Source organism: Streptomyces sp. NPDC031497 (genome assembly GCF_055580905.1).
Genome location: NZ_JBVIKO010000019.1, coordinates 115344 through 229299, shown reverse-complemented (window position 1 = coordinate 229299; position 113956 = coordinate 115344). Strand labels below are relative to the sequence as shown.

98 protein-coding genes and 11 pseudogenes (2 of these 109 only partly in view) are annotated in these 113956 nt (G+C 69.8%); 56 read left to right on the top strand and 53 right to left on the bottom strand.

Annotation, left to right across the window (positions count from 1 at the left end):
• Nucleotides 1-599, bottom strand: partial view of a long-chain-fatty-acid--CoA ligase gene (locus ACZ5K7_RS33435; protein ID WP_468919254.1) — the start only. Its footprint begins 976 nt before the window's first position; the window shows 599 of its 1575 coding nt (coding positions 1-599); its start codon is at nt 597-599; its stop codon lies beyond the left edge, outside the window.
• Nucleotides 600-789: 190 nt separating this feature from the next.
• On the opposite strand from ACZ5K7_RS33435, the gene ACZ5K7_RS33430 reads away from it, so the two are divergent.
• On the top strand, nt 790-1362 hold the full coding sequence (locus ACZ5K7_RS33430; RefSeq protein ID WP_468919252.1) for a TetR/AcrR family transcriptional regulator: 573 nt from the start codon (nt 790-792) through the stop codon (nt 1360-1362).
• 389 nt (nt 1363-1751) lie between these two features.
• Here ACZ5K7_RS33430 and ACZ5K7_RS33425 read toward each other — a convergent pair whose 3' ends face one another.
• Nucleotides 1752-2618, bottom strand: coding sequence for an alpha/beta fold hydrolase (locus ACZ5K7_RS33425; protein ID WP_468919249.1), 867 nt, complete (start codon nt 2616-2618; stop codon nt 1752-1754).
• Between the two features lie 1589 nt (nt 2619-4207).
• Complete coding sequence (locus ACZ5K7_RS33420; protein ID WP_468919246.1) at nt 4208-5059, bottom strand: alpha/beta fold hydrolase; 852 nt, start codon at nt 5057-5059, stop codon at nt 4208-4210.
• Nucleotides 5060-5536: 477 nt separating this feature from the next.
• On the opposite strand from ACZ5K7_RS33420, the gene ACZ5K7_RS33415 reads away from it, so the two are divergent.
• Entirely contained in the window at nt 5537-6142 is a 606-nt protein-coding gene (locus ACZ5K7_RS33415) for a TetR/AcrR family transcriptional regulator (protein WP_468919243.1), read from the top strand.
• A gap of 682 nt (nt 6143-6824) precedes the next feature.
• Here the strand turns inward: ACZ5K7_RS33415 and ACZ5K7_RS33410 are convergent.
• The 5 genes from ACZ5K7_RS33410 to ACZ5K7_RS33390 all read right to left on the bottom strand — a co-directional run bounded on the left by ACZ5K7_RS33410 (nt 6825) and on the right by ACZ5K7_RS33390 (nt 11199).
• Complete coding sequence (locus tag ACZ5K7_RS33410) at nt 6825-7031, bottom strand: hypothetical protein (RefSeq protein ID WP_468919241.1); 207 nt, start codon at nt 7029-7031, stop codon at nt 6825-6827.
• A gap of 143 nt (nt 7032-7174) precedes the next feature.
• Nucleotides 7175-8587: a dihydrolipoyl dehydrogenase gene (gene lpdA, locus ACZ5K7_RS33405; protein ID WP_468919239.1), complete on the bottom strand. Its 1413-nt coding sequence runs from the start codon at nt 8585-8587 to the stop codon at nt 7175-7177.
• A gap of 211 nt (nt 8588-8798) precedes the next feature.
• On the bottom strand, nt 8799-8969 hold the full coding sequence (locus ACZ5K7_RS33400; protein WP_180292637.1) for a hypothetical protein: 171 nt from the start codon (nt 8967-8969) through the stop codon (nt 8799-8801).
• Nucleotides 8970-9071: 102 nt separating this feature from the next.
• On the bottom strand, nt 9072-10592 hold the full coding sequence (locus ACZ5K7_RS33395; RefSeq protein WP_468919236.1) for a carboxylesterase/lipase family protein: 1521 nt from the start codon (nt 10590-10592) through the stop codon (nt 9072-9074).
• 442 nt (nt 10593-11034) lie between these two features.
• Entirely contained in the window at nt 11035-11199 is a 165-nt protein-coding gene (locus tag ACZ5K7_RS33390; RefSeq protein WP_468919233.1) for a hypothetical protein, read from the bottom strand.
• A gap of 92 nt (nt 11200-11291) precedes the next feature.
• On the opposite strand from ACZ5K7_RS33390, the gene ACZ5K7_RS33385 reads away from it, so the two are divergent.
• Nucleotides 11292-11591: a hypothetical protein gene (locus ACZ5K7_RS33385; protein ID WP_468919231.1), complete on the top strand. Its 300-nt coding sequence runs from the start codon at nt 11292-11294 to the stop codon at nt 11589-11591.
• A 346-nt stretch (nt 11592-11937) separates the two neighbouring features.
• Here the strand turns inward: ACZ5K7_RS33385 and ACZ5K7_RS33380 are convergent, their stop codons facing one another.
• Nucleotides 11938-12810: an alpha/beta fold hydrolase gene (locus ACZ5K7_RS33380; protein ID WP_468919228.1), complete on the bottom strand. Its 873-nt coding sequence runs from the start codon at nt 12808-12810 to the stop codon at nt 11938-11940.
• A gap of 2 nt (nt 12811-12812) precedes the next feature.
• Here ACZ5K7_RS33380 and ACZ5K7_RS33375 point away from each other — a divergent pair, with 2 nt between their 5' ends.
• Complete coding sequence (locus tag ACZ5K7_RS33375) at nt 12813-13115, top strand: CGNR zinc finger domain-containing protein (RefSeq protein WP_468919225.1); 303 nt, start codon at nt 12813-12815, stop codon at nt 13113-13115.
• Here ACZ5K7_RS33375 and ACZ5K7_RS33370 read toward each other — a convergent pair.
• Nucleotides 13046-13555 carry a winged helix-turn-helix transcriptional regulator gene (locus tag ACZ5K7_RS33370; RefSeq protein ID WP_468919223.1) on the bottom strand — a complete coding sequence of 170 codons (510 nt, stop codon included), beginning with the start codon at nt 13553-13555 and terminating at the stop codon, nt 13046-13048. The genes ACZ5K7_RS33375 and ACZ5K7_RS33370 overlap by 70 nt on opposite strands.
• Before the next feature lie 157 nt (nt 13556-13712).
• On the opposite strand from ACZ5K7_RS33370, the gene ACZ5K7_RS33365 reads away from it, so the two are divergent.
• Nucleotides 13713-14726: an NADP-dependent oxidoreductase gene (locus ACZ5K7_RS33365; protein ID WP_468919221.1), complete on the top strand. Its 1014-nt coding sequence runs from the start codon at nt 13713-13715 to the stop codon at nt 14724-14726.
• A gap of 480 nt (nt 14727-15206) precedes the next feature.
• On the opposite strand, the gene ACZ5K7_RS33360 is transcribed toward ACZ5K7_RS33365, so the two are convergent.
• Nucleotides 15207-16115, bottom strand: a complete 909-nt coding sequence (locus tag ACZ5K7_RS33360) for an enoyl-CoA hydratase/isomerase family protein (RefSeq protein WP_468919218.1) — start codon at nt 16113-16115, stop codon at nt 15207-15209.
• 695 nt (nt 16116-16810) lie between these two features.
• Between ACZ5K7_RS33360 and ACZ5K7_RS33355 the strand changes: the two genes are divergently transcribed.
• The 3 genes from ACZ5K7_RS33355 to ACZ5K7_RS33345 all read left to right on the top strand — a co-directional run bounded on the left by ACZ5K7_RS33355 (nt 16811) and on the right by ACZ5K7_RS33345 (nt 22208).
• Nucleotides 16811-17722: an alpha/beta hydrolase gene (locus tag ACZ5K7_RS33355; protein WP_468919216.1), complete on the top strand. Its 912-nt coding sequence runs from the start codon at nt 16811-16813 to the stop codon at nt 17720-17722.
• A gap of 180 nt (nt 17723-17902) precedes the next feature.
• Nucleotides 17903-19792, top strand: coding sequence for an AMP-binding protein (locus ACZ5K7_RS33350; protein WP_468919213.1), 1890 nt, complete (start codon nt 17903-17905; stop codon nt 19790-19792).
• 160 nt (nt 19793-19952) lie between these two features.
• Entirely contained in the window at nt 19953-22208 is a 2256-nt protein-coding gene (locus tag ACZ5K7_RS33345; protein WP_468919211.1) for an ATP-binding SpoIIE family protein phosphatase, read from the top strand.
• A 149-nt stretch (nt 22209-22357) separates the two neighbouring features.
• On the opposite strand, the pseudogene ACZ5K7_RS33340 reads toward ACZ5K7_RS33345, so the two are convergent.
• Nucleotides 22358-22563 (bottom strand): annotated as a pseudogene (locus ACZ5K7_RS33340) (PaaI family thioesterase); the annotation flags it as partial.
• On the opposite strand from ACZ5K7_RS33340, the pseudogene ACZ5K7_RS33335 reads away from it, so the two are divergent.
• Nucleotides 22558-22915: pseudogene (locus ACZ5K7_RS33335) on the top strand (alpha/beta hydrolase); the annotation flags it as partial. The pseudogenes ACZ5K7_RS33340 and ACZ5K7_RS33335 overlap by 6 nt on opposite strands.
• A gap of 209 nt (nt 22916-23124) precedes the next feature.
• On the opposite strand, the gene ACZ5K7_RS33330 reads toward ACZ5K7_RS33335, so the two are convergent.
• From ACZ5K7_RS33330 to ACZ5K7_RS33315, 4 genes are all read right to left on the bottom strand, one after another.
• Nucleotides 23125-23835, bottom strand: a complete 711-nt coding sequence (locus ACZ5K7_RS33330; protein WP_468919291.1) for a TetR/AcrR family transcriptional regulator — start codon at nt 23833-23835, stop codon at nt 23125-23127.
• Between the two features lie 40 nt (nt 23836-23875).
• Nucleotides 23876-24631, bottom strand: coding sequence for an SDR family oxidoreductase (locus tag ACZ5K7_RS33325; protein ID WP_468919208.1), 756 nt, complete (start codon nt 24629-24631; stop codon nt 23876-23878).
• Between the two features lie 348 nt (nt 24632-24979).
• Nucleotides 24980-25774, bottom strand: a complete 795-nt coding sequence (locus tag ACZ5K7_RS33320; RefSeq protein WP_468919206.1) for an SDR family oxidoreductase — start codon at nt 25772-25774, stop codon at nt 24980-24982.
• A gap of 563 nt (nt 25775-26337) precedes the next feature.
• On the bottom strand, nt 26338-28335 hold the full coding sequence (locus tag ACZ5K7_RS33315; protein ID WP_468919203.1) for a polyprenyl synthetase family protein: 1998 nt from the start codon (nt 28333-28335) through the stop codon (nt 26338-26340).
• A 450-nt stretch (nt 28336-28785) separates the two neighbouring features.
• Between ACZ5K7_RS33315 and ACZ5K7_RS33310 the strand changes: the two genes are divergently transcribed.
• The 3 genes from ACZ5K7_RS33310 (at nt 28786) to ACZ5K7_RS33300 (ending at nt 31175) form a co-directional block, all read left to right on the top strand.
• Nucleotides 28786-29397 carry an ATP-binding cassette domain-containing protein gene (locus tag ACZ5K7_RS33310; RefSeq protein WP_468919201.1) on the top strand — a complete coding sequence of 204 codons (612 nt, stop codon included), beginning with the start codon at nt 28786-28788 and terminating at the stop codon, nt 29395-29397.
• Entirely contained in the window at nt 29394-30362 is a 969-nt protein-coding gene (locus ACZ5K7_RS33305) for an ABC transporter permease (RefSeq protein WP_468919199.1), read from the top strand. Before ACZ5K7_RS33310 ends, ACZ5K7_RS33305 begins: the two co-directional genes overlap by 4 nt.
• Before the next feature lie 96 nt (nt 30363-30458).
• Nucleotides 30459-31175 carry an AraC family transcriptional regulator gene (locus tag ACZ5K7_RS33300; protein WP_468919196.1) on the top strand — a complete coding sequence of 239 codons (717 nt, stop codon included), beginning with the start codon at nt 30459-30461 and terminating at the stop codon, nt 31173-31175.
• A gap of 374 nt (nt 31176-31549) precedes the next feature.
• On the opposite strand, the gene ACZ5K7_RS33295 is transcribed toward ACZ5K7_RS33300, so the two are convergent.
• From ACZ5K7_RS33295 to ligA, 3 genes are read right to left on the bottom strand one after another with little or no spacing between them, the layout of a single operon-like run.
• Nucleotides 31550-31765 (bottom strand): e9imm peptide, encoded by a 216-nt coding sequence (locus tag ACZ5K7_RS33295; RefSeq protein WP_468919193.1) that lies wholly within the window; start codon nt 31763-31765, stop codon nt 31550-31552.
• 59 nt (nt 31766-31824) lie between these two features.
• Nucleotides 31825-33255 carry a DUF6924 domain-containing protein gene (locus ACZ5K7_RS33290; RefSeq protein ID WP_468919190.1) on the bottom strand — a complete coding sequence of 477 codons (1431 nt, stop codon included), beginning with the start codon at nt 33253-33255 and terminating at the stop codon, nt 31825-31827.
• Nucleotides 33256-33273: 18 nt separating this feature from the next.
• Complete coding sequence (gene ligA / locus ACZ5K7_RS33285; RefSeq protein WP_468919188.1) at nt 33274-35364, bottom strand: NAD-dependent DNA ligase LigA; 2091 nt, start codon at nt 35362-35364, stop codon at nt 33274-33276.
• A gap of 293 nt (nt 35365-35657) precedes the next feature.
• Here ligA and ACZ5K7_RS33280 point away from each other — a divergent pair.
• Nucleotides 35658-36613, top strand: a pseudogene (locus tag ACZ5K7_RS33280) (IS5 family transposase).
• Nucleotides 36610-36903: a PH domain-containing protein gene (locus tag ACZ5K7_RS33275; protein WP_468919185.1), complete on the top strand. Its 294-nt coding sequence runs from the start codon at nt 36610-36612 to the stop codon at nt 36901-36903. The pseudogene ACZ5K7_RS33280 and the gene ACZ5K7_RS33275 overlap by 4 nt, the downstream one beginning before the upstream one ends.
• Before the next feature lie 191 nt (nt 36904-37094).
• Here the strand turns inward: ACZ5K7_RS33275 and ACZ5K7_RS33270 are convergent, their stop codons facing one another.
• On the bottom strand, nt 37095-37391 hold the full coding sequence (locus ACZ5K7_RS33270; RefSeq protein WP_468919182.1) for a transposase: 297 nt from the start codon (nt 37389-37391) through the stop codon (nt 37095-37097).
• A gap of 283 nt (nt 37392-37674) precedes the next feature.
• Between ACZ5K7_RS33270 and ACZ5K7_RS33265 the strand changes: the two genes are divergently transcribed.
• The 3 genes and pseudogenes from ACZ5K7_RS33265 to ACZ5K7_RS33255 all read left to right on the top strand — a co-directional run bounded on the left by ACZ5K7_RS33265 (nt 37675) and on the right by ACZ5K7_RS33255 (nt 39645).
• Nucleotides 37675-38391 (top strand): dienelactone hydrolase family protein, encoded by a 717-nt coding sequence (locus ACZ5K7_RS33265; RefSeq protein WP_468919179.1) that lies wholly within the window; start codon nt 37675-37677, stop codon nt 38389-38391.
• Nucleotides 38392-38550: 159 nt separating this feature from the next.
• Nucleotides 38551-38988 (top strand): annotated as a pseudogene (locus tag ACZ5K7_RS33260) (transposase); the annotation flags it as partial.
• Nucleotides 38989-39132: 144 nt separating this feature from the next.
• Nucleotides 39133-39645, top strand: coding sequence for a P-loop nucleotide/nucleoside kinase family protein (locus ACZ5K7_RS33255; protein ID WP_468919177.1), 513 nt, complete (start codon nt 39133-39135; stop codon nt 39643-39645).
• A gap of 175 nt (nt 39646-39820) precedes the next feature.
• On the opposite strand, the gene ACZ5K7_RS33250 is transcribed toward ACZ5K7_RS33255, so the two are convergent.
• The 4 genes from ACZ5K7_RS33250 to ACZ5K7_RS33235 form a co-directional block, all read right to left on the bottom strand.
• Nucleotides 39821-40180 carry a hypothetical protein gene (locus ACZ5K7_RS33250; protein ID WP_468919174.1) on the bottom strand — a complete coding sequence of 120 codons (360 nt, stop codon included), beginning with the start codon at nt 40178-40180 and terminating at the stop codon, nt 39821-39823.
• Nucleotides 40177-40524, bottom strand: a complete 348-nt coding sequence (locus ACZ5K7_RS33245; protein ID WP_468919171.1) for an alcohol dehydrogenase catalytic domain-containing protein — start codon at nt 40522-40524, stop codon at nt 40177-40179. The genes ACZ5K7_RS33250 and ACZ5K7_RS33245 overlap by 4 nt, the downstream gene beginning before the upstream one ends.
• A complete protein-coding gene (locus ACZ5K7_RS33240) occupies nt 40521-41399 on the bottom strand; it encodes an NAD(P)-dependent oxidoreductase (protein ID WP_468919168.1) in 879 nt (292 codons plus the stop codon). The genes ACZ5K7_RS33245 and ACZ5K7_RS33240 overlap by 4 nt, the downstream gene beginning before the upstream one ends.
• 66 nt (nt 41400-41465) lie before the next feature.
• Nucleotides 41466-42389 carry an SDR family NAD(P)-dependent oxidoreductase gene (locus tag ACZ5K7_RS33235; RefSeq protein ID WP_468919165.1) on the bottom strand — a complete coding sequence of 308 codons (924 nt, stop codon included), beginning with the start codon at nt 42387-42389 and terminating at the stop codon, nt 41466-41468.
• Between the two features lie 132 nt (nt 42390-42521).
• On the opposite strand from ACZ5K7_RS33235, the gene ACZ5K7_RS33230 reads away from it, so the two are divergent.
• The 3 genes from ACZ5K7_RS33230 (at nt 42522) to ACZ5K7_RS33220 (ending at nt 44800) form a co-directional block, all read left to right on the top strand.
• Entirely contained in the window at nt 42522-43412 is an 891-nt protein-coding gene (locus ACZ5K7_RS33230; RefSeq protein WP_468919163.1) for a helix-turn-helix transcriptional regulator, read from the top strand.
• 246 nt (nt 43413-43658) lie between these two features.
• Entirely contained in the window at nt 43659-44267 is a 609-nt protein-coding gene (locus ACZ5K7_RS33225; protein WP_468919160.1) for a hypothetical protein, read from the top strand.
• Nucleotides 44268-44563: 296 nt separating this feature from the next.
• Nucleotides 44564-44800, top strand: coding sequence for a hypothetical protein (locus tag ACZ5K7_RS33220; RefSeq protein ID WP_468919157.1), 237 nt, complete (start codon nt 44564-44566; stop codon nt 44798-44800).
• Nucleotides 44801-44919: 119 nt separating this feature from the next.
• Here the strand turns inward: ACZ5K7_RS33220 and ACZ5K7_RS33215 are convergent, their stop codons facing one another.
• Nucleotides 44920-45198, bottom strand: coding sequence for a relaxase domain-containing protein (locus ACZ5K7_RS33215; RefSeq protein ID WP_468919289.1), 279 nt, complete (start codon nt 45196-45198; stop codon nt 44920-44922).
• A 144-nt stretch (nt 45199-45342) separates the two neighbouring features.
• Nucleotides 45343-46461: an FAD-dependent oxidoreductase gene (locus ACZ5K7_RS33210; RefSeq protein WP_468919155.1), complete on the bottom strand. Its 1119-nt coding sequence runs from the start codon at nt 46459-46461 to the stop codon at nt 45343-45345.
• Between the two features lie 53 nt (nt 46462-46514).
• Between ACZ5K7_RS33210 and ACZ5K7_RS33205 the strand changes: the two genes are divergently transcribed.
• The 3 genes and pseudogenes from ACZ5K7_RS33205 (at nt 46515) to ACZ5K7_RS33195 (ending at nt 48620) form a co-directional block, all read left to right on the top strand.
• Nucleotides 46515-47207, top strand: a complete 693-nt coding sequence (locus ACZ5K7_RS33205) for a TetR/AcrR family transcriptional regulator (protein WP_468919152.1) — start codon at nt 46515-46517, stop codon at nt 47205-47207.
• A gap of 94 nt (nt 47208-47301) precedes the next feature.
• Nucleotides 47302-47571 (top strand): annotated as a pseudogene (locus tag ACZ5K7_RS33200) (arsenite S-adenosylmethyltransferase); the annotation flags it as partial.
• A gap of 179 nt (nt 47572-47750) precedes the next feature.
• Nucleotides 47751-48620: an endonuclease/exonuclease/phosphatase family protein gene (locus ACZ5K7_RS33195; protein WP_468919286.1), complete on the top strand. Its 870-nt coding sequence runs from the start codon at nt 47751-47753 to the stop codon at nt 48618-48620.
• Nucleotides 48621-48718: 98 nt separating this feature from the next.
• On the opposite strand, the pseudogene ACZ5K7_RS33190 reads toward ACZ5K7_RS33195, so the two are convergent.
• The 4 genes and pseudogenes from ACZ5K7_RS33190 to ACZ5K7_RS33175 all read right to left on the bottom strand — a co-directional run.
• Nucleotides 48719-49066, bottom strand: a pseudogene (locus tag ACZ5K7_RS33190) (transposase); the annotation flags it as partial.
• A 188-nt stretch (nt 49067-49254) separates the two neighbouring features.
• Complete coding sequence (locus ACZ5K7_RS33185; protein ID WP_468919149.1) at nt 49255-49608, bottom strand: DUF7878 domain-containing protein; 354 nt, start codon at nt 49606-49608, stop codon at nt 49255-49257.
• Between the two features lie 231 nt (nt 49609-49839).
• On the bottom strand, nt 49840-50535 hold the full coding sequence (locus ACZ5K7_RS33180; RefSeq protein ID WP_468919146.1) for an alpha/beta fold hydrolase: 696 nt from the start codon (nt 50533-50535) through the stop codon (nt 49840-49842).
• Between the two features lie 161 nt (nt 50536-50696).
• Nucleotides 50697-50821 (bottom strand): annotated as a pseudogene (locus tag ACZ5K7_RS33175) (telomere-protecting terminal protein Tpg); the annotation flags it as partial.
• 167 nt (nt 50822-50988) lie between these two features.
• On the opposite strand from ACZ5K7_RS33175, the gene ACZ5K7_RS33170 reads away from it, so the two are divergent.
• From ACZ5K7_RS33170 to ACZ5K7_RS33155, 4 genes and pseudogenes are all read left to right on the top strand, one after another.
• On the top strand, nt 50989-51147 hold the full coding sequence (locus tag ACZ5K7_RS33170) for a hypothetical protein (protein WP_468919143.1): 159 nt from the start codon (nt 50989-50991) through the stop codon (nt 51145-51147).
• A gap of 331 nt (nt 51148-51478) precedes the next feature.
• Nucleotides 51479-52081 (top strand): HD domain-containing protein, encoded by a 603-nt coding sequence (locus tag ACZ5K7_RS33165; protein ID WP_468919140.1) that lies wholly within the window; start codon nt 51479-51481, stop codon nt 52079-52081.
• A 659-nt stretch (nt 52082-52740) separates the two neighbouring features.
• Nucleotides 52741-53664, top strand: coding sequence for a GNAT family N-acetyltransferase (locus ACZ5K7_RS33160; RefSeq protein WP_468919284.1), 924 nt, complete (start codon nt 52741-52743; stop codon nt 53662-53664).
• A 72-nt stretch (nt 53665-53736) separates the two neighbouring features.
• Nucleotides 53737-53997, top strand: a pseudogene (locus ACZ5K7_RS33155) (transposase family protein); the annotation flags it as partial.
• Between the two features lie 150 nt (nt 53998-54147).
• Here the strand turns inward: ACZ5K7_RS33155 and ACZ5K7_RS33150 are convergent.
• The gene (locus tag ACZ5K7_RS33150) at nt 54148-54660 is read right to left on the bottom strand and encodes a hypothetical protein (RefSeq protein ID WP_351701745.1); all 513 of its coding nucleotides are present in this window, start codon (nt 54658-54660) and stop codon (nt 54148-54150) included.
• A 334-nt stretch (nt 54661-54994) separates the two neighbouring features.
• Here ACZ5K7_RS33150 and ACZ5K7_RS33145 point away from each other — a divergent pair, with 334 nt between their 5' ends.
• From ACZ5K7_RS33145 to ACZ5K7_RS33135, 3 genes are all read left to right on the top strand, one after another.
• Entirely contained in the window at nt 54995-55555 is a 561-nt protein-coding gene (locus ACZ5K7_RS33145; protein ID WP_468919135.1) for a CYTH domain-containing protein, read from the top strand.
• Between the two features lie 153 nt (nt 55556-55708).
• On the top strand, nt 55709-56710 hold the full coding sequence (locus ACZ5K7_RS33140) for an MDR family NADP-dependent oxidoreductase (protein ID WP_468919132.1): 1002 nt from the start codon (nt 55709-55711) through the stop codon (nt 56708-56710).
• Nucleotides 56711-56723: 13 nt separating this feature from the next.
• Nucleotides 56724-57143 carry a MerR family transcriptional regulator gene (locus tag ACZ5K7_RS33135; RefSeq protein WP_468919131.1) on the top strand — a complete coding sequence of 140 codons (420 nt, stop codon included), beginning with the start codon at nt 56724-56726 and terminating at the stop codon, nt 57141-57143.
• A 144-nt stretch (nt 57144-57287) separates the two neighbouring features.
• On the opposite strand, the gene ACZ5K7_RS33130 is transcribed toward ACZ5K7_RS33135, so the two are convergent.
• Both ACZ5K7_RS33130 and ACZ5K7_RS33125 read right to left on the bottom strand, forming a co-directional pair.
• A complete protein-coding gene (locus tag ACZ5K7_RS33130) occupies nt 57288-58505 on the bottom strand; it encodes a 4-hydroxybenzoate 3-monooxygenase (RefSeq protein ID WP_468919128.1) in 1218 nt (405 codons plus the stop codon).
• A 636-nt stretch (nt 58506-59141) separates the two neighbouring features.
• Nucleotides 59142-59909: an MBL fold metallo-hydrolase gene (locus ACZ5K7_RS33125; protein ID WP_351701760.1), complete on the bottom strand. Its 768-nt coding sequence runs from the start codon at nt 59907-59909 to the stop codon at nt 59142-59144.
• A gap of 65 nt (nt 59910-59974) precedes the next feature.
• Here ACZ5K7_RS33125 and ACZ5K7_RS33120 point away from each other — a divergent pair, with 65 nt between their 5' ends.
• Nucleotides 59975-60628, top strand: coding sequence for a TetR/AcrR family transcriptional regulator (locus ACZ5K7_RS33120; RefSeq protein WP_468919124.1), 654 nt, complete (start codon nt 59975-59977; stop codon nt 60626-60628).
• A 78-nt stretch (nt 60629-60706) separates the two neighbouring features.
• Here ACZ5K7_RS33120 and ACZ5K7_RS33115 read toward each other — a convergent pair whose 3' ends face one another.
• Nucleotides 60707-61348 carry a TetR/AcrR family transcriptional regulator gene (locus ACZ5K7_RS33115; protein WP_468919121.1) on the bottom strand — a complete coding sequence of 214 codons (642 nt, stop codon included), beginning with the start codon at nt 61346-61348 and terminating at the stop codon, nt 60707-60709.
• Nucleotides 61349-61432: 84 nt separating this feature from the next.
• Here ACZ5K7_RS33115 and ACZ5K7_RS33110 point away from each other — a divergent pair, with 84 nt between their 5' ends.
• Together ACZ5K7_RS33110 and ACZ5K7_RS33105 are read left to right on the top strand one after the other, a co-directional pair.
• Complete coding sequence (locus tag ACZ5K7_RS33110; RefSeq protein WP_053746844.1) at nt 61433-62170, top strand: SDR family NAD(P)-dependent oxidoreductase; 738 nt, start codon at nt 61433-61435, stop codon at nt 62168-62170.
• Nucleotides 62171-62288: 118 nt separating this feature from the next.
• On the top strand, nt 62289-62429 hold the full coding sequence (locus tag ACZ5K7_RS33105; RefSeq protein WP_450972703.1) for a mycothiol transferase: 141 nt from the start codon (nt 62289-62291) through the stop codon (nt 62427-62429).
• A gap of 14 nt (nt 62430-62443) precedes the next feature.
• On the opposite strand, the gene ACZ5K7_RS33100 is transcribed toward ACZ5K7_RS33105, so the two are convergent.
• Both ACZ5K7_RS33100 and ACZ5K7_RS33095 read right to left on the bottom strand, forming a co-directional pair.
• Nucleotides 62444-63324 (bottom strand): IS5 family transposase gene (locus ACZ5K7_RS33100; protein ID WP_468919281.1). Its coding sequence is split into 2 segments (ribosomal slippage): nt 62444-62964 and nt 62964-63324, totalling 882 coding nucleotides; the frame shifts between segments, so codons are not numbered across the junction.
• 53 nt (nt 63325-63377) lie between these two features.
• A complete protein-coding gene (locus tag ACZ5K7_RS33095; protein ID WP_468919118.1) occupies nt 63378-63623 on the bottom strand; it encodes a DUF5133 domain-containing protein in 246 nt (81 codons plus the stop codon).
• Between the two features lie 969 nt (nt 63624-64592).
• Between ACZ5K7_RS33095 and ACZ5K7_RS33090 the strand changes: the two are divergent.
• The 5 genes and pseudogenes from ACZ5K7_RS33090 to mgrA form a co-directional block, all read left to right on the top strand.
• Nucleotides 64593-65090, top strand: a pseudogene (locus ACZ5K7_RS33090) (lectin); the annotation flags it as partial.
• A 45-nt stretch (nt 65091-65135) separates the two neighbouring features.
• Nucleotides 65136-65411, top strand: a complete 276-nt coding sequence (locus ACZ5K7_RS33085) for a septal ring lytic transglycosylase RlpA family protein (RefSeq protein ID WP_468919279.1) — start codon at nt 65136-65138, stop codon at nt 65409-65411.
• 84 nt (nt 65412-65495) lie between these two features.
• Nucleotides 65496-66623, top strand: coding sequence for a glycoside hydrolase family 19 protein (locus ACZ5K7_RS33080; protein ID WP_351702318.1), 1128 nt, complete (start codon nt 65496-65498; stop codon nt 66621-66623).
• 888 nt (nt 66624-67511) lie between these two features.
• Nucleotides 67512-71288 (top strand): family 78 glycoside hydrolase catalytic domain, encoded by a 3777-nt coding sequence (locus ACZ5K7_RS33075; protein ID WP_468919115.1) that lies wholly within the window; start codon nt 67512-67514, stop codon nt 71286-71288.
• Between the two features lie 379 nt (nt 71289-71667).
• Nucleotides 71668-72711 (top strand): L-glyceraldehyde 3-phosphate reductase, encoded by a 1044-nt coding sequence (mgrA, locus tag ACZ5K7_RS33070; protein WP_351701782.1) that lies wholly within the window; start codon nt 71668-71670, stop codon nt 72709-72711.
• A gap of 99 nt (nt 72712-72810) precedes the next feature.
• Here mgrA and ACZ5K7_RS33065 read toward each other — a convergent pair whose 3' ends face one another.
• Complete coding sequence (locus ACZ5K7_RS33065; protein WP_468919111.1) at nt 72811-73863, bottom strand: serine hydrolase domain-containing protein; 1053 nt, start codon at nt 73861-73863, stop codon at nt 72811-72813.
• 260 nt (nt 73864-74123) lie between these two features.
• On the opposite strand from ACZ5K7_RS33065, the gene ACZ5K7_RS33060 reads away from it, so the two are divergent.
• From ACZ5K7_RS33060 to ACZ5K7_RS33050, 3 genes are all read left to right on the top strand, one after another.
• Nucleotides 74124-74792, top strand: coding sequence for a response regulator transcription factor (locus tag ACZ5K7_RS33060; protein WP_351701788.1), 669 nt, complete (start codon nt 74124-74126; stop codon nt 74790-74792).
• A complete protein-coding gene (locus ACZ5K7_RS33055; RefSeq protein WP_351701791.1) occupies nt 74789-75901 on the top strand; it encodes a sensor histidine kinase in 1113 nt (370 codons plus the stop codon). The genes ACZ5K7_RS33060 and ACZ5K7_RS33055 overlap by 4 nt, the downstream gene beginning before the upstream one ends.
• 216 nt (nt 75902-76117) lie before the next feature.
• The gene (locus ACZ5K7_RS33050) at nt 76118-76738 is read left to right on the top strand and encodes a histidine phosphatase family protein (protein ID WP_468919106.1); all 621 of its coding nucleotides are present in this window, start codon (nt 76118-76120) and stop codon (nt 76736-76738) included.
• Between the two features lie 84 nt (nt 76739-76822).
• Here ACZ5K7_RS33050 and ACZ5K7_RS33045 read toward each other — a convergent pair whose 3' ends face one another.
• Nucleotides 76823-79579: a lectin gene (locus ACZ5K7_RS33045; RefSeq protein WP_468919103.1), complete on the bottom strand. Its 2757-nt coding sequence runs from the start codon at nt 79577-79579 to the stop codon at nt 76823-76825.
• A gap of 352 nt (nt 79580-79931) precedes the next feature.
• Here ACZ5K7_RS33045 and ACZ5K7_RS33040 point away from each other — a divergent pair, with 352 nt between their 5' ends.
• Entirely contained in the window at nt 79932-81419 is a 1488-nt protein-coding gene (locus ACZ5K7_RS33040) for an FGGY-family carbohydrate kinase (protein ID WP_468919100.1), read from the top strand.
• Nucleotides 81420-81531: 112 nt separating this feature from the next.
• On the opposite strand, the gene ACZ5K7_RS33035 is transcribed toward ACZ5K7_RS33040, so the two are convergent.
• From ACZ5K7_RS33035 to ACZ5K7_RS33020, 4 genes are all read right to left on the bottom strand, one after another.
• The gene (locus ACZ5K7_RS33035; protein ID WP_468919097.1) at nt 81532-82686 is read right to left on the bottom strand and encodes a DUF3103 family protein; all 1155 of its coding nucleotides are present in this window, start codon (nt 82684-82686) and stop codon (nt 81532-81534) included.
• Between the two features lie 291 nt (nt 82687-82977).
• Nucleotides 82978-83706, bottom strand: a complete 729-nt coding sequence (locus ACZ5K7_RS33030; RefSeq protein WP_450972704.1) for a FadR/GntR family transcriptional regulator — start codon at nt 83704-83706, stop codon at nt 82978-82980.
• Nucleotides 83707-84000: 294 nt separating this feature from the next.
• Nucleotides 84001-84399 carry a VOC family protein gene (locus tag ACZ5K7_RS33025; protein WP_468919094.1) on the bottom strand — a complete coding sequence of 133 codons (399 nt, stop codon included), beginning with the start codon at nt 84397-84399 and terminating at the stop codon, nt 84001-84003.
• A gap of 232 nt (nt 84400-84631) precedes the next feature.
• Nucleotides 84632-85207, bottom strand: a complete 576-nt coding sequence (locus tag ACZ5K7_RS33020; protein WP_468919091.1) for a TetR/AcrR family transcriptional regulator — start codon at nt 85205-85207, stop codon at nt 84632-84634.
• Nucleotides 85208-85258: 51 nt separating this feature from the next.
• Between ACZ5K7_RS33020 and ACZ5K7_RS33015 the strand changes: the two genes are divergently transcribed.
• The 6 genes and pseudogenes from ACZ5K7_RS33015 to ACZ5K7_RS32990 all read left to right on the top strand — a co-directional run bounded on the left by ACZ5K7_RS33015 (nt 85259) and on the right by ACZ5K7_RS32990 (nt 90726).
• Nucleotides 85259-85516, top strand: a complete 258-nt coding sequence (locus ACZ5K7_RS33015; protein ID WP_468919088.1) for an FAD-dependent monooxygenase — start codon at nt 85259-85261, stop codon at nt 85514-85516.
• A pseudogene (locus tag ACZ5K7_RS33010) lies at nt 85513-85626 on the top strand (FAD-dependent monooxygenase); the annotation flags it as partial. The gene ACZ5K7_RS33015 and the pseudogene ACZ5K7_RS33010, both read left to right, overlap by 4 nt.
• 112 nt (nt 85627-85738) lie before the next feature.
• Nucleotides 85739-86392, top strand: coding sequence for a CatB-related O-acetyltransferase (locus tag ACZ5K7_RS33005; RefSeq protein ID WP_351701823.1), 654 nt, complete (start codon nt 85739-85741; stop codon nt 86390-86392).
• 585 nt (nt 86393-86977) lie between these two features.
• Nucleotides 86978-88771 (top strand): FAD-dependent oxidoreductase, encoded by a 1794-nt coding sequence (locus tag ACZ5K7_RS33000; RefSeq protein ID WP_468919085.1) that lies wholly within the window; start codon nt 86978-86980, stop codon nt 88769-88771.
• A gap of 3 nt (nt 88772-88774) precedes the next feature.
• Nucleotides 88775-89821, top strand: coding sequence for a maleylacetate reductase (locus tag ACZ5K7_RS32995; RefSeq protein WP_468919082.1), 1047 nt, complete (start codon nt 88775-88777; stop codon nt 89819-89821).
• The gene (locus ACZ5K7_RS32990; protein ID WP_468919079.1) at nt 89818-90726 is read left to right on the top strand and encodes a dioxygenase family protein; all 909 of its coding nucleotides are present in this window, start codon (nt 89818-89820) and stop codon (nt 90724-90726) included. The genes ACZ5K7_RS32995 and ACZ5K7_RS32990 overlap by 4 nt, the downstream gene beginning before the upstream one ends.
• 12 nt (nt 90727-90738) lie before the next feature.
• Here the strand turns inward: ACZ5K7_RS32990 and ACZ5K7_RS32985 are convergent, their stop codons facing one another.
• Nucleotides 90739-91683 carry a helix-turn-helix transcriptional regulator gene (locus ACZ5K7_RS32985; protein ID WP_468919076.1) on the bottom strand — a complete coding sequence of 315 codons (945 nt, stop codon included), beginning with the start codon at nt 91681-91683 and terminating at the stop codon, nt 90739-90741.
• Nucleotides 91680-92597 (bottom strand): LysR substrate-binding domain-containing protein, encoded by a 918-nt coding sequence (locus ACZ5K7_RS32980; protein WP_468919073.1) that lies wholly within the window; start codon nt 92595-92597, stop codon nt 91680-91682. Before ACZ5K7_RS32980 ends, ACZ5K7_RS32985 begins: the two co-directional genes overlap by 4 nt.
• Before the next feature lie 83 nt (nt 92598-92680).
• Between ACZ5K7_RS32980 and ACZ5K7_RS32975 the strand changes: the two genes are divergently transcribed.
• The 4 genes from ACZ5K7_RS32975 to ACZ5K7_RS32960 all read left to right on the top strand — a co-directional run bounded on the left by ACZ5K7_RS32975 (nt 92681) and on the right by ACZ5K7_RS32960 (nt 97606).
• On the top strand, nt 92681-93883 hold the full coding sequence (locus ACZ5K7_RS32975; RefSeq protein WP_468919071.1) for a thiolase family protein: 1203 nt from the start codon (nt 92681-92683) through the stop codon (nt 93881-93883).
• Nucleotides 93880-94551: a 3-oxoacid CoA-transferase subunit A gene (locus ACZ5K7_RS32970; protein WP_351701843.1), complete on the top strand. Its 672-nt coding sequence runs from the start codon at nt 93880-93882 to the stop codon at nt 94549-94551. Before ACZ5K7_RS32975 ends, ACZ5K7_RS32970 begins: the two co-directional genes overlap by 4 nt.
• On the top strand, nt 94548-95231 hold the full coding sequence (locus ACZ5K7_RS32965) for a 3-oxoacid CoA-transferase subunit B (RefSeq protein WP_351701846.1): 684 nt from the start codon (nt 94548-94550) through the stop codon (nt 95229-95231). Before ACZ5K7_RS32970 ends, ACZ5K7_RS32965 begins: the two co-directional genes overlap by 4 nt.
• Before the next feature lie 233 nt (nt 95232-95464).
• Nucleotides 95465-97606, top strand: coding sequence for a SpoIIE family protein phosphatase (locus ACZ5K7_RS32960; protein WP_468919067.1), 2142 nt, complete (start codon nt 95465-95467; stop codon nt 97604-97606).
• Between the two features lie 61 nt (nt 97607-97667).
• On the opposite strand, the gene ACZ5K7_RS32955 is transcribed toward ACZ5K7_RS32960, so the two are convergent.
• Complete coding sequence (locus ACZ5K7_RS32955; protein ID WP_468919064.1) at nt 97668-98852, bottom strand: beta-ketoacyl-[acyl-carrier-protein] synthase family protein; 1185 nt, start codon at nt 98850-98852, stop codon at nt 97668-97670.
• Between the two features lie 443 nt (nt 98853-99295).
• Here ACZ5K7_RS32955 and nhaA point away from each other — a divergent pair, with 443 nt between their 5' ends.
• From nhaA to ACZ5K7_RS32935, 4 genes are all read left to right on the top strand, one after another.
• The gene (gene nhaA / locus ACZ5K7_RS32950; protein ID WP_468919061.1) at nt 99296-101206 is read left to right on the top strand and encodes a Na+/H+ antiporter NhaA; all 1911 of its coding nucleotides are present in this window, start codon (nt 99296-99298) and stop codon (nt 101204-101206) included.
• A gap of 165 nt (nt 101207-101371) precedes the next feature.
• Complete coding sequence (locus ACZ5K7_RS32945; RefSeq protein ID WP_468919059.1) at nt 101372-102976, top strand: adenosine deaminase family protein; 1605 nt, start codon at nt 101372-101374, stop codon at nt 102974-102976.
• Nucleotides 102977-103122: 146 nt separating this feature from the next.
• A complete protein-coding gene (gene secY / locus ACZ5K7_RS32940; RefSeq protein ID WP_351701860.1) occupies nt 103123-104436 on the top strand; it encodes a preprotein translocase subunit SecY in 1314 nt (437 codons plus the stop codon).
• 144 nt (nt 104437-104580) lie between these two features.
• On the top strand, nt 104581-105042 hold the full coding sequence (locus tag ACZ5K7_RS32935) for a GreA/GreB family elongation factor (protein WP_351701863.1): 462 nt from the start codon (nt 104581-104583) through the stop codon (nt 105040-105042).
• A 1-nt stretch (nt 105043) separates the two neighbouring features.
• On the opposite strand, the gene ACZ5K7_RS32930 is transcribed toward ACZ5K7_RS32935, so the two are convergent.
• From ACZ5K7_RS32930 to ACZ5K7_RS32895, 8 genes and pseudogenes are all read right to left on the bottom strand, one after another.
• Nucleotides 105044-105538, bottom strand: coding sequence for a DUF3566 domain-containing protein (locus ACZ5K7_RS32930; RefSeq protein WP_468919054.1), 495 nt, complete (start codon nt 105536-105538; stop codon nt 105044-105046).
• A gap of 928 nt (nt 105539-106466) precedes the next feature.
• Nucleotides 106467-107015: pseudogene (locus tag ACZ5K7_RS32925) on the bottom strand (cellulose binding domain-containing protein); the annotation flags it as partial.
• Nucleotides 107016-107118: 103 nt separating this feature from the next.
• A complete protein-coding gene (locus ACZ5K7_RS32920) occupies nt 107119-109179 on the bottom strand; it encodes a galactose-binding domain-containing protein (protein ID WP_468919051.1) in 2061 nt (686 codons plus the stop codon).
• A gap of 133 nt (nt 109180-109312) precedes the next feature.
• On the bottom strand, nt 109313-110539 hold the full coding sequence (locus ACZ5K7_RS32915; protein ID WP_468919048.1) for an aminotransferase class V-fold PLP-dependent enzyme: 1227 nt from the start codon (nt 110537-110539) through the stop codon (nt 109313-109315).
• A gap of 191 nt (nt 110540-110730) precedes the next feature.
• The gene (locus tag ACZ5K7_RS32910) at nt 110731-112209 is read right to left on the bottom strand and encodes a glutamate-cysteine ligase family protein (protein WP_468919046.1); all 1479 of its coding nucleotides are present in this window, start codon (nt 112207-112209) and stop codon (nt 110731-110733) included.
• A 237-nt stretch (nt 112210-112446) separates the two neighbouring features.
• Nucleotides 112447-112635, bottom strand: a complete 189-nt coding sequence (locus ACZ5K7_RS32905) for a hypothetical protein (protein WP_468919043.1) — start codon at nt 112633-112635, stop codon at nt 112447-112449.
• Nucleotides 112636-112720: 85 nt separating this feature from the next.
• Complete coding sequence (locus tag ACZ5K7_RS32900; protein WP_468919041.1) at nt 112721-113389, bottom strand: TetR/AcrR family transcriptional regulator; 669 nt, start codon at nt 113387-113389, stop codon at nt 112721-112723.
• Nucleotides 113386-113956 carry the end of a CocE/NonD family hydrolase gene (locus ACZ5K7_RS32895; protein WP_468919040.1) on the bottom strand. 1436 nt of this gene lie beyond the right edge of the window, so the window shows 571 of its 2007 coding nt (coding positions 1437-2007); its start codon lies beyond the right edge, outside the window; it ends in the stop codon at nt 113386-113388. Before ACZ5K7_RS32895 ends, ACZ5K7_RS32900 begins: the two co-directional genes overlap by 4 nt.

Here is a 113956-nt window from a genome sequence, read left to right as displayed (position 1 = left end):
TTGCGGTGGCGCAGCTCCGCGCCCTTGGGGTGGCCGGTCGTGCCGGAGGTGTAGAGGACCACCGCGGTGTCGTCCTCGTCGCGCTCGAGTGTCCGGAACGTCACGGGCTGCTCGGCGACGACCGCCTGATAGGACTCCGGTCTCCCGGCTCCTCCCCCGGCCGGGGCCGCGCCGCCGCTCTCGATCAGGAAGAACTCGGTGCAGCCCTCGGCCGCCCGGAACCCCTCCCACGCGGCCTGTCCGATCGGCAGCTCCGGCGTGCCCTCGAACGCGAAGTACGCCTTCGCGTCCGAGTCGGCGAGGTGGTAGGCGATCTCGCCAGACCGCAGCAGCACATTCAGCGGCACGACCGCGGCGCCGGCCTTGAGGATGCCGAAGTAGACGCTGGAGAAGTGGGGCACGTTGGGGCAGGACAGTGCGACCTTGTCGCCCGGCTTGATCCCGCGCGAGACGAGCAGGTTCGCGACACGGTTGGCGGCGGCGTCGAGGGCGGCGTACGTGATGCGGTCGTCACCGAAGACGATCGCGGTGCGCTCCGGGTGTCGGGACGCGGTGTCCGTCAGCAGTCGTGACACGTTGCGGCTCGGGCTGAGCATCATTGCTCTCCTGATTCTCCGGGGCGGTCGAGCCGGGCAACGGCCGAGACCGCCACGTGGGCCCATGGCCTGCCGTCCGATGGGCGGCGGATCGGCCGCAAAATCACCTGTCGACCGTAATATTACGTGCGTCAGACCATAGATTAGGATGGGATACGAGGCAATGGCCCGGCGGAGTTGAGGGAGGAAGCCTGTGGCGCGCTACGCCAAGGAGCACAAGCAGGTCACGCGGCAGCGGATCATCGAGCGGGCCGGCCACCGGTTCAAGCAGGACGGCATCGACGGCTCCGGCATCTCCACGCTGATGTCCGACGCCGGGCTCACCAACGGGGCCTTCTACGCCCACTTCGAGTCCAAGGACGACCTCGTCGCCCACGTCGTCGCCGAGCAGCTGCGCGCGCAGGTCAAGCAGTACGACACGCTGCGGCCCGGCCGCGAGGGACTCGAGGATTTCATTCGCTGGTATCTGTCGCCCGAGCACCGGGACAACCCCGGCGACGGATGCCCGTCCGCCGCCCTGCTCGACGAGATCGGCCGCTGCGGTGACGCGACCAAGGACGCCTACACCGACGGCGCCAAAGCCATCCTGGACGAGCTCGCCGCCCGTCTGGCGCCCGAGGATCCCCAGTCCGCCCGCAGTCAGGCCATCGGCCTCTACACCATGGCGGTGGGAACGCTGCAGCTCTCCCGCGCGCTCTCCGACCGGAAGTTCTCCGACGAGGTCCTCAAGCAGGGGATCGAGAACGCCCTCGCCTTCGCGCGATGACGGTCAGTACCGGCTGGGTGAGCACCTGACAAGGGCCGGGACGCCGGCGCCGTGCACCCGCGTTTGCGCGCTCAGCCCGAGTGGGTGGCCCCTGGGGCGACTGCGCTCTCGGCAGCGACACCGACGCGACGGTCCTCCGCTCGTACGGCGGCCGGCGTCGCGCGCGTTCGGCATGCGCCGTAGCGGCAGCGCGCTCCTGGGCCTGGCGCTCGGACGGGACGCCGACCACACCGGTCTGCGTGTCGCCATCCTGCACGACAACCGGCTCGGCGCCGTTTGGCCGAGAAGCGAGCAGGCCGGTTACGTCGAACAGGTGACAGAGCCGCCGCCCACCGGGCGTCACGGCTCTGACCCACGTCCTCGGCCCGTACGCAGACCGCATCGCGGCCCTACGGCCGGCCGAAGAACTCGAGAGCGGTCGGCACGAACTGCTCGTGGTACTGGAAGATGCCGCCGTGGCCGCCGTCGGGGTAGATCACCAGCTCGGCGTTGGGCAGTCGCCGGGCCAGGTCGTGCGAGTTCGACGTCGGAACCATCCTGTCGTCGTCGCCGTTGGCGACGAGCACGGGCTGCTGGATGCGGGAGAGATCCTGCGGCTGTGCCAGCCCCCAGCGGTGGATGGCCTTGAGCTGGGAGAAATAGGAGGTGAGGCGGATCGCCTTGTCGCGGTCCTTGGTGCGCTCTTTCAGGCGGGCCAGGAACTCCTTGCCGGCCCGAATCCCGTTCGGGGTGCGGGTGAAGAAAAGGAACTGCTTCACGTCCTGGAAGGTGAGCAGCGCCCGGACGGTGTCGAAGTGGGAGATCCGGGTGACGTTCTTGATGCCCTCGCCGCCGGCCGGACCGGTGCCGGCGAGGATCAGCCTGCGGATGAGCTGCGGTTCGGTCTGGGCGATCACCTGGGCGATCATGGCGCCCATCGAGAAGCTGAGGACGTCCACCTGCTCGAAGCCCAGCGCCCGGATGAAGGTGACGGAGTCCCTGGCCATCTCCTCGATGGTCTTCGGCGTCTTGCCGGTGGACGCACCCACGCCCCTGAGGTCGAACGTGATCACCCGGTGCTTGGCGGCGATGCCGTCCACGACCCGGGGGTCCCAGTTGTCGAGGACCGCAGCGAGGTGGGTGATGAAGATGACCGGCATGCCGGTCCGGGGGCCGAGGTCGCGGTAGGCGAAGGTCACTCCGTCGGCGGTGACGGTGCGGGTCTGCGCGTTCTTGTACGACGTCACCACGTCGCCCTGTGTTTCGCGTGCATTCACGGTCGTGCCCTTCGATGTGTGGGTTACCGCCACCGTGCGCGAATTTCTGCTTCCTCGAAGGTGGGCGCAAAGCGGTTCCCGGTCTCCCGGCTGCGGCTGCAGTCCGGGGTCGGCGGTCAGAGGAGGCCCAGGAAGCGGGAAACCCCTTGGATCAGGTCTCTGAACAACCCGTCGACTATTGAAGTATGACCATAATTCCATCAGGGTGCAAGTGGCGAGCCGAACGAGATGCGCAACGGTGGAACCACAGGTTCCGCCGAGCGTAGTGGTGTACAGCACAGTGCACCACCAGGTCAGAAGCGGCTCACCTGTGCCGACGGCACGGGACGCTGGTCGTGACCGGCGAGTCGTGGCCGCCCGGCCCCCGACCGCCCGCAGACAGCCCGACAATCTGTACGACAGTCAGGACGTCGATGCCCGGAGTGAGGACGACGCCTGGCTGTGTCCCGGATTTCAGGACGAGGACTGGGCCAAAGTGCGCACCGTGGACCACGACGACGCCCGCCTCAGCCCCGAACCCCCCGCCACCGCTGCGACGCAACTCCCACCTGCGCCCGCAGCGGACCTGGCGCAGCGCTTGCGGCGCTCGTCGGCAACACCGCCGGCCCGACCGGGGAAGGCCGCTCCATGGCGACGCTGGAGCTCATGGGACGTCAGATCGCACTCCTCGACGCCCTTTGGAAGCTCGACCGGCCCTTCGTCGTCCTAATCCATGGCAAGCCCTCGATCCTGCCCGCCCGGGCACTCGGCGCGGACGCCATCGTCCAGGCCTTCACCCAGGGGGTGCAGGCGGTCGGGCGATCGCCGAGCTCTTGCTCGGGCGCATCGAGCCGAGCGGGCGGCTTCCGCTCTACTGCCAGCCAGGTCCTGGGGCAGCACGGCTACAGGTGCGCCGATCTGACACAGGATCCGCTGTTCGCCCGGCGAGGGCCTCAGCTGCACGGCGGTGCAAGACTCGGACCCGACGATCCAGAATCGGTTGTCACGTCCACGGGGAGGCTGCGGGCCACGGTGACACTGACCAGGACGGGCCGCCGTCCGGCACGGGAGACTGTGCAGGCGTATGCCCGCGACCGCGTCACGAGCGTGACCGACCGCTCGCGAAGTGAAGGCCTTCACCCAGGTCGGCGTCGAGCCGGACGAACGGGTCGAGGTGATGATCCTCTTTCTCGCCGGTGACTGCACCGTCGTCGTCGCTCGGGACGCCGCGTCGTGGGACCGGGTGAGTTCGATCTCCCGGTCCCAAGCAGCTCACGCATCGAGGACCTCCGCGCCGCCGACTTCACACAAAATTGCGTGCCGCCGAAAGTCCCGGTCGCCGACCACCGCCGGCGACGGGAGCAGACCCGCGGACCCCTGTCCGCAGGACAGGCACGAGGTGACGGCAGGCGGAAGACCAGTAAGGCGTGCCCTGTCGTGTCGGGGAGCGCTCAAGAGGTCACGTCGCCGGTACGCACCGACTGCCCAGGCTCGACGGTGATGACGGTCAGCAGACGTGCAGGCGCCGCCTCACAGCCGAGAGGCGGCGCTTGCACGATGGCTGACCGGCCGTCGCCCGGGGTTCGGGATCGGCAGCGCGGTCGGCGTCTTCAGGCGGCGAGGAAGTCGGCCACCTGCTTGGTGAAGGCCTTGGCGTGCTGGAAGAGGAAGGCGTGGCCGGCGTCGCCGTAGAGGAGGAGGGTGGCGTCGGCCAGGTGCTGGACGGCGACGTAGGACGCGTGGGCGGGGACCATCACGTCGTGCAGGCCGTTGGCGTAAAGGACGGGGTGCTTGATGGACTCCAGTTCGTCCCGTACCTCGTCGAAGGGGGCTGCCAGGAGCTGGCCGATCGCGGCGAGCATGCCCTGCGCCGCCGTCTCGGAGACCGCAGGGCCGCCGGCGGCGAGCCGGGTCGCGACGTGGGCGAAGTGCTCGTGACCTGAGGCGCGGGCCGCTTCCGTCTCCGGGTAGAACAGGAACAGCGTGTCCTCCAGGTCGGCGTCGGGCTTGGCCATGATGCCCAGGACCTTCTCGCTCGCCTCCGGCGCACCGGGCACCCAGCCGGTCGGGCCGCTGCCCGCCACGATGATCTTGCGCACCAGTTCCGGGCGACGCGCGGCCAGGCGCTGGGCCACGAAACCCCCCAGGGACCAGCCGAGCACGTCGGCCCGCGCGAGGCCGAGGGCCTCGATGAACTCGGCGGCGCCCTCGGCGAATCCGTCGAGGGAGTCGCGCGGCTCGCCGGTGGTGTAGCCGACGCCGACGTTGTCGAACACGATCACGTCGTGGTCGGCGGCCAGGTAGTCCAGGAACTCCGGGTCCCACCAGTCGACGGTCGCCCGGAAACGCTGCAGCAGGACCAGCGGGACACCGCCCTGCGGACCCATGCGCCGGTAGGTGAAGGTCGCGGAGGGCCCCTCCACGGTGAGGTTCTCGGCCTTGTCTGCCAGATAGGTGCTCATGACGTCCTTCTCTTGTGGGCGGGTGCCCGGCATGTCTCGCGGGTCTGCTCACGCAGCACACCAAGACATGCCGGGTCTGCGGGGTCGCTGCCCTCGGCCGGCGCCCCATGCGGCGAGCCAGGGCTGTGGATCAGGCCGACGGCCTGCTCGGATCACTCGGTCACCGGCTCGCTCCGATCACCCCGGAATCCACCGCGCCGAGCCGCAGGACAATTAAATTACGTTCATAATACTAAGCAGGGGCGACTCGGGCACGCAAGGGGGTTCCCGAGGTGAGCGGAGCCCGCAGCCCCGCCGCGGAACCGCCTGCGGGCCGGCGGCGCAAGCGGTCCGGCGCGGCGGGGGCCGAGGGGCGACGGCCCCGCACCGGCCGCGAAGGCACCGGAATCCGGAGTCATTGAATTACGTTCACAATACAATACATTGGAGGAGCCGACGGAGGGCGAGCGGCCCACCCGGCGTGCAGAGGAGTGTGCGGTGCGATACAGGAAAGAGCACAAGCAGGCCACCAGGCGGAGGATCATCGAGACGGCGGGCCGCCGCTTCAAGGAGGACGGCATCGACGGCTCGGGCATCACGGCGCTCATGAAGGACGCCGGGCTGACCAACGGCGCCTTCTACACCCACTTCACGTCCAAGGACGACCTGGTGGCCACCACGATCGCCGACCAGCTGCAGGCCCAGAACGCGAGCATCGTCGCGCACGCACAACCGGGCCGCGCCGGCCTCGAACAGATCGTGCGCTGGTACCTGTCCCCCTGGCACCGTGACAACCGCGACGTCGGCTGCCCCTCCGCCGCTCTGCTCGACGAGATAGGGCGCTGCACACACCCGACCAAGCAGGCCTACACCCAGGGCGTACTGGTGATCGCCGACGGCATCGCCGCCCGCCTGGCGCCGGGCGACCCGCTCTCGGTCCGCCCCATGGCACTCAGCTCCTACGCCATGATGGCCGGCACACTCCAGCTCTCGCGGGCCCTCGCCGACCCGCAGCTCGCCGACCAAGTCCTCGACCAGGGCATCCACAACGCCCTCGCGCTCCTGGGCATCGAACACGAAGGGGACACCAGGACGGCGCACTGACCGGCGTACACACAGACACTGCGGAGCGCGCACCGCACCGCCCGCGCCGCGCCCCCCTACGGGAAGAGGCGTCCACTCGACACCCGGAGCCTGCACGCGGACCCGTCCACCCTCTACGCCCAGGCGCGACGTCGCGGGCGTCGTCTGCCACAAGGACCAGCCGGCCGGTCCGGGTTTCGTGGACTCGCCCAGGTGCCGCATCAGCTCGTCGTACAGGTCGTTCACGCTCACCCCGGCGCCCCGGGGTTCGCCGCCGACCGCGAGGGTGCGACCATGACCGTCAGTGCAGGGAGTCGACATAGCGCTGCCTAACGAGGCCGCACAGTTCCCGGGGAACCAGGAAAACGACGCACACCACCCGACCCGCACGTGTCACGGCTGCCGCCGGATTCCGCCTGCCACTTCTCCAGAGCACACCGCGACCTCGTCAGCGACGACCGCATCGCACACGACGTCTTCGGCGCCGCAGCCAACCGGATCGCGACCCGAGCCAAGGCCGTGGCCAGGTCGTAGATCTCGTACTCCTGCCGGGCCCTCCTGTTCGGGGAACCTCGACCTGTCGGCATTTCGGTGCGCCACACCCGTACGGACACCCCTTCCCGCAGGGGCCTGAAGCCGCAACGGTCACAGAGCCCGGACGCGTCTGATCAATCGCCTGCCGGTGACGCTGTACGCATGGCCGTCAGAGCAAGGGCATGAGGACGGCGTCGACGATCGCCGCGATGTCGTCGTCGCCGACCTGCCGGTCGCGGACAAGCCCCCAGTGGAGCAGGAGAGCGAGGGCGGCGGAGACCGCGATCGAGTGGCCTCCTGACCGATCGGCCTCCAGGCCGTCGAGGGCGTGCTGGCGCACGCGGTGGAGCGCGGCGATCTGCCCCGCGCCAGACATCTACGGCGTTGAGCTTCTCAAATGCCTCCGAGAACCCCCGCCCCGGATCGCCCCGCGCCAAAGGATCAGGGCCCTCGGAAGCTCGAGGGCGCGAAGCCGTCCGATCCCCGACGGGCCCTGTTGCCGCTGCGGCGAGCATCCCCCTACATGTTGATCATGTGGCCGGCGAGGCCGTGGACGGCTTCCTTGACCGCTTCACCGAGGGTGGGGTGGGCATGGACGTTGCGGGCGACCTCGTGGACCGTGAGGTCCCACTGCTGGGCCAGGGTCAGCTCGGGCAGGAGTTCGGTGACGTCGGGTCCGATGAGGTGACCGCCGAGGAGCTCGCCGTACTTGGCGTCGCTGATCAGCTTCACGAACCCGCTCGCGTCGCCCAGGCCATGCGCCTTGGCGTTCGCGGTGAACGGGAACTTGGCGACCTGGACGTCGAAGCCCTTCTCCCGCGCCTGCGCCTCGGTGTAGCCGAAGCTGGCGATCTGCGGCTGGCAGAAGGTGGATCGCGGGATCATCACGTAGTCGAGCTCCATGGTCTCCGCGTCCGCGATCGTCTCGGCGGCGACCACTCCCATCGCCTCGGCGGCATGCGCGAGCATCAGCTTCGCGGTGACGTCGCCGATGGCGTAGATATGCGGAACCGAGGTGCGGCAACGGCCGTCGACATCGATCGCGCCGCGCTCGGTGACCCGCACGCCGGTGTTCTCCAGGCCGTAGCCGGTAACGTTCGGCGCGAAGCCGATCGCCTGCAACACCTTGTCCGCCTCCAGGACCTGCTGCGCGCCGTCCTTGCCGGTGACCGTGACCCGGACCTGCGCGCCCGACTCGTCGATCGACTCGACACGCGTCGAGGTCAACACCTGGATCCCCAACTTCCGGTACTGCTTGGCGAGTTCAGCAGAGACCTCGACGTCCTCCAGCGGGGCGATCCGGTCCAGGAACTCCACGATCGTGACCTGCACACCGTAGTTGTGCAGGACATACGCGAACTCGACGCCGATCGCGCCGGCACCGGCGATCACGATCGACTGTGGCAGGTCCTCGGCGAGGATCTGCTCCTCGAACGTCACCACGCGCGACGTGCGGCGGGTGCCGGGCAGCAGTTTGGGGCTCGCCCCGGCGGCAATGATGCAGTGATCGAAGCCGATGGTGCGGGTGTTGCCGTCGTAGTCGGCCACCTGGAGCGTGTGCGGGTCGAGGAACGTGCCGCGGCCGCTGATCTCCGTGATCTTGTTCTTCTTCATCAGGTAGTGGACGCCCTTGACCCGGCCGTCCGCGACCTTCCGGCTGCGGCGGAAGGCCTCCCCGTAGTCGAAGGAGACCTCACCCTCGACCTTGATGCCGAAGGTCTTCGCCTCGCGGGTGAAGATGTGTGCGAGCTCGGCGTTGCGCAGCAGGGCCTTGGTGGGGATACAGCCCACGTTCAGGCAGACGCCGCCCCAGTACTTCTCCTCGACGACCGCGACGCTCTTGCCCAGTTGGGCGGCCCGGATGGCGGCTACGTATCCGCCGGGGCCCGCGCCGAGTACGACGACGTCGAAGCGCTCACCCTGCTCGTCCATGGACGGCTTCCTTTCCGCTGGGACGGGCCGCCCCCACGAGGGCGGACGCACTCCCGATCGAACGATCTGTTCATCAACACGCCGGCGGCGGCATCCGCCACCTCCCGCAGCGGGGAAACGGTGGAGGCGACCGTATGGTCCGCAATCTCGGCAGCGGCTTCCCGACGGCAGCTTCAGCGTCGCGGCGCGGTGATCTATGCCCGCTCAGTCCTCATCGGCGGCGGGCCGACGCCTCGTTGACTTCGTGTACTCCGGCCTCGGCGGCACCGAGCCTGAGGGTGTCGAGGCCGAAGGTGGCGACCGGGCCGTGCGCACCGGGCTTGAGGACGGCATCCGGCTGTGCCGCGCGGGCGGCGCCCCACGCCAGGAGGGATCCCGTCATCTATTCGGTTCGCGGCGAAGGGTGACAGCAGGCCAGGGTCGCCATGGCCGACCGGTCATCACCTGGCCGACCATGGAGCGAAGCAACCCCGACGTGGCCGGGCTACGCCGCTGTCAGAGGCAGCGGGGCGAACACGTGGTGTTCCCAGATGCGGCGGGCGGCCTCTTCCGGGTACCTGGTGACCGTCGGTTCGGCGTCGAGGAGTTGGACGAGGCGGCGCTCGGCGTCGTACGCGGGCCAGCCCGGGTCGCCCGTGGTGGCGAAGGCGGTCCAGGCGGAGCGGAAACGGGCGGAGAGCGCCTCGGTCTCGGGCGAGGGCACGGGCCCGGTCAGCATGGCGCCGAGGCCGCCGTACACACCGAAGGTCAGGGGTACGTCGAGTCCGTGACAGGCGCCCAGAATGCCGCCGTTGGCGGGTGCGGCCCAGGTCAGCTCGTACACGTGCGCCCGGCCGCCGCCCGCCATCTGCGCCTCCGCCAGGTGAAGGGAGGGCATGCGGAACAGCCAGTCGGACTGGACCAGTTCGAACAGGTACTCCGACGGGGCGTCCGGGAACGCTGCACGATAGGTCTTTTCGCCGTCGGGTGCCGGTCCGAACAGGCCCAGCGCCATCGAGGCCAGGGCCTCGTCCACCTGTCCGAGCAGCCCGCCGAGCATGAGGAAGAGACGGTACTCGTCCCGGTTGTGCCCGGCGATCAGCTCCACGTCCCGCGCGGCGCCGCTCACGAGTGCCTGCCACGGGGTGGCGGGCAGGACATCGCCGTCGACGACGGGCGAGAAGGGGGTCGGGGTCAGAGCGACCGGGCCCCAGCGGTCGACGTACCCGCGCATCCCGGCCGTCAGTGCGGCTCCTGCCTCGGGCAGCTTGCGCGGGTCCACACCGGACAGATCTGCGACCGTCGGGCGCAGCCCCAGCCCGCCGGCCAGGGCTTCGGCGATGTCACCGGCCAGCGCTGCGGAGAAGAACGTACCCGGCACACTCTGGGCGATGGCCCGCCGGAACAGACCCCGCGCTCGCGGCATGGCCATCAGCGCGGCGATGGACCCGGCGCCCGCTGACTCGCCGAAGACGGTGACCTGGTCGGGATCGCCGCCGAAGGCGCTGATGTTCTCGCGCACCCACTCCAGGGCAGCGACCTGGTCGAGCAGTCCGCGGTTCGCGGGTGCGCCGTCGATCAGGGCGAACCCCTCGATCCCGACTCGGTAGTTGAGGGTGACCACGATCAGGTCACCGTCGCGGGAGAGCCGACTGCCGTCGTAGGCCGGGTCGTCGGCGGAGCCGAACTTGTAGGCGCCACCGTAGATCCACACCATCACCGGCCGGCGTGCGGCCGGGTCCGTCTCCGGCGTCCAGACGTTGACCGTCAGCCAGTCGTCACCTGCCCGAAGGCCGGCGGGGAGTTCCGCCTCGGGGCCCATCGGCTCCTGCGGGGGCGGCGGTCCGAACGCGAACGCCTCACGCACTCCGTCCCAGCGGTCCACCGGTCGCGGCGCCGTGAAACGCGCTGCACCCACCGGGGGCTGGGCGAACGGGATGCCCCGAAAGACCTCCAGGCCACCCTCGCGGCGACCGCGCACCGCGCCCGCCGCCGTCCTGACCTCAGGAAACTCGCTACTGCTCATCATGACTCCTCAAAGGACCGGCTGCCGGGCAGACGGTCCACGCACGGGATGCAAGTGGGGTGACCGAGACGGAGTACCGGCGGTCCCATTGACACCGGCCGACCGTCGTCCGAGACTCATGCTCGCCTTGAGGTGAACCATGTTTCACTAGGCGAACCGACTTGTCGACAGACTCACGCTTCGAGGCCCCCACATCCTCCAAGGACGCGGATGCTCTCTTTCCCCCTCGTCCGCCGCGTCGGCTCCCTCCCGCACGTTCCGCAAGGTGTTCCCTGTGCTGGCCCTGTGCTGGCTGGCCGTGATCTTCGACTGGCATGGACATCAACCTCTACGGCGCCGTGATGCCCCACATGCTCGACAACGCGGGACTCGGCCTGACCCAGGCGAGTGCGGGCGGGCACCATGGGCAGTTGGACGACGTTCGGCATGCTCGCGGATGCGCTCACTGCGGCTCGGCGATCTGCGCCACGGCGGGAGGGGTCGGACTGATCGGGTGCAGCCGGTTCATCGCCGGCCTCGGGCTGGGCGGGCTCATGCCGCTGTGCCTGGCCATGGTCATGGAGTTCGCACTGCCGCGCAGAGCCGCCCTCACCACGGGCCTGCTCATGACCTCGTACCACGCCGGCGGCATGGCGGCGACGGACCCTGGCCCCGGCCGCGGGCTGGCACTGGGTCTTCTGGGCAGGCGTGCCGCCGGCCGTGATCGCCGTGCCTCTGCTGCTCACACTGCTGCCGGAAGCGCCCGGCGTGCTGCTGGCACGGGGTGAGCGGGACAGGGCCCACGCGGTCGCGGACCGCTACGGCCTGCCCCGGCCCACCGTCGTCGCCGCACCGACCGCCGGAGCCAGGGGCCACCTGGCCGCGGTGCGGGCACTGTTCCACCCCGACGCGCGCTGGGCGACTCCGCTGCTCTGGCTCGCCTCCTTCTGTCCGGCGGCCCATGCGGTCGGCCAGGGTTCGAGGACGAGGAGGAAGCTGACTGAGGAGTTCACGCCGTAGCCGGAGGCCCACATCATCTGCGGCAGCCCGGTGCTCACGCCGTACACCAACAGCAGACCGCGGAATGCCGGCGCGACGATGCGGCACCTCGCCGCGAAGAACGTGATGTCCCTCCGGTATTCGTCGGTTTCCTCAGCGGCAGTCTCGGCATGGGCGCAAGCATCGGCCTGTGCGCAGGAAGCTCTTACGGCATCGCCGTCCTCCCCGAGACCTCGCACAGTGAACCCGACATCCCAAGCGCTGACCACTCTGTTCAACTCCCGACTTCGCACACATCCGTTCGCCGCTCTTGATCGTGGGTGCTCTCCAAGGAGATCGCCGATGCGCTCATGGACGGAAACTCGCGCTAAACAGCCCTTGCGTCAGCCAGGAATGGCCGCAGGTGCGCCAGCAGCGCTGTCGGCTGCTCCTCCGGGATGAAATGGCCGCACTCCGGGATCTCGGCACCGGTGACGTCGTCCGCGTACTCGCGCCAGATCTCCAGCGTCGGCAGGCGGGAGGGCAGCCCCACGGAACCCCATAGCGCCAGTACCGGCATGGTGAGGCGCCGGCCCTCGGCGGCGTCGATGTCGTCGAGGGCGACGTCCTGCTCCATGGCGCGGTAGTCGTCGAAACTCGCGCGCAGGGCACCCGGACGGGAGAACGCCCGGACGTAGGCGTCGACTGCTTCGGGTGTCAGGCCGTGGCGGTTGTAGGTCCAGCGCTCGAAGAAGTACTCGAGATATCCGCGGATGTCGCGTCCCACGAGACGCTCCGGCAGGTCGGGTTGCATCTGGAACAGCCAGTGCCAGTACCCGGAGGCGAGGGAGGCATCCAAGCGGCGGAACATCTCCCGGGTGGGCACGATGTCGAGTACGGCCAGCCGCTCCACCTGCTCGGGGCGGTCCAGCGCCCAGCGGTGCGCCACACGGGCGCCGCGGTCGTGCCCCACGACCGCGGCCCTCTCGAAGCCGAGCGCTTCAACGAGACCGGCGATGTCGGCAGCCATCCGCCGCTTGTCGTAACCGGCCGTGGGTTTGTCACTCAGGCCGTAGCCGCGCAGGTCGGGCGCCACGACAGTGTGGTCGGCCGCGAGATCCGCCAGCACCGGCCGCCAGCAGTCGGAGGTCTGCGGCCAGCCGTGAAGCAGCACGAGCAGGGGGCCGGATCCCGCCCGGACGTAGTGAAGGCGGACCCCGTCCACCTGCGTCACTCCGGTCGTCACTGTCGGCTGTCCCATCAATGCGCCTCCTCGGCACAACATACCGTCTTATATCCGGCGAGTACGCGTCTGCGGCGCGGACGAATGCGCCCTGCGCTTCGTGGACCGCTCCCCCTGCCCGCAACCGCCGCTGGTGCTCCATGTCCCGCTGCGGCAACCGCACAAAGGTCCGCCTCCACCAGGCCGGGCCAGGCGGAGTGAGTACACCCCGGCAGACTGACCCCCTCGAGCTCCTGGCGCCACCGCGCTCAGGTCACTCGGCGGGCCTCAGACGAAAGGCGGGGCCTGGGATGCTCTCGATGTCTTCCGGCTCTACGGCGTGACCCCGTTCGCAGCGGATCTGGGCGTCGACGTGCGCCCCGCATCCACGGTGCCGCGCCAGCATGGCCGGGCCCTCGGGGTCGGCGCGGTAGCGGTCACCCCACTGCAGGAGCCCCATCACGGCCGGGACCAGGTCCATACCCTTGGGCGTGATCACATACTTCGTCCGACTCCGCGAGCCCGGCTCCTTGTAGGCCTCGGTGGCCAGGATCCCTTCCTCCACCAGCATCTTGAGCCGCGCCGCGAGGAGGTTGCGAGGACAGCCCAGAACACGTTCGAACTCGCCGAAACGGGATGATCCGTACCAGACCTCGCGCAGGATCAGGATCGTCCACTTCTCACCCACGACCTCAAGGGTCCGGGCGATCGAGCAGTTCGAGGTGTCCCGGTCGAGCCGGGGGTCCACGCCGGCGTCCCGCAGACCTTCGGTCGTTGCATCCATGGGCTGATTCTAACCTCACCTGAGTTTACTTTTCCATACTCAGCAAGTAGCGTCATGGTCGGCACATCAACCCGGCCGCACGAGAAACGGGCGCGCAGGGGACCTGCCGGAAGAATCGCATCAACCACCTGGACACCCACACAGGAAGGCCGCCGGCATGAAGGCGTTCGTCGTCGAGAAGTACGGCAAGGACGGCGTCCGCGCCGCAGAGGTACCCGAGCCCGCCGTCGGGGACCGTGACGTCCTGGTCAGGGTGAGCGCCGCTGGCATCAACCCGCTGGACAAGATGGTCCGCAACGGGGAGTTCAAGCAGCTGCTGAAGTACAAGCTTCCGTTCGTGCTCGGCCACGACGTGGCGGGCGTGGTGACGCGGGTCGGTTCCGCCGTACGCGGCTTCGAGGTCGGCGACGAGGTCTACGCCCGTCCGCGCGACCTGCGGGTGGGGGGCTTCGCGGAGTTCATCGCGATCGACGTGGACGATGTCGCGCCCAAGCCGGCCTCGCTCTCCCTGGAGGAGGCAGCCGCGGTGCCGCTGGTGGCCCTGACCGCCTGGCAGATCCTCGTCGAGCGCGCGCACGTGAAGCCGGGGCAGAAGGTACTCATCCACGCCGGTGCCGGCGGCCTCGGGTCAACGGTCATCCAGCTCGCCAAGCATCTGGGCGCCACGGTGGCGACGACCGCGAACACCAGGAGCGAGGAGCTGGTCAGGAGCCTCGGCGCCGACCTCGTCGTCGACTACACCAAGGAGGACTTCTCGAAGGTGCTGTCCGGCTACGACCTGGTGCTGGACTCCGTGGGCAGGGCGAACCTCGAGAAGTCGCTGACCGTGCTGAAGCCCGGCGGCCTGGCCATCAGTGTCGTCGGCCCACCCGACGCCGCCTTCGCCAAGCAGCTCGGCGCCCCCTCCTTCCTGGGCCTGGTCATGAACACCCTCAGCCGCAAAATCCGCAAGCGGGCCAAGGCGCTGGGCGTGCGCTACGAGTTCTTCTTCATGGAGGCCAACGGCTCCCAGCTGCGCAAACTCGGCGCCCTCTACGACAGCGGAAAGCTCCGCCCGGTCATCGACAGCACCTTCCCCTTCGACCAGACGCTCGAGGCGATGGCATATGTCGAGCAGGGCCGCACCAAGGCCGGCAAGGTCGTGGTCTCCATGGGTCCCGGCAACGACTGAGACGCGGCCGGCAACAGCCCCTCCGTTCCCTCACGGTCATCAGAGGACGACCCCGTTGGCGGTCCACATCGCAACTATGTCGCGGAGAGCTGCAGTTTCAGGGGTTCGGGTCATTCGGCACGCCGTATGCCAGCGGCACAGCGCGGCGCGCGGCTTTTAGATGCCCGCGCGAAGTGTGCCCTGCCGCCCCAAAGACCACGGCGACAGCGTGCCACCGTTGTCGCGGTTGCACGCGTTCTGGACCGAGTAGTGGCGAGGAACGATCTACCGGGACGATGAGATCCGGCTCTGTACGGACGCGGTGAGACCGCTCCCATCAGCGGCAAACCGGCTGTCATGGACAGTATGGCTGCCGCATGGCTCCCGGCCCGGTCGAACATCTGCCGCGGCAGTCTGCGAGGCCATGCGTTCCCGTTTCGTTGACGCTCGGCCCCTCCTCCCCCCTCGCGCAAGGCGATGTCCTGCTCACGGCGGACGTGTTCAGGACGGCAGCGTCCGTCCGCCGAGCGACGCACGTTGCCAGGTGGGAGTGCGGTCCTTGTCGACCAGGGCGGCCCGGACGCCCTCCAGGAAGTCCGGCGTGCGGATGGTCGTGCGCGTGAGGGCGAGTTCGGCCTCCAGGCACTCACGCAACGTGCGCTGTCTGCCTCGGGCCAGCAGAGCGTGAGTGATCTTCAGGCTCTGCGGCGAGGCGGACTCCAGGGCACCCAACGCGGCTGCCGCCCACGGGGTGTCCAGGTGACGCAGGCGTTTGTCGATCTCGCCGAGGGTCGGCGCGCCGAAAGCCCAGTCCACGTCCCCGCGAACCTCCGCCAGCCTGCTCTCCGCCACCGGGGAACGGCCGGCGAGACGGTTCAGGACGACGTCCACCGGCTCATCGGGGCTGTCGGCCAGGGCGTCCCCCGCCGTGTCCAGCAGGTCCGCGGGAACGAAATGCGTGGCCAGCCCCGTGTACAGGGCGTCGGCCGCGTCGATCCGCCGGCCGGTCAGCCCCAGGTACATGCCGATCGCGCCGGGCAGCCTCGGCAGGAAGTAGCCGGCCCCGATGTCCGGGAAGAACCCGATCCCGGTCTCGGGCATCGCCAGCACCGCGCGTTCGGTGACGACACGGAAGCCACCGTGGACCGACAGCCCCAGACCGCCGCCCAGGCACAGCCCGTCGATGAGCGACACGACCGGCACGGAATACTCGGCGATCCGGGCGTTGAGCCGGTACTCGGAGGCGAAGAACCGCTCACTGGCCTCGGCATCGCCGGCGAGGCTGTGCTCGCGGATCGTGCGGATGTCCCCACCGGCGCAGAACGCCTTCGTGCTGGTACTGGCGAGCACCACGGCGGACAGCGGTGCGTGCTCCCATGAGGCGAGCGCACGGTCGATGGCGGAGACCATGTCTGCGGTCAGGCGTTGAGCGCCCTGGGCCGGTTCAGCAGGATGCGGCCGACGCCCCGGTGGATGTCGGCGAGAATCTCGGCCGCAGCGGTATCAGGCACGGCTCGTCATCTCGTCCCCGCGGACCTGGCTGTCACGGCCATCACGTTCCTTGACCCGCTGTCGGCGCCGCGGGCTTGAGAGGTAGGCACCAGGCACCTCAAGATCCTCGCACAAGGCGCGGAGCGCCTCGACGAGCTTACCGGCGGCCACGGCGGGGCTGCGGCACCGCCTTCACCCCCCGCCCTGGGACGCGTTCGCCGCCGGTACCCCAGGCTCCAGGTCGAACTCATCACCGCGACACGGCAGCTCGCCCTGCGCCCGCCCGGTTTCGATCCTGCTCTCGTCATCGGCGTTCCCTCCAGCAGCCGCCCTGTGACCGAGCACCTCACCGACTGCACGACCTCGCACTGGATCAGAGCGGACCACGTCTCACCCCGGCCTCCAGGGCGCGGGCGACTGCGCCGCTGGACGTCTCCCCGGTCGAGATGGGGCCCGTCTCCGATGCCCTGAAGGGCCTCCTCGCATCCAGGAGGCTGATATCACCACATCTGAGTTTACTTTTCTATACTCAGCCAGTAGCGTCATGACCGGCACATCGACCCGGCTGCCGCAGAGGAACCCGGCACGGCACCCGCCCGAGAAGGAGCACCACCATGGGAGTAAGCCCACAGGCACACGAGTTCGCGGAGTTCCTCGCGAGCGTGAGCGCGAAGTCGGCGACACCCGGCCTCGATCTGGCCGTCATCCGTGACATCGTCGACTCCAACCACAAGGCGTCGAGCGAGCCGGAAGGCGTCACCTACGCCGAGGTGGACGCGGGCGGCGTCCCCGCCCTGTGGGCCATCCCCGAGGGTGCCGATCCCGACCGTGCGCTGCTGCACTTCCACTTCGGCGGATCCGTCACCGCCTCCATGCACTCCGACCGCAAGGCCGCGGGACACATCGCGAAGGCGGCCGGCGCCCGCTCGCTGGTCGTGGACTTCCGCCTGGCACCCGAACACCCCTACCCCGCGCAGCTCGACGACGCCGAGACCGCCTACCGGTGGCTGCTCGCGCAGGGCTACGAGCCGCGGAACATCGGCAGCACCGGCCACTCGATCGGCGGCACCCTGGCGGTGATGCTGCCGCTGCGCCTGCTCGCCAAGGGCGAGACCGCGCCCGGCGCGATCGTCAGCGTCTCCCCCTGGACCGACCTCACGCTCCAGAACCCGGCAGTGGACGCCAACGAGACGAACGACAAGATGCTCAGCCGGGGCACGCTGGAGCTCTTCCGGGGCGCCTGGCTGCAGGACCCCGCCGTGGACTTCACATCCCCCGAGATCAGCCTCGTGAACGCCGACCTGACCGGCCTGCCGCCCACGCTCGTCTACTACGGCGAGTACGAGACCCTCGCCGACGACGGTGCGCAGCTCGGCCGCCGCCTCGCGGACTACAAGGTCACCACCGAGACCCACGCGATGCCCGAAGGACAGCATTCGTTCGTCCTGGGCGCGGGCCGCGTACCCGAGGTGGACCAGGCCATCGGGCAGATGGGCCAGTGGCTCCGCAAGCACCTCGGCGCGTGAGCGAAAGCCGCGCCTGACGTCAGGTCTGCCCGCCAGGCCGCCGCACCACCGCGATGCCGGTGACCGGCCCCCCGGTCAGCGGCATCCTGCTCGACCACACCGGGCGCCATGCGGTACGTGTGTCCGACACCGTTCCGCACGCAACCACACCACCGTCCCGATGCCACAAAGGAGTGCGCGATGGGAACGTACGAGGATGTCTTCCGCGCCAGTACCGAGGACCCGGAGAGCTTCTGGCTGAAGGCGGCGGAAGGCATCGACTGGGATGTCGCTCCGCACCGCGCCCTGGACTCCTCGGGCGCGCCCTTCTACCGCTGGTTTCCCGACGGACGGCTCAACGTCTGTTTCAACGCACTCGACCGGCACGTCGAGGCCGGCCGAGGTGAACAGCCCGCGCTCGTCTACGACTCCCCCGTGACCGACATCCGGCGCACCTACACCTACGCGCAGTTGAGAGACGAGGTCGCGGCCTTCGCCGGAGCTCTGGCGGGGCTCGGAGTGGGGCACGGCGACCGAGTGGTGATCTACATGCCGATGGTCCCCGAGGCTGTCGTCGCGATGCTGGCCTGTGCACGGATCGGCGCAGTGCACTCGGTCGTCTTCGGCGGGTTCGCCCCGCGCGAACTCGCCCTGCGCATCGACGACGCGGCCCCCAAGGTCGTGGTCTCCGCCTCCTGCGGCATCGAGGGCAAGCGGGTCATCGCGTACAAGCCCCTTCTCGACCAGGCGATCGAACTCGCGGCCCACAAGCCCGACAAGAGCGTGCTCCTGCAACGCCCCCAGGAGCGGGCCGAGTTGGGGCCCGACGATCTCGACTGGGCCGACGCGGTCGCGGCCGCAACGCCGGCCGGCTGCCTTCCCGTCGCCGCCACCGATCCCCTCTACATCCTCTACACGTCCGGAACGACCGGAAAACCCAAGGGAGTCGTGCGTGACTGCGGCGGCTACGCGGTCGCGCTCCAGTGGTCGATGGGCGCCGTCTACGATGTGGGCCCCGGCGAGACCATGTTCACCGGCTCCGACGTCGGCTGGGTCGTCGGGCACTCCTACATCGTCTACGGGCCCCTGCTGGCCGGAGCCACCACGGTCCTTTACGAGGGCAAGCCGGTCGGCACCCCCGACGCGGGCCAGTTCTGGCGCGTCGCCGCCGACCACCGGGTCAAGGCCATGTTCACGGCGCCCACCGCATTCCGGGCCATCCGCAAGGAGGACCCGAAGGGAACGCTCACTGCGGATCACGACCTGAGCGGCCTGCGCCACCTGTTCCTCGCCGGCGAGCGCCTCGACCCCGAGACCTACCACTGGGCGAGCACCCTCCTGGGCATCCCGGTGATCGACCACTGGTGGCAGACCGAGACCGGCTGGCCCATCGTCGCCAACCCGGTCGGCATCGAAACCGCTCCCCTCAAGCCCGGGTCCCCCACCCGCCCGCTGCCGGGCTGGGACGTCCGCGTCCTCGACGCCTCGGGCGCGCCGGTACCGGCGGGCGTCGACGGCGCGATCGTGGTGAAGCTCCCCCTGCCGCCCGGCGCACTCCCCACCCTCTGGAACGACGACGACCGCTACGTCGCCTCCTACCTCTCCGCCCACGACGGCTACTACCTCACCGGCGACAGCGGCCACATCGACGAAGACGGCTACGTCTTCGTAATGGGCCGCACCGACGACGTCATCAACGTCGCCGGACACCGGCTGTCCACCGGCACCATGGAAGAGGCCCTGGCCGCCCACCCCGACGTCGCCGAATGCGCCGTCATCGGCGTCGCCGACGCACTCAAGGGACAGATCCCGCGCGGCTTCGTCGTCCTCAAGACAGGCAGCGACCGCGAACCGCGCGAGGTCGAGGCCGAACTCGTCCAGCTCGTACGCGAGCGCATCGGCGCCGTCGCCTCCCTCAAGGACGTCACGGTCGTGGCCGCCCTGCCAAAGACCCGCTCAGGCAAGATCCTGCGCAAGACCATGCGCGGTATCGCCGACGGCCACGACGAACCCATCCCCTCCACCGTCGACGACCCCGGCGTCATCGAAACCCTGCGCCCTGTCCTCCGCCGCGCCGGTCACACCCCGTGAACGACTGACCCCCGCCCTGGCCGACGGCGGTCGAGCGCGCCCGACGGACGCCGCGGGGCACGGCCCGTCGTCCAGGGCAGGGGTACCTTGTGATTATGGGTGCCGACGCCCATTCTTCCTCAGCGATCTCGCTCGGGGCCTCGCAACCCGAGCGGATCAAATGGTCGACGTGATACTCCAGCACCTGCGCGACGAGCTTCCCGATGTGTGGCAGTACCAGGACGTCGCCGCCCAGGCGCCAGTGGGGTTGTCCGAGCACGTCGCGGCCAGTCTGGATTTCCTTGAGCGCGGTCTCGATATGACAGAGGTCAGGACACCACCAGGCGCCATCGAGTTCGCCTGCCGACTCGCTGAGCTCGGGGTGCCGATCAGTCAGCTCCTTCGCGTTCATCGGCTCGTACACGCGAGTCTGCTAGATCAGCTCTATGCGGAAATAGCCAGGGTCGCCGGATCGCCGGAGCTGATGAACTCGGCAACGGTCACCCTGAGCACGATGGCTTTCGAATACGTCGACCGCACGTCGGAACAGGCTGTCGCCGCATACCAGCGGGAGCGCGACCGCTGGCTGCAGCGGCGACTGATCGTGATCAACGAGGCCGGGACACGGATCGGGACCACCCTGGACACCAACCGCACCGCCCAGGAACTGGCGGACGTCGGTGCCGACCACCTCGCGGACCTCGTCACCGTCGACCTTCTCCCCTCCGCCCTCCAGGAGGAGGGGACATACGTGGTGGACGGTCCTGCGACGCTCCGCCGAATCGCCCAGGCGGTCTCGGGCGGCTGTCCCGACCCGGCACTCGTCACAGGGCAGACGCATACCTACCCGGAAGGCTCGGAGCCGGCTCACGTACTGGCCACCGGACAGCCCCTCCGGCTCCGCATCACCGCCGACGACGTCCCCACCTGGCTGGCGATGTCGCCGGACCACGCACTCTCCCTGCGCGCCCTGGGCCTGCACTCCATGCTCCTGGTCCCGCTGTGGGCCCGCGGAAATCCGCTGGGACTCGCCCAGTTCGTCCGCCATCAGCCGGCTGACCCCTTCGACGACAACGAGCTGCTTCTGGCCCAGGAAATCGCGTCCAGAGCAGCGGTGAACATCGACAACGCGCGTCGCTACACCCAGGAGCGCTCCACCGCACTCACCCTCCAGCGCAGCCTGCTGCCGCATCACATGCCGGAGGAGACCGCCGTCGAAACCGCCTCGCGCTACCTGCCCAGCGGATCAAGAGCGGGCGTGGGCGGCGACTGGTTCGACGTGATCCCGCTCTCCGGCGCCCGGGTCGCACTCGTCGTGGGCGACGTGATCGGTCACGGCCTGCATGCCGCGGCCACCATGGGCCGACTACGGACAGCCGTCCGCACGCTGGCGGACATCGACCTCACTCCCGACGAACTGCTGACCCACCTCGACGACGTGGTCATCCGCCTGCAGCGTGAGGAGCAGCACGGCACGGACGAGATCAGCGCCACCTGCCTGTACGCGGTCTACGACCCCGTCTCCCGCACCTGTTCCCTGGCCAGTGACGGACACCTTCCGCCAGCCGTGGTGACTCCCCCGACAGCCAGCGACAACGGCCCCGCCTCCCGCGCGGTCGGCTTTCCGGAGCTGCCGATCGGCCCGCCCCTGGGCCTGGGCGGACTCCCTTTCGAAACCGCACAGTTCGAACTGCCACCAGGCAGTCGACTGGTTCTGTACACCGACGGCCTCGTCCAGAGCCGCTCTCGTGACGTCGAGACCGCCCTCGCACTGCTGCGCGACGTTCTCGCCCGAGCACCGGCGTCGCTCGAGGAGACCTGCGACGAACTGCTCTCCGCACTGCTGCCCAGCCGCCCCGCGGACGACGTCGCCCTCCTTGTGGCACAAACCGCAGCTCTTGACGCCGATCACGTCGCCACATGGGACCTTCCCAGCGACCCGGCAGTCGTCTCCAAGGCCCGCGTCCACGCATCCGAAAAGCTAACCGCCTGGGGTCTGGAAGAACTGGCCTTCACCACCGAACTCGTGGTCAGCGAACTGGTGACGAACGCCATCCGCTACGGCAAGAGCCCCATCCAACTGCGGATGATCCTTCAATCCGCCCTGACGTGCGAAGTATCCGACGCCAGCAGCACCGCCCCGCACCTGCGCCGCGCCCGGGCCTTCGACGAGGGCGGCCGCGGCCTGCTCCTCGTCGCCCAGCTCACCGAACACTGGGGCACACGACACCACCGCGAAGGCAAGGTCATCTGGGCGGAGCAGCAGATTCCAGCCTCACTTGCCGAAAATTCATCCGCTCCGGCGTTAGGCTCTGCGCGAGATACCGCGAGATACCGCGAGACCCACGGGGATGCCGACGGCGATGGCTCGCGCCGGTGCCGGCGGGAAACCTGGCGATGCCAGGCTCATGACGACCGATCATGGCGCCGCCTCTGACGTCCTTGGGCGTGAGGCGCACCGACCGAGCTGAGCACCGAGTAGCCCTCAGCAGATGGCCAGGGCTACCCGGCGACCCCCGGCATCCACACCGCCGGAGGCGTCGGCGCGTGTGGGGCAGGGCCCGATTCACCGGTCGCCGTTGAGGGTCACCCTGGAGAGGAAGGCACCGGGAAGAGCATGCAGCTACTGGTGGCGTGGGCGAGCAGACGGTCTTTGACGTCGACCAACTGCGCCTGGGCAAGGGCGGTTTGACGACCTCGCTGACAACCGTGCCGATCGCCCGCACCGTGCCCGTGTCCACGTTGATCCGCCGCAGGAACTTCACCGTCAGGTCCAGCGAGGTGTACGCCACGCGATGGCGGGCCTCGGTGTGTGGGACCGCACGGCCAACGAGACCGGGTGGACCGCGTTGCTCGGCGAGCGGCGCGGCGGCCCGGACGTCTCCCCGTACGCCGCCCCGGCCCGCGCGGCGGAGGATCTGTCCGGGCTGCCTCCGGCCTTCCTCGACGTCGGCTCGGCCGAGACGTTCCGCGACGAGGTCGTCACCTACGCCACCCGCCTGTGGCAGGCCGGCGGAGTCGCCGAGCTCCACGTATGCGCCCGGCGGCTTCCACGGCTTTGACGGTCTCGTCCCCCAGGCAACCCTCTCCCAGGCCTGCCAGACGGCCCAGATGGAGTGGCTGCGCCGACTGCTCGCGGAGTAACGGGGGCAGGCTGGAGCCCGAGGGGCACGCGGCCGACGGACTCGACGGTGCGGAGTGCCGACCCGGCTCGGCCGACTGCCGCTGTTGGTTGCTGGAAGGACCGGTCGCGCTCGCCCGTGTTCGTTGCCGGTCGAGTCACCCCTACCCGCGGCTGTCATGGCAGGGATGACGTCTTGGCGTTGTGGCAGCGTGAACAGGTGGTCCGAGGGTCAGGATCCGGTGCCGTAGCGGCTGAGCATGAGGGCGACGGCTTCGTCCACGATCGCGGCGTCGGTGGGGTTGGGCGGGACGAAGTCGGTCCGTACGAGTTGGGGCCACAGGAACTGGCTGCAGATCATGCCGAGGAACTGTTCGGCGACTTCGGCCGCCGACTGTGGCTGTCCGTCGGCCGAACGGAAGTCGAGTGTGCCGGCCCGTGCCTCGGCGTCGAGGTAGTCGCGGAGCCGGTCGAAGAAGGGTCCGCGATCGATGGCGAAGCCGGTGCCGACGATGTCGGCGAGTTCCGGCATCTGGGGCAGCTCGGTGATGATGAGGCGGCACAGCGCCGCCGTGCCCGGCCGCGCGACCAGGCAGGCGTAGTCACGTCCGATGTGGTCCAGACCGTACCGGGGATCACCGGGCGGGGGCGGTTCGGCATACTCCACATCCAGCTGCCACTGTTCGGCGGTGACGGCCGCGAACAGCGCAGCCTTGGAGGGGTACCGCTTGAAGAGGGTGCCGGTGGAGACGCGGGCCTCCTTGGCGATCTGAGCCAGGGAGGTCTTGTCGTATCCCCGGGCGAGGAAGAGGTCGCGGGCGGCACGGATGATGCGCGCACGGTTCTCCGCTTTGATCTGCGCGTGATACCCGGCTTTGGTCTGCGCGTCAGACCCGGCCTGGCACGTATCGCCACCGGCCTCCGCTCGGCCCGCCACCGACATACTCACGCCCCTCGCCCGTCTCCCGGCCGCCTCCCCGCTGTCAGAGGACGGTCTGGCCGCCGTCCAGGATAAGGTCCTGGCCCACCGCGAAGGCGGAGGCATCGGAGGCCAGGTACACGACGGCCTCTGCGACCTCCTCGGGCAGACCCATGCGGCCCAGCGGGATGCCGGCGCTGATCCCCTCCAGCACCGCCGTCTGCTGCGCGGGGTCCTCGATCCCGAGCTTGGAGTACAGCGGGGTGTCCACCGGGCCGGGGCTGACCGCGTTGAACCGGATGCCGTGCGACCTGAGCAGGTCCGCGTTCCACGACCGCATCAGAGAAGAGACAGCCGCCTTGGTCGCGGCGTAGGCGTTCGAGTGCCCGTAGCCGCCGTGCGCGCTGCTGGACGCGTTGAGGATGACCGAGGACGGGTTGGCCAGCAACGGCACCAGGGCCTGGGTGAGGAAGAAGACGCTCTTGACGTTGATGTCGAAGAGCCGGTCGAAACTGTCCTCCGTGTGGTCCTCGAACGGCCGCCAGTCCGAGACACCGGCGTTCAGGAACACCACGTCCAGCTTTCCGAAGTGCTCACGCACCTGCTTCGCCAGGCCGCGCTGCGCGTCGAGATCGCGTGCATCGGCCTGCACCACCGGCACCTTGTCCCCGAGGATCTGCCGCGCCTTGTCGATGCTGGCCGGGGTGACGCCCGTGACCAGCACGTCGGCCCCCTCTGCGACAAATCGCTGGGCGGTCTCCAGGCCGATCCCGCTCGTTCCGCCGGTGATGAGGGCGCGCTTGCCCGCAAGACGATTCATGGTGATTGTTCCTTGCCGAGTCGAAAGGTAAGTCGATGGACTCACCACTCGAAGGTAGCTCCCGCACACCCCGAAGGCAAGTCGATCCACTTACCATCGGTGGCCTGGGGTGGTTCGGCTGAGCCGGGAAGGTGGCGAGCGAGCGGGCCGCTTCCGGCGACCGAAGCTCCTGAGATCCACGCCGCGGGACGCTGTTTTAGCGCCCCGCCGGTATGCCCAGAGCCCGATGAGCGCCGCGAGATTTGTGCGGGGCCGCCCGGGTCGGTTGCGCACGCCTTGCGCACCGGCGGCATGGATCGTCGCTGCGCGAGCGGGGTGAGGCCCGCCCCGCCTCGAAACCGAGCAGGATCAGGCAGCGTCGACGAATATGTCGAGCGCGAGATCACCCTCGAATCCGACAGGGCTGTAGACGGACAGGTCGGTGACGCCTTCGTCGAGCAGGACCTCGTCGTCGATGAACAGGTTGGCGGTGCACGTGCGCGCGTCACGCGTGAGGACGGCGTACGCGGCGTCAGCCATGATCTGCGGACTACGGGCCTGTCCGGCGCCGCCGACCACGTTGCGTACGGCGGCGGTGTCGATCAGGGTTCGCGGCCACAGCGAGTTGGCGGCGATGCCGTCGGCGGCGAGTTCCTCGGCGAGCCCGATGGTGCAGAGACTCATCCCGTACTTCGAGAGCGTGTAACCGAGATGCCTGCCCACCCAGTGCGGCGCGAGGTTCAACGGCGGCGAGAGGGTGAGGATGTGCGGGTTGTCCGCCGCGCGCAGGTGCGGGATCGCGGCCCTGCTCAGCAGGAACGTGCCACGCGTGTTGATGTCCTGCATCAGGTCGTACCGCTTCATCTCCAGCTGCTCCGTCGACGACAGGTCGATCGCGCTGGCGCTGTTGACCACGATGTCGATGCCGCCGAAGGCAGTGACCGCGGCGTTGACGGCGGTGCGTACGTCGTCCTCGTTGCGGACGTCACCGACGACGGCCAGCCCCTTGCCCCCCGTGCGCTCGATCTCCTCGACCGCGGTGTGGACCGTGCCTTCGAGCTTCGGGTGCGGTACGGCGGTCTTGGCAAGCATCACCACGTTCGCACCGTCGCGGGCCGCGCGCAGGGCGATGGCGAGTCCGATGCCGCGACTGCCTCCCGACATCAGGACGAGCAGTTCCTGTCAGGTCGACTGTGCCTCGTGTACCGGCATGTTGTAAGCCGCTTCGATGAAAATGATGAACCTGTTCGTGCTCCCCTCGCTGAGCACGTTCCCGATGCACGGGAACATGTGGTGGCCGGCTCGCAATTCACCACTGATGGGCCAGTGCTGCACTCACCCGGATTCTTCGTAGCCGCCCGATCCGACGCCGATGAAGGTGACGGGCGTGCGGTCAAGGGCGAGGCGCCTGGCGGAGCATGCGTGGGTACTCCAGAGTCGTCGGGGATGTTCAGGGGCGCCGCGGGTCCGTGTCGGCCCAGGCGGCGGTTCATCCGCGTCTTCATGGGCCACTGGATCATTGCCTCGCTGGTGACTGTCAGGGCTTCGTAGTCGCAGGCCAGACGGCGTGAACGCATCAGCCACGCGAACGTGCGCTCCCCCATCCACCTGCGGGGGCAGCACCACGTCCGCGAGCTAGCCGCCTCGCTCCCAGGATCCATCCACACCGGCCTTCGCCGACCGGCTGCCTAGTTTTGGTGTGCGGCTGTGACAGCCACCGTGCCCGGTCACTTGGCGGCGGGGTCGGTTTGGCGTTGGGCTGCATACCAGCCCAGGGCCCGGACGAGGGCTTTGTGCTGACTGGGCGGGAGAAGGCCGTTGAGGGGCTTCCACGCCTCGTCGACGAGTGTCCGGCCGTCGTCCAGGCAAGCGTGCAAGGCGCCGCTGCGGGTGAGGAGTTCGGCGGCGCGGGCGGCGCCGTCGGGACTTTGTTGGTAGAGGCTGTCGCGCAGACGGTGACGGTCGTCGTGATCGAGGAGGCCGGTGGCGTGTGCGACGGGGTAGGTGATGCGGCCGTTGAGGAGGTCCTCGGCGGGTGTCTTGGAAGATCGACCCTGCTTTCGGTCTTCCGCGCTGGTGACACCATCGAGGTCTGCGACGTCGTCGCTGATCTGGTAGGCGGTGCCGACGGCTTCGAAGTACCAGCCCAGCGCCGTGATCTGTTCCTCGCTGGCACCGGCCAGTACCGCGGCGGCTTCGGCCATGCACCGGACAGGGACGCCGGTCTTCAGCCGGTGGGCGGTGTGGACCTGGGAGAGGAGCTGGTGGTGGCTGCCGGTGGCCACAGCGTCTTCGAAGGCGCTGTGGGGCCCGGTCAGGTCCAGGGCCTGCCCGGTGTGTCCGGTGCGCAGGGCCTGGAGGCAGAGGCGGTGAACGCGCAGCATCGTGGCCCCATTGTGCTGAGGGATGCGCTCCAGGATGGGGTCGAAGGTGAGGTAGGCGAGTGTGCCGGCATTGATGGCGGTGGGGATGCCGAAGCGGTGGTGGACGGCGGGCCGCCCGCGGCGCAGCAGGGAGGCGTCTTCGATGTCGTCGATGACGGCGGAGGCGGTGTGGAGGAGTTCGGACACGGCGGTCAGTGGTCGGTAGGGCTCTGGGTCGACGCCCAGGAGGCAGAAGACGGCGCCGGTGATGTAGGGGCGCCAGGAGCGTCCCGGGTTGTCCAGGAGATGGCGCAGCGGGGCGATGAGGGACTGGTGGATGCGGTCGAGGGTGTCATCGTCCAGCGAGGGGCTGGTGTCGGCGCCGGTGAGCGCGTGCAGAGAAGCGACGTCGGGGCTCGCCGGATAGACGGCGGCGGCCTCGGAGATGGAGATTTGGGAGATCCGGCGCATGTAGCCTTCCACGTCGCCGACCGTGCCGGAGGGCAGGGTTTCCATGAAAGCGTTTCCAGAGACGCGCGTGCCGTTCATGGTGCCGCTGACGGTGGCGGGGGACTCGCAGAAGGCGCGGCCGGTCAGAACGGTGCGGGTCTCATGACCGGCAGCAGGGCCCGCGACCACAACGTCCAGGCCGAGGCCGGGAATGCTGAGCACGGCGGTGGTGGGGTAACTCTCCAGGCTGGCCAGGGAAGTCCAGTGCTGGGTGGCCTGCCAGGTGAGGTCGTGGTGATAGCTGACCGAGCCGTCGGGGGCGACGGCGGTCGCCCTGGTGAACAACGACGTGCTTTCTGCGGTGACGGGATCGGTGTGCTGGGCTCGGATGACGGCGATGTCCCAGCCGTTGTCGAACTGCATACCACTCCACAGCCAGGCGCGGTCGGCAATACCCTGCGCCCGACTGGAGCGGCGGACCCTACCGCCCCAGTCGTTTTCCAACCAGGAGCGCCCCTCCACGCATTCCCAGGCGCTGCCTTGGGCGCGCACGCGACCGCTGGTACGTAGGCGGGGGATGAAGTACGAAGTCGTCGCATCGCTCCCGTCGGGGCGAGGCCCGGGGTAGTGGCCATGGACGTCGAACTGCGGGACGGCCGACTTCTGTGGCGTCAGACGCAGTTCCAGTTCCACCCCGCCCCGGACGGTGAAGAGGAAACTGCCGTCGTCCTCGGCACGTAGCGCGGCCTGTTCGCCCAGCACAAGATCCAGCCGTTCGGCGCAGTCGGCGACCTCACCCTCGAGCAGGCGGTCGGGCAGGGGAACTCCCTCGGCCAGAACGTCCGTCAGGGCACTGCGAACCCGCGGATCCATCGCCTCGTCGCCGCGGACCGAGGCGCGGATGGTTTCCACAAGATCAGGACTCAACCAGCTGCCGCACACCGATCCCTCCGGGCCGCTGCACGTGAAGAGCAGCCCATAACCGGGGCCGGTGCCCGACCTGCAGCCGTGGCCCTCCCGGAAGAGGGCGGCTGCCCAACGGTAAGCACCGCCGCTCTCACTGTGAAGATCACCGCTGAGACACCATGCCTCCATGTCGGCCTCAGGGTGCGGTGTGCCGAACGGTGCGGTGGCAGCTTCGGCGCGAGGTGCGGGCAGCGGCGCCGCAGGCGCGGGAGCGGAGCGGGTGTCGTGGGTCACGGACAAAAACTAGGGCGCTCGTGATCAGCGGCTGGCCTACAACCAGGGTTCTCACCGGTACGGATGGTTCATGGGCCGGCCTGCCGCATAACCCGTGACCCCGCCGCCGCCGCGGCGTTGAGCCCCCGGCCGGCAACAGCGAAAACTTGGGAGGGGGGCCCGGTGGAGGTCAGCGGTGTGCACCACGCCTACCGCCGTCGGCGCGAGGTCCTGCGCGGGGTGGACCTGCGGCTGCGCGGCGGGGTACTGGCCGGGATCGTCGGGGAGAACGGGGCAGGCAAGACCACTCTGCTGAAGATCCTCTCCGGTGAACTGCGCGCGGACCGCGGCACGGTCCGCCACGAGGGCAGGTTCGGCTACTGTCCGCAGGCAGCCGTCCTCAACGACGCACTCACCGTCCGTCAGCACTTGGAGTTCTTCAGGGCCGCCTACGCACTCCCCGACCTGCACCGCGCCGAAGAAGTGATGGACCGGCTGCACTTTCGCAAGTACGACCAGCAGCAGGCCAAAACGCTCAGCGGCGGCACCCGCCAGAAACTCAACCTCACCCTCGCTCTGATGCACGACCCGCAAGTGCTGCTGCTGGACGAGCCCTACCAGGGCTTCGACTGGGAGACCTACCAACGCTTCTGGGACCTGGCCGCGCTGCTGCGCCAGGAAGGCCGCTCCGTCCTGGTCGTCTCCCACCTTGCCTACGACACCGCCCGCCTGGACGAGCTGTGGCGCTTGGAAGACGGCCTTCTGCGGCCTGTACAGGAGGCATTGGTCTCATGAAAAGTCACGGCCACGCTGGGCTGTTCGTCACCGCGACCCGGTACGCGCTGGCCGAACACCTACGCAACCGCTTCGCGATGGTTCTCATCGCCGGCTTCATCCCGCTGTGGACCACCCTCGCCTACCTTTCGATCCCCAGCACCCGGACCAGATTCCAGCTCAGCGCCACCAAGGAGATCCTGACCCCGGCCGGCAACCAGCTCACCGAAATCACCGGTGCCCTGAACGCCGTCACCCTGATCATCGGCTTCATGATGTTCGCCTCCGCCTTCGCCGGCGGCAACTTCGACCGACGCCTCGCACTGGCCGGCTACCCCCGCACCCACCTTCTCCTCGCCAAAATCACCTCCCTCGCCCTCGCCTCCGGTGCCGTCGCCGGCTACGCCACCGCCCTCACCTACCTGCTCTGGACCCCCGAGCAGCCCGTCTACCTCGCCACCGCCCTGTTCAGCGCCGCCATGACCTACGGCGCCATCGGGGTCGCCCTGGGCTCACTTCTGAGGAAGGAAGTCGAGGGCATGTTCACCATCGTCATGATCAGCGTCATCGACCTCGCCCTGCAGAACCCGATCGCCAACTCCGGCTCCGACAGCCCCGTCGTACGCCTATTGCCCTCCTACGGGGCCATGCAGGCCAGCACCGCCGCCGGCTTCTCCACCACCGCCCTACCCAGCTACCTCGGCATCCAGCTGCTCTGGTTCACCGCCGCCGCACTCATCAGCCTCGCCACCTTCCACCGCCGCACCCGCAACACCCTCCCGACGCGCACCCGCATCCCCCACAGCCAACACACCAAGTTCAGCGCAGCCGACTCCGAACACGCCCGATCAGCCACCACTGCTCCGGGCCGGGAAGCCAGCGTCACCGAACGCCGCCCTGTCAGCCTGCCAACCAGCCGTAAGCCCGCTGTACTCCATCGTCGGCGTACGCAGAATGTGGCCGGTCGGGGCGAGGATCTGCCTTAGACGTCCCTGAGGTCGGAAGCTGTTGAAGGGCCCGGGGCAGGTTTTTCAACGGCGAATCGACGCGGAATCTTTTCCCCTGGGCTGGGTCGGTGGCCGTTGGCAAGCAGTGGGTCTACAACTGGACGGACCACGAGGAGACCATCCAGCTTCCCGCTAACAACAAGAACACTCGAGCCGAGCGACACCGATCCGTTCCTGGGCTTGAGACTCACCCTCGACCCCGCCGTGCTGGCCGAGCTCTTGCTCGATCTGCCGCCCATCGTCTCCGCCGGGGTCCCCGAGCTCGGGCTGACCGCAGCGCCGCTCGCCCCCGAACTCCTCGACCCGCTCATCCGCCTGCTCCATCACCTCGACGACCCGCACGAACTGGCCGCACTCGGTGCAGCCACACGGCGCGAGATCTCCTACCGGCTTCTGCGCGGACCGCACGCCAACCTCCTGCGCCAGATCGCCACCCAGGACAGCCGACTGTCACAGATCAAGCACGCCGTCGATTTCATCCGCGCCAACTTCACCAAACCGCTGCGCATGCCAGCCCTCGCCGAATCCGCCTCCATGAGCCTCTCGTCATTCTACGAGCACTTCAAACAGGTCACGGCAATGAGCCCGCTGCAATTCCAGAAACAACTACGCTTGAACGAAGCACGGAAACTGATCCTCGACGGCACCGCCGACGCCACCACCGCCAGCTTCGCGGTGGGCTACGAGAGCCCATCCCAGTTCAACCGCGAGTACAAACGCCTGTTCGGCGCCCCACCCATCCGCGATGTGACAAGGCTCCGCAAAGCGCCGACGACCAGCATGCCAGGCTGACCCGCGACACCTCTCGCCCTTCAGAGACAACGTAATCCAGGACACCACCAAAAACATGGTGAGCACCTGGGAAAAGGACCAACAACAGCAGACCGGAACTCCGCAACCCCAAGGCCAGCAACCCCTGACATCGAGAATTCCGGAACTTCCACCCACACCAGCACCGACCAGCCCATACACCAAAACCCTCAAAACCCGCACCAGAAAGACCACACGGGTCCAAGAAACGCCGCCCCACCACCCGCAACAACGTCAGCAAAACCACCAGACAACCCGAGAGCATCATTAAGCGCGACAGCCTCAAAGGTCAAAAGACAAGCTAAGACCCGTTACCGCCGTTGCCTTGACCATCTGGCTTTGGACTGGAGGTCATCTCACAACGCAAGGGGACGGTAGGCCAGAGCCTGATCGACCACCTCTGCCGCTGCCGGATTCCGGCTCTTGGGCCAGAAGATCAAGTCGCTCACATATCCGCTGGGACAGGCAAGGGCCCGGTCAAGCGCCTCCAATATGCCGCTGGCCTCGGCATCGTCGGCGTAGTCCACGTCCGTGATCTTCTGCACCATTGCGACGGCGGTTTCGAGTCCCATCACCGCCTCCTTCGAGAAGAAGTGGCAGCTTAGCGACTTACGTGATCGACCGGAAACCCCTAGGTCAAGGAGCCCCGGTTACGGTTGGCGAAGGGGAGCGCTCCGTGGAGCGCGGTGAACTCCGCGATCAGCTCTGCTTCGGCTTGGCCGGCGGTCGACTCAGCCACGGTGCGCCAGGCAACCAGGAGCGTGTCGGAGTCGGCGAGCTGCCAGATGTACTCGCCGCCGCTGTGCCCGGCGTTGCGCCCCTGGCCCTGACGGCGGTAGGCGTTTAGCCGTTTGCTCAGCCCTTGGCGGCCGGCGGCCTTGCCGACGTAGACAACTGTGGCACCGGGCACCCAGACGCTGTTCAGGGTGGCGGCCGTCTTGGTGGGGTCGTGGCCCGTGCGGTGGCCGGCAGGGCTGCGTGCGAGGAAGGCGGGGGGCGAGCTGGCAGGGCGCAGCACCACGTAGATGCCCTCCCCTGAGGGAACGGTGTTGTGCGGGAGGTCGGCAAACGGCACGAAGCCGACGAAGCCGCGCTCGGCCAGCGTCGCGCGCGTCAGGGGGTGCCTGGCGGCCCGTTGAGCCCGCGGCGAGGCCGTGGCTACATACTCCGAGAAGTCCATGTTGGCGATCTCCAGGTTGCACGCCATCGATCCGACCTCGCGGCATGGAAGGACGGCCTGCCGTCCTGGGCTGTCGTACAGGTCGACGACGGTCAGCGGTCGTCCGGGCTCGGTAAAGGTCCGGGTGTCGGCGAGCGCGACGAGCGTGGTGTGCTCCTCGGGCGGGGCGAGCGCCGGGACCTGGCCCGGCTGGAGGCCTTCGAAGGCAGGGTTGCCGACGACCAGCGCTGTCAACGGGTAGTGCTCCACGTCGATCTCGTCCGGGTCCAGGTCCGTGCCGACCCAGCCGTCCGCGTCTGTCCCGCCCAGTTCGCCGAGCAGGGCCTGCCAACCCGCCTCGTCGTCGAAGCAAGTGCGGACCAGTAGGGCCGCGGCGGTGGAGGGAAGCGACGGGAAGGACCGGCGCGGCAGCGTCGGCGTGGGGAAAGCCGGCCGACCGCCATCGCCCTGGTACATCCCGCACCGGTCCATGTCGCGCACCAGGTCGTCGAAGGCGAGTGTGCCGCCCAGCAGGCCGGCGAGGAGCTCGCAGAGGCGGGCCGACGGGATCCGGACGCCACGCCCGGGTATCGCCGCCAGGTCCACCAGCAGCGGCCCGTCCCCGCCGTACACCACCGGGATGTCCGCCAGGACGACGACCGGCGGCACGGGACTGCTGTCGGGAACAAGCGCCGGGATGTTTCCCCCGTGCAGGTAGTCCCACCTGCTGTCCTCGACCATGCGCAGCCGAACCCCCCTGCCCCCGAGGACGAGCCCGTCGCCTTCCCGGCGGGCCCCGATCTCGTCGAGGAGCTCGCCCCACAGGGCCCTGCCGTCCTCGTAGCACGTGCAGACCAACAGCACCTCACCGGGCGCCGGCTGAGGAAGCTCGGGAAAGGACATGTCTCTCCTGCGGCGGTGTCAGACGAGGTAGTCGGCGACGAGGGCGGCGAACTCGTCGGGTGTGGCGAGCCGGATGCCGAGGTCTTCGGCTTTGGCGCGCTTGGACCCGGCGTTGTCACCCGCGACCACCAGGGTGGTCTTCTTGGACACGCTGGAGGAGGAGCGGCCGCCGGCCCGCTCGATGAGTTCGTTCATCTGGTTGCGGCTGAGCTGTTCCAGAGGCCCGGCCATCGCGCCGGTGACCACGACGGTCATCCCGGTGAGGGGGCCGGCTGCCGGGGTGGAGGCTGCGGTCGTGCCCTCGGTGGCGGTCTCTGTGGCGGCCGGCGTGAACATGGCGCCGGGCTCGGTCATGTTCACCCCGGCCGCGGCGAGTTTGTCGATCAGCGGGGCGAGTTCGGCGAGTTCAGCGACGATGGACGGCGCCTTCTCGGGGCCGATGCCCTCGACCTGCTGGAGAGCCTCGGCGTCCGCGGCTCGGATGTTGTCCATGGTCGCGAAGTGCCGGGCGATCCGCCGGGACATGGACCGGCCCGTGCCGCGGACGCCGAGTGCGCACAGCACCCGCGACAAAGGCTGCGTCCTGGCCGCGGCCAAGGCGGCTAGAAGGTTGTCGGTGCTGGTGTCGCCCATCCGTTCCAGGGCGAGGAGCTGGTCGTGGGTGAGGGTGAACAGGTCGGCGAGATCGGTGACCAGGCCGGCCTCGACGAGCTGGATGACGCGGGTGGCGCCCAGGCCTTCGACGTCGAGCTGGTCGCGGCCGGCGGCGTAGGAGAGGGAGGCAACCAGGTGGCAGTTGCGGCCTTGCTCGCAGCGCCAGCGTTCCTGGCCGGTGTCGATGCCGGACCCGCACCGTGGGCACAGCTGCGGGAACACGATCGGCTGCTCGGCGCCGGTGCGCAGGTGGGCCACGGGCGCCTCGATGCGAGGGATGACATCGCCGGCACGGTGGACCATGACGTGGTCGCCCAGACGCAGGTCGCGGCGGGTGATGTCGGCCGGGTTGTGCAGGGTGGCGTAGGTGATGGTGGATCCGTCGATGACGACCGGCTCCAGGACGCCCCGCGGGGCGATGATCCCGGTGCGGCCGACGTTCCACTCCACCGCCAGCAGCCGCGTGATCTTCTCCACGGCCGGGAGCTTGTAGGCGATCGCCCATCTCGGGGCGTGGGAGCCGGATCCGGCGGCCTGCTGGTCGGCGGCGAGGTCGGCCTTGACGACGATCCCGTCGATCCCGAACATCAGCCCGGCCCGGGCCGCGGCGATCTCCTGCACCCGGGCGAGGACCTGTTCCACTGATTCGGCGACGGTGTCCGGGGCCGGGGTGCGGGCGCTGGTGTGCACGCCGAGCTCGGCGACCAGGTGCATCAGGTCGCTGTGCGCGGACGCGGTCAGCCGCTCGGCCAACGTCGGGTCGGTGCCCGGCAAAGGGAGGAGTCCGTAGCCGAAGAACGTCGTCGGCACTGTGTAGAGGCGCTCGCGGGCCCGCAGGGTGCCCGCCGCTGCGTTGCGCGGGTTGGCGAACGGAAGGCCGCCGTGCTCGGTGCGCACGGTGTTCGCGTACTCGAACTGGGCGCTGGTCATGAGGACTTCGCCGCGCACTTCCGCGGTGACCGGCTCGGCCAACTGCTCGGGCAGGCCGTCGATGGTGCCGATCGCGTGCGAGACGTCCTCCCCGGCCGCCCCGTCCCCGCGGGTGACCAGCCGGGTGAGCCTGCCACCGGTGTAGCGGGCGGCGATCGCGAGGCCGTCCAGCTTCGGTCCGACGTGAAAGCGGGTGACCTTGTGCCCGACACGGCGGGCCAGGGACTCGGTCCAGGCGGTGAACTCCTCCGGGGAGAACACGTTGTCCAGGCTCAGCATCGCCACCGTGTGCGGGACATCACCGTCCGCGGCGCCGCCGGCCACCTTCCCGGTGGGCGAGTCGGGCAGCACCTGCTCGGGGTGTCCGGCCTCGTACGCGGCAATCCCGCGCACCAGCCGGTCGTAGCCGTCGTCGTCCAGTGGCGATGTGCCGCCTGCGTAATACCCGGCCGCCGCCCCGACAGCCTCCTTGACGGCCTGTGTGTAGGCGGCCGCGTCCGCGATCTCTGGTACCCGTATTGTCATGACCGGCATCCTGCCGCCCACCACTGACAACGGGACCTCCCGGATGGCCGAACCTCAGGGGGAGGCTGGTCGATGACTTCGAGCCGGCCAGTTGATGCGGAACTCGGCTCACCCAGGGGGTAGATCGTGCGCCCTTCCGGGGAACAGGCCCGCGAGCCAGTATTCAACAGCGACCTGGGTACCGAAGGGTGAGCCGCCCGGCAGCGAACCCTCGTGTCGTGGCCGGACTGGCTGGCCCAGGCACTGTCCGGCGGATCAAGCGACTGTCGGACTGCTGACTCGTTGTTCCCGGCATGGGGCGGGGCGATCTGACGAAAGCCGAGTGGGGCCGGTTGGAGCCGCACTTGCCGGCGTCGGGGCAGCGTGGAGGCCGGTGGAGCGATCACCGCAGGTTGATCAACGGGCTCTTGTTCCGGGTGCGAACGGGCATACCGTGGCGGGACCTTCCGGAGCGTTTCGGCAGCTGGAAAACCGTCTACGAGCGGCACCGGCGTCGGTCGGCGGACGGCACGTGGGACCGGATTCTGCGCGCCGTCCAGGCGGACGCCGACCGCACTGGCCGGATCGACTGGAGCATGGTCAGCGTCGATTCAACGTCCTGCCGCGCTCATCAGCACGCGGCCGGGGCTCGCAAGAAAAGGCCACGCATCCCGAAAAAGGAGAACGCCCCGGCACCACCGCCCCGGCGAAGGACTCGGACGGTCCCGGGGCGGTCTGACCTGCAAGATCCACCTCGCCGGCGAGGGGGGATGCCGGCCCATGGCCTTCCTGATCACGCCCGGCCAGTGGGGGCGACGCGCCGCAGATGATTGAGGTCCTCGAGCGCATCGCCGTTCCCCGACCGCAGGGCGGACGACCGCGCACCAGGCCGGACCAACTCGGCGGCGACAAGGCATACAGCTCACGCCGCAACCGCCACTACCTGCGAAGACGCCAGATCAAGCACACCATCCCCGAACCGAAGGACCAGCGGGCCCACCGCACAAGACGCGAAAGCAAGGGCGGCCGGCCCGCCGGCTTCGACAGCGAGACCTACAAACGCCGCAACGAGGTCGAGCGGACCATCAACCGCCTCAAGAACTCACGGGCCGTTGCCACCCGCTACGACAAGAGGGCCTACATCTTCCACGGCACCGTCACCGTGGCCACAATCCGGCTCTGGCTCCACCCGTGTGATGTGCCCTGCACCTGTTACGCACAGAACTCCTCAGCCGTAGCGGCGTCGTCCCATACAGTTCCGAAGGTATGACGGCACTCGCATCCTTCACCTTCGTGCGCCACATCGATGGGCTCCGCTACCACTTCGAACGCGACGGCGAGCACCACGGCCGCCCCGCGTACCGCCGAGCGGACGGGAAGGTGTGGTGTGTCTGGTCGCCGACCGACGGCTGGCACTGCGAGATCGCTGACGGCCTCGTGACCGCCCATCCCCTCAACAGCCATGCTGACGAGCCCGAACCCCCGGTCACCGTCTGGCGCAGCTTCAAAAACGATCGCTCCTACCTCTACGACCTCCGGCCGCTCGCCTCCGAAGCGTGATCCGCCGGACAGTGCCTAGGCGACCTCGTCGCCACCTGCACCTCACCGCTCTCGGCAACAGCGCCTTCGGCACCCGGTACAGGTTCGACCGCCGAAGATGCGGCCGCCGCCATCCGGCAGACCACCGAAGGCGGCAAAAGCACAGCGGTTATTCCTCGCCCTTGCCGTACCGATCCTGCTGGCTGATTCGGTCATGCGGCGAGGGAGAGGCCGAGGCGGGCAAGGTGGCTGACGCGGGGGCGGTCGAGCGGGTGGCCGTTCCACCAGGCATCGAGGCGAATGAGGTTGAGCGCAACGGCGGAGAAGACATGATCCAGGTGGGTCTTCTGGAGGTCGAGGTATCGGGCACGTCTCATCCCGGTGACCGCGACGGCCTGGTGGATGTTTCCCTCGACGCCCGCGCAGGCTCCGTACTTGGCTCGCCACTGCTCGTCGGCCTGCTGGAGGCGGGCATGGTCAAGGACTTCTTGCGGCTCGCGGGGTTGCACGAGCCCAGCCTCGGCGGCTACCGCGGCTCCGTACGATGCAGGGCTCAACTGTGCTGTTGGGAAGGCCCGTTCTCAGCCTCGCCTCGGCATCCAGGACGGGTGTCGCGCATTCTCATCCGATGCAATTGGCGTCGGTACCGAGATACGCGCCAAAGGGGCAACGGGATGATCTTGAAGCCCTGAGCGCCGGGCCCGTCCCGTATTTCAGAGGGACGCCTACGCTGCTCTGCCAGCGGCAGAACACCGGCCGGACCGGGCTCGACGATCACTACAGTCCAGTCTCATGACGACGATTACGACGCGTACGGTCGAGTACCCGGCCGACGGATTGACGATGGTCGGGCACCTCGCGCTCCCGGCCGGTGTCGACCGGCGGCCCGCGGTGCTGCTCGGACCAGAGGGCATGGGGCTCAGCGACGTCGAGCGCCGCCGGGCCGATGCTCTCGCCGAGCTGGGATATGTAGCGCTGGCCTTCGACCTTCACGGCGGGCGCTATTTGGGTGACCCCGAGGAGATGCTGGCCCGTTGCATGCCACTGCTCGCTGACCCCGACCGGATGCGGCGCATCGGCCAGGCGGCACTCGACGAGTTGCGCACCGAGCCCCGGACCGACCCCGACCGGATCGCCGCCATCGGCTACGGCACCGGGGGCGCCATCGCGCTGGAACTCGGGCGAGGCGGCGTCAACCTGCGCGCGATCGGGACAGTCAACGCAACTACCACGGGCCGACCGGGCGAGGCAGCGCGCATCCGCTGCCCGGTGTGGGCCGGGGTCGGATCGGAAGACCCGATCATGCCGCCCGCGCAACGAAACGCGTTCACCGCTGAGATGCAGGCCGCGGGCGTCGACTGGCGCCTCGTGGTCTATGGCGGAGCCTTGCACGCCTTCCACCACCCGCCGGTCGACCACCCCGTGGTCCCCGGCGTCGGCTACCACCCACAGCACGCGCAGCGAGCCTGGCGCGACGTCGTCGACCTGCTCGCCGAGTGCCTGCCGTGACGGAGGACCTGGGGGCATGGCCCAGGCAAACATGCTGGCGCCAGGACTGGTCAGCGTCGCGCACTGACAGTCTCCTCCCCTCAAGCCCTCACAGCAGAACCGCATTCGGGCAGACGCTCGATTGCGGAGACGTATGCACAACTGCCGCAGTAAATACCGGATTTACTGCGACGGAGCCCTGGCCGTGATCGTCGCGAGCTGCGGCGGACCGTTCCGGCTTCCAGCATGGTCACCCCGGCCGACATGACCGATCGCGACGCCGCGAAGGAAGTGCTGTTCCTGCTGCGGCTGATGCACCCCGAGATCACCATCGTCTGGGCCGACTCCGGCTATGCCGGACAGCTCGTGACTTGGGCGAAGAAGCACCTGAACCTGACGCTCAAGACCATCAGCCGTCCGAAGGACGCTGTCGGGTTCGTCATCCTGCCCCGCCGCTGGGTGGTCGAGCGGAGCCTGGCCTGGATCATGCACGCCCGCCGTCATGCCCGGGACTACGAACGACTCGTCCAGCACTCGGAATCTTTGATCACCTTGGCTGCGATCCCGCTGGCGACCAGGCGCATCACCCGCCGGTCCTCCCGCTGGAGCACACAGCCCGCCTCCCGCATGGCCAGCCGGGACTGATCGTTCTCAAGTTCACCGTCGGCGACTCCACCTGGACCGGCCCGCATACCGGGCCGGCACCGACTCTCCCACGGCACCACCTGCTTCGTCTCCTTCCGGCTCCGGCAGGATGAGTACATGCTCATCGCGATCGGTGGACTGCCCGGCACCGGCAAGACCACCCTGGCCCGGCTGATGGCCGCGCGCACCGGCGCGGTCCACCTGCGCATCGACACCATCGAACAGGCCATCGTCCGCTCCGGCCTGGCACAGCACCCCGTCGGACCGGCCGGCTACGTCATCGGATACGCCCTGGCCGAGGAACATCTCCGGCAAGGACTGACCGTGATCGCGGAATCCGTGAACCCCCTGACGGTCACCCGCGACAGCTGGCAGAGCGTGGGGACCCAGGCGGCCGTCCCCGTCGTCGAAGTGGAAGTCATCTGCTCAGACCCGGTCGAGCACCGCGAGCGCGTGACCACACGATCGATCGACATCCCCGACCTGCCCCTGCCCGACTGGCAGCAGGTCCTCAACCGCGACTACGAGCCGTGGAGCCGGGAACACCTCGTCATCGACACAGCCGGACAAGACCCGCAACACTCACTTGCCCTGCTCCTTCACCATCTTGATCACTCTGGTGGACGCTAACCGGAGTCACCGAAGGCTAACGAACCGCGCCATGTCATGACCGGCTCAGGACAGGCACTGAACGGTGACCGACCTGATGGCCCACAGACTCACTGGCGAAGCCGCTTCGAACTGGCGCAACACCTGGCCCGGCGACCAAACCCACCAGCCGCCGGGCCGAACGCTCAGTCAACGCTCAATGGATTCTCTGCGGATGTTCGGAGCGCTCCTGGACCATCGGACACGTCGCGGGTGCGGCGTCGATGATCCAGATGTTGCGCTGTCGGTCGGCCAGGAATGCCGAGAGTGCGAGGGCGAGTGCTCCCGCTGCGACGATGAGAGCGACCAGGAGTGCGCCGTCGACGCCGTGGGTGTCTGCGAGGCTGCCGGAGATGGCCTGTCCGGCGGCTGTGCCAAGGGGGCCGCCGGCGCACAGGATGGTCATGGCGACTGCGGCCCGTTCGGCGGGGGCGAGGCGTTCGGTCAGCGCGTACAGGCTGATCACGTAGGGGGCGACGGTGAAGCTCGCGACCGCGACCGCTGCGGGGACGGTCACCAGTTGTGCGAACGGTACGCCCGTCCAGGCCTCCGAGGGTGACCATGGCCAGCCCCGGCGGTGTGCGAACCGGCGGATCGTCGTCGTGAAGCGGTTCGGTACGGCCGGCGCGGACCGTCACCGAAGGCGACGATCCGGCCGACCATCTTGTGCCCCAGGATGAGAGGCAGAGCGGCGCCGTCCGCGACATGTACGTCGGTGCCGCACAGGGTTGCCGAGGTCATGCGGACCAGCAGCGCGTCCCGCTCGATGACCGCCGGGGTCTCCACGTCGAGCAGTTCCAGCGGCCGGCCGGGGGCGATCAGAGCAGCGGCGCGGCTGGTCGCCGGGAACGCGCCGCTCACGCGGCGTCCCCCTCGCGCCCCGCCGCCCGCCGGGCGCGGGCGACCATGCGAGCCGTGCCGACCAGGCCGGCGGCGCCGGCCAGACCGCGTCGGAGCACCGCGGAGGGGTCGCCTCCTCCGCCGGCGCGTACGGCGTCGGCGAAGTGGTGCATGTCCTTCTCCATGAGCAGGTGCACGTGCTCGGCGAGCTCCGGGGTGACATCCCGGCCCAGGGAGCGCAGCGCGGCGCTGCCGCCACTGCTGGCGTTGATCACGTCGATCAGCGCCGGGAGGTCCAGGCCGACCTGCGCCGCCAGACCCAGGACGTCCTCGGCGTTCTTCATGTTGGTGATGGTCAGCGCGTTGTTGAACAGCTTGGCGAACTGACCTGCGCCGACCGGTCCCATCAGCGTGACGGTGTCGCTGAACGTGTCGAACACCGGGCGGGCCGTCTCGAACGCGTCCTCGGATCCCCCGGCGAAGGTCGTGAGGGTGCGGGCACGGGCGCCGGGGCTGCCGCCACTGACGGGTGCGTCGAGGTAGACACCTCCGGACCGTGCCACGTGCTCGCCGAGCCGGACCGCCTCGGCGGGGTCACCCGTGCCATGGTTGACGATGATGGTCCCGGGGGCGATCGCGGCCAGCAGCCCCTGCCCGTCCAGCACGTCCCAGATGTCCGCGTCGTCGCGTAGACACAGCCCGATCAGCTCGGCGGACGCCCCCAGCTCCGCCACGGTGCCGTGCACGGTGTGCGGGACGCTCTCCACCGCCGAGAGCGATGCCGGGCGCCGTGCCCACACGTGCAGCGCGAAGCCGCGCTCGCCGATGGCTACCGCCATGGGGCCGCCCTGGTCACCGAGACCGATGAAACCGACCCTGCGTATCGTCGTCGTCATTGCGATGTTCTTTCGTTGATCCTGATGCTTCGGGTGGAAAACGGCAGACCGGCGCCCTTGGGCCGTTCAGCGGACGATGTCGCTTGCCAGCTCCCACAGGCGCTCGGCGTTCTCCGGGTCCAGCGCGTAGGGGGCCACGCCGGGAACGCCCAGTCCGGTGGGCCGGGCCTGGACGAGCGGCGCCTCGTTGACGTCCTCGAAGTAACGGCCCCCGACCCCCTCGACCAGCGGGGAAGCGGCGAGGAACACGGTGGTCGCGGCGCCCTGCTCGACCGTCTTGCGGTAGGGCTCGGGGGTGCGCAGCCCTCCGGTGTGGCGCTGGAGGTTGGTGGCGATGGCACCGGGGTGCAGGGCGTTGGCCGTGATTCCGTCGCCGGACCAGCGGCGCTGCGCCTCGACGGCGAGGAGGACCCCGGCGGTCTTGGACTGCCCGTACGCGGCGAGCGCGTCGTACGGGCGGAATCGGAAGTCGATGTCGCCGAAGACCACGGGCGAGTAGAGATGGCCCGCGGAGGACACGGAGACCAGGCGCGCCCCGTCGACGTCGGCGAGAGCGCGGTGCAGCCCCAGGGCCAGGGCGAAGTGCCCCAGGTAGTTGGTGGCGAACTGCTGCTCATGACCGGCGCTGCCCCGCTCGAGCTCCGGCGGCATCATGATGCCGGCGTTGTTGATCAGGATGTGCAGCGGGCCCTGCCAGGCGGTGGTGAACGCCCGCACCGAGTCCAGGTCGGCCACGTCCAGGCGGCCGACGTGGATCGCGTCGTTCCCGGTGGCCTTGCGCAGGTCGGCCGCGACCTGCTCGCCCGCTTCCGGGCGGCGGACGGCGAGAGTGACCTCGGCGCCGCGGGCCGCCAGGGCGCGGGCAGTCTCGACGCCGATGCCGGAGTTGGCCCCCGTGACGATCGCTCGCCTGCCGGACAGGTCGACGCCCTCGGCCACCTCCGAGGCGGTGCTGGCGCGGTCGTACGGAGTGGTGAAGACATTGGACATATGGAGCATTCCTTCGGTCGTTCGTATGGCGCTGCCAGACTGCGCCGAGCGCGGTGGGGCGCACCAGGACCGGTCGGGACTGGGACTGGCAGGGCCACCCACAAGGGCGGAACACGTCCGTACGCTGGCAACATGACACCCGCCGGAGACACGAACGCACTGGGCCAGTACCTGCGCGCCCGCAGGGAACTGGTCCAGCCCGATGACGCCCGGGACACGGGCAACCGGCGTGTCCCGGGCCTGCGCCGCGAGGAGGTCGCCTTCCTCGCCGGGATCAGTTCCGACTACTACAACCGCCTGGAGCAGGGCCGCGACAGGAACCCCTCGGAGCAGGTCCTGCGCAGCATCGCCCGCGCCCTGCGACTGGACGAGGAGGCGACGGCCTACCTGCTGGAGATCGCCACCCGCAGGAGCCCGCGCCGCAGAAGGTCCCGCAAGCCGGAGAAGGTCAGCGACGGCCTCCGCACGCTCATCGACTCCTGGCCGCTGACCCCGGCGTACGTCCACGGCATGTACATGGACGTCCTGGCCGCCAACAGCCTCGCCATCGCCCTCTCACCGTTCAACGCGCCGGGACGCAACGGCATCCTGGCCGCGTTCCTGGAACCGGAGATGCGCGAACTCCACCAGGACTGGGAGGACATGACCGCCCGGGTCGTCCCCTACCTGCGCTCGGTCGTCGGCGCCGACATCGAGGACCCGCGCCTTGTCGAGATCGTCGGCGAACTCTCCCTGCGCAGCGAACGCTTCCGCACCCTCTGGGCCCGGCAGGACGTCAAGCACAAGACCAGCGGCATCACCCTGCTCCGTCACCCCCAGGTCGGCCCACTGGAACTGCACTACGAAAAACTGCTGGTCCCGGGCACCGACGGGCAAACCTTGATCACCTACCACGCGCAGCCGGGCAGCGCCTCCGAAGAACGCCTGCGCCTGCTCGCCAGCATGAACGCCCCCGCCCAAGCCGACGACACCCGGATCGCAAGCGACCACACCCAAGCCCCCGGACATCCCACGTCCCGGTAGACCCGCCCCCGTCACCGTTTTCGTGGCTGCGCAACGGAGCCTCCGGCCTTCGGGTCCGGCATGACCTCCCCCCTGTTGTCCATGATCCGCGGGGCGTGACGCCACCGGGCCCGCAGCCATCGACGGACCGCTGATAAGGGGCTGGAACACCGGTTTCACCCGAGCTGGAACGGCACTCCATAGCGTGGACGCGGCACCTCGGTGCCCTGGCAAGGCCGGACGAAAGCGTGACGGAGGAGGCTTCACGTGATCGGCACCGGCGCCGTTGGCGTCCCCCCGGCTCGGACGCCGGCAAGAGTGAACACCACGCCATCACCGTCACCCGGCCGGGAAGAAAGCCTTCGACAACGCCTGCGCGACACCGAGCCCAAGCTCCGCGAACTGCTCACCAAGCCGCAGGCCACACACGAAACGGTGCTGATCGTGGCCGATCCGCCGGCCTCAACCGCGACACCGCCGCCGGCAGCCGCCACGGACACGGACTGCCCAGTCGCCCACCCGACGGGCATCCGCATCGAGGAACTCAGCGACCTCTCCCACCACGGTCTGGTCCCATACCGGCCGCCCACCCCCGATCAGCTGATCCCGCTGCCGCGGATTGCGCCGTCCAAGACGGACACCGAGCGGCTCCTGGCCGTCAGTCCCGAACTCGCCGACGTGCCCTCGACAAGCATCCGCAGGGTCCATGACGGGTACGGGAGAGTACCCCTCGTTCTCCCCTACGACCCGCATGAGCACACGGGCCGAGTACCACCCACCGACTCGATCGACCAGTTCGACACCAACGCTGGGATACAACCAGCCGAAGACGCCGACGGGGCCCTGTCCCGCAGTTCTTCCGGTTCGGCCCGATGAAGGGCCGTTTCCATGGCCGATCCACCGGAGCGATGGGGCCAAAGACACCCTTGCTCGGCTGTGAACGCGGTGAATGGGAATGCCGGCCACCGATAGCCACATTCACCGTGGCTCCTGGCCACGTGACCTGGGCCTCCTTCGAACGACCCCGCCGCTGGACACGTCACTATTCGGGGTTCGGCCCGTCCCGGTTCGACCGCCTTCAATACGCTGACGCCGTGAAGGTCCTGAGTGCAGCAGTGGGTTCTGACGAGAAGTGAGTACGACCCATCGGCTCATCACGGGAGGAAGAATTCGTGTTTGACCACGTCATAGGGTTAAGCCCAGAGGAGGCCGCGCGGTTGGCGGCGCTGGTCGAGGAGTCCCGACCGGTCCTTGAGCGCGACGGAATGGAGGCTGTCCAGAACCTTCTGGCAGAACGCGGCATGAGTGTCGTCCAGGCGATCGCCATCACCCGGGCACTACTTGGGAATGCGGAGACACCGCTTCAAGTCGCCATCGACATCGTGACCACGAGCAGGGCTCGGCAATAAGCTCAGAGAACACGGCCTCGATGGACGGCTCCGACGGCTGACCAGCCGAAGGTCACGTCCTTGACGTTCCCTCGACTGGCCTGCCTGCCTGCCGCCGAGGGGCCGCTTCCCTCGGTCGCTCACCAGGACCAGCTGCTGCGACTTCGTCCGGTGCGTGGCTCGGATGCCGGTCCCAGCCTCCCGCACGCCTCAGCCACGACGACTTCGTCGGAGAGCACGGAAGCGGCGACGGCCGACTCCAGCAGGGTCACGGAGTGCGCCGCGCGCCAGACACCGTCCGGGCGCAGGACCCGAAGGCACAGAAGCAGGTGATCGTGCAGCAGCGGCATACCCGACCTCGCCTCGTGGTGGCGGAAGCACGCGGCGGCCAGGCCGTCCGCGGGACGGGTGCGGTGGATGCCCTGAGACGAAGGGGGTCGGGCCAGTACTCGAACGCATTTGCTGCGTGTGGTGAGCTGTGTCCGGTTCGTACGGTCGGGGGCGTGGAGCTGACGTTCTCCTCCAGCGAGAGCTGGGAGTGCCGGTGCTTTCGTACCTGGCGGTCAGGATGGCTCAACCTGGTCGAAGACGGCGAGGGCTTCGGCGGGGTCCGGACTCACGAGGCGTTCCAGACCGGCCGTCGTGATCTTCGCCCACCTGCCCGCCCGTGCCCACATCTGTTCCTCGAAGGCGCGGACGGCCTCGTCCAGATCTCCCTGACCGGTGGCGATGGACTCGGCGAGCTCGGCGCCTTCCAGCATCGCGAGGTTCGCGCCCGCCCCCAACGGGGGCATCAGATGGGCGGCGTCGCCCAGTAGCGTCACCCCGAAGACGTGGGTCCAGGTGTGGGACACGGGCAGAGCGTAGAAGGGGCGGTGGACGAAAGCGGTGCCGTTACGGAGGAGGTCGAGGACGGGAGCGGCCCAGCCGTCGAACAGAGCCAACAGGCTCGATCGCACGGCCTCGACGTCGGCCAGGTCCAGGTTCGTGTGCCAGTCCAGCGGCGCGCGGAATTTGGTGTACACCTTCACGTGGCCGCCGCTGTTGCGCTGTGCGACAAGGCTTCGGTTCACGCCGTACACAGCGATGGAACCGTCACCGATCAACCGGGCGAGGTCAGGGTGGCGGGTGTCGATGTCGTCGAGGGAGGTCTCGATCGAGGTGACGCCGGTGTAGTGCGGCGTCACAGACGACACTGCCGGGCGGACCCGGGACCAGGCGCCGTCCGCGCCGACCACGAGGTCGAACATCTCCTGGCGCCCGTCCGCGAAATGGACCTGTACGCCATCCCGGGTCCCCGGCACCACCTTTGTCACGCCCCGGCCCCACTGGACGTCGAGAGGGCCGAGCAACAGGTCACGGAGTTGCCCGCGGTCGATCTCGGGATTGGCCCGGTCATCTGGACGGGGTCGCCAGTCGCGCAGGACGGTCCCGTCCGTGTCCAGGATGCGCATGGCCTGCCCCTCGGGTCGAGACAGCGCCTGGAACTCCGCCAGCAGCCCCGCCTTGTCCAGCGCGAGTTGCCCCAGCCCCTCTTGCAGGTCCAGCGTGCCGCCCGGGGGGCGGACGTCGGGGGCGGGATCGCGTTCGAGGACGGTGACGGGGTGATCATGGCGGTGCAGGACGCGGGCGAAGGTAAGGCCGGCAGGGCCGCTCCCGACCACTGCGATGCGTTGTCTCATGCCAATACACTGTATTTCCTCGTTACGGCGCATCGCAAGGGTACGCTGGGATCATGACCGTGTGGGACCGGCCGGAGCCGCCTACTCAACCCGTGCCGCTCGACCGGGAGCGGATCGTCGCCGCTGCCATCGCGCTGGCCGACGAGGGCGGGTTGGAGGCGGTGTCCGTGCGCAAGGTCGCCGCCCGCCTGGATGCCGGCCCGATGCGGCTGTACAGATACGTCTCCACCAAGGAGGAGCTGTTCGACCTCATGGTGGACGAGGTCCACGCCGAGATCCGCCCCGAGGAGCAGCCCGGTGACTGGCGGGAGGCGTTGCGCGTCCTCGCCCACCGCACCAGGCAGGCCGCTCTCCGTCACGAATGGCTGGCCGACCTGCTCGGCGGCCGCCCCACCCTGGGTCCGAACGGCCTCGCCGTGACCGAGGCCAAGCTGGCCGCCCTCGACGGACTCGCCGACATCGACACCGTCATGCGCGCCGTGGAGACCGTCAGCGCCTACTTCATCGGCGCGATCAGGCGTGAGATCGCGAACCTGCGGGCCGAGCGCGCCACGGGCCTGTCCAAGCGCGACTGGCAGCGCGCCTCCGGACCGCATGTGACGAGAATGCTGGCCACCGGCCGCTTCCCGGCGCTGGCCAAGGCCGTGTACGACGGCACGGACGTGGACGCCGAGGCATCCTTCGCGACCGGCCTGGACTGGGTCCTCGACGCCGTGGCCGCCAAACTCACCCGGCCCCCGGCGTGACACTCAGACTCTTGCCGAATGTGAGCGAGGCCGGGGTCGGTGTCCAGGGTCCGCGCCGGCTCGCGCCGCCACACTTCAGAACGCCGGTGCTGCCATGAGGACGCCGGGAGAGTCCGGCTCTGAGAGCGGCACCGCCTGCTGCGGCCCTGAGGCCATCGAGATCCACGACAACTTCGGATCCGCCCTCTTCGCGGCCGGCGAGCGCGACACCGTGCCCGCCGAGGCGGTCGCCGCCTCGCTGGGCTGCGGCCATCCCACCGCCGTCGCCGACCTGCGCGAAGGCGAGCGCGTCCTGGACCTCGGCTCCGGCGGCGGCACAGGTGTCCTGCTCACCGCCCGCCGCATCGGCCCCACCGGCAATGCGTAGGGCCTCGACACCCACGGGAAACCATGGTGCAGCAGAAGGTGACAGTGCCCCGATGGACGCGACGGCAAGCTGGGCCGCGAGCTGCGGGCCAGAGCACGAAGCGGGGTCCACGGTGCCGGCCGGCCTGGAGACGGGGACGGGTGCCCGCCGTGCTCGCGGTGCTGACGGCCGGGCTCATGGCCTTCCACCGGGCGGTTCCCAACTTTGCGGGCCACCTGGGCAGTCTGCTGGAAGCGTTCCTTCCGTGGCTCGGTCTGGTGGTCGTGGTACTGCTCGTCCTGGCACTGCTGCGCCGCTCAGCTATCGCGCTGGTGGCGCTGCTGCTGCCGGTGGCCGCCTGGACGTACCTCTTCGGCGCGATGCTCCTGCCCGGGGCGGAGCCTGGCCCGCACGATCTGGTCGTGGTGCAGCACAACGTCAGCGACGAGAACGCCGACCCGGCGGGCACGGCCCGCGCCCTGGCCGGCGCCGCGCCCGATCTCATCGCGCTGGAGGAGCTGGTGCCCCCGGCGCTGGCGGTGTACGCGCAGACCCTCGCCCCGGACTACCCGTACCACGCCGTCCGGGGCACCGTCGGACTCTGGTCGAAGCACCCGCTGACCGGTGCCCGGCCGGTGGACATCAAACCCCAGGGGATCGCGGAGATCTGGAGTCGCGGGCTGCGGACCGTGGTCCACACAACGCACGGCAATGTCGCGGCGTACGTCGCGCACCTGCCCTCGGTCCGCGTCCGGGCGAGCGGCCTTGCCTCCTCCCAGCGGGACGAGAGCGCCGGCCTGCTGGGCAAGGCCATCGCCGCCGAGAACCTGAAAACGGTCCTCCTGCTCGGCGACCTCAACGGCACCGTCGACGACCGTGGGCTGACCCCGCTGACCTCACGGATGAACACAGCGCAGCGAGGATTCGCCTTCAGCTTCCCCGCCACCTTCCCCACCGCCCGCATCGACCAGGTCATGGCCCGCTCTGCAACCGTCCACCAGATCCGCACCTTGCCGCCCACCGGCAGCGACCACCTGCCGGTCACCGCCCGGATCACATTGGGCTGAAAAGACGATCCCGATGACAACAACCCCGCCTGAGGGATGTCCTTCTCTTGATCCTTGAGTTTGTCCGAGCGCGGCCCTCCTCCGCGTCGGCCACTCGGCTATCCGGTGCGAGTGACGTTGTGCAGGCGGGCGACGCCGAGCATGGCGTGAGGGACTCCGTCGCCTCTCAGGTGGCAGTCGCGGGATCTTCCAGCTCTTCATCCGGGCGGAAGTGTGCTCGACTCGGGCGCGGACCTTGCGGTGGGAGGTGTTGTGTTCCTCCTTCCATGCGGGGAGTTCGGCCTGGCCCCGTTCGCGTTGGTCCCGCTCGCGGCGGTGCGGGATGACCAGGCCGGTGACTCAGTAGCCGCCATCGGCGATATCACCGTCGTGTTGCCGACGGCGGCCTTCGCGCCGGACAGCTCACATGCCTTGCAGCCGCTGCGGTTTCCGGGCAAGGACCGGCCGCGCCGGACGGCGGCCGCTTCCTCACGGCGTTGAGCGGTCACGAACTTGCGGAAGCAGCGCGGACTCGGCCCGGTGAACGGGCCTGTCCGAGACATCTGTGACGCCATGATCACACCAGCCACACCGTGATCATCGCACTCGGGCCGGCTGGACCGGATCTCTGTCAAGGTTCCGGACCGGATCTCATTCAAGGTTCCGGGATGAAGGCGGGGTCGATGCCCATCGCGGTCACGCCCTCGCGCACGGCGCGGTCGAAGTTCTTGATCTCTGACACGAGGACATCCCAGCTGACGGGCGTGGTCCAGAAGGCCGGCATGAGGATGGAGCCGATCTGCCAGCCCTGACCGGAGTTCACGATGCGTATCGCCCCCTCCTCCGCCTGCATCGAGTCGAGCTCGAAGTCCTCATGCCCAGCATCAGGACTCTGGAGCCAGAGCGCCAGGTGGTACGCCAGCTCGGCGACGGGGAACTGTTCTGCGGACCACACCGCCCGTCCCTGTTCCCAGATGGACAGCTCAGCCTCGATATCGAGGAGCAGCACCGCCAGGGGTGCCTCCTGCGGGGTGAGACCCCGCCGTGGCAGATCCGACAGTCCAAAGTTTCGACAGGCCAACCTCATTGCCCCGCCTCCACAGGATCTGGGGCCCAACACACGTCCCGGCCGCCCAAATGTGAACAACCGTACCAAGATGCTTCAGGCACCCCGCCCTGCGCCCCATCGGTGGGACAACCCGTAGGTGACGACTGATGCAATTCAGCTCACCCGTGCAGGTCAGGGTTCTTCCCCCGGCCGAAGGAACGCCAGAACGGCCCTCGTGAACTCCACCGGCTCGGATTTGTGGATCAAGTGCCCGGCCGGAATGGTGACGACCCGCCCGTCAGGAACACGACGGGCCAACTCGACGATGCCCTCCTGGGGCACGTGACTGCGTGGCCCGCCGGCCACGACAAGGGTCTTGGCGGTGATCCTGCCGAGGCGTTCCAGCCATCGCGCATCCGGCGTGTCGACCTGCCGCCTGACGGCCAGCACCATTTCCCAGTCGAACGTCAGCTCCCCGTCCGGCCTGCTCGGAGTGGTCGGGTCCCGAGGGCGTGGGATCGAAACGTCCTCCAGGACGAGCCGGTTCACACGCTGCGGATAATCCTCAGCAAGCAGGTAGGCAACGATCCCTCCCATCGAGTGCCCCACCAGATCCACCCGGTCAAGTGCCAGTGCATCCAGAAAACCGAGCACGTCGTCCCGCATGAGCTGCAGCGAGTACTCCCCCGGCCAGTCACTGCGGCCGTGACCGCGAAGATCGAGAGCATGGACACGCCAACTGCGTGCGAAGGCAGGTGTCACGATGTCCCAGTCCGTGGCATCCTCGCCCAGCGCATGCAACATGACGAGCGGCGGAGCGTCCAGCGGTCCCGACACCTGATAGGCCAGCCGGACGCCTCCAACGTCAACCGCGTGATGATCAGCCATGCCGGGAAAATACCGGGGCGCCCACGCCGCAGAGACACCGTTCACCAACAGCCGAACCGACCACTGCCGGCATCGACGACGACAACCCCGCCCCCGCTTTCGCGACAACTACCGGGCACCGGCTGACGCAACCTGCCCCGGACCTTCCAGGCGACGGTGGGTCAGAGGTCCAACTCCAGGTGCTCGATGTCGGCGAGGCGGACCTCCTTCAACCGGCCGGCCCGGCGTCCGCTGTCCTGGAGGTACACCCCCACACCTCCTTGAGCGCTTCGGCCGCGATCCGCTGTCCCGGCGGCCGTAGCCCTTGCCCGGAACGAACGTGTCCAACGTGATCAACCGCCAGCCGCCTACGGTGCTTACCGCAGCCCGCTCACCTGCCGCCCCCTGGTACGCAGCCTCGGGCTGCCTGCGGCCGCTGCCGAGCACCTCACGGAACGCGCGGCGGTCGTCGTGGTGCCCCGTTGGGTAAAAGACCGCCGCCCCGCGTCGGCCTGCGTAGGCGGACACGAGCTCGCCGCCCCGCGTGTACGCCTCGCGGGAACCGTCGTCGGCAACGTCATCGGTGATGAGCACCGCGTCGAGGTCGTCCAGGTACTGGAGTTCGTCCAGTAGAAGACGGAGTGCCGCCGCTGGATGGGACTCCCGCCAATCGCGCCGTCGCCCGCCGGTCGAGGCACCCCCGTACCCTTCCGTGAACCGGCCGAAAATCCCAGGAGACTTCGGCCAGTGGACGCTCCCTTGCCGTGGCTGGGACCTCGCTTGCCACTGCCACTGCCACTGCCACTGCCACTGCCACTGGAACATTGGCATTGGGCTGTGTCTCAGTTGGCGCGCGGCGGCCCGCGAGGACCGCTGATCCTGGCGCGACGCAGCGGTGCTCGCCCAGGACTTCAGCACCGATGCGGTCTGCCTTGGGGTGCCCCGCGGGAGTAATGTCTGCGGAATGACCGCGACGCCAACGGACTTCTTGGCACGTGCCCTGGACGCCCCGGGCGAGCCCCGTCTGCGGCCGCTACCACCCGTGGTGGCGGAACTGCTGCGTTCTCTGAGCGCCCCGCCTCGGCTGGCGGCGCACCTGCGTGCGGTCCATGACGTTGCGGTCCAGTTGGTGGAATGGGTGGAGGACCGCTACCCGGATCTGGCCGTGGACGGCGACGATGTTCTCTTCGGTGCGGCCACCCACGACGTGGGCAAGGTCCTGCACCCCGAGGAGCTCGCCGGGCCCGGCTCGGCACACGAGGAAGCTGGTCGTGACCTGCTGCTGAGCCGCGGCTTCCCTCCTGCACTGGCTCGGTTCGCCGCCACCCATGCCAGCTGGGACGCCCCGGATGTGACGATGGAGGACCTCCTGGTCAGCGCAGCCGACAAGGTGTGGAAGGACAAACGCGTCTCCGGCATTGAGGACAGGCTCGTCACGGCGCTGGCAGGTACGACACAGCGGGAACCCTGGGAGGAGTACCTCGCGCTCGATGACCTGTTCACTCGGCTCGGGGCGGACGCTGCCCCTCGCCTGGCTTTCCAAGCGGCCTTCCCGGTTCACACCTGACCCGCCCTCAAGACGGCGCATTCCCCTGAGCGTGAACTGGCCGCACGGGCCAACTGCGGGCGGGTGACCGTAATTCCGTGACGCCGACGGTCCATGTCTGATCCGGTGCGGCGATGCAGGCAGGACGTGGGTCAGTCCTCAGTCGGGTGCCCCATCTCTCCGACCTGGGTCGTTCGGACGTGGACCGACGGGTGCGGCTGGGTGACCCGCACCGGGATCACGGTCAGTTCAGCCGGCTCGTGTACGGGGCAAGCTCAGTGACTTCCGCAGCCAGGCCCTGGCCCGGCTCGCCGCCCAGCGCGAAGGGATCGTCCGGCTCCGCGAGATCGCCCCACGGACACCCCGAGTGAGCCACCTTCCCGCACCGCGAACCACAGTGATCGGAACCTGTAGCTGACAGCCCGGGACTCGCTGTTCGGCACCGTCGGAAGCAGGTTGATCGAAAAGGGTTTGCGGACGAGGGCTGCGGTTGGATAGACGTAATCGCTGGATCCCCACCACGAGGGCTGAGGGGCCACGACAGCGAGAGGAGGGATAAGCCCATGATCCCCATGATCACCGCGCTTGTGTCCTCCCGGGGCGCGGACCACGTCTGACCCCGGAGCGGACGGGCGCCTTCACCGGAGCGTGCCTTGACCGTGAAAACGAACGACCTGACCATGCGTCCGATCACCGGCCGCGAAGAACTCGACCTCTTCTCCCAACTGCCTTACGTCCTCAACAATGAATTGGCGGACGACCTCGTTGCCGGCCGTCGACGTCCGCAGTGGATGTGGGTGGCCCTGCGCGGTGACCGCCTGCTGGCCAGGGCGGCCTGGTGGAGCAGAGCAGCCGACGATGCACCACTCATCCTTGACGTCCTCGACATCGAAGACAGCACCTCGGGCTCCGATCACGTGGACATCGGGGTGCGACTTCTGCAGACCGCAATGGCCGCTACCCTCCCGAACGGCTCGACTCGCCCTGAGTACAGCCGTTTCGTCCCGCCGGACTGGCGTGACAACCCGGTGACGAGCCAAGCCGTCGAAGACCGCATGACGGTACTCGAACGGACCGGTGCCCGGCTCTTCGTTGAACGACTGCGCCTGGAATGGCGTCCGGAATCACCAGTTCCCGAGCACAACGGGCGCCTCGTCTTCCGGCCGGTCCACGATGGCGAGGAACTCGTGGCTCTGATGGCCTCGGTTCTTGACGGAACGCTGGACGCACATGGCCGTGACGACCTGACCCGGATGTCAGTGCACGAAGCTGCCGTTCGGCACTACGAGCACGAGCTGGCGCGTTACACGAGCCCGCGGGACTGGTGGCGCATCGCGACACTGCCCCACGGAGAGCCAGTGGGGTTCGTCATCCCGGCCCGCAACGACTACAACGCGATCATCGCCTACATCGCGGTCCTTCCCTCACACCGCGGCAACGGCTACATCGACGACATCCTCGCCGAGGGCACCCGAGTCCTCGCAGAGCAGCGCGTCCCCCGAATCCGTGCGTCCACGGACCTCGGCAACATCCCGATGGCGAACGCCTTCCGGCGCGCCGGATACATCAATTTCGAGCGTGAAATCAACATGACCTGGAGCTGATCGAGTACCGGGCGGGGGCTCCGCAGACGGCGCCCTCGCCCACCCCTCACCCCCGTCGAGTCAGCTACGCCACGTCGACAGAACACCATGAAGGCCACCGTCATCGCTGACTGGCGGGGCCGCACCTTATGGACCGACACCCTGCGGCCCGGTCGTATGCACGATGCCACGGCCGCCCGCAACGAAGGCATCGACGTCTGCTTCCAGCGCTTCCCCGACGTCCAGGTCCTCCTGGACGACGGCTACCTCGGCCTGAGCCGCGACCACCGCGGGCAAGCGATCTCCTTGCGGTCACTCGCAAACAACCGTGCTCTGTCAGAGAAGTCTGAGCGGTAGGTGCGAGTGGGTGTTCTGCGGTGGTGAGCCGGATCTCAAACTGAGTCAGGGAACGCGTGAGCGAACCTGGTGAGGAGGCGCTGTCCCCAACTCCCCCACGGGTGCTGACGTCAGCCTCCTTCGTTGCGCCGACCGTGCCTCAGGTGGCTAGTCCCGGATCCCCAGGTCCTCCCGCATCAATGTCCGCATTGCCACCAGCCGAGGCTCCGCCTGCTTGACCTCGACGAGCAGGCGCTCGACACTCTCCCCCTCACGCGCGAGGCCGCGGTCGATGCGCTTGGCCGCCGCGTCCACCCCCGCGAGGACCTTGTTGAGTTCCCGTGACGCCTCCATGATCCGCAGCGGGACGATCATCTGCGCTGCCGCGTAGCGGTCGCGGTACTCCCTGCGGGAATCCTCGAGACGGGTGCGGTCCTCCTCGATGTAGACGCCGTCGCGAATGCGGTGCAGGGCGTCCTTGAGGAGCGTGTGGAACTGCTCGGAGGCACGGTTCATGGCCGTATACGCCTCTCGGCGCTCCTCGAACGACCTTCTGCGGTCGGCGAGTTCGGCCTCGCCGGCGCGTGCGCGGGCGTTGAAGCGTTGCGGGAGCACCGCGCCGAGGAGAGCCCCGCCGAGGCCCGCCGCCGCGGTGATCGCACTCGCTATCGCGTCTGACATGGGCGGACCCTATCGTGATCCGCACGCCGAGCTGCCCACCGCCGGAGACGGGGACTCTCCTCGATCGGGCCTTTCACGGCGGTACATAGGACTTTACGGCGAGTTGGCTCTGGGGTGGCCGGTGCGGGGGTGGGTGAGGGTGAGCACGTCAATGCCGCGAGGGGCACCGTACTCGACGGCCGAAACCCTCAACGCCCGTTTCCCGACGGCTACTTGGCTCGCAACGCAAGCGGCCCGTCACCCGCTACGGCGTCGGCTGAACCGTGACACGACCCGAGAGCATCACCGGACGAAATCTACTCAGACCATGAAGAACACCTGAGAAGCTGTGCTCATGATGGACAAGGCCGGTGGGGTTCAAGGTCAGTCGGTTTGCCCGGGAAAATACGCACGCGTCGAGCGTGAGAGACGGTTCCTGCTGTCCGAACCGCCGAATCCGTCGACGATAACAGTCACCCGTCTGATCACCGATCGGTATCTGGTGGGAACACGTCTGCGGCTGCGGCGTGCAGATTCCTCTGACGGCCGCTGCGAACGCAAACTCACTCAGAAAGTTCCGATCTCTCGTCCCGGCGGCGTTCAGGGCCTGATCACCAACACCTACTTGTCCCCGGCGGAGTACGACCTGCTCGCGTCGTTGCCGGCCGCGGTGCTGTCCAAGACTCGTTTCAGCGTGCCTCCCTTGGGCGTCGACGTCTTCGAGGGTCCCCTGCGGGGTCTGGTCCTGGCTGAGGCCGAATTCACCACCGACGAGGAGGCCCGGTCCTTCGTCCCTCCTTCAGAGTGCGTGGCAGAGGTGACGGACGACGCCCGCTTCACCGGGGGAAGACTTGTCGAGACCTCTCGTCAAGAGCTGCTCGGGTGGCTGGCCGAGTACGGGCTCCGCCCGCAGTGACATCAAACACGGATCTCTTTCCGCCAGCTAGGAGACCCGACGAAAGCCCGTGCGCCGGTCGGCCGGTGCTCGTCGCAGCCCGCGACTCGGTCGCAGGGCAATGCTCAACCGGGTCTTGCCCCTCACCCACGGGTCAAGGCTTAGCGTCCCGACATGAATGCGACTCATCGACTCGTGCGCCTGGTCCGCCGCCCCGCTGGATTGCCGACTGCGGACGACTTCACCCTGGCGCGGGTCCCCGTCCCCCGTCCCGAGGCCGGCCAGGTACTCGTCCGCAACACCCATTTCCTGGTCTTCCCCGGCCTGCGCACCCTCATCGGAGGCGAGACCCGCGATGTCCCGCTGCCGCCGCTGTACCCCGGTGACACCTTGTTCGGCCCCGCGATCGGCGAGGTGGTCGATGGGCCGCTGGAGAAAGGGCAGTTGGTACTGCACCTTCAGGGCTGGCGGGAATACGCGACACCCGACGCTGCCCAGTGCAGGCCGCTCGAGGGCACGCTGCCCGACCCGGTGGCGCACCTCGCCCAGGGCTCCGCAGCGTACGGCGCGCTGACCCGGCTGGCCGAGGTCCACGAGGGCGACACCGTGTTCGTGACCGGCGCCGCCGGAGCGGTGGGCACCATGGCGGGCCAGATGGCCCAGTTGCTGGGTGCCGCCCGGGTGGTCGGCAGCACCGGCTCACCGGACAAGGCTCGAAGGCTGAAACGGGAACTCGGTTACGACGCCACCGTGCTGCGCGGAGCGGGGCCGCTCGACGAACAGCTCGCCGAGGCGGCGCCGGACGGCATCGACATCGTCCTGGACACCGTGGGCGGCGAACAGCTGACTGCCGCCGTCCACGCGGCGAACCGGGGCGCCAGGTTCGCCCTGGTGGGCGCACTGGACGGTCAGCTGTCCCCGGACCGAGCGGGCGGGAGCGCGCCCACCGTGCTCGACACCTACCGGCTGCTGAACAGGGGCATCACGATCGCCGGCTACAGCGGCACGGACCACCCGGATGTCGAGGCTGAGTGGGAGGCCCGCTTCGGGGACTGGCTACGGACGGGCGATATCCAGTTCCCTTACACCCCGCTCGATGGAATCGAGCGCGCTCCGGAGGCGTTGCCCGAACTGATCGCAGGCCGCGCCTTCGGTGCGGCAATCGTGGAGCTGTAGGGCGGGGGAGCACATGCGGATCGGCGAGGCAGCGGCGGCAGCCGGCACCACACCACGCGCTCTGCGCCTGTACGAGGCCCGTGGCCTGCTCCGGCCCCTGCCACGTACTCCGTCCGGCCAACGTGAGTACAGTTCTGCCGAGGTGGCCCGCGTCCGCGTGATCCGTGAGCTGCTGGCTCTGGGCCTCACCCTGGAAGACCTCCGCCGCCGAGCCCACCGCCTGGACCTCCTCGTCCAGACCGCACCTGCATCTTGTGGCGGCCCTCCAGGCGAGTTCAGCGATGTCGTGGCCGATCGCCTGGCAACCCTGGACGCGGAGATCGCTCGCCTCACCTACTTACGGCAGAGCCTCGCCGCAGCCGCGGGTGGGCCGTCAGATGCGGCTCAGGGCAGCCGTTCTGGAGGACCTGGACGAGCATTGCCCCAGGTTTGACGTGTGGGTGGTTCCGCCGGCCAAGGCGCGTCCCGACGGCGGACCGACCTGCGAGCCTGCCAGCCAGTGTCCGAGTGGTGGCATGGGGCAGGCGAGGATCGTCCGGCGCGTGGGCTCTTCGCGGTCCGCGGACGGCCGTCGTGGTCAGCGGCTCGTGGAGGCGGGGTGGTGCTGGGCCGGGTCAAGGCCGGTCATGAGTTCCGCGAAGGCCTGTGCGGCGGTCGGGGAGGTGAAGAGGCGGTCGAGGCGGGCGCGGGCCAGCCGGCGCAGGAAGGGGCCGCAGCGGGTGTCGTCGCCGGCGTCGTGGACCGTGCGGGTCAGCCAGTGGGAGAACTCCTGGTCGCTCCAGACTCGCCGCAGGCACCGTTCGGAGTAGGTGCGCAGGCCGGTGTCGTCGTGGTCGCGGACGTGGTCGCGGATGGCGCGGACGAGGAGATCGGCGTCGTACAGGGCGAGGTTCATGCCCTTTCCGCCCATGGGCGACACGATGTGGGCGGCGTCTCCGACGAGGTACAGGCGGCCGTACTGCATGGGGTCGTGGACGAGGCTGCGCAGCCGGAAGGTCTCGCGGTCGGTGATCGGGCCCGCGGTCAGGGCGGGGTCGGCGAGCCGGGTGCGCAGCGCGTCCCAGACGCGGGTGTCGGGCCAGGCGTCGGGGTGGTCGTCGGGCGGGCACTGGAGGTAGTAACGGCTGCTGTGCGGTCCGCGGGGGAAGTGCGCGGCGAAGCCCTGTGGGCTGACGGCGAGCAGGGGGTGGGCGGGGGGCGGGGCGTCGGCGAGAACGGTGAGCCAGCCGATGCCGTGGTCGAAGGTGTGGGTGGTGAGGTGCCCGTCGGGGACGGCGGTGCGGGTGACGCCGTGCTCGCCGTCGCAGCCGGCGACGAAGGCGCAGGTGATCGTGTGCACCGTGCCGTCAGCGGAGCGGTAACGGACGGTGGGGCGGTCGCCGGTCAGGTCGTGCAGGGTGATATCGGCCGTCTCGTAGCGCACGTCGCCGCCCTCGGCGAGGTGGGTGGCGGTGAGTTTTTGGACCAGGACCTGCTGGGGGCACAGACGTGCACCGGGGCCCTCGGATCCGTCGCTGTCGTCGACGAGGTGGCTCTTGCCGTCCACCCGGAACTCCAGGATGCCGTCGTGGGGTGGGCTGCCCAGCACCAGGTCGGCCAGCCCCCAGGACACGAACATCCGCACCGCGCGGCTCTCCACGATGCCGGCCCGCTGCCGCTGTGCCACGTAGTGGCGGCTGCGGCGCTCGAGGACGATGCTGTCGATGCCGGATCTGCGCAGCAGCTGGGCGACGGTCAGCCCGGCCGGGCCCGCGCCGATCACCACGACGGTGGTGGATTCCGGAACCTCGTCCAACTTCCGTTCATCCTGGGCCACTTGGCACCTCCGGGGTCAGCCTAGCGCCGAGTGAGGCCGGGGCGGGGAGGTGTGTTGCGGGCCGGAGCCGCGTGGTTGTGCGGGATCCGGGGACGTTCATGCCGTCCCCACCCTCGGCTGTGGCCCCTCGGCGACGGGCCTGCGTTTCCTGCCGCCCATGGGCGCCTCCTTCGTCGTTCGCCCTCCTGACGATCCGACGGGGAACTCCGCTGGAGGGGGCTGCTGTCCCGGAGGAGCCGGTCCGCTCCGGCGCGGTCCGGGACGTCGTACCGAAGCCACGGAACCGGAGCGCCCGCGGCGGCCGGGCCATCACCGGGCCCGCGTGGTGCGTGGTGTTCGGAAGCAACGGCCGGCGGGTACGCGCGCGTGGCTCCTCGCACGGCTGGTCGCCGCTGACCGTCACGGAGGGGACGTCGGCCCGAGCGTCAGTGCTGCGCTGTGCGGTCCTGGCTCAGGGCTTGTCGGCGAGTCCCTCGATGTCGGCTTCCTCGGGGAGGATCACCATGTCGATCTCCTTCCGGCCGAGGAGCGGGCCCAGGGCCAGGCCGCGCTCCGGCGGCCAGAACTCGGGCTTCCAGGCGGGTCGCCGCCTGGGGAACCGGGGTGCGGCGCGGGTCAGCGCACTCCGAAGTCGCGTGCCTGCTGGGTGGCGGCCCGGACGCCGTCGGTGAAGGGTTCGCCGTGGCCGGGCAGCAGCAGATCCGCCGGCAGCTGGTCGAGACGGTCGAGGGCGGCGAGCGCGGCCCTGCTGTCGTGGGTGAAACAGCGGCTCACGATCGAGGGTCCGGTGTGACCCGACAGCCCGTCATCGGTGACCAGGGCGTCGCCGGTGAAGAGCAGCCCGCGGTCGGCGAAGTGGTAGGCGGTGCTGCCGGGGGTGTGACCGGACAACACGACGGCCTGCGGGGCACCGGGGACGTCCTCCAGCACCTGGTCGCCGTGGAAGACCCGCGTGTTCCGGACGGCGGGAGCGGTGAAGGCTCCCGCGCGGGCCAACCGGAGAGGCATGGCGAACGCGGCCGGCCTGCGCAGGAGGTAGGGGAGCATCGAGCGCTCGGGCTTGGCATGGCGGTTCACGCTGCGCGGGCCGTCGTGCAGGATCGCGGCGTCCCGGTCGTGGACCCAGATGTCGGCTCCGGCCTCCTGAAGGGTGTGAGCCAGGCCGGTGTGGTCGAGGTGGCCGTGGGTCAGGAGCACGGCACGGATGTCGGCGACGGAACGGCCGAGGCCGGCCAGCAGCCCGCGCAGCTGGCCCAGATGCGCGGGCACTCCCGCGTCGATCAGAGTGAGACCGTCGGGGCCCTCGATCAGGTAGAAGTTGATGCCGTGATCGCCGAGGCGGTGGACGCCGGGCGACACCTGCGTGGGCGCGGGACGGGACATACGGACCTCCAGCAACCTGCCAGAATTCAATACAGTCGACTGTATCAAATTTGGAGGGTGCGCCGATGCCAGGCGAGACACCACGCCGGCCCTACAACTCCGATCGCCGTCGGGAGACCGCCCGCCGCAATCGGGCAGCGGTGTTGGCGGCCTGCGGTGAACTGCTCTTCCGGGACGGCTACCACGCCACGACCGTGCGGGCCGTGGCCGAGGGGGCGGGCGTCTCGCCCGAGACCGTGTACAAGACGTTCGGTGGCAAGCCGGGCCTGGTGAAGGCCCTGTGGGACAGCACGCTGGCCGGTGACGACGAGCCGGTGCCCATGGCGGACCGCCCCGAGACGCGGGCGATCCTGCGGACGAGCGAGCCGGACGCCAAGCTCCGGCTCTACGCCGCGTTCGTGCGCGGGATCCATGAGCGGATCGCCGCGCTGTTCACCCTGCTGACCCAGGCGGGGCCGGACGTCGCGGAGGTGCTGGAGATGGCCGAACGGGAACGGCTCACCGGCGTCACCGCGTTCGTCACCCACCTCGACGAGACCGGTGCGCTGGATCCGGAAGCGGATCCGGCGCACCTGGCGGACGGCCTCTGGGCCCTGGCCGGACCGCAGCTGTACACGCAGCTCACAGCGGGGCGGGGCTGGTCGGCCGACACGTACGAGGAGTGGCTGGCCCGCACGCTCATCGCCACGATCCTGCGGTCTGCTCGCCCGAAGCGGTAGGCCTTCGGCGGCGCGGCGGAGCAGGAGGGTCGCGCCTAGGCACTGTCCGGCAGATCATGTGGCCGTGATGGCACCAAGTTAGTTCTCGCGGGCCGGACTGCGCACGGTTGCGAGGCGTTTCTGCCCCTCGGGCATGGGCAGGACCGCCAGTGCGGTGTCTGCAATCTTCCGCAGCGCCTCCGGGTCCAGGCCGGCCTTGCCTACCGCCTCGATACCGCGGACCACCGTCAACAGCAGTGCCGCCAACCGCTCCGGATCCGCAGCGCTATCGATGTCGCCGTGGCGCTGGGCGGCGCTGATCTCCGTCCGCAGCAGAGTCAGCAGTGCCGTCATGGTCTCGGCCGACCGTCCGGCGACCGTCGGATCGTGCTGGGCCAGTTCCGCCGCGCCCTTGGCCAACAGGCACCCGCGGCGCTCGGTGTCTGAGGCGGTGTTCTCCGCCATTAGGTGCACGTATCCCGACAGCCGGGCCAGGGCCTCTGCGTCCGGGCCACCTGCCAGCCGCTCTTCGGCCACCTCAACGACTGCGGTGCACCAGTCGCCAAACACACGGTGGAACAGCTTGCCCTTGTCGCCGAATGCGCCGTACAGGCTGCCCTTGCCCAGGCCGGTCGCCTGGGCGATGTCGTCCATCCGGGTTCCTGCATAGCCGGTCGCCCAGAACTGTTCCCTGGCCCGCTCCAGGACTTGGTGTTCGTCGAATGCGCGTGGTCTCGGCATGATCTCAGCCTAACCATTCTTGACTCGATCGTCCATTACTGCCTACGTTATGGACGATCCATTCCACAACTGAAGGGGTTCGACATGCCAGGCGTGCTGCATGAGAAGGTGGCCGTGATCACCGGAGGGACCAGCGGGATCGGGCTGGCCATCGCCCACCGCTTCGTCCGAGAGGGCGCACGGGTCTTCGTGACCGGCCGGGACATCGACCGCCTCGAAGCGGCAGTCAAGGAGATGGGCCCTGCGGCCACCGGCGTACGATCCGACGTCTCGGTCCTGGCCGACCTGGACGCGCTCTACGCGCGAGTCCGCGAGGAGGCCGGACGCATCGACGTGCTGGTGGCCAACGCGGGAATCGTCGCGGACGCCGCGCTCGGCGCCCACACCGAGGCGAACGTCGACCTGACACTCGCCGTCAACGTCAAGGGCCCACTATTCACCGTCCAGAAGGCGCTTCCGCTGCTGGCGGAGAACGCCTCCATCCTGGTCATCGGCTCAAGCAACAGCGTGCGCCCCAATGAGCATCTCGAGGTCTACAGCGCCTCGAAGGCAGCGTTGAGCAACCTCGTGCACAACTGGGCCCGGCAATCGCGAGAGCGTCGATTCCGGGTCAATGTCCTCAGCCCGGGACCCACGCGGACCCCTGCCCTGCTGCGCGCCGCGGGGCCGGACGTCGACCGGTTCGCCGAGGCCGTCGTGCCACTGGGGCGGCTGGCCGACGCCGAGGAAATTGCCGAGGCCGCCCTCTTCCTGGCTTCGGACGCCTCGTCGTTCGTCACCGGCGCCGAACTCTTCGCCGATGGCGGCTACACCCGGGCCTGAACGCCGGCCGGTGGTGCGCATCCGGTTCCCTCGAAGCGACGGGGTGCACTCCCGGCCGCGCGTGTGCGTCGTACGAGGCCCAGTGCGCTCGAAGCAACGAGATCGTGGCCGCGGGCTCTTGGATGACGTCGGCCGCCACGCCGACTGCCGGTCCGGCAACGCCGACCTCCGCTGGTTGCTCATCCATCTCGTCGAGGAGACCGGACGGCACGCGGACATCATGAGGGAACTGCTTGACGGGGCGAAGGGGTACTACTAGGTCTCTCCGGTGGGTCACGACCGGAGCCAAAGTCGGATCGAGGCAACGGTGACGGTGCCGTAGAAGACGTAGGCGCGTTTGTCGAACCTCGTTGCCACAGCCCGGAAGCTCTTGAGGGCATTGATCGTCCGCTCCACCTCGTTCCTGCGTTTGTAGATCGTCCTGTCGAAGCCAGCGGGCCGACCGCCCTTGCTGCCTTTGTGCTGTCGGTTGGTCCGCTGGTTCTTCGGTTCGGGGATCGTATGTTTGATCTGGCGTCGCCGCAGGTAGAGGCGGCTACGGCGGGAGGAGTAAGCCTTGTCTCCGCCGAGGTGGCCAGGCCGAGTCCGCGGTCGCCCGCCATCCCGGCGGGCGACACGGACACGCTCCATGACCGGGATGAGCTGCGGAGCGTCGCCCCACTGCCCCGGGGTGATCAGCAAGGCGAGTGGGCGGCGTCCGCCCTCACCGGCAAGGTGGATCTTGCAGGTCAGGCCGCCCCGTGAGCGTCCCAGGCCCTCATCGGGGCGGTGCTGCAGGGGCGCGTATCTTTTCCCGGAAGTCGCGGGGGTTTCTTACGTGCTCCCGCAGCGTGTTGGTGGGCCCGGCAGGAGGTGGAGTCCACGCTCACCATGGACCAGTCGATGCGGCCTTCCGCGTCAGCATCGGCGAGGACAGCCGCGAAGAGCTTGTCCCATGTGCCATCCGCTGACCAGCGCCGATGCCGCTCGTACACGGTCTTCCACCGACCGAAACGCGCAGGCAGATCCCGCCACGGTACCCCGGTGCGCTGCCGGAACAGAATCCCGTTGATCACCCTGCGATGGCTCTCCCAACGGCCCCCGCGTTGACCGGACTTCGGTAGATGCGGCTTCAGCCGGGCCCATTCTTCATTTGTGAGATCTCCGCGCCCCATGAGCATGCCAACGAACCAAGGCTGCGGCAGTCACAAGATCCGCCGGACAGTGCCTAGGCGGCCAGGGCCTCGTCCTCGCGATCGCTGCCCCCGCCGCCGGAGCGGTACCCCTGCAACAGGGTGTCCGCCGCGTGCAGGGCCTGCTCCGCGTCGGTCGCTCCGGTCATCACGCACAGCGTGTAGGTGGCGTCCTCCAGCAGGCGGCTGGTGCGGCCGGTGGGGCGTACGTCGTGCTCGATGCGCGCGTCGGCGAACCGGGCCAGTGCGGCACGCAGTTCCTTCTCCGCCGGAAGAATCATGGCGATTCCCACTCCCCCAGACTCGGCTCGCGGGTGCGTCGGCGCCGCCGCGAGGCACAGGTTGCACAGGCGGCATTCGGCGCCGCCCTTCGACGCGGGACCGCGCCGAGTGAACCTCCGTCTGCCCCGCGACCGGAGGTCCATACCTGGATGGTCGAAGAGGGCCGCCGCGACAGGGGGGACGGTGTCACGGATCAGAGAGGGCTTCACCGTCGATCCCGGACAGGCCCTGGCGGAGGTACACGGCGAGGCCGTGTGCGGCGGCCGCAACGCCTACTGGCCTTCGCCCCGGGCGCGGGGAACCGGCCGCCCGATCGAGCGATTGCGTTCAAAACCCCATGCCCTCGCGCGAGTTGAACCATCCCTCCGATCCCAGGAGTCAATACACGCGTCTCGGGCTCGCCGGGCATCCGGACATGTCCAGCCGCCACCCTCGGCTCGGCCGATGACGTGACGTGACGTCGTGGACAACGCTCCGCCGGAATCGACGATCGGCAGGGCCGAACAGAGTCGATCTCACCTCAGCGGCCCTGAAAGTCAGGTCGCCCAGGTCGAGTTGACCACAGCCCCCTGCCGCACGGCACCGACGGCCGGGCCGACGCTACTAGGGCCTGTCTGACAATTCCCGTCGTCGCCCGGAGGGCGGCCTCGCGGCGTCAGGTGCGTGCTCTCGGCGTGCCGGGCGTAGGCCCTCGTACTGGACGTACTTGGGTCTGCGCCCGGTGCGGCGAGAGTGCGTGCATGGCGTCGCGAGGCAGACGGGAATTGTCAGACAGGCCCTAGCGCCGGTTCAGCCCCACCCGGATGCCGAACGAGCGGCTGTGGAGGCACCGGCCACATCTGTCATGTTCACACCTTGACGGCCTTGGTATAGACCTTTAGCTTTCCCCGTGTCAGGTCGTCCCGACGTGCGTCCTGTCGGTGTCCGCCACACCTACGTGCCACTTCGGAAAGGCTTTCCCACCCCCCATGGCTGCTCGCTCTTCCTTCCTCGCCACCGCGTTACGCGGTACTCCTCTCATAGCCCTGCTGGCCTTGTCGCTCAGCCCGTTGACCGCGGCACCGGCGGCCGCGGCGACCGGTACGGTCACGGGACTCGCCGGCAAGTGCCTCGATGTCGCCGGCGCCGGCACGGCCGACGGCACCCCGGTACAGCTCTACGACTGCAACGGCACCAGCGCCCAGCAGTGGACCACGGGCGCCGACAACACCCTGCGCGCCCTGGGCAAATGCCTCGACGTCACCGCCAACTCCACCGCCGACGGCGCCAAGGTCCAGCTGTGGTCCTGCACCGGCGCCGCCAACCAGCAATGGACCGTCACCGCCGCCCACGACATCGTCAACCCCGCGGCGAACAAGTGCCTCGACGTCACCGACCGCTCCTCCGCGAACGGTGCGCGGATACAGATCTGGACCTGCACCGGCGCCGACAACCAGAAGTGGAACGCGCCCGCGGAACAGACCGGCGAACAGTGCTGGGCCACCCACTACGGCCCCCAGCCGCCCGGCGCCCTGACGGCGAGCGGTGAGGTCTTCGACAACAACGCCGACACGGCCGCCACGTCCCTCTCCCGCCAGCCTCAACTGCCCTTCGGTACGCGCGTCCAGGTCACCAATGTCGCCAACGGCCGGTCCCTGACCGTACGGGTCAACGACCGCGGCACGTTCGCCCAGACCCCGCAGGAACCCAAGTGCCTTGATCTGACCGACGGCGCGTTCAGCCGGCTCGGCGGTGTCCTCGACCCCGATGCCGGACACATCGTCGTGACCCAGCAGGTCCTCGGCTGAGACGTCTGCCTCCGCAGGCCGGTCACGCACTCTCACCCCCTCGTTTCACGTCAGGAGCAGCTCTCCATGCGCCTTCCTCTCCTCATGTCCCGCCTCCGCGGGCGGACCGCCCTCGGCCGGCTGACGCTGGGCGTCGTCCTCGCCGCCGTCCTGTCCGCCCTGTTCACCGTCGCCCCGGCCCAGGCGGCGACCGGCCAGATCACCGGCCTGGCCGGCAAGTGCGTCGACGTGGCGGGCGCCAACAGCGCCAACGGGACCGCCGTACAGCTCTACGACTGCAACGGCACCGCCGCCCAGAGCTGGTCCAATACCGGCGACGGCACCCTGCGCGCGCTCGGCAAGTGTCTGGACGTGACCAGTGGCGGCACCGCGGACGGCACGACGGTCCAGCTCTACGACTGCAACGGCTCCGCCGCCCAGCAGTGGGCCGTCAGCTCGGCCAACGACATCGTCAACCCGCAGGCCAACAAGTGCCTGGACGTGACCGGCAACAACTCGGCCAACGCCACCCGGCTGCAGATCTGGACCTGCTCGGGCGGCGCGAACCAGAAGTGGAGCGCCCCCGCGAGCGGCGGTGGCGGCGGCAATCCTTCGGGGTTCGTGGTGAGTGAGGCCCAGTTCAACCAGATCTTCCCGAGCCGGAACTCGTTCTACAGCTACAGCGGCCTGACCGCCGCCCTGTCGGCCTACCCGGGCTTCGCGAACACCGGCTCCGACACCGTCAAGAAGCAGGAAGCCGCCGCCTTCCTCGCCAACGTCAGTCATGAGACCGGCGGGCTGGTGTACGTGGTCGAGCAGAACACCGCCAACTACCCGACGTACTGCGACTGGAGCCAGTCCTACGGCTGCCCGGCCGGACAGGCCGCCTACTACGGGCGCGGCCCCATCCAGCTGTCCTGGAACTTCAACTACAAGGCCGCCGGCGACGCCCTGGGCATCGATCTCCTCAACAACCCCTGGCTGGTGCAGAACGACTCGGCCGTGGCCTGGAAGACCGGCCTGTGGTACTGGAACACCCAGACCGGCCCGGGCACGATGACCCCGCACAACGCCATGGTCAACGGCGCCGGCTTCGGCCAGACCATCCGCTCCATCAACGGCTCCCTCGAGTGCGACGGCCGCAACCCGGCCCAGGTCCAGAGCCGCGTCGACGCCTACAACCGCATCACCTCGATCCTGGGGGTCAGCCCCGGCAGCAACCTGTACTGCTGATCACCTCGGAGCTTCCCCGCACGGCGGACCGGTGGATTCCCCCACCGGTCCGTCGGTGCTTCCGCGGCCGATGCTTGCGGCGGGAAACCGCAGCTGGAGCCCGCCCTGGGACGACCGGTGCCCGAGCAGCGCGGGCAGGCTGGACAGCGACCGCCCGGTGCCGGACGGATGTGTGCCCGCCGGGTGGGTTCCGGGGTGGGTAGTGGTCGGACACCGGCTTCCCGCCGGCACCGGTCCACCCACGTTCCGGCCCGATGGGGCGCAGGAGGGCGTCGGCAGCGTGCTGCCGAGAAGATTTCACGACGGTATCTGCGCGCATCGCGCCGCCTGCGACGAGACGGCCCCCACACCTCGACGTGAAGCCGGGTCGGCCTGCGGCCGGGAGGGCGGCGGGTGTCGAACGCGTGCCACAACCGGTTCACCGCCTGTACGGCGCCCGTGCTCAGGTACGTGAGAGCGGCCCCGTGGACATGTCCCGGAGCAGGCGCGGCCGCTCCGGCTTTCGCCACCGTCCTTGATCATGTGGCCTCGGTGTGTGCCGGCCGAGGGCGGTGTCGGCGCAGCGAGTTCTTCGGCGAACGGCCTGATCGCGTACGAGACATGGGCGCACCGACGATGGCCCGAACTCCCCCTTGACCGGCGCCTCGGGCGGGCACGGTCGGCTCGCACGGCGGCGTACGAGCTCCGATGAAACGTTGCGCTCTCACCGATGAAACGTTGCGCCACTCTATTGACGCCGCTCACCAACTTTCATACATTTCCCCCGCATTAACGGTTTGAAACGATTCAATGACTCGCCCGCAATCGTGACCGGACGGGAGCTCCCGTCCGCGTCCGCCGCTCACCGAGCCGTTCTGCTTCGCCCGACGCGCGTGAAGGAGTACTTCGTTGGCCAGTCAGACCACACCCCCCGCCCCTGGCTCCCCCGGTTCGCCCGACTCCGGCTCGCGCACGCCTCACGAGGAAGCTCCGGTCAGCCGACGCGGTTTCCTCGGCACGGCGTCGGCGCTGGCGGCGGGTGCTCTCGCCGCGGGAGCCGTCGGCACGTTCGCCGGCCACGCGCAGGGGGCCACCGGAACTCCCGCGGCCGGGCCCGTCGGGCTGTCCCCGGCCCACTGGATCTGGTACCCGGAAGGCGATCCTGGCTCCGACGCCCCCGCCGGACACCGCTACTTCCGCACGAGCTTCACCGTCGCCGAGGGCGAGGTGACCGACGCGCAGCTCGTGGTCACCGGTGACGACTCCGTCGACGTGTGGCTCAACGGGATACCCCTCGCCGGCTCCCCCAGAGTCGCCCGGTCCTGGCGCGACGCCCTGTACGTGGACCTGCGGCCCGCCGTGACCGCGGGGACCAACACCATCGCGCTGGCGAGCCGGAACGAGGGCGGCGCGGCCGGCGTCATAGGACGGATCCGCGTGCTGACCGCCGGTGGTACGACCGATGTCGTCACCGACGGCCGCTGGTCGGCGGGCAAGGACGTGTCCCCGGGATGGGAGCAGCCCGGCTTCGCCGACGACGGCTGGCCGGCCGCCCGGGATCTCGGCGCCTACGGTGCGGCCCCCTGGTACACCCGGGTCGCCGCTCCCGACCTCTCGTCCCCCTCGCCGCTGAGCGTGGCCTCCGGCACCGTGGAGCATCGCGCCCTTCCCCTGGGCGTGGACGCGGCACACCCGCGCTTCGGCTGGGTCCTCGACTCGACGGAGCGGCAGCAGCGCCAGGGCGGATACCGGATCCAGGTCTCGGCCACGGCCGACGGCTCCGGTGAGCTGTGGGACAGCGGGCGTGTCGCGTCCGACCGGCAGATCGACATCGCCTACGCCGGCGGGCCCCTGAAGAGCCTGACCCGCTACTTCTGGAGGGTGCGCGTCTGGGACACGCAGGGCCGGGCGGCCGCCTGGAGCAAGCCGAAGTGGTTCGAGACCGGGCTGCTGGCGCCCGCGCAGGAGTGGTCCGCCGCGTTCATCGGGCGACCGCCGGGACCGGATCTCTCGGGCGCCACCTGGATCTGGTACCCGGAGGGCGACCCCGCGTCCCAGGCGCCCGTCGCGACCCGCTGTTTCCGGCGTACTTTCACGCTGCCGGACGCACCCGCCGCGGCAAGCCTGATCGTCACCGGGGACGACACCGCGGACGTCTGGGTCAACGGAACCCAGGTGAGCACCTCACGACGCGTGACCGACTCGTGGAAGAGCGCCGCGACGGTCGATGTCACCGCGTATCTCAAGGGCGGCGCCAACACCCTCGCGGTCGCGAGCCGGAACACGACCCTCTCCCCGGCCGGACTCATCGCCAAACTCACGGTGACGGGCGGCCCGACGGTGGTCACCGACGATGCGTGGACGTCGCACCAGGATCCGCCCACGGACTGGCAGAGCCCCGGATACGACGACAGCGCCTGGCCCGCCGCACGCGCGATCGCCCCGTACGGCAGCGGTCCGTGGGGATCGAACGTCCAGGTCGTGGGGCCGGCCCCGATGCTGCGCAAGAGCTTCAGCGTGCGGGGGCGGGTCGCCTCGGCACGGCTGCTGACCACCGCACTCGGACTTCACGAGACGCGGCTCAACGGAGCGAAGGTCGGCGAGGACGTGCTGGCCCCCGGGTGGACCGACTACGCGCAACGCCTTCAGTACAAGGTGTTCGACGTCACCGCGCACATCCGGCGGGGCGCCAACGTGCTCGGGGCGTGGCTCGGCAACGGCTGGTACTCCGGCAACCTGGGCTTCGCCGGCAGCCGGCACTACGGCACCCGGCCGTTCTACGGCGCACACCTGCTCATCACCTACACCGACGGGTCCACCCAGCTGGTGACGACGGACCGCAGCTGGAAGACGGCGACCGGCGCGATCACCGCGGACGATCTGTACCAGGGCGAGAGCTACGACGCGCGCCTGCACGTCGAGGGCTGGGACTCGCCGGGCTTCGACGACAGCGGCTGGTCGGCCGTCGCCGTCCACGACGGGCCCGTCCCGCGACTGGTGGCGCAGGTCGACAATGGCGTCACCGTGCAACAGGAACTCCGCCCGGTGTCGGTGGCCGAGCCGCAGCCAGGGGTGTGGATCTTCGACCTGGGGCAGAACTTCGCCGGCTGGAACCGCGTCGCGGTCCGCGGCGACGCCGGCACCACGGTCACCGTCCGCCACGGCGAGGTCCTCAACCCCGACGGCACGCTCTACACCACCAACCTGCGCGCCGCCCAGGCCACCGACTCCTTCACGCTCGCCGGCACCGGCAGCGTGGAGACCTACGAACCCCGGTTCACCGTGCACGGCTACCGTTACGTCGAACTCACCGGCCTGCCGCCCGGTTTCCGGCCCGACGCCACCACCGTCACCGGTCGCGCGGTGTGGACGGACGCCCGGCAGCCGGGCACGTTCAGCGCGTCCGACACGCTGCTCAACAAGCTCCAGCACAACATCGTGTGGGGCGAGCGCAGCAACATGCTCTCGATCCCGACCGACTGCCCCCAACGGGACGAGCGGCTGGGCTGGACGGGCGACATCGCCGCCTTCTGCGCGACCTCCACCTTCAACCTGGACACGCACGCCCTCCTCACCAAGTTCGTCGACGACCTGGCGGACGCCCAGCAGGCGAACGGTGCCTTCACGGACGTCGCGCCCGCGGTGATCGGCGGCTCCGGCACGGCCGGGTGGGGAGACGCGGGAGTGGTCATTCCCTATACGGTGTGGCAGCGCTTCGGCGACCTCGGCGTCGCGGACCGGCACTTCACGGCGATGGCCCAGTGGGTCGACTATCTGCGCGCCACGTCCGGCAGCGACCTGATACGCGATCAGCAGACCTTCGGCGACTGGCTCAACGTCAACGACAACACGGCCCAGGACCTCGTCTGCACGGCCTACTTCGCCTGGTCGGCCCGCCTGGTGTCGCGCATGGCGGCCGCCACCGGCCGTAGCCCCGAGGCCACCGCCTACGGGCAGCTCGCCGACCAGGTCGCGGCCGCCTTCCGCGCCCGCTTCGTCTCGGCCGACGGCACGGTCCGCGGCAACACCCAGACCGGCTATGTGCTGGCCCTGGCCTTCGAGCTGCTGCCCGCGTCCCTGGTCCCGGCCGCCGCGGACCAGCTCGCCGCAAAGGTCGCGGCCACGGACGGACACCTCAGCGTCGGCTTCCTCGGCGTGGAGAACCTCCTGCCCGTGCTGGCGGACCACGGTCATGTCGACACCGCGTACCGGATTCTGCTCCAGCGTGACTTCCCCGGCTGGGGTTACATGATCGACCACGGGGCCACCACGATCTGGGAGCGCTGGGACGGCATCCGCACCGACGGCTCGTTCAACGACCCGGGCATGAACTCCTTCAACCACTACGGCCTCGGCTCGGTCGGCGACTTCCTCTACCGCCAGGTCGGCGGCCTCGGCCCGGCGAGCCCTGGTTACGCCTCGCTGCGCATCGCGCCGCGGCCGGGCGGCGGCCTGACCTCCGCCGTCAGCACGTACGACACCCCGTACGGCAGCGCGGCGAGCAACTGGGCCGTCTCCGGCGGCCGGTTGAGGCTGCACGTCACCGTGCCCGTCAACACCTTCGCCGCCGTCATCGTGCCCACCTCGCGGCCGGAGTCGGTGGTCGCCCCGGCGCAGGCCGTCCCGACGGGCCCGGCGACCTACCACCTGCCGGCCGGGCACTACACCTTCACGGCGGTCGTCTGACCGCGCGGAACGTATGCGGGGGCGGGCACACGCGCCGTCCCCGCACCACCGCCACGGCCTCCACGGCCGCCGCAGAGGTCGTACCGGCTGTCGGCCTCGTCGCGGCCCGACCGCCAGACCTGAGCGATCAAGAGGTACGGCCCGCCGCCTGTTGGCGGGTCGGCCATCGAGCGGTGATCACGCCACCGTGTGCTGACCGGCTTTCTCACCGGGTCCACCCGGCGGCGGCCACGGCTCGGTCCGCGAGGCTCCCTTTGAGAAGTGACACCGATGAATGCCATGTGCGTGAGCTGTTGGACTCGGGAATCGAGCCAGGGCACAGTAGGCACGTTCGTCCCCCCGAACGCCATGAAACCCACTGTCACCTGCGGAGACCCCCATGAACCACGTCGCGGACCCCGAGCGGTACAACGGCACGATGCGCTACCGGCGCACCGGGCGCTCGGGCCTCGACCTGCCCGTCCTGTCCCTGGGCTACTGGCACAACTTCGGCGACGACCGGTCGTTCGAGAGCCAGCGGGACATCGCGCTGCGCGCCTTCGACCTCGGAATCACCCACCACGACCTGGCCAACAACTACGGCCCGCCCTACGGCTCCGCGGAAGTCAACTTCGGGCGACTCCTCAAGCAGGACCTCGCACCGTACCGGGACGAGCTGGTCGTCTCCACGAAGGCCGGCTGGGACATGTGGCCCGGCCCCTACGGCCAGGGCGGTGGCTCCCGCAAGTACCTGCTGGCCTCCCTCGACCAGTCCCTGCGGCGCACCGGCCTCGACTACGTCGACATCTTCTACTCCCACCGCCTCGACGCGAGCACGCCCCTGGAGGAGACGATGGGCGCGCTGGACACCGCCGTCCGCCAGGGCAAGGCCCTGTACGTCGGAATCTCCTCCTACGACGCCGAGCGCACCCGGCAGGCCGCCGCGATCCTGCGGGACCTGGGGACGCCCCTGCTCATCCACCAGCCGTCGTACAGCATGGTGAACCGCTGGATCGAGACGGACGGGCTGCTCGACGCGGCGCAGGAGGAGGGCTTCGGCGTCATCGGGTTCACGGCGCTGGCGCAGGGCCTGCTCACGGGGCGCTACCTCGACGGCATCCCGGAGGACTCGCGGGCCGCGGCCGGCACGTCGTTCGACACGGACTGGCTGTCGGACGACATGGTGGACAGGCTTCGCGCGCTCAACGCCATCGCCCAGCGCCGTGGGCAGACCCTCGCGCAGATGGCGCTCGCCTGGGCACTGCGCGACGAGCGGGTCACCTCGCTGGTCATCGGCGCGTCGCGCACCGAACAGCTCGAGCAGAACGTCGCCGCGCTGGAGAACCTGGAGTTCACCGCGGAGGAGCTGGCCGAAATCGACACGTACGCTGTCGACGGCGGCGTCGACCTGTGGCACGACGCCCGGACCGGAAAGATGAACTGAGGCCGTACCCGCAACGGCCGACGGCCTGCGCGGCGGCCGACGCGACCTTGGCTCCGGCGGCCGACAGGAGCGCGCCTTCCAGGCCTCGTCGGTGCACGGTCAGGCGAAGGCGAGCGAGCGGAACGTGTCGCGGATATGGATGAGGGATCCGTAGTCCCTGGTGAAGTAACGCGTGTTGGTCAGCAGCACCGCCCAGCGGCCCTGTTCGGGGGACAGCCATGCGCCTGCCGCGCCGGAGCCGCAGGGCTCCCAGATGTCGTCGGTCCCGGGGTCCGTTCCCGGGGCCGGGCGCCAGAACAGCCCGCCGGCGGGCTTGAGTTCGCCCGTCTGGATGCGCAGCGACTCCTGGATCCAGGCGGTGCCGAAGCCCGCCTGGCCGCCGTCAGGTCTCGGCCGGAGCAGGTGGCGAAGGAAGGCCGCGAGGTCGGGGAGGACGGTGAACACTCCTGACGTGCCGCAGACTCCCCCGAGCAGCCGCGCCGGCCAGCCGTGGGCGGTGCCCCTCAGGCGGGCCCCGGTGACGTCGTCGAGTTCGGTCGGCGCGCACCGGGCGGTCGCCTCGGCGGGCAAGGGGCCGTAGCGGGTGCGTGTCATGCCGAGGGGCTGCCACACCTCGGTGGCCGCGAGGACGTCGAGGCGCCGGCCGGAGAGCTCTTCGGCGAGGTAGCCGAGGACGAGGCCGGCACGGTCGGTGTACTCCGCGGCCTCCCCCGGCGGGCGGCGCACGGCGCCGTGGAGGACGGTGTCGCGAAGGTCCCGGAGGTCGGTGCCGTACCGGTTCAGCGCGTCGGTCCGGATCGGGATGCCTGCCGTATGGGTGAGCAGGTGGCGTGTGCTCACCCGGCCCAGCGGACGGCCGCGCACCTCGGACCAGAAGTCACCCAGTCGCTCGTCCAGGTGCAGCTTGCCGACTTCGACCAGGGATCCGATGGACGACCAGACCGCGAGGATCTCCGTGAGTCCTTCGACGTCGAAGACGATGTCGTGCCGCATCGGTTCGTCGGGCCGGTCGGGATCCAGGACCCCCGGGGTGCCGATGGTCATGTTTCCGGAACGGTCGCCGACGGCCCAGACGGCACCCGGGTAGACCTTGTCGCGGGCACCTTCGCCGACGACATGGTGGATGCGGTCGATGTCGAGGTCGAAGGCCATGGTCTCCCGATCTGTCCTGGGCCGTGTGGTCTCCCGTCGCTCAGCGTAGTGACGCGTGCGGGGAGGTCCTGGCTGCGCCACGGCGAACCGGCCGCGCTGTTCGCCGAGGTTTTGCGCCTGCCACCGGACCGGCGGGCGGGCGCCGCCCGCCGACCGGCTGAGGTCGCGCCGCCAACCGGCGGGTTCTGCGTGCCGGTCGCCCGGAGGCCCGCTCCCGCGGGGGTAGGCATCGACCCGGGCATGCGACGAGCGGAGCGCACATGATCCGGGTCCTGGTGGTCGACGACGAAGCGTTGATCCGTACGGGTTTCACGCACATCCTCGAAGCGGCGGACGACATCGAGGTCGTCGCGGCGGTACCCGGTGGCCAGGCCGTGCAGACGGTGCGGGAGCTGGGTCCCGATGTGGTCCTGCTCGACATCCGGATGCCGGACGTGGACGGGCTGACGATCCTGGCCGAACTCCGCCGTATGCCGAAGGCCCCGGTGGTCGCCATGCTCACCACCTTCGACACCGACGAGTACGTGACGACCGCCCTGCGTTCGGGCGCCGCCGGATTCCTGCTCAAGGACACCGATCCCGAGCAGCTTCCGTACCTGGTGCGTACCCTGGCCGAGGAAGGGACCGTGCTGTCGTCCAAGGTCACCCGACTGGTGGTGGGCGGCTACCTCGACAACAACGTTCGTGAGCCCACCGCCGTCCGTCTGACCGCTCGCCTCACCGAGCGTGAGCGGGCCGTGCTGGTTCTCATGGCCGAAGGACTCGCCAACAACGAGATCGGCGAGCGGCTGCATCTGAGCACCGGCACCATCAAGGGCCATGTCACCAGCGTGCTCGGCAAACTGCGGGTGAGCAGCCGTGTCCAGGCGGCTCTGATCGCCGAGCGTGCGGGCCTGCTCACCCACGCACAGGACGAGGGCGCCCGATGAGCCTCCGACAGCCGCGGACCGCGCTCATGGACATCGCACTCGTCGGGATGGCGCTGGCGGACGCATGGGTACACGTCGACATCGAGGACCGGCCGACCACGGCCTGCGCGTTGCTCGGCGCCCTCGCCCTGGTCCTGCGCCACCGGCTGCCCCTGACGACCTTCGTCCTCACGCTTCCCACCGGCCTGGTCACCGACGCGGTGGTCGCCCCCACGGTCGCGCTGTACACGTTGTCCTCCCTCAACCGCCACCGTTTCCTGTTGGGCGGCTGCGCGCTGCTCTACGCGATCATCGACTTCCTGCCCTGGCCGTGGTCGTCCCTCGACGCCACCGAGCTGTCCCAGACGAACAGCCTGTTCCACCTCAGCTACACGCTGGCCACCGCTGCCGCTCCCGTTTTCCTGGGCCAGCTCGTCCAGGCCCGGCGTGAGCTTTCGCTGCGGCTCGCCGACATCTCCGAGGCCCGCAGGCAGGAACGGCTGCTGACCGCTCAGAGCGTGCTGGCCAAGGAGCGCGCCCAGCTTGCCCGGGAGATGCACGACGTGGTCTCCCACCAGGTCAGTCTCATCGCCGTACAGGCCGGAGCGCTCCAGGTGGGCGGCCGGGACGCCGAGACGAGACAGGCCGCGGCCACGATCCGCCGCCTGAGCGTGCAGACCCTGGAAGAGCTGCGGCACATGGTGGGCGTGCTGCGGGCCTCCGGCAGCAGGCCGACAGAGCTCACCCCGCAGCCTTCGCTCGCCGACCTGGAGCACCTGCTGGAGGCAGGCGGCATCGAAGCGAAGCTGGAGACCGATGTGCCCGAGGAGCTGCCGCCCACGGTGCAGCGGGCCGTCTACCGGACCGTCCAGGAAGCGCTGACCAACGTCCGCAAACACGCCCCGGGCGCCGCCGTGACCGTCCGTATCGGGCTCAGGGAGGGTGTCCTCTGCGCCACGGTCACCAACACCGCACCCACCCGAAGCCCGCTCGCCCTGCCCAGCGCCCATCACGGCCTGGCGGGTCTGGCCCAGCGGGCGGAGCTCCTCGGCGGCACCGTCACATCCGGCCCCACGGATCAGGGTGGCTACGAGCTCCGGCTGGAACTCCCCCACGAGCCCGACCGGTGAAGGGCGACGCCGGGCGGAAGCGCGACCGGTGGCCGCTGCCTGGTTCCGCCAGGTCGGGCGGCAGGGGTGGCCGGCCGGTCGGCGGGGTGGTTTCGGACACCTGGCGGATGGTGCCGCAGGGGGGCCTGGACCGACTGTGGAGCACGTGAGACACGACGTACCGGCAGCCGTCCGCACCGTCTGAAGCCACGCCCGGCCAGGAAAGAGGTAGGTCCCATGTCGATCCACCTGACACTTCTGTGCGCGCCCGGCGGTGACCCCACGGTGGATCCGCTGCTCGGCGACGCCCATCTGAGCGAGGACAGCATGCACAGGGCAGGCGCCGCGAGAGCAGCGCTCTCTCCCTGCGAGCCGGCCGTACGGGCGCCTTCGATCCGTTGCTCGGAGACGGCTGACGCCATCGGTCTCGTGGCAACGTCCGAGCCCATGCTGCGCGATCTCAATGTGGGCAGGTGGTGCGGTCGCACCGTCGGCGAGGTCGCCGCGACCGACCCCGCCGGGTTCACCGCCTGGCTCACGGATCCGGATGCCACGCCGCACGACGGGGAGTCCGTACGACAGCTCTGCCGCCGGTCGGCGGACTGGCTGAGCAGCGTGGCGCCGCACACGGGCCAGGCGGTGGCCATCACGGAGGCGGCCGTCATCCGGGCCGTGCTCATCGATGCTCTGGCCGTACCGGCCAGAGCCTTTTGGCATCTCACCGTGCCACCCCTGTGCACAGTCTTCCTCACCTGGCGAGGCGGCCGCTGGGACGTACAGTTCGGCGGCGTCTCGCCCCAGGAGCCCCGGCGTCGGATTTTCTCCCAACGTACGCCGCTCACCGTGGGTAGGACCTGACCGGCGCAGCCCTTCGTACCGGCCGAACGCGTTCCCGTGGGGTCCAGGCCGATCGCCCTGGACCCCACGGGAACGCGCCACGCCTCAGCCCGGCAGTTTCCAGTTCTGGGCCGCCGTGCCGTTGCAGGTGTACAGCTGAAGCTGGGTGCCGTTCGTCGTCGAGGAGTTGGGGTCGTCCAGGCACAGCTTGGACTCGGGGTTGACCAGCGACCCGTTCGTGCCGGCGGTCCACTGCTGGGCGCCGCTGCCGTTGCAGGTCCACAGCTGGATCAACGTGCCGTTGGTGGTCCCGCTGTGATCGGCGTCCAGACACTTGCCGAGGGCCCGGATCGTTCCGTCGCCGGCGATGATCCAGTCCTGGGCGTAGGTGTCGTCGCAGCCCCAGATCTGGACGTGGGTGCCGTCGGAGGTGCCGGAGGACGCGTCGTCCACACACAGGCTGGAGGCCACCGCCGAGGTGAGCGGACCGATCCGCGGCGAGGTGGGTGCGGTGGTGTCACCCGCGTACGACGGCGGAGCCGCGGTGGCCGCGGTCGCCCACGCCGTGTTGGCGCTGGTGCCCAGCGTGAAGTCCAGCGTGCCACCGGCCGTGATCGCCGTGGTGGGAGCGTAGGCGTTGTTCCACGCTGTGCCGTTCCAGGCCGCGGACTGGACGTAGGGGGCGTTGTCGGCAGCGCCGTTGCCGTTGACCGTCAGCGTCCTGCCCGACGGAAGGGTGACCACGGCCTGCGTGAACAGCGGTGAGCCGAGGGCGAGGTCGGAGGTTCCGGGTGTCTCGGGGAACATGCCGAGCGCCGACCACACGTACCAGGCGCTCATCGCGCCGAGATCGTCGTTGCCGTCGGCCAGGCCGCCCGGGGTGTTCGACCAGATCTGGTCCTGGATCGCCCGTACCGTGCCCTGCGTCTTGTAGGGCCGGCCGGTGTAGTCGTACTCCCACGGAAGTTCGATGCTCGGCTCGTTGCCGACCCAGGCGTAGCCGTTGGCGCCGGTGTAACTGCGCAGCACGGTGTCCAGGTAGTGGTTCATCGCCGTGTTGCCGCCCTTGGCGCGCGCCAGGCCGCCGATGTTGAAGGGCACCATCCCGGTGTAGATCCACGAGTCGGCCTCGACCATGTCGGTGCCGCTGGTGGGGTCGAAGCCACCGGTCCACGCGCCGCCCGCGTTCCGGGGTTCCACGAAACCGGAGGCGGGGTTGAGGACGTTGCGCCAGTCCTGCGCGCGGTTGGCGTACGTCTTCTGGCTCGCGGTGTCGCCGAGTGCTCCCGCCATCGCGGAGATCGCGAAGTCGGCGGTGTCGTACTCCAGGGTGGTGGCCACCGGGCCGTAGAAGTTGCAGCACCCGTAGCTGCCGTCGTGCGGCAGGTATCCCGGCGAGTTCAGGTAGGCGAGACCAGGACGGTCGTTGTTGGTGGTGCTCGCCTGCCTGACCATGTCGGCCAGGGCGGTCGTGGTGTCGAAGTTCCGGGCGCCGAAGGCGTAGTAGTCGGCGAGGATGGCGTCCGCCGGGTCACCGACCATGACGTACGACTCGCCGTTGTTCTCCGACCACTTGGGGAAGATCCCGGTCTGCGTGTAGTCGTCGACCATCGACTGCGCGGTGTCCGAGGCGGCCTGGGGAGCGACCAGGGCTTCGAGCTGGGCCTGCGAGCGGTAGATGTCCCAGCCGGAGTAGTTCGCGTACACCGCGCTGTGGCCGGCGTCCACGGTGTGCGTCTTCCCGTCGAAGCCGTAGTACTGGCCGTTGGCGTCACTGATCACGTTCGGGTGCAGCAGCGAGTGGTAGAGCGCGGTGTAGAAACTCTGTTGCTGCGCGGCTGTTCCGCCGCCGATCTGCACCTTGCCGAGCACGCCGTTCCACGCGTTCTGCGCCGCGCTGCGGGTCGCGTCGAAGTCCCAACCGGTGTTCTCCGCGGTCCGGTTGGCGACCGCGCCCGCGACCGACACGTAGGAGATGCCGACCTTGGCCTGCACCACCGGGTTGGACGTCGTGTTGAAGGTGACGTAGCCGTTCGAAGCGGCGACGGTCGGGGCGGCGCTGTCCGTGTGGGGGTTCTTGCCGTGCAGGACCGGCTTGTTGGGCTTCTCGGCGGCGTTCTTCGACGCCTCGGCCGGCGCCGAGGGCGTGGCGGTCGACGCCTTGGCGACCGAGCTTCCCTGCGAGGCGAACGGCTGGTCGAAGACCATGTCGAAGTACACGTTGTACGTGTTTCCCGCACCGCAGAAGTGGCCGCTGGTCACCTGCCCGCTCACCTCGGTGCTCGACACCCTGGTGAACTGTGTCGAGGTGCCACCGTTCTGACTGCCCGTCAACTTGAAGATCAGGTTGGCCTGACTGGTCGAGGGAAAGGTGAAGCGCGCCATACCGCTGCGCGTCGTGGTGGTCAGCTCGGTGGTCACCTGGTTGTTGAGCGCGACCTTGTACGAACCGGCGGACGCCGACTCGTTGGCGTGCGAGAACGCGTCCGTCGCACCGGTGTTCACGGCCCCCGTCGTCGGCAGCACCGGTATGTCACCCGCCGCGCCGCAACCGGGCCCTGCGATGTGGGTCAGGCTGAAACCCGTGATCGACGCGTCGTTGTACTCGTAGCCCCCACCGTCGGGACGCGACGGAGTGTCCGGGCTCCACTGCACCATGCCGAACGGGACGTCGGCTCCCGGGAAGTCGTCGGCCTGGTTCGACGTTCCGATGAACGGATTGACCAGAGTCGCCGGCGAGGTGACGAGTGCGGCCTTCCCGGCCGCCCACGCGGGCGTGCACAGCCCGGCCGCGGCAAGCGCGGCGGCGGCGAGGAGACCGATCGCCGTGGTTCCGGGAGGTCTCGACAGTCGTGTGATCACGGGGTTTGCTCCTCTACTCGGGAGTGGAGGTCGGACAACGTTGTCGTAGCGCCGAAACAAGGGTGACAACGTTGTCCAACTGTTGGAGGCGAGGTGCCTGACATGCGAACGCTTCGATGGGACCCCCGGGCTGCGGGCGCCCGAGGAGCACCGCGGGAGCTTTTTCGTGAAGCTAGCCACAAGGCAGGGCCATGTCAACGACTGCTGCGAGCCGGTCCCTTGGGTACGCCCCCGAGCTCGACCGAGGTAAAGATGTGACGACATCTCCGGCAGCCGTCCGGCTGAACCACGGCCGCCCGCCGGATCCAGCGGCAACCTACGGTGGCGCACCCGGCGCCGAGGGAGGCAGTACATGATCGACGTCGTGTTCGGAGTTGACGTTGGTACCTCCAGCACCAAGGGCGTGGTGGTCGACACCGCCGGCCGCATCCTGGGCGAGGCCGTACGCACTCACGTGGTCGACCGTCCCCGGCCGGGGCACGTCGAGATGGACGCACAGGTGTGGTGGGACGAGTTCGTCTCGCTCGCGGCCGAGTTGCTCGATCGCGACGACATCACCGTCCGGGCCGTCGGAGTCAGCGGCATGGGCCCGTGCACCCTTCTGGTCGACGACGCGGGGGAGCCGGTGCGGCCGGCGGTGCTGTACGGGGTGGACACCCGCGCCGACGAACAGATCACCCGGCTGAACCGGGAGTTGGGGTCGGACACGGTCTTTCGCAGGTGCGGTTCGGCGCTGTCCTCCCAGGCCGTCGGGCCGAAACTCGCCTGGATCCGCGAGCGGGAGCCCGAGGTGTGGGCACGCGCCCGCCGCCTCTTCATGCCCGCCTCGTGGCTCGCCCACCGGCTCACCGGCGCCTACGTGCTGGACCTGCATTCCGCCAGCCAGTGCACCCCGCTGTTCGACATCCACCAGCAGTGCTGGATCCCGGAGTGGGCCGAGCACATCGCGCCCGGCGTCGAACTCCCCCCGCTGCGCTGGCCGGGCGAAGAGGCCGGCCGGGTGAGCACGCCCGTCGCGGGTGTCCCGGCCGGAACGCCGGTCATCGTGGGGACGATCGACGCCTGGAGCGAGGCCGTCAGCGTCGGCGGCCACGGCGTCGGTGACCTGATGCTGATGTACGGCACCACGATGTTCCTGGTGAACACCGTCGACCGGCTCGTGACCAGCCCGTCGATGTGGTCCACGGTCGGCGCCCTGCCCGGCACCCGTTGCCTGGCCGGCGGTATGGCCACCTCCGGAGCCGTCACCGACTGGCTGGGGCACCTCTTCGGCGGCGTCGGCCCCGGCGTGCTCTTCGAGGAGGCCGCCGCCTCGCCCCCGGGCGCGAACGGCCTGGTGATGCTGCCGTACTTCGCCGGGGAACGCACACCCGTCCTGGACCCCGACGCCCGGGGCGTGATCGCGGGCCTGACGCTGGGTCACACCCGGGGCGACCTGATGCGGGCGGCACTGGAGGCCACCGCCTACGGGGTGCGGCACAACATCGAGACGATGCTGGCGGCCGGCGCCGACATCCGGCGGATCGTCGCGGTCGGCGGCGGCACCCGGGGCGGACTGTGGCCTCGGATCGTCAGCGATGTCACCGGTCTCGAACAGATCGTCGCCCGCACGACCATCGGTGCCAGCTACGGTGCGGCCTTCCTCGCCGCCGGGCTGATCGGCCGACCGGACATCGCGGCCTGGAACCCGGCGGAATCGGTGGTCCGGCCCGATCCCGCCACCGCGGGCGTCTATGACCGCCGGTTCACCCAGTACCGGGTCCTGTACGAGAGCACCACCGCGGTCACCCACGCCCTGGCCCACGACCAGAACACCGGCGGTGGAGAAGGCACCCCGTGACTCGCCCAGGCCTGCCCGCGCCGTCCGAGCATGCGCTCGGACGGCCGTGCCCTGGGCGCGGACCGGCGCGTTCGTCGAGGTGCGGCGGCCGGTCCGCGCTTGCGTGCGAGGTCTAGAACTCCTCGACGAAGTAGGGCTCGACGGTCATCCAGCCGTTGCCCGAGGCGCCGTTCAGGCGGCCCGAGGAGTTCTGGGCGAGGGTGTACCAGGACTCCACGTAGTCGGGGTCGTCGGTGAACCAGCTGTCGGGGATCGCGCTCAGGACCGCGTTCACCAACGGGATGTAGGTGCCCTGGTCGGTCACGGTGAGCAGCGCCGTGGTGATCGCCTCCGCCAGCGCACGGTAGTTGGTGCCGTCGTCGTCCTCCATCATCACGACGTCGGCCAGGTTGTACTTGTAGTTCGACCAGTTGACCAGGATCTGGTTCGGGTAGTACACGGTGCCGTCGTAGTCCAGGTAGGGCATGTCCACCGAGTCGACGCGCGCCTTGCCGTCCTGGCCGAAGCCGGTCACCAGCGAGAACATCTCGGCGGAGCCCTTGAACCAGGGCTCCTGGTCGTCGTTCACCTCGACGGCCGTGACCTTGGTCGCCCACCAGCCCGCCGCGGCGGCGTGGGCGCTGTTCGCGGTCTTGGACGGGAGGGAGGTCAGCCCCTTGTCGGCGAAGGCGTTCCGCAGCACCTTCAGGCCGGCCCGGTGGGCCTTGGTGACGTCGATGTCCAGGACGAACAGCGGGCGGTCCGGGACGCGCGCGGTGTCGACGGCATGGGTGTGGCCCCGGCTGTCGTACGCCGTGATGGTCTTGGCGTCGTCGGCGGCCGCGGCCACGGCGATCCAGGGAGTGGCTTCGGCGTTCAGGTGCGACCGCATGGACGGCGCGCCCAGCCGGACGCGCAGCAGCGATCCTGTCGACGCGGGCAGGCCCTTCAGGCCCGCGATGCGACGGTCCGCGGCAGCGACGGAAGCGAGCAGGTTCCTGCCCTCCGGAGCGGCGGTCCTGCCCGCCAGCGCCTGGAGGTCCACCTCCTCGGTGCCGAGCGCGGCCGCACGGACCTGCGCGCGCCACTGCGGGTCGCGCAGCGAGGCGGACAACGCCCGTGCGATCTCCTGCTCGGTCGACCGCACCGGAGACTTCCGGAACGGTGTGGCCTGGTCCCCCGCGTCCCGCACCGGCGCGGCGATCGCCGGCTGGACGGCGCCGCCGATGGCCGCGCACAGCATCACGCCGATGAGGACGCCGCGTCTCTTGCTTGATCTGCTCACCATGCTCCTTGTGTTGTCGGTCGCCGCCGCGCCCACGGTGAACGGGCGGCCGTCCTGGGGGTGAGGGGCCCGGATTGCCTCGGGCACCTGAGGGGTCGCGGGCGCGCACCTGGTTCCGCCCCGCCGGGGGTTCATCAGGGCCGCCTGTGCTGACCTGAACATGACAGTCGAGAAAACGCGGGATGAACGGGCATCCGCGCATGATCGGGGCCACGCCGAGACCGGGCCGCTTCGCCGCGCACACCTGGCCTCGCCGGAAGCCGGCGGGCCCGGAGTCGTCGCCGGGAGGCGCGGCTAGCGGGGGCTGTCGGCGGTCGGCCGCCCACGGGGACTGCTCAGCGAACCGAGCATGATCTTCTCGGTGCCGGCCAGATACGTCTCCGCCGCGCGCCGCGCCTCCTCGCCGTCCCGGTCGACCACGGCCCGTACCACCGGCGCCAGCCGGTCCGTCGCCCGCGCCGCGTCCTCGAACGGCGCCCGCAGCGCGGCCCGTACCGGAAGATAGGCGTTGAACAGCGTGTTCGTGAGGAGCAGATAGACCCGGTTCCCCGTGGCCCGCGCCAGTTCGCGATGCACTTCCACGTCGGCGAGCTGGACGGCGTCGGCGTCCGGGCCGTCCGCGACCTGACGCAGCAGGTGTTCCAGCCGCCGGGCCTGTCGTTCCGTGCGCCGGTCGGCCGCGCGGCCGGCGATCAGGGTGCCGATCTGCCGCCGCACCTCGAAGACCTCCCGCAGCCATGTGGGGTCCTGTGCGGCCAGCATCGGAAGCAGGTCGGCGCCGCCGACCCGCAGGTAGTCCAGGATGCGGGTGCCGATGCCGTGCCGGGTGCTCAGCAGTCCCGCCTGCTCTAACCGGGTCAGCGCGTGCTTCAAGGTCGTACGGGTGACCCCGTACCCGGCGGCCAGTTCCCTCTCGGGGGGCAGCAGGGATCCGGGTTCGTGCGTGCCGCTCAGGATGTCGTCACGCAGCCGTGCTTCAAGCAGGTCGACCACGGTTCGGCGCGGAATGCTTTCGACGGCCACGGAGGATCTCCCAGGCTTCGGTCAGTGGTTCAGCGGCTCACTGGTCTAGTGGCCCACTGGTTCAGCGACTTCTTGGTCTAGTGGCTCAGCCACTGCCTCAGTGAAGCAGTCCCCCGACCGCCACGTCAATTACCCGATGAAGCACAGCAGTTGCGCACGTCCGCGTACAGAGGACCAGCGCGCGGACGAGCGGTGTGGGGCCGGGCCTCCTCTGGAGCCGGTCCGTCGGCGTCGCGCCGGCGTCCGCCCGTACGTCGGCCCGTGGGGCGCAGGCGAGATCGCCGGAGACAGGCCCTAGTCCTGCCCCGGTGCCAGGGTGCGCAGGACGTCGAACTCGTTGCCCTCCGGGTCGGCCATGACCACCCAGTTTCGGTCTGGGCCCTGGCCCACATCCGTCGTGGTGGCGCCGAGGCCGAGCAATCTGGTCACCTCGTCCTCGGTACTGCCGTCGATCGGGCTGACGTCGAGGTGAAGCCGGTTCTTGACGGACTTGTCCTCGGGCACCTGGATGAACTGCAGGGTGGGCGGCATCTGGCGGGCCCGGACATCCTCGACGGTCGGCACCCAGGAGCCGATCTCGACCTTGCCCTCGCTCCGGTCGATCACCTTGAAGTCCAGGACCTCGCACCAGAAGGCGGCGAGCCTCTCCGGATCACGGCAGTCAACGGTCAACTCGGTAAACCTACTTGTCACGACTCTCCCAGAAAGTTCAGGTCTGCGCAGAACAGTTTTCGGGTGCCGAGGGGCCTGAAACGTTGAACATTGCCACCTTCACCGGCGACTTGATGGCGACCGGGCCACTGCTCAGGCTCTCGCGAACCTGCTGCTCGGACACCGCGAGCATCCCATGATCCGCATGGGCGCCCGCGCCCCGAGGTCGTTCAGACGTGGGGCCTGACGGAAACCGGAGGTCGGGCGACGGGCTTCAGGAGGGTTTCCCCATGCCGGTGAAGAGGGCGTGGAGGACACGGTCGACGTACTCGTGGGTCAGGGGTTCCTGGGTGACCAGGAATTGGAAGTAGAGCGGGCCGGAGAGGATCGCCATGGCCAGGCTCACGTCGAAGGCGGGCGACAACTGGCCTTGGTCCTGTGCCTTCTTCAGCCGGGCGACGGTGATGTCGGCCTGCGGGGCGATGAAGCGCTCGTTGAGGGCGGCGGCGATCTGGGGGTCGTACTGGGCCTCGCCGACCAGAGCCCGGTACAGCGGGCCGAAGGGCGGATTGCCCAGAAGGTCGATGGCCGCGCGAACCTGGGTGCGCAGATCGGCGAAGATGTCGCCCGTGTCGGGATAGTCCAGGTCGGACTTGTGCAGTGAGAGCAGGGAGTCCAGGAACAGCGCGCCCTTGGACGGCCATCTGCGGTAGATGGTGTGCTTGCCCGCGCCGGCTCGGGCCGCGATCGCTTCGATGCTCAGCTTGGCGTAACCGATCTCCTGGCCCAGTTCCAACGTGGCCCGCATGATGGCCTCGGTCCGGCCGACGCCTCTGGGAGGTTCCGTCATGCCGTCATCTTATCGGCACGGCACGTGCCGTGCTTGACGAGGTACCGGCTTATGCACTTCCCTTACGGAACGGCACGGCGCGTGCCGCTCCACGGGGGAGATTGCATGGATGCCGACGTGATCATCGTGGGAGCCGGTCCGCCCGGTCCGACCGGTCCGATGCCGGCGTGCGAACTGCGCTTGGCCGGGGTGCGCCCACTGGTGCTGGGACGCCGGCCGCAACGCAGGGACACCCCGAACGCGGTGGCCTCGGCGGACAGATCCTGGAGCTGCTGCGCTACCGGGGCCTGCTGGAGCCGGCAGCGGTGACCGCGGAGGTACTCGGCCCGGACGGACCGTACCGGGTGACCGCCTGGTACCTGGCGGGCTGCGACGGCGCCCGCAGCCGGATCCGCGACAGGGCGGGGATCGCCTTCCCCCGATTCCCCCGACGACGCCGTGCCGGTGCTGCGCGAAGCGCTCACCCGCTGGTTCGGCGCCCCCGAGAACCACGCCTGACGCCCTCACCCTCCGGAAAGGAAGCACGCACAGATGCCGCCCGTTCCCGCCGACCCGACCCTGCTGCATCCGATGCCGGACCAGCCTCGGGTCGTGCTCCTCAGACCGCTGGTGACCTCACCGCTCATCGAGGTCGGGGAGTTCACCTACTACGACGACCCCGAAGACCCGACGGCCTTCGAGAACCGCAACGTCCTGTACCACTACGGGCCCGAGAAGCTCGTCATCGGGAAGTTCTGCGCGCTGGGTGAGGGCGTGCGGTTCATCATGAACGGCGCCAACCACCGGATGGACGGCCCCTCGACGTTCCCCTTCCCGATCATGGGCGGTTCCTGGGCCGACCACTTCGACCTCATCACCGGTCTGCCCGGACGGGGCGACACCACAGTGGGCAACGACGTCTGGTTCGGGTACGGGACCATGGTGATGCCCGGCGTCCGCATCGGTCACGGAGCGATCATCGCCGCTGGCTCCGTCGTCGTCGACGACGTTCCCGACTACGGCATCGTCGGCGGCAACCCCGCACGGCTGCTGCGCCGCCGCTACAGCGACGCCGACATCGAGCGCCTTCTCGCGCTGGCCTGGTGGGACTGGCCCCTGAAGCACCTCACCGACCATCTCCGCACGATCATGTCCGGCACCGTCGACGACCTGGAGGCCGCGGCACCCGGCCCCTGCCCGCACTGAGAATCGAGCCGTCCGCACGCCCCGTTCATCCGCCGGCACTCCGTTCACCGACTGGCTTCGCGAAAGCGCCGTACCGCTCACCCACCTCGCCCCGAGGCACCGCCCGACGACCTGACACCGCTGCGCGGCATCATCGGAGACGCCCGCGTCGTCGCGATCGGCGAACACCCCCACTTCATCGAGGAGTTCGCACTTCCGCGCCGGCGCATCCTGCGGTTCCTCGTCGAACGCTGCGGCTTCACCGCCCTCGCCTTCGAGTACGGCTTCAGCGAAGGCTTTCCCCTGGGCGCCTCACGGGCTCCCCATGGGACAGCAACCGCGGCGTGCGCTCGACGACGGCTACTTCGCCCTCGGTCTGACCAGCATCGCCGGACACACCGCGGACATGCACCGCGACGAGTTGGCGAACTGCTCGAAGCTCGGCGGCTGCCGCGCGTTCGGACACCGCGGTGCGACCGGCCTTTCGTGGATCCGCCATCTCTTGGTGCATCCGCCGACCTCGCCGCCACGCTGTTCCGTACCGTCCGAGTCCGTTTCACACTGGCGCAGCCGGCAACGCCGCCGGATCGATGAAAGGTCAGCACGATGCCTACGTTCAACGACGGGATGTCCGAGACCGAGCTGCCGGCCGACTCGGCCGTCACGACCGACGTCGTGGTCGTCGGTTCCGGTCCCGCGGGCGCCTCCGCGGCGCTGCTGCTGGCGACGCTGGGCGTCGACACCATCATGATCACGAAATACCGGTGGACGGCGAACACCCCCCGCGCGCACATCACCAACCAGCGCGCGATGGAGGTCTTCCGCGATCTGGGTATCGAAGGGCAGGTGCTGGCCGACGCCACGGACCACGCCCTCGTCGGCGACACGGTGTTCTGCACCAGCATCACCGGGGAGGAGATCGGCCGTATCCACACCTGGGGCACCCGGCCGGACCGCGAGGCGGACTACCGGCTGGCCTCCCCCTGCCTCACCGTGGACATCCCGCAGACGTATCTCGAGCCGATCCTGGTCCGCAACGCGACGCAGCGCGGCGCGCAGACCCGGTTCTCCAGTGAGTACCTGTCCCACACCCAGGACGCCGACGGAGTCACCGTGCGGGTGCTGGACCGGCTCACCGGGCACGAGTACAGCATCCGCGCGAAGTACCTGATCGGCGCGGACGGCGCCCGCTCCAAGGTCGCCGCGGACATCGGCCTGCCCTACGAGGGCGCGATGGACATCGCCGGCTCGATGAACATCACGTTCAAGGCCGACATCAGCCGCTACGTCGCCCACCGGCCGTCCGTCCTGTACTGGGTCGTCCAGCCCGGCTCGAACGTCGGCGGCATCGGCGCCGGGCTCGTGCGCATGGTGCGCCCGTGGAACGAGTGGCTGATCGTGTGGGGCTACGACATCTCCGGGGAACCCCCGGTCGTCGACGAGGCCGCCGCCGTGCAGATCGTCCGCAACCTCCTCGGAGCACCCGACCTGGAGGTGGAGATCACCGGCACCAGCCTGTGGGGCAACAACGAGATGTACGCGACGCGGCTGCACCAGGGACGCGTGTTCTGTGCGGGCGACGCCGTGCACCGGCATCCGCCGAGCAACGGACTGGGCTCCAACACCTCCGTCCAGGACGCGTACAACCTGGCATGGAAGATCGCTGCCGTGCTCAAGGGGCATGCGGGGCCGGGGCTGTTGGAGACCTACACGGCCGAGCGGGCTCCCGTCGCCGAGCGCATCGTGAAGCGCGCCAACAAGTCCAGCCGCGAGTTCATCGACATCTTCGAGGCGCTGGGCGTTCTCGGGGCGCCGGACGAGGCCGCGATGACGGCCGCCATCGAGGAGCGCAAGGCCAACACTCCCGCGGGGGCCGCCAAGAGGGCCGCGCTGGTGCGCGCGATGGAGCTGAAGAACTACGAGTTCAACGCGCACGGTGTGGAGCTCGGCCAGCACTACGCCTCGACGGCCGTCGTCTCCGACGGCAGCGAACTGCCGGCGCCCGCCCGCGATGCCGATCTGTACTACGAGATGTCGACCGTCCCCGGCGCGCATCTACCGCACGCCTGGGTCGGGGACAGCGCACACCGTCACGCGCTGATGGACCTGGCGCCGTACGACCGTTGGACGCTGCTGACCGGCATCGCGGGTGAGGCGTGGGAGCAGGCGGCCGAGAAGGTCGGCGAGGAGTTGGGCGTCCCGCTCAAGACCGTCGTCATCGGCCCGGGCCGCGAGGTGACCGACCTCTACTACGACTGGGCCAAGCTGCGCGAGATCGACGAGAGCGGGGTGCTGCTGGTGCGGCCCGACAAGCACATCGCGTGGCGGGCCATGGAGCTGCCCGAGAACCCCGAAGATCAGCTGCGTGCTGCTCTGCTCGCCGTCCTGGGAAGGGACTAGACCGTGCGGTTCGTCCACGACACGCTGCCGCAGCGGGTGCGGTTCGCCTCCGGCGCGGCCGGGGAGGGCCTGGCCGCGGAGGTCGCCGCGCTCGGCGCCCGGCGGGTGATGGTCATCGCGGGGGCGGCCGAGCAGGAGCTCGCCGATCGCGTCACCGCCGGCCTGCCCGTGGCCCACCGGCACGACGACGTCGTCATGCACGTGCCCGTCGAGGTCGCCCTCCGGGCGCGTTCGGCGGCCGCCGAACGGGACGTCGACGCCTTGATCAGTATCGGCGGCGGCTCCACCACGGGCCTGGCCAAGGCGGTCGCGTTGACCACCGGGCTGCCGATCGTCGCCGTCCCGACCACGTACGCCGGCTCGGAGGCCACCGCCGTGTGGGGGCTGACCGAGGACTCCGTGAAGACCACCGGTACGGACGCGAAGGTCCTGCCGCGTGCCGTCGTCTACGACGCCTCGCTGACGCTGTCCCTTCCGGTCGAGATGAGTGTCGCTTCCGGTCTCAACGCGCTCGCCCACTGCGTGGACTCCATGTGGGCACCGCGGACCGATCCGATCGACCAGGCTCTCGCCGCCGAGGGCGTGTGGGCGCTGCGGGCGGGGCTGCCGCTGGTCGTGAAGGACCCTCAGGCGCTGGACGGCCGGGAACAGACCTTGTACGGCGCCTACTTGGCCGCCGTGGCGTTCGCCTCAGCCGGGTCGGGACTGCATCACAAGATCTGCCATGTGCTGGGCGGCATGTTCAACCTGCCGCACGCCCAGACCCACGCGGTGGTCCTCCCCCATGTCCTCGCCTTCAACGTGCCCTTCGCCCCGGACGCCGAGCGGCGCCTGGCCGCGGCCTTCGGTTCCCCGTCCGCTGTCGAGGGGCTCGTCGGCCTCCGTGACCGGCTCGGGGCGCCGCGCTCGCTGCGCGACCTCGGTATGCCCCGGGACGGTGTGGCGGCCGTGGCCGAGGCCGTCGTGGCCGCCGCACCCGCGGGCAACCCGCGGCCCGTCACACTCGACGCGATCACCGATCTGGTCCGGAACGCCTGGGAAGCCCGATGAACGACACCCCCACCCCCCGCACCCCCGTCCCGGCCGAGCAGCAGGAGCGTGAGGAGCAGATCACCCGCCAGGTGCTGGCGTCCTTCGACGAATGCGCCGATCCACGGCTGCGCGAGATCATGCGGTCGCTGGTCCACCACCTGCACGCGTTCGTCCGGGAGGTCCGGCTCACCGAGGGCGAGTGGAGCAAGGGGATCGAGTTCCTCACCCGCACCGGTCACATCACCGACGAACGCCGCCAGGAGTTCATCCTGCTGTCGGACGTCCTCGGAGCCTCCATGCAGACGGTCGCCGTCAACAACGAGGCGTACGGCGACGCCACCGAGGCCACCGTCTTCGGCCCGTTCTTCGTCGACAACAGCCCCGAGATCCCCCAGGGCGGCGATCTCGCCTTCGGGGCCGCCGGAGAACCCTGCTGGGTGGAGGGCACCGTCACCGACTCCGCCGGAAACCCCGTGGCCGGGGCGCGGATCGAGGTGTGGGAGGCCGACGAGGACGGCTTCTACGACACGCAGTACGGGGACGACCGGTTGGCGGCGCGGGCGCACCTGTTCAGCGACGCCGACGGCCACTACCGGTTCTGGGGGCTCACCCCGACGCCGTATCCGATTCCGCACGACGGGCCGGTGGGAGCGCTGCTGGCGGCGGCCGGACGTTCGCCGATGCGCGCCTCCCACCTGCACTTCATGGTGAGCTCTCCCGCGCTGCGCACGCTGGTCACGCACATCTTCGTCGGCGGTGACGAACTGCTTGACCGGGACTCCGTGTTCGGGGTGAAGGAGTCGCTCGTCAAGGACTTCGTGACGCAGCCGGCGGGTACGCCCACGCCGGACGGCCGCGACCTCGGGGAGCGGTCCTGGTCCCGGGTCCGCTTCGACATCGTGCTGGCGCCCGACGGCGCGTGATCCCGCACCCCGCTACGACCGTGCGCGCGCCTCGCGCAGGACGTCGGTGGCGCGCAGACCGTAGCGTTCCCTGAACCGGTGGGAGAAGTGGGCGGCCGACGCGAACCCGCAGCGCGCGGCCACCTCGGCCACGGTCGCCTCTCCCCCGGTGCCCAGCAGCGTGCGGGCGCGCTCGAGGCGGCGGTGCAGCAGGTACCGCGGCACGCTCGTGCCACCCGCGGCGAACACCCGGGACAGGTGGCGCTCGCTGATCCCGATGCCGCGGGCGATGCGGGCCGCCGAGAGCCCCAGGTCGGCCAGGTGGTCGTCGATGTAGGTCTTCGCGACGGTCAGGTGGACGGTGGAGAGGGAGGGGCCGCGGCCGCTCGCGGCGGATACGAGCAGGTCCAGCACGGCGTCCTCGTCCACGGTCGCGGCGGCGGAGGATTTCGGTGGCAGTGCCCGGGCGACGAGGGCGGCGAGCGTGCGGGTGTGGACGGCGTCGGCGTCGATGACCAGCGGCTGCGGCAGGGCGGGCGGCCCGCCGAGGTCGCGCCACACCGTGTGGGGGATCTTGACCGCGAGTTCCTCCAGGCCGTGCGAGAAGCCCCGGATGAAGGGCTGGTCGGCGTCGCAGACCAGCAGCTGTCCCGGATGCAGCAGCCGTACGCCGTCGTCGTAGTAGAAGAAGGCGTCACCGGCCAGGGTCAGATAGCAGGCCACGGCGTCCGAGGGCACGCGGCGGATCTCGGCGTCGGGTCGTTCCACGACGTGGGGGCTGCCCAGGACCCGGGCGAGATGCGCTCGGGGCAGCTGGAGGTTGATCTCCGTCGCGTCCAGGGCGGTGTCGTGCAGGGAACGGCAGCGCAGCCCGATCAGGGCCTCGGCATTGTGCTCTTCCCACAGGGCGATGCGTTCCGCCTCGGGAAGGCCGGTCGTACTGAAGCGCACCGGAGCACCGGTCGTGCCGCTCGTCATCCCTCCAGCGTAGAGGGCGGGGCTTCCCTGTGTTCAAGGCCGTCCACGCATTCTTTGATCACAGAGGCGACCTGATCGGTGGCGGGGGTGGCGCGCCGGGCATGGCTCGCGAGGACCAGATCGACGGATTCGGTCTGGGTGAGGGGCACATAGGCGACGCTGGCGAGGCGGAGGCTCTGTACCGGTGAGGGAACGAGGGCTACGCCGTGTCCGGCGGCCACGAAGACGACCAGGGTGGCGGTCTCCCCGACCTCCATCAGTGAGGTGGGCTGGAATCCGGCGCGCCGGCATGCGGCCAGGACCCGGCCGTACATGGAGGACCGCGAGGAGTGGACGACGAACGGCTCGTCGGCCAGGGCCTTGAGCGAGACGCGCCGCCGGGCCGCGAGGGGATGGTGCGAGGGGAGCACGGCCACCAGGGATTCGGAGCGCAGGGGGGTGGTGCGGATGTCCTCGTGGTCGGCGGGGCCGCGCAGGACCGCCAGGTCGTAGGTGCCGGCGAGCAGCCCGTCGACCAGGTCGGGGGTGAGGAGTTCGCCGCGCAGGTCCATGGTGATCCTGGGCAGCCGGGCCCGTACGGTGCGTGCGACCTGCGGCAGAAGGTCGTAGGTCGCGGTGCCGATGAAGCCGGTCGAGACCCGTCCGGCGTGGCCGTCGGCCAGCTCTGTCAGGTGCCGGCGGGCCCGTTCCTCCTCCGCGACCAGGGTGCGGGCGTGCTCCAGGAGGTGGTGTCCGGCCTCGGTCAGGGCGACGTGCCGGGTGGAGCGGGTGAACAGTGTGGTCCTGAGCTCCTTCTCCAGCTGTTTGATCTGCTGGGAGAGGGCCGGCTGAGCCACGTGCAGGCGGGTGGCCGCCCGTCCGAAGTGGCATTCCTCGGCCAGCGCCAGGAAGTACCGGATCTGTCGCAGCTCCATACCCCGATTCTATAAGATCAGCTTATTAATCCATGCAGATTGGGTCTTGGACGCACCGCAGTCCGCGCTCCTACGGTGACGGTATGACCGACAGCTATCTCTACTCGGCGGTGCGAACCCCCTTCGGCCGCTTCAGGGGCGCCCTCTCCGAGGTCCGGCCCGACGACCTCGCGGCACAGGTCATCGGCGGGGTCCTCGCCAAGACCCCCGCTCTCGACCCGGGACGCATCGACGACGTCGTCTGGGGCAACGCGAACGGCGCCGGCGAGGACAACCGCAACGTCGGCAGGATGGCCGTTCTGCTGGCGGGGCTGCCCACCTCGGTGCCCGCGACCACCGTCAACCGCCTGTGCGGATCGTCCCTCGACGCCGCCCTGATCGCCTCGCGCGGCATCGAGAGCGGCGACGCGGACATCGTCCTGACCGGCGGGGTCGAGTCGATGACCCGCGCGCCGTGGGTTCTGCCCAAGCCCGGGCGCGGCTTCCCCGCGGGGGACGTCACCGCCGTGTCCACCACGCTCGGCTGGCGCCTTGTCAACGAGCGCATGCCCAAGGAGTGGACGGTCTCCCTGGGCGAGGCGAACGAACAGCTCGGCGACCGCTTCGCCATCTCCCGCGAGCGCCAGGACGCGTTCGCCCTCCGCTCCCACCGTCTCGCCGACGACGCCTGGAACGCGGGCTTCTACGACGACCTGGTCGTCCCCGTCTCGGACGGCGGCCACACCGTTCTGGAACGCGACGAGGGCATCCGCCCCGGGTCCACCATGGAGAAGCTCGCCACGCTCAAACCCGCCTACCGGCCCGACGGCCTCATCACGGCCGGGAACGCCTCGCCGCTGAACGACGGCGCCTCCGCGGTGCTGCTCGGTTCGGCCGCGGCCGCCGCCCGCATCGGCGTGGATCCCCTCGCGCGCGTCGCGGGCCGCGGAGTGGCCGCGGTGGATCCGCAGATGTTCGGGTACGCGCCCGTCGAGGCCGTGAACAGGGCGCTGAAGCGCGCGGGCATCTCCTGGGCCGACGTCGACGCCGTCGAACTGAACGAGGCGTTCGCCGTCCAGGCGCTGGCGTGCGTGGACGCGTGGGACGTCGACCCCGGGATCGTCAACACGAAGGGCGGGGCCATCGCGCTCGGCCATCCCCTCGGTGCGTCCGGCGGCCGCCTGCTGGGCACCCTCTGCCGCCGGCTGCAGGAGTCGGGCAAGCGGTGGGGCGTCGCGGCGATCTGTATCGGTGTCGGCCAGGCCCTCGCCGTGGTCCTGGAGAATGTCGCCGGGAGCAGCCAGTGACCACGCAGCTGTGTGCTGATCCGGACGAGGCGGTCGCCGGCGTCCGGGACGGCTCGACGGTCCTCGTCGGAGGCTTCGGCATGGCGGGCATGCCGGTGGCGCTGATCGACGCTCTGATACGGCAGGGGGCCACGGACCTCACGGTCGTCTCCAACAACGCCGGGAACGGCGACACCGGTCTTGCCGCGCTGCTTGCCGAGGGACGGGTCCGCAAGGTGATCTGTTCCTTCCCCCGCCAGGCGGACTCCTGGGTGTTCGACGACCTCTACCGGGCGGGCCGGATCGAACTGGAGGTGGTTCCCCAGGGCACTCTGGCGGAACGGCTGAGGGCGGCCGGAGCCGGTATCGGCGCCTTCTTCTGCCCCACCGGTGTCGGCACGCTGCTCGCGGAGGGCAAGGAGGTGCGCGAGATCAACGGCCGCCTCCATGTGCTGGAGTACCCCATCGGCGGAGACGTCGCGCTCATCGGCGCTCATCGTGCCGACCGGATGGGCAACCTCGTCTACCGCAAGACCGCGCGGAACTTCGGTCCCGTCATGGCCACCGCGGCCACCACCGTGGTCGCCCAGGTCCGCGAGGTCGTCGAGACCGGCGAGATCGATCCCGAGACCGTCGTGACGCCCAGTATCTTCGTCGACCGTGTAGTACAGGTGGCTGATCACTCATGACCCGGACTTCCGCGACGACCGGCGGTCAGGGCCCGCTGGGCAAGCACGACATCGCCGCCCTCATCGCCCGTGACATCCCGCAGGGAGCCTTCGTCAACCTCGGCATCGGCCAGCCGACCCTCGTGGCCGACCACCTCGCCCCGGGTTCCGGCGTCGTCCTGCACACCGAGAACGGCATGCTCAACATGGGCCCCGCCGCTTCGGAGGACCAGATCGATCCGGACCTGACCAACGCGGGCAAGGTTCCCGTCACCGAACTGCCGGGCGCCGCCTACTTCCACCACGCGGACTCCTTCGCGATGATGCGCGGCGGCCATCTGGACATCTGCGTCCTCGGTGCCTTCCAGGTCTCCGCACGTGGCGACCTGGCCAACTGGCACACCGGCGCACCCGACGCCATTCCGGCGGTCGGCGGAGCGATGGACCTGGCCATCGGGGCGAAGAAGGTCTTCGTGATGATGAACCTCTTCACCCGGGACGGAGCACCCAAGCTGGTCTCCGAGTGCGGCTACCCGCTCACCGGCCTGGCCTGCGTGGACCGCGTCTACACGGATCTGGCCGTCTTCGACATCACCTCGGACGGCGTCCGGGTGCGGCAGACCTTCGGCATCGACGTACCCGAACTCGCCGACCGCCTGGGCCTGCCGCTGCTGACCGGCGCCCCAGGACAGCCGGCTTGAACACGGTTCTGGCTTGAACACGGTTCCGGCTTGAACACGGTCGGCCGTCGGCTCCGGTGGGTGCCCGGCCTGGCCGCTGTTCGTTCACTGTCCGCGTTCGCCGGGTGATCCGCCGGTGTGGGCGAAGCGGGCCCCGGTGATATTCAATGAAGTGTGCGGTCAGGGATCTCGGGGCCCCTCGCCGGGTCCGAGCACGGCTCCGGCGCTGCGTCGGCGATTGCTGAGTGAGCCACATGGACTCCACACCATCCTCCTCGTCGTCTTCGCCGTTCGACATGGTCAGCCGCGCCCTGGGACGTTATGTCCCCCGTGGAGAAGGGGAACCGGCCGCCGGGCACGGCACACGTCTCCGCGAACCCGACGGCCCGGCAGCCGGCCGTCAGGACCAGATACTCGGCGTGATCAACCTGGACAGGGATCTGAGGGTGATCCGCGCCAATCTGGACGCCCCGGTGTTCGCCGGTCTGGACGCCGTGCCCGGGAGTCCTTTCGTCGATCTCCTGCCCCCGGGGGACGTACCGACGGTCACACGTCGGTTGCGGCAGGTTCTGGAGACCGGTGAGGCGCACGTCGCGCGGATCCAGCGCCTGCGGCGCCGCGACGGGTCGGAACTGGTGGTGTCGCTGAGCATCCTGCCCGCCGCGGCGCCTCAGGAAGGCCTGACCGTCTCCGTGATCGCCATGGCCAAGAGGCTGCACCTGTACGCCGCCGAGACCGCGATCGGCACCTCGCTGGACATCGGCGAGACCGCTCAGTCACTGGCGGAGTCCCTGCTGGCCTGGGGAGACGTGGCCGCCGTCGACCTCGACTTCGCCGTGTGGACGGGCGAGGGGGTCACCGCGCAGGCGCAGGGGCGCATCCGGCTGCGGCGGGCGGCCCTGGTGCCCAACCGGGCATGGCCGGAGGGCTATGCCACTCCGGGCGACGATCTTCCCGGCGACGCGAGTCGCCTGCTGGCGCAGGCGGTGCTGCGGGACGACGCCCCGCAGGCCATCGTCATCCCCGACCGGAAGGCGGTCGAGCGGGTCCTCGGCAGTCCGCGGCTGATACGTGCCCTGGTGCCCGGCGACCGGTCGGCGGGCGTGGCATGCATACCGCTCGTCCTGGACGGCGCGCCGCCCGTCGTGCTGGGCCTGGCCGAGATCTGGCGGCGGGCCGGCAGCCCGTTCCGTGACAGCGAGCTGTTCGACCTGCAGGAACTGGTCGCCAGGACCGTCCACCACGTCGACCTGGCCCGTCAGCACCAGCGCGAGCACAAGCAGGTGCTGGCGTTGCAGCGCCGGCTGCTGCCCCGCACGGGCGGCGACACCATCGAGATCGCCAGCATCTACCAGCCCGCCACGCCCGACAGCGCGGGGGTCGGCGGTGACTGGGTGAACAGCTTTCCGCTGCCGGACGGCCGTACCGCGCTGGTGGTGGGTGACGTCGTCGGACACGGCCTGGGAGCCGCGGCGACCATGGGCCAGCTGAGCATGGAGGCCCGCGCCCTGCTGTCCGCGGGGCTCGCGCCCGACGAGGTACTGGAGCACCTGGACGAGACCGTGACGCTGCTGGACGACACGGAGTCCGGGCTGGCGGCCGGCTACAGCGCCCTCGGTTCGACCTGCTGCATCGCCCTCTACGACCCGGTCAGTCACAGCATGGCGCTGTCCAGCGCCGGCCACCTCCCCCCGGTCCTCGTGTCCCCGGACGGGCGCGCGGGCCCGCTCGCGATCCGCCCACACCCCGGTCTGGGCGCCGAGTTCGCACTGCGAGAGCCGTTCGACGTACACACGTTCGACGTTCCCCCCGGTTCTCTGCTCGCCCTCTACACGGACGGCCTGGTGGAGGATCCGACCGTGGCGATCGACGACGGCATCGGCAGGCTGGCGGATGTCATGTCCACGGTGCATCCCTGGGACGCCCTCCAGCAGGCCGCTCGGCATGTGGTCGCCGCCCTGGCACCCCCGCACCAGCGCGACGACGTGACCCTGCTGCTGGCGCGGATGATCGGCTACCGCAAGGGGGACACCGCGACCTGGCGGCTGCCCGCCCGCGACGACGCGCCCGCCCGTGCCCGCATACTGCTCTCCGCGCTGTTGCGGCGGTGGCACACCCGGGACGACACCCGGGACAACGTGCTGCTGCTGGCCAGCGAGCTGGTCACCAACGCGGTGCGCTTCGCCACCGGCCCCGTCACGGTACGGCTGATCAGGGCCGGCCCGAGCCTGCTCTGCGAGGTGGGCGACACCGGCAACGGCAGGCCACGCCTGAGGCGGGGCGGCCTCTACGACGACGCGGGTCGCGGACTGTACGTCGTGCACCGGCTCACCACCCGGTGGGGCGTGCGGTGGACCGACACCGGCAAGGTGGTCTGGGCGGAGGTCGCGAGGTGACGCGAGGACGGCCGGGCGGCGCGGCCTCATACCACCGCCACCCCTCCGTCCCGCCTTCCTGCTACAGCCACTCCCCTTCCAGGGCGGTGGCGGTGAGGCCCGGTGCCGCCGCGTACAGGACGGCGCGGCTGCCCGACTTCTGCCCGGCGTCGTAGGCCCGCCGCATGATGTCGAAGACGGCGGCGCCTCCGCGGTTGCCGCTGGTGTAGCTGTCCCGGCTGTAGTCCAGCAGCCCCGACGGCCACGCGTCGGGCATCGTCTGCTCCATGTACTCCAGCACCCGGGTCCCTCCGGGGTGCGCCAGCAGCACGTCCGGGTGCCAGGAGTCGGGGTGGTCCTCGTATCGGACGCGCAGCCACTCCCACATCGCGGTGACCGTCTCCTGCACGGCGCGCGGCCCACGCCGGTCCATCACGAAGTGGGTGCCGTCCGCCCGCGTGTCCAGGCGGTGCAGGTCCTGGGTGTCCGGCAGGGTGTGGTGCCAGGCGGCGTCCAGCCGTAGCACCGATTCGCTGCGCGGGCGGCCCGTGACCACGGCGGCGACCGCGGTGTCCGCGAACAGGAGCCGGACGATGAGGGACTCAAGAGTGTCGTCCGCGGGCTGGTAGGTGGTGCTCAGCGCCTCCGATATCACGACCAGGACCACCCGGTCGGGGTCCGCGGCCACGAGATCCGCCGCCAGCGCCAGGGAGCGGGTTCCCGCGATGCAGGCCCACTGCGTGGCCGGCAGCAGCATCACGTCGTCGCGGAGCGAAAGCCTGTTGGCCAGGGCGATGTCCAGCCCCGGCAGCGCGGGGGTGGTGGAGTGACTGGTGATCAGGCAGTCGATGTCCGCGGCGTCCAGCCCGGCGATCTGCAGGGCGCCGCGCGCCGCATGCTCCCCGTAGGACTGCACCGCCTCCCAGGCCGGCGCGGTGCGCTCCTGGACGGTCTGCGGCGCGGGTATCGCCTCCAGTGCGGCGATCACGCGATCCACGTCCTGCTGGGTGAACCCTTCGCGTGCCAAGGCCACTTGGGCCGGCGCACTTCCGACAGCCCCCAGGCCACCGCCCTTGCCGGGCGCGACGGCGGCCTCCAGCGGCAGCATCCAGCCGCGGGTCTCGATACCCGTGCTGGCCGCGATGCCTTCGATCCGCGGCGTCCACGCAGCGTGCGGATGCCGGTCGCGCACCTCCGCCACGATCTGGCTGGTTTCCACAGCGTGCTCGCCGTGTATCACGGCAGGGGGGCAGAGGTAAGCGGCCATGGTGAAGCACCTTTCGGAGGAAAAGGGATAAATGGCACGAAAGCCGTGTCATGGGTCACTGGGAACTTCGCACCCAAGAGGCTGGCGATGGGCACCACTTCGGGAGTCGGTTGCCGCTTCGAGCATGGACGCCAAATGGACATTTACGCTGTGATGCAGACAACTCAGACCGCCTTGGGCAGGCGTGACAAGTCACACACCTCTGGGGCGAGGGCACTCGGACCGCTTCCGGAGGGCCTTACCTGACTTGCCGTCAACAAGACCGTCTGGAAGGCCGCCATCACGCGGACGGGCGGTACCCGCGGTCGTCGAAGGGGGTGGCGCTGTCGAAACAGCCGCCCGTGGCGTCCCGTGCCGGGGGCCGGCTGCTCCGATGAGGGCACGGGCCGGAGCAAAGTCGCACGATCCATGTGCGGCTGTTCGGCTGCGGTGATAATCGGCACGTGAGCGGCTATGAGTCCACTGAGGCGTCCGAAGGACTGGCCACGCAGAGCAAGACGCGCTGGCGTTCCTTCGTGCAGACCGAGACAGGCAGTGCCGTCCTGCTCCTCGGCGCGGTGGCCGTCGCGCTGTTGTGGGCCAACATCGACATGCACTCGTACGAGGCCGTGTGGCAGGCGCACTTCACGATCGGCTTCGACACGAGGAATCTGTCGCTGACCCTGCACGAGTGGATCAACGCCGGTCTGATGAGCCTGTTCTTCTTCGTCGTCGGCCTTGAGGCTCGGCACGAGTTCGACATGGGGGAACTGCGTGACCGGCGCTGGGTGCTGCTGAGTACGGTGGCGGGCCTGGGCAGCATGATCGTTCCGGCACTGATCTACCTCGCGTTCAACGCGGGCCGGGACTCGGTGCACGGCTGGGGTACCGCGATGTCGACGGACACCGCTTTCGCGCTGGGCATCCTGGCCGTCCTCGGGTCGCGGCTGCCGGCCTCCCTGCGGGCGTTCATCCTGTCCATCTCGGTCGTCGACGACCTGGTCGCGCTCCTGGTGATCGCGGTCTTCTACAGCGACGACATCCACCTGCCCGCGCTGCTGGTGGCCGTGGGCACGCTGCTGGTCATCACGCTGCTGCGGCTGGCACGGGTCCGCAAGGGGCGCTACTGCGCCGTCCTGTCGGTGATCGTCTGGGTGGCACTGCACGAGGCCGGAGTGGACCCGGTCGTCACCGGACTCGCCGTCGGCGCGCTGGTCGTCGCCTACCCGGCGCCGCGGGAGGATCTGGAGCAGGCCAGTCGTCTCTTCCGCCTGTTCCGGGAACAGCCCACACCCGAGTTGCAGCGCTCGGCCGTACTGGGCCTGACCGCCGCGATCTCCCCCAACGAGCGGCTGGAGCAGAAGTTCCTGCCGTGGGTGAGCTTCGGCATCGTGCCGCTGTTCGCGCTGGCCAACGCCGGTATCGAGCTGAGCGGCGGGAAACTCGCCGCGGCGTTCACCTCGCCGATCACGCTGGGCATCGTGTGCGGCTGTGTGGTGGGCAAGATGATCGGGCTCGTCGGGTCCATGGCAGCCGCACGGCTGCTGTCGGGCGGGAGGCTACGGCCCGGTGTCGGCTGGGGCTCGGTCACCGCCGGCGGAGCGATCGCCGGGGCGGCCTTCACGGTCTCCCTGCTGATCGCCTCGCTGGCCTTCAAAGGCGACGAACTGGACCAGGCGCGCATCGGCATCCTCGCCACCCTGGTCGGCGCCTTCGCGGTGAGCTGGGCGGTCACCGGGGTGATGAACCTGCTGCCGCCCGCCCGCCGGGCCCGGGCGCTGCTGGGCAACGCCGATCCGCTGACCGACCTCGCGGTCGCCGTCGACGCGCGCCATGACCGCATTCGCGGACCCGAACGGGCGGCGGTCACGCTGGTGGAGTACGGCGACTTCGAGTGCCCGTACTGCGGTCAGGCCGAGCCGGTGGTGCGGGAGTTGCTGGGCAGCGACGCGGACGTCCGCTACGTGTGGCGGCACCTTCCCCTGACCGACGTCCACCCGAACGCGCAACTGGCGGCGGAAGCGTCGGAGGCCGCCGCTCGCCAAGGGCGGTTCTGGGAGATGCACGACCTCCTGCTGGAGCGGCAGGACGCTCTCCACGTACGCGACCTGCTGCGCTACGCCCAAGAACTCGGGCTGGACATGGAGCGGTTCCGGCAGGACCTGGAGCGGCACCGGGGCGCTCCCCGGGTGGCGGAGGACGTGGACTCCGCGGACCTCAGCAGCGTCTCCGGCACGCCCAGCTTCTTCATCAACGGCCGGCGTCACCACGGTGCCTACGACATCCAGACCCTGGCGGCGGCCGTCGACTACGCCCGGCAGCGGGCGCTGGCGGAGCACGCGGGCGTCAGTCGACCGAAGCCGGCGACGGACTGAGCGGCAGCACGTCCCGGAGACACCGGAACTCACGAGCACCCGCGCCTGAGACCCATGCGGCCTGTGCGGCCGGTCCGGTCAATGGCTGCGCCCACGCGGGTGACTCCGTCGTGCTCACCGCGCGGCAGCCGGGACCGACCAGGATGATGCGATGATCATCCTGGTGTGACGACCCCTCACGGCCCCCGTGCCGCGCACCCCTCACGCCGCACGGCGCTCTCCGCCGGACTCGGCGCCCTGTCCCTGCTCTGCCTCGCGTCCCTGTCGGCGGCGCCGCCCGCGGCCGCACACACCGGGGCGGTCCCAGGCGTGCCCCGGCCGATGACGGCCGCGGAGGCGCGAACGGCCGCGTACCTGGAGTCGATCCGCAACGACCCCAGGCTGCTGCACGGCTTCTTCCGGCACCTGCCCAAGGGCGGCGACCTGCACAACCACCTCTCCGGGGCGGTCAGGACCGAGTACCTGATCGAGCTCGCCGCCGAGGACGGGCTGTGTATCGGCACGGCCACGCTGACCGCCGCCGTACCGCCGTGCGGCCCCGGCACCCGCCCGGCCGCCGACGCCCGCACCGACCGCGACCTCCACGACGCGATCGTGCGCGCCTGGTCGATGCAGGACTTCCCGCCGGACCAGAACGGTCACGACCATTTCTTCGACACCTTCAACAAGTTCGGCGAGGTGCCCTGGCGCCATCGCGGAAAGCTGCTCGCCGAGGTCGCCGACGCGGACGCGGCGCAAAACCAGTTCTACCTGGAAACCATGATCACCCCGGCCTCCGACGGCGCCAGGCAGCTGGCCGCCGAGGTCGGCTGGGACCCCGACCTGGCCGCCCTGCACGCCAAGCTCGTGGCCGGCGGCAGGCTCGACAAGGTCGTGGCCGACGCGGTCAAGGAGACCGACGACGGTGACGCCGAGTTCCGTACGGCCGCCCGCTGCGGCACCAGCCGTCCCCGCCCCGGCTGTGCGCTGACCGTGCGCTGGATCTCCCAGGTCAGCCGCGGTAGTTCACCCGAGCGCGTCTTCACACAGCTGGCCCTCGGTATGCGGCTCGCCGAGCGTGACTCCCGGTTCGTCGCCGTCAACCTCGTCCAGCCCGAGGACTGGGACAGCTCGCTGGCGAACTACAGCCTGCAGATGCGCATGGTCAACTACCTGCGCACCGTCTACCCCAAGGCCCATGTCACCCTGCACGCGGGCGAGTTGTGGCCCGGGCTGGTCAAGCCCGAGGCCCTGAGGTTCCACATCGAGGAGGCCGTGAACGTCGCCGGCACGGAGCGGGTCGGTCACGGCGTCGACCTGGTCCACGAGGACGACTGGCAGCAGACGGCCCGTACGATGGCCGCCCGCCAGATCGCCGTCGAGGTGCCGTTCACCAGCAACGCCCAGATCCTCGGCGTGCGGGGCGCCGAACACCCCTTCAACACCTACCGTTCCTACGGCGTACCGGTCGTCCTGGCGACCGACGACCCCGGTGTCTCCCGCATCGACGTCACCCACGAGTACCAGTACGCCGCCCAGACCTACGGCCTGACCTACCCCGAGCTGAAGGACCTGGCCCGCGCCTCCCTCGAGTACGCGTTCCTCCCCGGCCGGAGCCTGTGGCGGGGCAACCCCACTCGGGACGGCTACCGCCCCGCGGCCGCCTGCACCGGCCAGTTGCCCGGCAGCGGCCGTACCCCGAGCGCGGAGTGCCTCCGGCTCGTCGCCGGCAGCCCGAAGGCCGCCGTCCAGTGGCGGCAGGAGGCCGCTTACGCCTCCTTCGAGAGGTGAGTACCTGAGTGCGGGGGGTGATGTGAGCCCATAAGTTGCAAATTCCGTTGAACAGGTGTCGGGCGACGCGCGAGGAGTCATGCATGTGTGGCCCGAACCGTTCGCCGACCCCGACGGCCCATGCGCGAAGGGGTGCAGGAGGCACCGTGCTCACCGCGTTCATCAATGCCTTCAAGACGCCTGACCTGCGTAAGAAGCTGCTCTTCACACTGGCCATGATCGTGCTCTACCGGGTCGGTACCCATGTCCCGATCCCCGGCGTCAACTACCGAGCCGTCCAGAGGTGTGTGAGTGAGGCGTCCGGCAACCAGGGGCTGTTCGGCCTGGTCAACCTCTTCAGCGGGGGCGCGCTGCTGCAGATCACGATCTTCGCGCTGGGCATCCTGCCGTACATCACGGCCAGCATCATCCTTCAGCTGCTGACCGTGGTCATCCCTCGTCTGGAAGCCATGAAGAAGGAGGGCCAGGCGGGCACGACGAAGATCACCCAGTACACCCGTTACCTGACGGTGGCCCTCGCCGTCCTGCAGGGCACCGGCCTGGTCGCCACCGCCCGCAGCGGCGCGCTCTTCTCCGGCTGCTCGGTCGCCTCCGCCATCATTCCGAACCAGTCGGTCTTCACCACCGCCACGATGGTGATCTGCATGACCTCCGGCACCGCCCTCGTCATGTGGCTCGGGGAGCTGATCACCGACCGCGGCATCGGCAACGGCATGTCGATCCTGATGTTCATCTCGATCGCCGCCTCCTTCCCGTCCGCGCTGTGGGCCATCAAGAAGCAGGGCACTCTGGCGGGCGGCTGGATCGAGTTCGGGGCCGTCATCGTCGTCGGCCTCGCCATGGTCGGCCTGGTCGTCTTCGTCGAGCAGGCCCAGCGCCGGATCCCGGTCCAGTACGCCAAGCGCATGATCGGCCGCCGGTCCTACGGCGGTACCGCGACGTACATCCCCGTGAAGGTGAACCAGGCAGGCGTGATCCCGGTCATCTTCGCCTCCTCGCTGCTGTCCATCCCGGCCCTGGTCGCGCAGTTCTCGGGCGGGGACTCCGTCTGGAAACGGTGGATCACCCAGAACCTGACCAAGGGCGACCACCCGATCTACATCGTCCTGTACTTCCTGCTCATCGTGTTCTTCGCGTTCTTCTACGTCTCCATCTCCTTCAACCCGGAGGATGTCGCGGACAACATGAAGCAGTACGGCGGCTTCATCCCGGGCATCCGGGCCGGGCGGCCGACCGCGACGTACCTGTCGTACGTGCTCAACCGGATCACCTGGCCGGGTTCGCTGTATCTGGGGGTGATCGCCCTCGTCCCCACCATCGCGCTGGTCGGGTTCGGGGCGAGCCAGAACTTCCCGTTCGGCGGCACCAGCATCCTGATCATCGTGGGTGTGGGCCTGGAGACCGTGAAGCAGATCGAGAGCCAGCTCCAGCAACGGAACTACGAGGGCTTCCTTCGCTGACCCGGGCGCCGGGGGCCGCCGCCCTGACGGCATCACGGTGACGGACATGGTGACGGACATATCGGTAATATCGGTACAGCATGTCATCCACATCCCGGCCTCGGTCGTTCTGCCACCGAAGGATCCGGCACCGAAGGAGCGGACATGGGCGGTCCCGAACCGATCAGCGCCGAGGGTCGTCGCGCGCTGGAGCAGCAACTCGCCGATCTCCACACCGAGCGGCAGGACGTCGCCGTGACGCTGCGGGGCGACGATTCCCCGGGCGACCACGCGGACGAGGCCGACGAGTTGCAACGGGCCGACGACCTCAGGCGCCTGGACGTTCGCATCGAGGAGATCACGCTGCGGCTGCACCAGGCGGCGGTCGCCGGACCGGCCCCCGCGGGCGTGGTCGGTGTCGGCAGCAACGTCACCGTGCGGTTCAAGGACGGCGCGGTGCAGAGCGTCGAGATCGGTGAGATCGCCTCCGCAGCGGACGAGAACCTGGTGACGCAGGACAGCCCGCTCGGACGCGCGCTGCTGGGACACCGGGTCGGCGACACCGTCAGCTTCGAGACACCCCAGGGAACCGCGGACGCCACCGTGGTGTCGCTGGGCGCCTCCTAGATCACTCCCCTTGGCCGGCATCCGGCCTGACGGGGACCGCATGCTCGCTCGGTGCCGTCGGCTTCCTGCCCCGCAGGGGGCCGTACCTGGCCGACAGGTGCCGCACCGCCCTGGTGACCCAGGCCGGGGTGTGGGCACGCAGGTAGCGGCGGGCGCGGATGCCGGCGCGGTCCATGGCCAACTGGGCGTTGGCGCCCGCCTCGGTGGGGCCGAGGTCGTCGGTGAGGGAGATCTCGAGGCCGCCGTTGTACGGGGCGGTCAGGTTGTACAGGAAGGTGGTCAGGGCTGCCAGACACGAGCCCAGGACGACTTCGAGGGTGATGACGGTGAACGCGACGGTCAGGAACGTGCTCAGCCGGGGCAGGGCGTCCGGCGCGAGGATCGCGGCCAGGCCCCAGGCGGCGGTCGAGGTGACGACGGTGAGGATGCCGAGACCGCCGAGGAGCAGGAAGCTCATCACCGTCACGGACCAGGGTTCTGCCTCCGATATCCGCATGCGCATCGTCCGCGGCCGAAGCGAAGGGCCCCGTGCGGGGCGGCGGCTCGGAAGCGTGTCGCGCGCGGTCGGTGGCGCCGGGGCCGCGCGGCCTGCGCCTTCGGACAAGGACGTGACGGGCGGGGACGTGCTGGGCGGCGACGTCTCGGGGCTGGACGTCTCGGGCCGGGATGGCTCGGATCCGGACGTCTCAGGCCGGGACGTGTCGGATCTGGACGTCTCAGGCCGGGATGGCTCGGGTCCGGGTGTCTCGGGCCGGGACGTCTCCGGCCGGGACGTGTCGGGCCGGGAGTGGAGGGCCGGCGGGGGCTGTGGAGTGGGCCTGTCGGCGGTGGGGCGGCCCGGCGCGGGCTCCCCCTGAGCGACGGCTGTCGTCGCGGTCCCGTCGCGGCCGGGGGCGTCGACGTGCTCCGCCGGCGGCACTCGCTCCTCGTGGGGTGCCGTGAGTGCGGGGGCGGCCCCTTCGTCGGCGTCGTCGCCGTCTGCCGTGGGCCCCGGCCCGTTGAGGGGCCTGCTCTTCCTCGTGGTGTGGACAGTGCCGTCGAGCCGGGGCGTGGCCCGCTTGCGGGAGGTGTTACGGGTCCTGCGCTTGGCGCGACTCATGCGTGTCTCCCTGAGTGGCCTGGCAGTCTCGCAGGGGCTCTGCCCGCATAAACGGGCCTCCGTCGACCGCCCGGCGGCCTGTGGGGGCCTGCTGGTCGTTGCCTTCGACGGTATGGGTTCCTGCGTGATCTTGCATTCCTGGCGACGCACCCGGGGGGCGGACGGCCGGACCGGGGCCGGCTCTCGTGGGGGTGTCCGGCCGGGAGCCGTGGCTTCGCGCTCGGCGCCGAGGGCGGTGGTCGGCGCGGGTCCCCGGCCACCCGGGGGAGGCGGGAGCGCCGGCCGGCGAGGTGTGCGTCCCACCCCACCTCGCCGGTCGGCGTGTTCACCTCGTCGCGCAGCCGGAGCCGTTGAGGGTGAAGGCGGTCGGGGCGGTGTTGGTGGCGCCCTTGTTCGCCAGGAACCCGACGGTCACCGAGCCGCCGACGGGGATGGTGGTGGTGTAGGAGGCGGGCGTGACGGACACCGCGCCGCCGGTCTGCTGAGGCGTGCCGCCCCACATGGTGGTGACGGTCTGGCCGTCGGCGAAGGCGAAGCCGAGCCGCCAGCCGTCGATCGCGGTGGTGCCACCGTTGCCGATGGTCAACTCGCCCTGGAATCCGCCGGGCCACTCCCCCACGACGCGGTAGCCGACCGAGCAGGACAGGTCGGCGGCCTTGGCGGTGGTGACGTTCACCGTGGCCGAGCGGGCCGAGCGGTTGCCGGCGGCGTCACGGGCGTAGACGGCGAAGGTGTACGCGGTCTGGGCGGTCAGGCCCGTCACGGTGACGGTGCTGGTGGTGACAGCAGCAACCGTGGTCTCGGTGGTGCCGCTGACGCGGACGACGTCGTAGCCGGTGACGCCCACGTTGTCGGTGGCGGCGGTCCAGGTGAGGTGTCACGGCCGTACGGGCCAGGGGCGCCGTCCTGGTGGCCGCTTCCGTCAGCCGCCGGTGCCGGAGCACCGGCGGCATGCGTGCCGCCCGGCAGCCCTCGCCTCAGGCGCTGTGGACCCCGACCTCGTACAGCGAGTATCCCCACTCGGTGCCGCGCGCCAGGCCGTGGACACGGACGTAGCGGGCCGGGGTCCCGGTGAACCGGGCCGTGTCCAGGCCGCCGTCGCCCGAGGTCGTGGACCAGGCGGTCTCCCAGTTCGTGCCGTCGGTGGAGAGCTCCACGCGGTAGGACCTGCCGTAGGCGCGCTCCCAGTCCAGCGTCACCCGGGACACCAGGTGGGTGGAGCCCAGGTCGACCTGCCACCACTGGTCGTCGCTCCAGTCACTGGCCCAGCGCGTGGCGTCGTCGCCGTCGGCGGCACGGCCCGGCTGGTAACTGGTGAACGGGTTCCACTCGGACGAACCGGCGCTCGCCGGCTGCCCCTTGGCGAGGTTCACCGAGGCCTGGTGCTGTTCCGTGGCCCGCCAGGTGCCGAGGTAGGACTCGGCGCCCCGGAACAGGTCGTTCACCACGTCCTGGCCGCCGACCTGCCGGATGTCCTCGATCCAGTCGGGGATCATGCCCACGTGGGCCGCGCCGTCGGTGTTGATGTCGAAGGTGCGCTCGCCGGAGGTCTGGCGGTCGATGACGGAGCCGCCGTCGACGCTTTTGAAGGGGTACGTCACCTTGTCGGCGGCGTCCGCGCCGCGCGGGGCGGGGTGGTCGCCGATGCCGTTGAAGTCCGTGCCGTAGCCGTAGCCCACGCCGTACTTGTCGCGCAGTGCCTTGGTCCGCGCCGCCTCCGCGACGAAGCCCTCGGAGCCGTGCATGTACTGGGCGACGAAGCCGCCGAGGGAGTAGACCCGCTCGGTCCAGTTCAGGTCCATCCAGCTGTGCGAGGAGATCACGCCGGGGTACGACGCCGACTCCAGGATGTCGAGGGCCTGGCCGACGGCCTTGACGCCCATGTGGTCGATCTCCAGCATCATCTTGCGCTTCATCATGCCGCGCACGGCGTACTCGCCGAGTTCGGTGAGACCGCGTTTGTTGCACTGGGCGTCCGAGTCGTACGAGGGGACGTCCACACCCGCCGGCAGGTCCGACTCCGCCGACGACGACGCGCTGCCGATGGGGTTGTCGTGCTGCGGGCCGGTGCACTTCTCGGTCCCCCAGAAGGTGCCGGTGGACAGGAACTGGCCGACGTTGATGGCCGTTCCGAGGCCGCCGGAGTCGAAGCGGACGCCGCACAGCGCGTTGTCGAACTTGTGGCACAGGAACATGGAGCGGACGCCGAGCGCGTACAGCTCGTCCAGCCCCCTGTCGATGTCCGCCTTGCCGCACTGCGGGATGTCGAGGATCTGCTTGCAGCCGAAGGGTTCGGAGGTCTCGACCCCGAGGACGACGGCGAGTTTGCCCTCCTCGATGACCTGCCGCGCCTGCGCGCTGTCGGTGACGATCCGGAACCAGCCCTTGCCGGTGCCGCCGTACATCTTGTCGATGTACGCCTGGAGGTCGTACGTCATCTTCGCCTGCAGCCGGATCGACGTCATCTCGTCGCAGCTACGGTCCTTGAAGGGGTAGATGGAGCAGATCATGCCGTTGGTGACGAGGTCGTTGACGAGCACGCGCTGGCCGCCTCGCCAGGCCCGCTCCACCCAGGCGTAGTAGTCGGCCTGATGGGTCATCGAGTCGTACGCCGGCCAGTCCTCGAACGTCGGCCAGCCGACCGGGTCGTGCTTGCCGTCGCCGCCGTGGGTGATGTAGTCGAAGAGCGCGAGGGAGCCGTCGGGGTAGTGCTCGGGGCAGTCCTTCAGGGCGTCGGCGACTCCGGCCTCGGAGAAGACCTTGCCGCAGATCAGCCGGCCGCCGAAGGCCTCGTTGCCGAACAGGTGGTTGTGCGCGTCGACGAACCCGCGTACCTCGCCCGTGGCCGTGGTGCCGGTGAACGGCTCGCCGGTGACGTCGATCCCGACGTCCGGGGCGGGTCGTGCGGTCGGGGTCCACCAGTCGTTGCCGGCCGCCGCACTCGGGGTGGGCCCGAGGACCACGGTCAGCACCAGGAGCAGCAACGACAGAACAGTGACGTTCCTGCGTCTGCGGTACGAGCGTCGAGTCTGCGTCACGGACCACGTCCCTCGGTCGGCGGAAAGCGCGGTTGGCCAACCTTTGAGGTTGTCATGACCCGCGCAATACGTGGGACGAGGATCCGGTGGTGCGCCTACCGAGTCAAGAGGCCGGGACGCTTGACCTGATCACTCAACAGTGCTGCTCCCGGGCCCAGTTACCGAGTACGGGGACACACTTCTCGGCGAAGTGCTCGTAGTCGGCCGGGGTGTTGTAGACGTGGGCGGACACGCGCAGGTAGCCGATGCCGCCGAAACTGGTGAAGGCCGCCTCGACGGCGAGTTCGCGGGCCGCTCGGTCGCGCAGCGCGTCGGCCTCGATCCGGCTGCGGCCGAGGCCGTCGGGCAGCCGCACCAGGCGCATGCCGGGGACGGGCATCCCGACGTCGGCCCGGCTGTCCGCACCGGTGAGCCGGGTGAACGCGGCGCCGATGACGTGGGCGGCGTAGTCCGCCAGCCGGTCCATGTACCGGCGGGCGGCGGACCAGCCCCAGGTGCGCTCGACGAAGTCCAGGGACGTGGGCGCGGCGAGGTAGGAGGTGGCGTCGAGCGTGCCCTGCTGGTCGAAGCGGTCGGGGTACGGGTCCTGGGCGCCCCACGAGTCGATCAGTGGGTGGAGCAGGTCGCGCAGGGGCCCGCGGGCGACCAGGGCCGCGGTGCCGCGCGGAGCGCAGCCCCATTTGTGGAGGTTGCCGGTCCAGAAGTCGTACGTCGCGTCGGCGAGCGGTGTGCCGAGCAGACCCGGTGCGTGGGCGCCGTCCACGAGCACCGGTATGCCCTGCCGGCGTGCCGCCGCGCCGATCCGCTCGACCGGCAGCCGGCGTGCGGTCGCCGACGTGATCTGGTCGACCACGACGAGGTCGGTGGCCTCGCCGATCTCGGCGGCCACGGCCTCGTACGCCTCGTCCTCGTCCGCGCCGAGCGGCACCCGCGCCGTGCGCACCCGGCCGCCCCAGCGGCGTGCCAGCCTTTCGGCTCCCATGGTGACGGCCCCGTAGCCGTGGTCGGTGACGACGATCTCCCCGCCGCGGCGGCGGGCGAGGGCGTTGTAGACCACGCTGGCGCCGGCGCTGGCGTTGGGCACCAGGGCGAGGTCACCGGCGTCGACGCGCAGGAAGTCGGCGAGCTCGACGCGGGTGGCAGCGAGCCGGCCGGGCAGCTCCGGGAACCACACCACCGGCGCGCGCTCCATCTCGGCACGCAGCTGTGCCTGCCGCGCCTGCGCGACCAGCGGAACGGCGCCGAACGAGCCGTGGTTCAGGTGTTTCAGCGCCGGGTCCAGCGACCACGCGTCGGCGGCGGGCGCGCCGTCGGCCAGCAGCAAGGGATGCGGCGCGAGGGCCACCTCGGTGTCGGTCACGTCAGGAAGCCTCCGGGAGCAACAGCGGTCACCCGGCATCCTGACATGACGGTGACCGTTCCCCGGGGCCGGGTCGACGGTGGGGCCCTGCCACCGACTGTCCATGTACGCCGACGCGATAGCAGGGGCCGCGATCGAGGTGTGGGCGGGTGCGGGGAACTCCGGGCCGCCCTCTCAGCGCGTTGCGGCGCTCACTCCACGGGCCACGTGTGGGCCGCCGCGTTCAGGTGCATGTAGTCCATGTACGTGGTGGTCATCCGCCGCAGCGCCTCCCGGCGGTCGGAGGTACCGGTCCGCTCCAGGTGGTGGACCGTCTCCGCCTGCCACAGGGCGCCGTTGCGGGCGTTCACGCAGCGCTGCTCGATGATGCCCAGCATGGGCTCGCGCCAGGAGGCGTCCAGGCCGGCCAGCTCCAGGCCCCGGTGCGCCAGCGGCAGCAGGCGTCTGAGCACCAGTTCCGTGACCGGTACCTCGCCCACCCCCGGCCAGTACAGGCGCGCGTCGATGCCGTCGCGGGCCGCCGCGTGCAGGTTCTCCTCGGCGACCGCGAAGGACATCCGTGACCACACCGGACGGTCCTCGTCCACGAGGGCGCGCGTCAGGCCGTAGTAGAGGGCGCCGTTGGCGATGGTGTCGGCCACGGTGGGGCCGGCGGGCAGGACGCGGTTCTCGATACGCAGGTGCGGCCCGCTGTCGGTGACGGCGTAGACGGGGCGGTTCCAGCGGTAGATCGTGCCGTTGTGCAGTGTGAGTTCCCCGAGCTGTGGCACGCCGCCTGCGTCGAGGGCCTGCCGCGGGTCCTCGTCGTCGCACAGGGGCAGGAGCGCCGGGAAGTAACGTACGTTCTCCTCGAACAGGTCGAAGACGCTGGTGATCCACCGCTCTCCGAACCACACCCGCGGCCGTACCCCCTGGGCCTTGATCTCCTCGGGGCGGGTGTCGGTGGCCTGCTCGAACAAGGGGATGCGGGTCTCGCGCCACAGTTCCCTGCCGAAGAGGAAGGGCGAATTGGCGGCGAGGGCGATCTGCACGCCCGCGATCGCCTGGGCCGCGTTCCAGTAGTCGGCGAAGTCCTTGGGGGCCACCTGCAGATGGAACTGGGTGCTGGTGCAGGCGGCCTCGGGGGTGATCGCGTCGGCGTACATGGACAGGCGGTCCACGCCTTCCAGCCTGATCCGGAGGTCCTCGCCGCGCGCCGCGAAGATCTGCTCGTTCAGCAGCCGGTAGCGCGGATCACCGGACAGGGACGCCTCGCCCACGTGCGGTTCCGCCAGCGTCGGCAGGATCCCGATCATGATCAGGTGGGCGCCCACCGTCGCGGCGCGGTCCTCGGCGTGGTTGAGCGCGTCGCGGATCGTCTGCTCCCAGGCGCCGGGGCCGCCGGAGGTCAGCTGCCGGGGCGGGATGTCGATCTCCAGGTTGAAGCGGCCCAGCTCGCTCGACCAGGCGGGGTCGGCGATCGCCCGCAGCACCTCGGTGTTCCGCATCGCCGGCAGCCCGTCGTCGTCCACCAGGTTGAGCTCGATCTCCATGCCGACCTGGGGGCGCTCGCTCTCGAAGCCCGAATCGCGCAGCATCTGCGCCAGTACGTCGAGACAGTTGTGCATCTTCTCGCGGTACCGGCGCCGGTCCTCCCGTGTGAACACCCGGGCCGGCACATCACGTCCCATCGGGCCCTCCCGGGTCCCCTCGGCGGATGCCTGCCGTCCCAGCGTCGCACCTCCCGGGCGTACCGGACACTCGCCGGGCCGCCGGCTCACGGGGCGCGCTCGGCACGGTTGCGCAGAGTGACCGGACGAGCTTCTCCCCCGGGCCGGCGGTTCCAAGGGAGTCACGGGTGCGGCCGGGACACCGGCCTCCGTGGACGCTCCCGTCGCCGGCGGAGGGGCGGTCGCCGCGCGTAGGGATCAGGGGCCCGGACGGCCGTCGAGCTTCACGACGGGCCGCTGGACGTCGCCGGCCGACCGCTTCGCGCGCTCGGGGTGGACGGTCGCGTGGCGGCGGAGCAGCCGGCCGTCGTCCTCGACGGGCTCGACCCGAAGGGCGCCCTCCGGCCGGACCGGCCGGGCCCGGACGCGGTCCGCCCGGTCCCGCACCGGTGCCTCGCGGAACGGTCCGGAGCACGACCCGGCTGCCGTCCGGAGGCCTCCTCGACAGAACCCGCGCACGCGGCCGTGCACGTCAGTCGCGCTCCGGGCGGACGGCGAGTTCGGTCTCCACCAGCCGGTTCAGGTGACGGCGGGCGTCCTGGGTGCTGAGCGGCGGCGTCTGGCGCAGCCGCTGGAGGGCGAGGCCGTCGGCGAGGGCGGCGAAGCGGACGGTGAACCCGTCGAGGTCGTCGCCTGCGAACTCCCCGTCCGCGACACCCCGTTCGACCAGGGCACGGATCTGCCGGTGCCAGGCCGTGTAGCGCTGGGCCTGGCCACGGGTGAACGCCTCGTCGGTGTCCGGGTCGCCGGCGTTCCAGTAGTCGAACCACATCCGCCAGTGCCGGTCGGTGTCCTCGGTGAAGAGCGCGTCGACGAGCAGCCGCAGCGCCTCGGCACCGCTGCCGGCCTGCTCGGCGGCCTCGCTGAGCGCCGCGTAGTAGCGCTCGATGTGCAGGACCATGGCCTCGGACAGGATCTCCTGGACGCTGCCGAAGTGATAGGTGACCGTCCCCACGGAGACCCCGGCCGCCGCCGCCACGTCCCGGACGCCCACCGAGGCGTAGCCGCGCTCCGCGATCAGCGGGACGGCCGCCTCGACGATCAGCCGGCGGCGGACCTCGGTGGGCTGGCGGGTGCGGTCGGCGGCGGCGACGGCACGGCGCGGGGTCTTCGCGGCGCGCTGCGGCTTGGCGGCGGTCATCCCGACGTCCTCGCGCTGGTGTGGTGCCAGGAGCGCTTGGCCACTGTCTCTCCGTTCGCCCGTGCCTCGATACGGCTGTCCATCACGAAGTCCGCGGCCGTGGCGCGCAGCTCCGTACGCGCCATGATCTCAGCGTCGTAGTCGTCGCGCCGCAGCCGGATCCGCCACTGGGACACGGCGCTCGCCGACAGCGGGTCGTCGCCGCGGACACGGTACGTCTCGCGCGCGCTCTCCTCGTAGCGGAGCCCGTCGGGATACGTCCGTGATCCCCCGTAGTTGGGGTCGACCTCCAGGGTCCACTCCCCCGCCGCCACGTCGTGCGTGACGAGTCGTTCGGGCCGCGGCTCGGTGGGCCGGTCGTAGGTGACCGGCAGCGGTGGCGCCTGTTCCGGCTCCTCGAAGACGATCGGCGGTTCCTCGACGCCCGCCCGCACGGGCAGGAGCACGGCGCTGTCGGCGGGTACGACCCGCAGCTCGCCGCGCTCACCGTGCGGCCACACCCACGGCCAGTACGCGTCGGAGACGGCGACCCGGACCCGGTGGCCGGGCGGGAAGGCGTAGCCGACG

Bases quoted from the DNA above. Each gene is read 5' to 3' on its own strand.
- ACZ5K7_RS32935 (WP_351701863.1), top strand. From the start codon at position 104,581: ATGGGCGGTCCCGAACCGATCAGCGCCGAGGGTCGTCGCGCGCTGGAG.
- ACZ5K7_RS33410 (WP_468919241.1), bottom strand. From the start codon at position 7,031: ATGTCTGGCGCGGGGCAGATCGCCGCGCTCCACCGCGTGCGCCAGCAC.
- ACZ5K7_RS33420 (WP_468919246.1), bottom strand. From the start codon at position 5,059: ATGAGCACCTATCTGGCAGACAAGGCCGAGAACCTCACCGTGGAGGGG.
- ACZ5K7_RS33120 (WP_468919124.1), top strand. From the start codon at position 59,975: ATGCCAGGCGAGACACCACGCCGGCCCTACAACTCCGATCGCCGTCGG.
- ACZ5K7_RS33295 (WP_468919193.1), bottom strand. From the start codon at position 31,765: ATGGGACTCGAAACCGCCGTCGCAATGGTGCAGAAGATCACGGACGTG.
- ACZ5K7_RS33125 (WP_351701760.1), bottom strand. From the start codon at position 59,909: ATGTCCCGTCCCGCGCCCACGCAGGTGTCGCCCGGCGTCCACCGCCTC.
- ACZ5K7_RS33255 (WP_468919177.1), top strand. From the start codon at position 39,133: ATGCTCATCGCGATCGGTGGACTGCCCGGCACCGGCAAGACCACCCTG.
- ACZ5K7_RS33095 (WP_468919118.1), bottom strand. From the start codon at position 63,623: ATGATTCTTCCGGCGGAGAAGGAACTGCGTGCCGCACTGGCCCGGTTC.
- ACZ5K7_RS33015 (WP_468919088.1), top strand. From the start codon at position 85,259: ATGCACTTCCCTTACGGAACGGCACGGCGCGTGCCGCTCCACGGGGGA.
- ACZ5K7_RS33020 (WP_468919091.1), bottom strand. From the start codon at position 85,207: ATGACGGAACCTCCCAGAGGCGTCGGCCGGACCGAGGCCATCATGCGG.
- ACZ5K7_RS33275 (WP_468919185.1), top strand. From the start codon at position 36,610: ATGACGGCACTCGCATCCTTCACCTTCGTGCGCCACATCGATGGGCTC.
- ACZ5K7_RS33370 (WP_468919223.1), bottom strand. From the start codon at position 13,555: ATGGATGCAACGACCGAAGGTCTGCGGGACGCCGGCGTGGACCCCCGG.
- ligA (WP_468919188.1), bottom strand. From the start codon at position 35,364: ATGACAATACGGGTACCAGAGATCGCGGACGCGGCCGCCTACACACAG.
- ACZ5K7_RS33400 (WP_180292637.1), bottom strand. From the start codon at position 8,969: ATGACGGGATCCCTCCTGGCGTGGGGCGCCGCCCGCGCGGCACAGCCG.
- ACZ5K7_RS32930 (WP_468919054.1), bottom strand. From the start codon at position 105,538: ATGCGGATATCGGAGGCAGAACCCTGGTCCGTGACGGTGATGAGCTTC.
- lpdA (WP_468919239.1), bottom strand. From the start codon at position 8,587: ATGGACGAGCAGGGTGAGCGCTTCGACGTCGTCGTACTCGGCGCGGGC.
- ACZ5K7_RS33290 (WP_468919190.1), bottom strand. From the start codon at position 33,255: ATGTCCTTTCCCGAGCTTCCTCAGCCGGCGCCCGGTGAGGTGCTGTTG.
- ACZ5K7_RS32965 (WP_351701846.1), top strand. From the start codon at position 94,548: ATGACCCGGACTTCCGCGACGACCGGCGGTCAGGGCCCGCTGGGCAAG.
- ACZ5K7_RS33035 (WP_468919097.1), bottom strand. From the start codon at position 82,686: ATGGTGAGCAGATCAAGCAAGAGACGCGGCGTCCTCATCGGCGTGATG.
- ACZ5K7_RS33210 (WP_468919155.1), bottom strand. From the start codon at position 46,461: ATGAGACAACGCATCGCAGTGGTCGGGAGCGGCCCTGCCGGCCTTACC.
- ACZ5K7_RS33110 (WP_053746844.1), top strand. From the start codon at position 61,433: ATGCCAGGCGTGCTGCATGAGAAGGTGGCCGTGATCACCGGAGGGACC.
- ACZ5K7_RS33140 (WP_468919132.1), top strand. From the start codon at position 55,709: ATGAATGCGACTCATCGACTCGTGCGCCTGGTCCGCCGCCCCGCTGGA.
- ACZ5K7_RS33235 (WP_468919165.1), bottom strand. From the start codon at position 42,389: ATGTCCAATGTCTTCACCACTCCGTACGACCGCGCCAGCACCGCCTCG.
- ACZ5K7_RS33360 (WP_468919218.1), bottom strand. From the start codon at position 16,115: ATGGTCTCCGCCATCGACCGTGCGCTCGCCTCATGGGAGCACGCACCG.
- ACZ5K7_RS32900 (WP_468919041.1), bottom strand. From the start codon at position 113,389: ATGACCGCCGCCAAGCCGCAGCGCGCCGCGAAGACCCCGCGCCGTGCC.
- ACZ5K7_RS32955 (WP_468919064.1), bottom strand. From the start codon at position 98,852: ATGGCCGCTTACCTCTGCCCCCCTGCCGTGATACACGGCGAGCACGCT.
- ACZ5K7_RS33040 (WP_468919100.1), top strand. From the start codon at position 79,932: ATGATCGACGTCGTGTTCGGAGTTGACGTTGGTACCTCCAGCACCAAG.
- ACZ5K7_RS33345 (WP_468919211.1), top strand. From the start codon at position 19,953: ATGGTCGACGTGATACTCCAGCACCTGCGCGACGAGCTTCCCGATGTG.
- ACZ5K7_RS32980 (WP_468919073.1), bottom strand. From the start codon at position 92,597: ATGGAGCTGCGACAGATCCGGTACTTCCTGGCGCTGGCCGAGGAATGC.
- ACZ5K7_RS33395 (WP_468919236.1), bottom strand. From the start codon at position 10,592: ATGAGCAGTAGCGAGTTTCCTGAGGTCAGGACGGCGGCGGGCGCGGTG.
- mgrA (WP_351701782.1), top strand. From the start codon at position 71,668: ATGAACCACGTCGCGGACCCCGAGCGGTACAACGGCACGATGCGCTAC.
- ACZ5K7_RS33365 (WP_468919221.1), top strand. From the start codon at position 13,713: ATGAAGGCGTTCGTCGTCGAGAAGTACGGCAAGGACGGCGTCCGCGCC.
- ACZ5K7_RS33305 (WP_468919199.1), top strand. From the start codon at position 29,394: ATGAAAAGTCACGGCCACGCTGGGCTGTTCGTCACCGCGACCCGGTAC.
- ACZ5K7_RS33325 (WP_468919208.1), bottom strand. From the start codon at position 24,631: ATGAATCGTCTTGCGGGCAAGCGCGCCCTCATCACCGGCGGAACGAGC.
- ACZ5K7_RS33165 (WP_468919140.1), top strand. From the start codon at position 51,479: ATGACCGCGACGCCAACGGACTTCTTGGCACGTGCCCTGGACGCCCCG.
- ACZ5K7_RS33350 (WP_468919213.1), top strand. From the start codon at position 17,903: ATGGGAACGTACGAGGATGTCTTCCGCGCCAGTACCGAGGACCCGGAG.
- ACZ5K7_RS33060 (WP_351701788.1), top strand. From the start codon at position 74,124: ATGATCCGGGTCCTGGTGGTCGACGACGAAGCGTTGATCCGTACGGGT.
- ACZ5K7_RS33160 (WP_468919284.1), top strand. From the start codon at position 52,741: ATGCGTCCGATCACCGGCCGCGAAGAACTCGACCTCTTCTCCCAACTG.
- ACZ5K7_RS32985 (WP_468919076.1), bottom strand. From the start codon at position 91,683: ATGACGAGCGGCACGACCGGTGCTCCGGTGCGCTTCAGTACGACCGGC.
- ACZ5K7_RS33005 (WP_351701823.1), top strand. From the start codon at position 85,739: ATGCCGCCCGTTCCCGCCGACCCGACCCTGCTGCATCCGATGCCGGAC.
- ACZ5K7_RS33000 (WP_468919085.1), top strand. From the start codon at position 86,978: ATGCCTACGTTCAACGACGGGATGTCCGAGACCGAGCTGCCGGCCGAC.
- ACZ5K7_RS32975 (WP_468919071.1), top strand. From the start codon at position 92,681: ATGACCGACAGCTATCTCTACTCGGCGGTGCGAACCCCCTTCGGCCGC.
- ACZ5K7_RS32990 (WP_468919079.1), top strand. From the start codon at position 89,818: ATGAACGACACCCCCACCCCCCGCACCCCCGTCCCGGCCGAGCAGCAG.
- ACZ5K7_RS32960 (WP_468919067.1), top strand. From the start codon at position 95,465: ATGGACTCCACACCATCCTCCTCGTCGTCTTCGCCGTTCGACATGGTC.
- ACZ5K7_RS33265 (WP_468919179.1), top strand. From the start codon at position 37,675: ATGACGACGATTACGACGCGTACGGTCGAGTACCCGGCCGACGGATTG.
- ACZ5K7_RS33050 (WP_468919106.1), top strand. From the start codon at position 76,118: ATGTCGATCCACCTGACACTTCTGTGCGCGCCCGGCGGTGACCCCACG.
- ACZ5K7_RS33230 (WP_468919163.1), top strand. From the start codon at position 42,522: ATGACACCCGCCGGAGACACGAACGCACTGGGCCAGTACCTGCGCGCC.
- ACZ5K7_RS33065 (WP_468919111.1), bottom strand. From the start codon at position 73,863: ATGGCCTTCGACCTCGACATCGACCGCATCCACCATGTCGTCGGCGAA.
- ACZ5K7_RS33145 (WP_468919135.1), top strand. From the start codon at position 54,995: ATGATGGACAAGGCCGGTGGGGTTCAAGGTCAGTCGGTTTGCCCGGGA.
- ACZ5K7_RS33380 (WP_468919228.1), bottom strand. From the start codon at position 12,810: ATGGGACAGCCGACAGTGACGACCGGAGTGACGCAGGTGGACGGGGTC.
- ACZ5K7_RS33355 (WP_468919216.1), top strand. From the start codon at position 16,811: ATGGGAGTAAGCCCACAGGCACACGAGTTCGCGGAGTTCCTCGCGAGC.
- ACZ5K7_RS33150 (WP_351701745.1), bottom strand. From the start codon at position 54,660: ATGTCAGACGCGATAGCGAGTGCGATCACCGCGGCGGCGGGCCTCGGC.
- ACZ5K7_RS33055 (WP_351701791.1), top strand. From the start codon at position 74,789: ATGAGCCTCCGACAGCCGCGGACCGCGCTCATGGACATCGCACTCGTC.
- ACZ5K7_RS33375 (WP_468919225.1), top strand. From the start codon at position 12,813: ATGCGCCTCCTCGGCACAACATACCGTCTTATATCCGGCGAGTACGCG.
- ACZ5K7_RS33330 (WP_468919291.1), bottom strand. From the start codon at position 23,835: ATGTCGGTGGCGGGCCGAGCGGAGGCCGGTGGCGATACGTGCCAGGCC.
- ACZ5K7_RS33195 (WP_468919286.1), top strand. From the start codon at position 47,751: ATGGCCTTCCACCGGGCGGTTCCCAACTTTGCGGGCCACCTGGGCAGT.
- ACZ5K7_RS33115 (WP_468919121.1), bottom strand. From the start codon at position 61,348: ATGCCGAGACCACGCGCATTCGACGAACACCAAGTCCTGGAGCGGGCC.
- ACZ5K7_RS33135 (WP_468919131.1), top strand. From the start codon at position 56,724: ATGCGGATCGGCGAGGCAGCGGCGGCAGCCGGCACCACACCACGCGCT.
- ACZ5K7_RS33205 (WP_468919152.1), top strand. From the start codon at position 46,515: ATGACCGTGTGGGACCGGCCGGAGCCGCCTACTCAACCCGTGCCGCTC.
- ACZ5K7_RS33240 (WP_468919168.1), bottom strand. From the start codon at position 41,399: ATGACGACGACGATACGCAGGGTCGGTTTCATCGGTCTCGGTGACCAG.
- ACZ5K7_RS32910 (WP_468919046.1), bottom strand. From the start codon at position 112,209: ATGGGACGTGATGTGCCGGCCCGGGTGTTCACACGGGAGGACCGGCGC.
- ACZ5K7_RS33080 (WP_351702318.1), top strand. From the start codon at position 65,496: ATGTCCCGCCTCCGCGGGCGGACCGCCCTCGGCCGGCTGACGCTGGGC.
- ACZ5K7_RS33320 (WP_468919206.1), bottom strand. From the start codon at position 25,774: ATGTCGGGAGGCAGTCGCGGCATCGGACTCGCCATCGCCCTGCGCGCG.
- ACZ5K7_RS33180 (WP_468919146.1), bottom strand. From the start codon at position 50,535: ATGGCTGATCATCACGCGGTTGACGTTGGAGGCGTCCGGCTGGCCTAT.
- ACZ5K7_RS33390 (WP_468919233.1), bottom strand. From the start codon at position 11,199: ATGAGCAGGCCCGTGGTGAGGGCGGCTCTGCGCGGCAGTGCGAACTCC.